Source organism: Pseudomonas sp. FG35, from assembly GCF_057809295.1.
In genome coordinates, this window is the sequence record NZ_JBMDJR010000020.1 from 1 (window position 1) to 83379 (window position 83379).

An 83379-nucleotide genomic window follows, 5' to 3' on the forward strand; every position below is an offset into this window, starting at 1 on the left:
TCGACACCGTGCAGACCTCGGTCAGCTGGACGCTGGGCGCCAACCTGGAAAACCTGATTCTGGTCGGCAGCGCCAACCTGGCCGGTGTCGGCAACGCCCTCGGCAACACCCTGATCGGCAACGCCGGAGACAACGTGCTCGACGGCCTGGGCGGTGCGGACATCATGAATGGCGGTGCCGGCAACGACACTTACCTGGTAGACAATGTCGGTGACGTCGTGATCGAGACCGGTACTTCCGCCTCTGAAATCGACACTGTCATGTCGTGGATCAGCTACAGCCTGAGTGCCAACGTAGAAAACCTGCTGTTGCTGGGCGGGGGCAATTTCAGCGGCACCGGCAATGCCCTCAAGAACAATCTGGTAGGGAATGCCGGCAATAACATCCTTGATGGCGGAGCTGGGGCCGACCTGCTGACCGGCGGAGCCGGTGCCGACACCTTCGTGTTCTCGGCAGTCAATGAGATGGGAACCGGTGCCAACCGTGACGTCATCACGGACTTCAGCAGCCTGCAGGGCGACAAGATCGACCTGAGCAAATTCGACGCCAACCTGTTGAGTGCCGGTTTCAACGGCTTCAGCTTCATCGGCGCGAATGACTTCACCGGCGCAGGCCAGTTGCGCTTTGTCGATCACGTGCTGTCAGGCAACGTCAGCGGCAACGCCGGTGCGGACTTTGAAATCCAGCTGGTGGGTGTGAACAGTTTCAGCGCCAATGATCTGGTGGCCTGATCTGCAAACATGATCTGAAACAGGTCAGCCCGTAAAACAAAACGCCCCGACTGGTTCGGGGCGTTTTGTTTGGTAGGTGCCTGTACCGATCAATTCAAGACCCCCAGATCCTTGGCACGTGCCACTGCCTGCGTACGTCGCTCGACTCCGAGTTTGCTGTTGATGTGGCTGGCATGGGTCTTCACGGTATGCAGGGAAATAAACAGCTGATCGCTGATTTCCTGGTTCGAGCAGCCTTGTGCAATCAACCGCAATACGGCCAATTCACGGGAACTGAGCTGCTCGGTCGCAACGGATTCCGCTTGCGAGCGGACGCTCGCCTGCGGAAAGTGCTCCAGCAACTGCTGGCAAAACGCGGTCGCTGCGTTCAGTTGCAATTGCCCGCGCAACCACTCCGAATGCTCTTTGAGCAAGATTTCGAAAGGTTGCAGCACACCGCCTGCAGCCGCCTCCAGCGCCTGCCCCAAAGCCTTGCGAGCCTCGGACTCGCGCCCGCCTGCCAGTAAAAGCACAACCTTTTGCGTCAACGCCATCACGCTGAGCAGTTGTCGTCCGGTTTGCTGACCGTTTTCCAGCAAGACATTCAATCGCCCTTCGGCGAGCATGGGTTGTCCCTGAATGACATCCAGCAGCGCCTGCTGCAATTCGACGTGCAACGGCAATTGAGGGTGGAACTCCGGCGGGGCGGCCGCGCGCTCGCCGGTATAGGTCTGACCCAACCGCGCCAGCCAGGCCTCGGCCAGATCAATGCGCCCCTGGGACAGCCACAGTTCGCATTTGACCAGCGTGATCATCGCCAGATAGTAGATCGGTGGAACGTCCCAGATGTGCATCAGGCGTTCGGCTTCTGCCAGCTCGGCGAAGGCCTTGGCAAAATCTCCGCTGCTGCCCTCGAGCCGGGCGATCACGCAGTGGCCGATCAATACGCTGATATCACGACAGGCCCGTGCCTCGCTCAAGCCAGCCTGCAATCGCGCCCGTGCCACTTGTGGCTGCAGACGCATGGCCAGCAGGAAACCTTCATACAGCGTCAGCCGGGCACGGACTGCGTACAAGCGTTGTGCCGACAGCCCCCGCAGACGTTCCAGTCCCTGACGCACTTCATCGAGCGCACGCAGAATCTCGCCGCGAGCCTGCAGGACGCGGGCGCGATCGTAATGTGCCAACGCCTCGAACAACGGATTGCCGACCCGCTGCGCCAGTTCCAGGGATTCGCGGTTCAAGCCTCGGGCACGCCACAGATCGCCATCGGCGATCGCCAGGTTGGATAAAGTGGAAAGGCACATCAGACGCTGGCCGTAACGCTTGGCCGGCAAGCTTTCCAGCGCTTCACTGCAATACTCGATGGTCTGCTGGCGGTGCCCTCGCCCACGGGCGATGATCCCCTTCAGCGCCAGCCATTGGGCAAGCATCGACTTCTGCGCTGTCGCTGAGGGTGCCGGCAGAAACCGGCTCAGATGACTGGCAAGTTCTTCGGCAGCATCGAGCTGACACGCCAACCCCAACGCCCAGCTGTACAGCACGATCAGACGCGGGGTGCTGATCAACAGGCTGTCGGGCAAGTCCATCTTCCAGCGAAGCAGCATTCCAACATTCTGCTCGGCGAGCAGTTGTTCTTCGGACAGGTTCTGGACCAGGTTCGCCGCCACGTCCAGATGCCCTGCGCGCAAGGCCTGCTCCACGGCTTCATCCAGCAGCCCCTGCGCATTGAACCAGCGACAGGCGCGCAAGTGCAGCGTGGCAGCCGGGACTATCGCCCCGGTGATCGGACGACTGCGCAACAGATCGGAAAACAGATGGTGATAGCGATACCAGTGCCCGTGCTCGTCCAGGGGCACCAGAAACACCTGATGCGCCAGCAGGAAACGCAGGATTTCAGCACTGTCATGGGCTTCGCGCACAGCGTCGCACAGCTCGCTGCAAAAACGCTCCTGCGGCGCGGTGTCGTAGAGAAACGCCTGCACTTCGGCTGGCAGGCAATCGATGACTTCCTCCAGCAGGTAATCGCGGATCAGCCCTTCCCCGCCATTCAGCGCCTGAGGCAACACCGAGTCCCCTCCGGCTTCGGACTCGGCCAGCAGCCAGAATCGCAGGCCGGCGACCCAGCCTTCACTGCGCTGTATCAGGTTTTCCAGCGCCTCGCCACGAAGGGAGCTACGGTGCCGGTCGAGTAATGCCGAGGCTTCGTCGTGGGTCAGGCGAAGGTCCTGTTCGTGCAGTTCCAGCAATTGCCGCGACAGGCGCAGGCGAGCCAGGTGCCAGTCCGGCCGTTGCCGGCTGGTGACCATGACCAGCAGACCGTCGGGCAAATGGTTGAGGAAAAATTGCAGGCAACGGTCGAGTACCGGCCCTTGTGCGAGGTGATAGTCGTCCAGCACCAGCAACAGGGGTGAGCACGGTTCGAGATGCTGAGCCAGCTCATCGAGCAGGCCGTCGAGCCATTCCTCGAAGGCGAACGGCTGATGACGCTGGCGCATTTTCAGCAGCCCCAGTGCCCGACTGCCCAGTTGCGGAAAGTAATCCTGCAAACCTTCGAGCAGACGCTCGAGAAAACGCCCCGGGTCGTTGTCCCGCGGGCTCAACCCCAGCCACAGGCTGTGCCAGTTCGCCGGCAGGCTTTGACAGAACTCCACGGCCAGCGAGCTTTTGCCGAACCCGGCCGGGGCGCTGACCAGCAACAGACGTCCACCGAGCCCGGCTTGCAGGCGCTCGCACAGTCGTGGCCGCATGACGTAGCCGTCAGGCAGTGGCGGGCGAAAAAAACGCCCGTCCAGTGCCGCGACGGCAACGCTTGCGGGACCCGGAAGTGGGGACAGATCAGTCATGGCCGGCTCTTGTTCGTATGGCTGTTGGCGGCGTAGCAGATGCCCGCAGACTAGCCTTAAACGGAGCGGTTATGAAGGTCGTTGCTACAAATGGCTACAAAAAGGCTACGAAAAAAGCGACAGACAAAAAACGCCCCGAACCTGTCGGGGCGTTTTCACGAGGATGCGGCCTCGATTTACAGGAGCTTAGCGAACACCATCCTGACGCAGGGCGGCCGGGGTGAAGTCGCTGGTGGTGGCAGTGAAGCCGAAGTCATACGCCGACTTCTCTTCGTTCTTCATGCCCAGCGCCAGATAGCGACCGGATTGCAGATCGTAGAGGGTTTCCAGGGTGTACCAAGGCACCTGCACGTTGTAGTAGTTCTGGGAGTGGGCTTCCGCCACGCGCCACAGTTGGTTGCGACCATCGTAGTGATCGATCACCGCCGCTTGCCAGGTGTCCTCGTCGATGAAGAAGTCACGCTTGGCGTAGATGTGGCGCTGACCTTCCTTCAGCGTCGCGGTCACATGCCAGACGCGACGCAGTTCATAACGCGCCAGATCCTGGTTGATGTGCCCGGCCTTGATGATGTCGGTGTACTTGAGTTTCGGATCGTCGAGCTTGTAGCTGTCGGAGGCGATGTACATCTCTTGCTTGCCGACCAGTTTCCAGTCGTAACGGTCCGGCGCACCGTTGAACATGTCCAGGTTGTCGGAGGTACGCAGCCCGTCCGCCGCAGTACCCGGGCCGTCATAGGACACTTGTGGTGCGCGGCGCACACGACGCTGACCGGCGTTGTAGACCCACGCCGAACGCGGTTCCTTCACCTGGTCGAGGGTTTCGTGCACCAGCAGCACGCCACCGGCCAGACGTGCCGGTGCGGTCACTTTCTGCTTGAAGTAGAACAGGATGTTGCCCGGGTTCGCCGGATCGTAATCCTTCATCTTGTCGCGGAACACGAACTGGTCCTGGAAATACACCAGGCTGAACGAGCCGTTCGGTTGCGGCGTGGCCTGGGTCACCAGACGGGTCACGCTGCCGCCGCGATAGCGGGTGATGTGGTTCCAGATGACTTCCACGCCGGTTTTCGGAATCGGGAACGGCACGGCGGTATCGAAGTTTTCCAGACCGTTGCCACCCGACACCAGGGTCGTGGTGGTGGCGTTCTTCTTGATGGCGGCGAATACCTCATCCGGCACGGTGGCGCCGCGATGGGACGGGTAGACCGGCATCTTGAAGGTGTCAGGGTAGCGCTGGAACATCGCGTACTGACCCGGCGCGAGCTTGGCCTTGTACTGATCGACGTTCTGCTTGGTGATGGTGAACAGCGGTTTTTCGCTGGCATACGGGTCTGACAGGAAGCCTTTGCTGTCGACGGTGCCGGCATTCTTCGGCATCGGTTTCCAGGCCGGGATCGAGCCGTCGGCGTTGCCGGCCATTTCGGCGCCCATCGGGGTCAGGCTCTTGCCCAGTTTGTCCGCTTCGGCGGCAGGCACCGCCGCCATGACGCCGGTCGCCAGCAGCGACAGGCCCAGAACACCGGCGTGGAACAGACTCTTTGTTATTTTCATAAATTCGTTCGTCCTGAAATGCAGTGCTTAGAAGTTCACGCCGAAGCTGAGCGCCACGAAGTCGCGGTCATCCACGGTGGTGTACTTGCCGTCGAAGAAGTTGGTGTAGGCCAGACTCGCGGTGTAGGTGTTCTGGTACTCGGCATCGACGCCCAGACTCACCGCCTTGCGACCTTCCTCGAAGTTGCCGCCAGGGCCTGGCGAGTAACCGCTGACGTCGTGGGACCAGGCCACGTTCGGCTTGAGGTTCACGCCGGCGAACACGTCGTTGTATTCCCAGATGGCGCGACCGCGATAACCCCACGAAGTCGAGGTGGTGAAGCCTTCGTCGGTGCAGTTGCGGCTGCGGTTGTTCTGCGGCGAGCCGGGACCCGCACCATTGATGGTGCTGGCGTTGAGGATGTTGGCGCAGGTGTTGGCACCGCCCGTGGCCGGCAACTCGCCCGGACCGTAGACCGGGTCACGGCCGTAACGGACGTCGGAGGTGCTTTCCAGGCCGCCGACGTGAGTCACACCCACTTCGCCCACCAGGGTCAGACGGCTGGCGCCCATGACCTGATCGAAGAAGTGCGTCAGGGTGGTCTGGAACTGGGTGATCTCCTTGCGACGGTAACCGTGCAGGTCCTGGCCAGGCACACCGGTCAGCAGCGACGCATTGGACAATGCACCACCCAGCGGACGTACACCGGCAAACAGGATGTCGGTGGAATTCAGTTGCACCGGCGCGTTCGGACGGTAGCTGATTTCGCCACTCCAAGCCGTACCGGTAGGCAGGGTGGTGGAGAAGCTCAGGCCATACAGGCGAATGTCTTCAGGGTATTCAACGAAGTACTGCGAATTGCCGGCCACCAGCAGTGGTGCAAGCGCAGCGAACGGCCCCGGCAATCCCCTGGCGGTGTTGTAGACCGACTGTGGCGCCCCCGTAGCGCTGAAGATCGGCGCACGGCTGTGGTAGTTCATGAAGTACGCGCCGAACTCGGTATCGAGCGGGTCGAACATGTATTTGAAGGACGCGCCCCACTGGCCGCTGTCCCGTGCATCGCGATCGCCTCCGCGACGCACCAGTACGCCTTCCTGGTTGACGTCCACACCGTTGGCCGCCAATGGCCCCAAAGCAATGGCAGGAATCGTCGAACGCTTGTTCAGCACGCGCAGGTTGCTGTCGCAACCGTCGGCAATGATGTCCGGCTGGGAGAAGAAGGTGCCGCAGTTGTCGACGACGGTCTGGTCCCACTCAAGCTGATAGAACGCTTCGGCGGACAGGTTGTCGGTCAGGCTCTGGGACACGTAGAACATGTTGACCGGGATCAGGCCTTCCTTGATCTCGGCGCCCGGACGACGGAACGCAGACACGTCGATCGGGTTGATCGAGTTGATGCCGCCGCCGATGAAGGTACTTTCACCCCAGCTCACCACCTGCTTGCCCAGACGCACGGAGCCAGGCTGATCGGCAATCGCGTAGTTGTGGTAGACGAAGGCATCGAGGATCTGACCGCCGGCGGACTTGGCGCCTTCCTTGCGGTTGCTGTCGCTGATGTCCTTGAACTCGCGGCTCTCGTCCTTCAGTTCGAAGTCGTACCAGTACTTGCCTCGGACGAATACGCCGGTGTCGCCGTATTTCAGTTCGAGGTCATGGATGCCCTTGAAGATCTTCGAGAACGTTTCGCCGCTCTTGAAGTTGGCATGGCCGTCGTCGGAAGTCTGGGACAGACCGTGACCGCCGTTGTTGACGCCGATGAGGTTCTTGTTCGGGCTCTGGGTGGACCAGCTGGCACCGATCGACAGGGAGGAGTCGAACTGGCCTTCGATTTCACCGACGTTGAAACTGACGCCGAATGCGGGCCCGGCGAGCGAAGAAGCAAGACTGACGGCCAGAGGCAGCTTTGCCCGGCGCCAGAACTGGTTTACTGAGGTCATCGACGCTACTCCATGTGCATTATTGTTATGGCAGTGAGTACTTTTAAAAACGCCTGAAGGACCGGGTGCCAGAGGCTTCCCGAAATCGCTTCAATGTTGCATCGCCCCGTTTGTGCGTGTGCCCCGTTCTTAAAAATCCTTGAGCGGACTATAGCCAGCAGGTGGTACTGCTTGATCCCTCTAAAGTGTGATTTGCAGCTGCCGGCCACTCTGGAACAGTCCTTTCGCCAGTCCGACACATGTCGGCACGGCAAGGATGGCTGAAAATTCGAATTTCACAAGCCAAGCGCTTGCTTGGTGGGCCTGGCGCGCCGTTTTCGGCGCGCCAGGGGACGCTCAGAGCGTCGAGAGGAAGGTGCTGTTGTTGGCCTGCCATTCGGTGATGTCGAGGCGGATGCGCTTCTTGTCGAGCTTGCCGACACTGGTCTTGGGAATTTCAGTAACAAGGGCGATCTGACTTGGTATCGCCCACTTGCTCAAGTGCCCCAGTTCAACGAACGGCTTGAGGTGTTCCTTGAGCTCGCGCGCCCCGATGGCGTGACCTTCACGGACCACCAGCAAGGCAAACGGGCGCTCGCCCCACTGCGGATCGGCGATGCCCACCACTGCTACTTCACGTACCGCGACGTGGCGGCTGATCAGGTCTTCGAGGTCCAGCGAGGAGATCCATTCGCCGCCGGTCTTGATCACGTCCTTGATCCGGTCGCGGATATCGATCACACCCATGGCGTCGAGCGTCGCTACGTCGCCGGTGTGCAGCCAGCCGCCGGCCCACAGCTCGGCGCCCTTCTGCGGTTCGTTGAAGTAGCCCTCGGTCAGCCACGGTGCGCGCAGTACCAGTTCGCCCTGGGTCTCGCCGTCTGCCGGGAGGAAATTGCCCTCGGTGTCGACGATCGCCGCTTCGACCAATGGCCCCGGCACACCGGCCTTGATCCGGTAGGTGGTGCGCTCGTCTTCGGTGCCGGCCATCAATTCATCGTTCAGATGCGCACATGAAACCAGAGGCCCGGTTTCCGACATGCCATAGGCAGCCGTCAGCTGAATGCCCTTGCTCTTGGCCGTTTCATACAGCGTGCGATTGAGCGCGCTGCCGCCGATGACGATTTTCCAGCCGCCGAAGTCGGTGCCTTGCGCGCCCTTGGCGTTGAGCACCATCTGCAGGATAGTCGGCACGCAATGGGAGAACGTGACCTTTTCCTTGCGCCACAACTCGACCAGGAATTCCGGGTCGTAACGCCCCGGATAAACCTGTTTCAGCCCGAGCATGGTCGCCACGTAAGGCAGGCCCCACGCATGCACATGGAACATCGGGGTGATTGGCATGTACACGTCGTTGGTGCCCAGCAGCCGCACGCTGTCGATGGCGCCCATGATGGTCGACACGCCCATGGTGTGCAGCACCAGTTGCCGATGGGTGAAATACACGCCTTTCGGATTGCCGGTGGTACCCGTGGTGTAGAACGTGGTGGCGACCGAGTTTTCGTCGAAATCCTTGAAGTCGTACTGCGGACTCGCGGCCGCCAGCAGTTGCTCGTACTCGCCCACCAGATTCGGCAGATCCGCGGTTTTTTCCGGCAGATCGGTCAGCAGCAGGGTTTTCTCCACCGTGGTCAGGTGTGGCGCAATAGCCTGGTACAGCCCGACGAACTCGCTGTTGACCAGCACGAAGCGGTCCTCGGCGTGGTTCATGGTGTAGAGGATCTGTTCCGGCGACAGGCGCACGTTGATGGTGTGAATCACCGCGCCGATCATCGGGATCGCAAACATGCACTCCAGGTAGCGATGGCTGTCCCAGTCCATCACCGCCACGGTGTCACCGGCCTTTACGCCAGCAGCCGTCAGTACGTTGGCCAGCCGCGCGACCCGCTCGATCAGGGTCGGGTAGCTGTAGCGCAGCTGGTCACGGTAGATGATCTCGCGGGTTTTCTCGTAACGGGCACCGGACATCAGCAGCCGTTTAATCAGCAGTGGATACTGGTACGCCCCTTCGGCGGGCGGAATAACGCGAGTCTGCAACATAAGAATCCCTTTTCTGACTGCACGGTGTTGGCTTTGGAGTTTCGTACTCTAGAACCCTTATACGTCAGCCAAATCAGCCAAAGGAATGATTTGCAGAGCCGTACAAATGCTAGCTTTGCGCCAGCATTTGCCGAAACAGATGACAGCGCAGAAGGATCAGTGCATCTCGGTGAACGCGAGTTTCACGCCAATCGCGATCAGTACAGCGCCCATGGTGCGGTCGAACCAGTGGCCCATACGGGCGAAACCGGCGCGCACGCGCTGCTGGCTGAACAACATGGCCACCAGGCAGAACCAGGTCGCGGTCGCGACAGCCAGATAGATCCCGTAACCAGCCTGGACTGTCAGCGGGGTGTGCGGGTTGATCACCACGGTGAACAGCGACAGGAAGAACAGCGTGGCTTTCGGGTTCAGGCCGTTGGTCACGAAACCCGAGGTGAACGCGCCACGAGCGGTGCGTTCGCCGACCTCTTTGTGCAGATCATCGGTGACGGTTTTCGCCGGTTGCGCGCGCAGGGCCTTGAAGCCGATGTACAGCAGATAAGCGGCGGCGGCCCATTTAAGGGCGTTGAACAACACGATCGATTGGGAAACGATCAGTCCGATCCCTAGCAGCGAATAACCCACGTGCAGGAAAATCGCCGTGCCCACGCCCAACGCGGTCCAGGTCCCGGCGCGTCGACCATGGGTCACGCTTTCGCGCACCACCACGGCGAAATCAGGACCGGGGCTGGCGACGGCCAGCAGGTGGATCAGGGCAACGGTCAAGAATTCGGTCCAGTACATGGGGGCTCCTTTCGGCCAAGCGTAACGAGTTGTTTCATCTGGTAGGCTCGGCAGATTACGCCTTCCCTTCAAAGCACAACAGGTACAGTTGATGACGAACGCCCACCGCGCCGTATTCCTCGATCACCCGTCGCTGGATCTTGGCGATCTCGATCTGAGCCCTTTGCGTGACTGCTTCAGCGATCTGCAACTGTTCGCCCAGACGTTGCCTGCGCAGGTTGCCGAACGCCTGCAAGGTGCGACCGTGGCGATCAGCAACAAGGTCCTGATCGACGCCGCCGCCATGGCCGCCAACCCACAGCTGAAGCTGATCCTGATCACCGCCACCGGCACCAACAACGTCGATCTGGCCGCCGCCCGCGCCCACGGCATCACCGTGTGCAACTGTCAGGGTTACGGCACGCCGTCGGTGGCGCAGCACACGATCATGCTGTTGCTCAACCTCGCCACGCGTCTGGCCGATTATCAAAAAGCCGTCAGCCAAGGCCGCTGGCAGCAAGCGAAACAGTTCTGCCTGCTGGATTACCCGATCGTCGAGCTGGAAGGCAAAACCCTTGGCTTGCTCGGTCATGGCGAACTCGGCGGCGCGGTCGCGCGACTGGCCGAAGCCTTCGGCATGCGCGTGTTGCTGGGGCAGATTCCGGGGCGCCCGGCCCGTCCGGATCGCCTGCCACTGGAAGAATTGCTGCCGCAAATCGACGCCCTCACCCTGCACTGCCCGCTCAACGAACACACCCGGCACTTCATCGGCGCCCGCGAACTCGCCTCGATGAAACCCGGCGCGTTCGTGGTCAACACCGCCCGTGGCGGACTGATTGACGAACAGGCTCTGGCCGACGCCCTGCGCAGCGGTCATCTGGGCGGCGCGGCCACCGATGTGCTGAGCGTCGAGCCGCCGACCAACGGCAATCCGCTGCTGGCCGCCGACATCCCGCGCCTGATCGTCACCCCGCACAACGCCTGGGGCAGCCGCGAGGCGCGGCAGCGAATCGTCGGCCAACTGGTCGAAAACACCCAGGCGTTCTTCAGCGGTAAGGCGCTGCGGGTCGTCAGTTGATAAACTGCGGCACTTTTTTTCACAGGAGCAGTTATGGATCCGCGCAGTGAAGTACTGCTTCGTCAGGCCGAGTTATTCCAGGGTTCGGTGTTGCTGGCCGGTTTGCCTGCCGATGATCTGCTGGGGCGCCTGCCCGATGCGTTTGGCTGGTGCTGGCACGCCGGCGATCAGGCTGCACTCGATGCGCGCTTCGAAGGGCGCAGCCATTTTGGCGTGAACGTGCCGGAGCGCTCGTTCGACACCGCCGTGGTGTTCCTGCCCAAGGCCAAGGATCTGACCGATTACATCCTCAATGCCGTGGCTTCGCGTCTGGCCGGACGTGAGGTGTATCTGGTCGGGGAAAAGCGCAGCGGCATCGAGGGCGCGTCCAAACAGCTCAACCCGTTCGGCAAACCACGCAAGCTCGACAGCGCACGACACTGTCAGCTGTGGCAAGTGACGGTGGCCAACGCACCTGAAGCCAAACCGCTGGAAAGCCTGGCGCAAACCTACGAACTGCCGCTGGCCGAAGGCCCGTTGAAAGTCATCAGCCTGCCGGGCGTGTTCAGCCATGGCCGACTGGATCGCGGCAGCGCCCTGCTGCTGGAACACCTGGACAAACTGCCGAGCGGTCATTTGCTGGACTTCGGTTGCGGCGCCGGCGTACTTGGCGCGGCGGTCAAGCGTCGTTACCCGCACAATCAGGTCACGTTGCTCGACGTTGATGCCTTCGCTGCCGCCAGCAGCCGTTTGACTCTGGCAGCCAACGGTCTGGAAGCCGAGGTGCTGACCGGTGACGGCATCGACGCCGCGCCGATGGGTTTGAACGCGATTCTGAGCAATCCACCGTTCCATGTCGGCGTCCACACCGATTATTTCGCCACCGAGAATTTGCTGCGAAAAGCGGCCAAACATCTGAAAAACGGCGGCGAACTTCGTCTGGTTGCCAACAGCTTCCTGAAATACCAGCCGCTGATCGAGGAGCATCTCGGAGTCTGTGCGATCAAGGCCGAAGGCAATGGTTTCCGGATTTACCGGGCCAAGCGCGGCTGAAAATTAGCACTTGCCGAATGGATTACGCCTAGGCAGAATCCGCTCCGTCCTAGGGGAGTAGTCTCCCACGAGCGCCAAGCTCGTCCGGCATACGTCAACATACTTGATCCTCAGATCATGGCGTATGCGACCCAAGCGTCCGCACCAGACGGATCGCAGGGTTTGACAAGACCTATGACACGCACACCTTACCCGGGGCGGGAAGGCTGTACGTGTCATAGCCGTGTCGACCCGCCCCTTAGGAAATCCTGATGCTGGACTCGTTACTCGTTCCCACCGCAATCGTTGCCTTGGCCGAAATCGGCGACAAGACGCAACTGCTCGCGCTGATTCTCGCCGCTCGCTTCCGCAAACCCTGGCCGATCATCGCCGGTATCGTGGCTGCGACCCTGGCCAACCACGCGGCAGCCGGTGCGGTCGGCGCCTGGTTCGGCAGTTTCTTCTCCGATTCGGTCCTGCACTGGATTCTCGCCGCGAGCTTCGCCGCCACCGCCCTGTGGACGCTGGTGCCGGACAAGATGGATGACGATGAAGCCAGCACCGCCCGCAAGTTCGGGCCATTCCTGACCACGCTGATTGCGTTCTTCCTCGCGGAAATCGGTGACAAGACTCAGATCGCTACCGTAATGCTGGCGGCGCAATACCCGGAGCTGTGGCTGGTGATCATCGGTACGACGGCGGGCATGCTGATCGCCAACGTGCCGGTGGTACTGGCGGGTAATTTTGCAGCGGAGAAACTGCCACTGACCCTGATCCGTCGACTGGCCGCCTCGGCGTTCCTGATCCTGGCGATCGTCGCGGTGTACAAGGCGATGCAGAGCAGCGGCTGGGTTTGATTCCGCTGACCGCTCCCGCACTGAGTGCGGGAGCGGTCCTGGCCTCAGGACTTGGGCGCTTTCTCGTAAAGCGGCATGACCTTCGGAATCGCCGCCTGCAAGGCAGCGGTGCGACTGCTGGAGGACGGGTGAGTGCTCATGAACTCCGGCGGCGCGCCTTCAGAGGCCTTGCTCATCTTGTTCCACAGGGTAATGGCAGCATTCGGGTTGTACCCAGCACGCGCGGCCAGTTCCAGACCGATCAGGTCGGCCTCGTTCTCGTTAGCGCGGCTGTTGGGCAGCGTCATGCCGTAGTTGGCCACGGTGTCGGCCAGCGCCAGGCTGTCCTGCCCCAGGCCGAGCAACGCACCGGCGCCCTGCTTGGCCATTTCGATGCCATAAGCCTTGGACATGGCTTCACGACCATGCTCGCGCAGGGCGTGGGCGATTTCATGACCCATGACCGCGGCGATTTCATCGTCGGTGAGTTTCAGGCTGTCGATCAGACCGGTGTAGAAAATGATCTTGCCGCCAGGACCACAATTGGCGTTGAGCTCGTCGCTCTTGATCAGGTTCACTTCCCACTGCCATTGCGCCGCATCCGGACGGAAGTTCGGCGCCTGAGCGATCAAGCGGTTGGCAATCGCCTGAACACGTTTGGCATCGTTGCTGGTCTTGTCCAGCACGCCTTTGCTGGACGCTTCGCCCACGGTCTTCTGATAGGACTGGGCATACATCTGGTCGACCTCTTGCGAGGACAGCATGCTGAACATGTACTGCTTGCGCTCGACGCCCACGGCACCGCCGCTGGTGGTGTTGACCGACTGACAACCGGCCAGCAACAGCGCTGCGCTCAGTGCACTTACAACCAATGTCTTGTTCATTCAAAAGCTCCCTGAAAACCTGCCGCGTATCCTAGGCGGGTAATGGTATCGACGCCAGATACAACGGACGTGTTGCACCTGATTTCAGAAGACCTCCTTCTGACCTGTAGGAAAACATTCATATCCACCGACAAACCCGCTGCAACTGCGTCGCTCACTGATCCATTTGCGACATTGCGCTGCAATTACTCTCTCTATACCTCATGGCTCAATAGTGGCTGCCGATACAACAGCGCAGACGTCCTCTCGCGTGCGGAGCTCCCATGAAGTTCAAGTCGATCCAGTTTTCCGTGGCAGCCCTGGCCGGCGCCATCGTGCTCAGCGTAGTCGCTGCGCTGGTGCTGTATGCGCTGTTCTCCGGTGCCCGCACCCAGGAAATGGTCCAGCAACGGACTCAGGCCCAGTTCGAGCAAGTCATCGAACAGCGCCTGACGTCGCTGGCGCAGACTCAGGTCAGCCAGATCCAGCGCGAACTGGAAGCGCCGCTGCTGATTGCCGGCGGACTGGTGCGCGTCAACGCCCTGCTCGGCACACCGGGCGCCGACGGCCAGCCACGCCTGAACGTCAGCCGCGAGCAACTGATCAGCCTGATCAAGGAAAACGTCGAGAAGAATCCGAAGATTCTCGGCACCTACATCGGCTGGGAAAAGAACGCACTGGACCACAATGACGCGGCCTACGTCGGCACTCAGGTTGTCGGGATCGATCCCGCCAACGGGCGCTTCCTGCCGTGGTGGTTCCGCAACGACGACGGCACCCTGGGCCTGGACAAACTGGTGGACGTCGACGACCAGAAAGTCCTGTCCACCGGCGTGCGCGCCAGCGAGTACTACCTGTGCTCGAAAGAAACCAAAAAGTCCTGCGTGATCGATCCCGCCCCGTACAAGGTCGGCGACAAGATCGTCATGCTCGCCTCCTTTATTGAACCGATCATGCTCAACGGCGCCTTCCAGGGCATCGTCGGCGCCGACCTGTCGGTGAACTTCATCCAGGAAATGCTCCTGGGCGCTAACCAAAAGCTGTACAGCGGCGCCGGGCAAATGGCCCTGATCGGCAGCAACGGCCGGATCGTCGCCTATACCAAGGACCCGGGCAAATTCGGCGAGAAGGTCAGCGACATTCTCGACGCCCAACAGATTGCCAACATGGCCAATCTCAAGCGCGGCGAAGTGACTTACACCGTCAATAAAGAGCAAGGCCGGATCGAGTTGTATCTGCCGTTCGGCATCGGCCAGACCGACGCGCGCTGGACACTGATGCTGCAACTGCCGCTAGACGCGGTGATGGCTGATCTGCAAAAGCTGCAAGGCGACCTCGATGCCCAGCGCAAATCCGACACCTTCGGCATGGCCATGGTCGGCCTGATCATCGCCGGCCTCGGCCTGCTGGTGATCTGGCTGGTGGGCCACGGCATCGCCCGTCCGCTGAAGCAAATGGTGACCATGCTCGATGACATCGCTCAGGGCGAAGGTGACCTGACCCGTCGTTTGACCAGTGATCGCAAAGACGAACTCGGCTCCATCGCCAAAGGCTTCAATACCTTCCTCGCCAAATTGCAGGGGATGATCACGCAGGTGGTGGCGTCGGTACAGAGCGTCAGCGATTCCTCGGAACACACCGCGGACATCGCGATCCGTACCAATATCGGCATACAGAAACAGATGGCCGAGATCGATCAGGTGGCCACCGCCGTGCAGGAAATGACCGCCACCGCCCAGGACGTCGCGCGCAACGCGACCCAGGCGGCACAAGCCGCCAGCCATGCCGATCAGGCCGCCAGTCAGGGCATGCAGATCGTGCGTGACACCTCCAACTCGATTGGCGTGCTGGCCGTGGAAATCGGCAAGGCCGTGGACGTGGTGCAGACCCTGGCCAAGGACAGCGAAAACATCAACGCGATCCTGATCGCCATTCGCGGGATCGCCGAGCAGACCAACCTGCTGGCCCTCAACGCGGCGATTGAAGCGGCCCGCGCGGGTGAACAAGGACGCGGTTTTGCGGTGGTGGCCGATGAAGTGCGCAACCTGGCGCAGAAAACCCAGCAGGCCACCGAAGAAATCCAGAGCATGATCCAGCAACTGCAACAGGGTACTCGCGATGTAGTGCGGGTCATGGAAGACAGCCAGAACCGCACCGACGAAAGCGTGCAACACGCGGCCAAGGCAGCCGAAGCGCTGGAAACCATCACCCAGGCAGTGTCGGTGATCAACGACATGAACACCCAGATCGCCAGTGCTGCCGAAGAACAGAGCGCGGTGGCCGACGACATCAACCGCAACGTGATCAATATCGGTCAGGTGGCCAATGAAGTGGCGGGTGGTGCGGATGAGTCGAGTTCGGCGAGTGCGGATCTGACCAAACTGGCGGAGCAGCAGCGGCGGTTGATCAATCAGTTCAAGGTGTAAAGACGCCGGAAGGTCCTTCGGACCTTATCGCGAGCAGCGACACATCAGGCCGGAGTCAGACACTCCGGCCCGTTGAGTTTCGGATCATTGACCAGATTCGCCAGCACCCGCTCGCGCAAGGCGGCGGGCTCGCTGGCAAGCAGGCCTTGCAGAACATGCAGTGGCGTCTCGGGATCAAGCCACGCCGCCTGCCCCGCCTCATCAAGAATCAACGGCCGGCGCTGACTGGCCGCCGACTGGGTGATCACAGCCGTGCTAAGCCACACCTGTTCCTGCACCGGATACGCCTCCCAGATCGCCGCAAAAAACAGCGAAGCCCCTTCTCCCGGTGTCAGCCAGTACGGCCGTTTGCGCACGTTGCCGCGCCATTCGTAGAAACCGTTGGCCGGCAGCAGGCAGCGCCGCAGCCGCAGGGCCTCGCGGAACATCGGCTGTTCGGCGACGGTTTCGGCCCGAGCGTGGGCCGGCGTGCGCGACAGGTCGGTCAGCCACGGCGGTGTCAGCCCCCAACGGGCACGGGCGAGCGTGCGCTGGCCGTCGGGCTCGGCGCGCAGCATCAGCACCGAATCGTTGGGGGAAATGTTCCACTGCGCCTGCTGATCGGCGGGAAAACCTGGCAGGTTCGCAAAATCGCGGTTCCAGCGAAACAGGGCATAACGTCCACACATGGGGCAGCACGACTCACAAATAAAACGAACGCCAGCCTAACAGACCAGCGTCCCGGGATAGCTGTCCGGTTCATCGCCGGGCAGCGGCAGCGCGGCATTGTACGCACTGATCAGCTCGCGGGCGTATTCGGCCTGGTCGTTATCCACCGACAGACCCAACAGGCCAAAAATCGGCAACTCCCCCGTGCCGCCCAGCAGATCGCGCCCGACCAGATGCGCCTCGATGCCTTCGCTGGCGAGCATGCCCTTGAGCATCTCGCCTTCCATCAGGTTTTCCGGCTCGTAGATTCGCTGCATGGCCGCGCCTCACTCGTTTTCGCTGAAGACTTCCAGAAACCAGTCCTCTCCATGGACCTGCAATACAAAGGTGATCGGCCGACAACACACCTGACAGTCTTCGATATAGGTCTGGTCGCCAGCGGAGAGATCCACGGTCGTCTCGACCTCTTCACCACAATACGGACATTCATATACTGCGCTTTCCAGCATCGCGGTCTCCCGGGTGACTTGTGCGTATAATCGCCGGTCTATTTGCAGGGCTATTTTTGTCTGGCTACTTTTTCAGACCGTGCCCCGTTGGTTTTCGATCAAAACCTTTACTTACCCTAGCCGTTTCCAACAAGAGAGCATGATGGGCGAATTCGATGCCATCCGACCTTACGACGACAGCGAAGTACCTGCGGTACTGGCGCGACTGCTCGGCGACAAGGCGTTTCTAGATATCCTCACCCACTTCCGCTTCCCGCGTTTTGCCGGTGCCTTCGGCTGGATGCTCAAACCACTTATAGCCCATCGGCTGCGTCGTGAGTTCGCCGACGTGACCTCCGTGGCCACTTTGCAGGACAAGGTCGAGTTCTACGTCGACCACACCATCGAGCGCGCCACCGATGGCGTGACCTACACCGGTGTCGAGCAATTCAAGTCCGGCAGCGCGTATCTGTTCATCGCCAACCACCGCGACATCGTGATGGACCCGGCCTTCGTCAACTACGCCGTGTACCACGCCGGCCTGCCGACCCCACGCATCGCAATTGGCGACAACCTGCTGCAAAAGCCGTTCGTCAGCGATCTGATGCGTCTGAACAAGAGCTTCATCGTGCACCGTTCGATCACCGGGCGCCGCGAGAAAATGGCGGCGTATCAACTGCTGTCGGCGTACATCAACCACTCGATCCGCAACGATTGCGCCTCGATCTGGATCGCCCAGGCCGAAGGCCGCGCGAAGGACGGCGACGACCGTACCGAGTCGGCGATCCTCAAGATGTTCCACATGAGCCGCAAGGACGAGCCGTTCGGCGAAGTCATTCAGTCGCTGAACCTGACCCCGGTGTCGATCAGCTACGAATACGACCCGTGCGACCAGGCCAAGGCCCGCGAGCTGTACATCCGCGCTACCACCGGCACCTACAGCAAGGCACCGGGCGAGGATGACGTGAGCATTGCCAAGGGCATCACCGGCTACAAGGGCCGGGTGCACGTGAACTTCGCCGCGCCGATCACCGAGCTGTTCGAGGACACCAAGCAATTGGCGGTCGAAATGGACAAGCAGATTCTCGGCGGCTACCGGTTGTTCCCGGTGCATTACCTGGCATACGCGCAGTGGGCTGATGCCGATCCGCAGTTGAACGTACCGAAGGCTGCCGAAGTGTTCGGTGCCGAGGAACTGGCCAAGGCCCAGGAAGAATGGCAAAGCCGTCTGGACGCTTGCCCGCAAGAGCATCGTCCGTATCTGGTGCTGCAATATGCGACGCCAGTGCGCAATCAGTACCGGGTCAAGGCTGGCCTGCCGCTGTAAGCGGTTTCGGCAAGAGACAAAAACGGCGCCTTCGGGCGCCGTTCTTCGTTCAGAAGCGGGTACTGATCCAGGACACCAGCAATGCCAGGCCCAGGCAGGCAAAACCGAAGCGATAGAAGAAGCGGTTCATGCGCAGGGTCGCCCAATCGAGCACCGGTTCCTGATCCGGCTGACTCTGACGCTGGGCCGCGATACTGGCCATGGCCCGTTGTTCACGGCGGCGGGTCGCGTGCAGCAGCCAACTGCCGGGGAAGGCCAACAGCAGGGCCAGCAGGTTGATCAGTTTGGCGGGATGGGCGGTAAACAGCGTCATCAAATGCAGCGACATCACAGACCTCAATCTAAACCGGTATGGCGAACGCCAGACCGACGACCGCGACGCGGATTCTACCGAAATACTCCCTGACGGCCCTAGCCTTTGCGACAAATAACCCATCAATCGACCGATGGCTGTCCTGTGTCACGGCATCGTCATTTGTTTCAGTCACCCTGCGCGCCTCGAAACCGACATGGAACGCGACATGCTTCACGCTGAAAACCAGGATCGCCTGTACCTCATCTCCCCGTCCGACGAACAGCAGACCCTCGTCGGCAGCCTGGCCTTCAATGTTCAGGACCGCCACTGGCTGGTGTATTGCGCCCTCGGCGGCCATCAGCATGCGGACTTGCCCGAGACTGATTTGCTGACCGGCGTCAGCGTTCTCGACTTCTATTCACAAGCCGCCTGAACGAAAAAGCCCGGAGCCATCACTGGCCCCGGGCTTTTTCACATCAACCGAACACTTACTCGGCGAGGACCTGACCCACGGTCGGGTCCTTGAACAGACGGGTCAGCGCATCGCTCAGCACGTCGCTGACCAGTTTGGTGTTGGTTTCCTGGTTCGGCGCCATGCCGAAACGCTGGTCCAGCGAGGCACCGTAACGGCCGCTGTAGCGACGGTTGCCGCTCTGCACGTCGGAGCGGAAGGTCGCGCCGATGGTGGCCTCGGTCACGTACATGCCTTCTTTCGGCGACTGGTATTTCAGTTCAGTCAGGGTCACGGTCAGTTGTGGAGCATTCATCGCGCCGTTGGACGGGGTGAAGCCCAGCAGACGTACGGCCGCTTCGGCCTGAGCCTGCAACTTCGGCAGGATCTGCTCGCGCTGCACGGTGATGGCGCTGGTTTCCGGGTACAGGCCGCCACGGGTGCCGAGGGTTGGCGACGGACGACCGTCGACCACACGGACCACGACAGGCTGGCCATGGCCGACCGGTGCCAGCTGAGTGGTCAGCTTCGGTTCCGGGCTCAGTTGTTGCGGGCTGTGGGCGCAGCCAACCAGGGTCAAACTGGTCACAGTGATCAAACCGAACAACAGGCGTTGCAACATGCTCTTCTCTCCAGAATCAGGCACAGACAGGCCGGCAGTATAGCGGTGGGCCACTGTGGGTCACCAGCACTGAAATCTCAGACAAAACCCGCTGCCAGCGGTTCCTGTCACACATTCGTCACCCCCCATACACGTGCGCGTCACGGCCCTTTGCCAATCTTGCTCACAGATCCCTAAAAGGAGCACAGCCATGCGCTATCTGATCTCGTTGTTCGCCCCACGCCCACTGCACCGCAGCTTCGCCCTGCTCGACCACAACGGCCATTGCCAGGCCTTCAAGCAATGCAGCCTGCAACCGATGGGTGACGGCTGGGTGGAAATCGAGGAAATCCGTCTCAACTGGCTGCACCAGCCACTGCCCGCCAGCGCCCGGGTCGAACAGCAGCGCCCACGCGCACGGGCTCAGGCGATGTTGAGCATCTGACCGGATGCCTAATAAAAGTCATTAAACTCGACCAACTCCGCGCATTTCTTCGATACAATCTCCCCCCGATTATAAGGACGTCTCCTGATCGGGCCCCGCAACAGCGTCAATGCGCTTGCATTGGCATCCAAATCGCCCACAGAGAGCCGCCCACACAGATCGAGTGAAGCTGGCGTGCTTGCTGTTTCCCTGGCAAATCCCGCTTTTCGCGAATCTGCAGAGCTGTCATGACGCTCGGCCACTGAGTTGTTTGCCCCTCCGGGCACGGTGCCAGCCCCGGACAGCCCTTTTTGAGGTTCACGTCTTCAAAAGAGCGTGAAAAAAACGGGTTTTCACAACTTCACAAGAGTGTGGCGAGCAAATGAATAGTTTTGCGTCTGAACATGCACCATTAGCGTCTGAAACAGCCCAACGACACAGGAACGGGAACGCCTCGACTACCGGAGCCTGAAGCCTGTCCGCTACGGATTTGGTTGCACAAACGGATGTCTCGACCATAAGTCGAATTGCCAGCCCCGTGCCGAAATGAGTTCATGGGACTCTTTAAGCCAGGCCGCACGCATCCGTCGAAGTTGCGAAAAATTGCGAAGATTCGGACATGGCACACCTGACCAAGGATACCCGGGGCTCAACTGACCTGCCCTGGACGCCTGGCAGCCATGCCGACAATTTGGTGCTGCAGATTTTGGAGACGCGTTAAATGGCGCATAACGAAGCAGTCGACGTAGTTCTGGTTGGGGCCGGCATCATGAGTGCCACCCTCGCAGTACTGCTCAAAGAGCTCGACCCGGCGATCAAGCTGGAAGTCGTCGAGTTGATGGATTCCGGTGCCGCGGAGAGTTCCAACCCCTGGAACAACGCCGGTACCGGCCACGCCGGCCTGTGCGAGCTGAACTACACGCCGCAGGCAGCCGACGGCACCGTCGACATCAAGAAGGCCGTGCACATCAACACCCAGTTCGAGGTGTCGAAGCAGTTCTGGTCGTACCTGACCAAGAAAGGCACGTTCGGCTCGTGCAAATCCTTTATCAGCCCGGTGCCGCACCTGAGTTACGTCGAGGGTGAGAAAGGCGTGTCGTTCCTCAAGGAACGTTTCAATACGCTGCGCAAGCACCACGCCTTCGCCGACATGGAATACACCGAAGACAAGGCGAAGATGACCGAGTGGATGCCGCTGATGATGCCGGGTCGTCCGAAAGACCAGGTGCTCGCCGCCACCCGCGTGATCAACGGCACCGACGTCAACTTCGGCGCCCTGACCAATCAGTTGCTCAAGCACCTGACCAGCGCACCCGATGCCCAGGTCAAGTACTGCAAGCGCGTGACCGGCCTCAAGCGTAACGCCAACGGCTGGACCGTCAGCATCAAGGACGTCAACAGCGGCAGCAGCCGTGAAGTCGACGCCAAATTCGTGTTCCTCGGCGCCGGTGGCGCAGCCCTGCCGCTGCTGCAAGCCTCGGGCATCGAAGAGAGCAAAGGCTTCGGCGGCTTCCCGATCAGCGGCCAGTGGCTGCGTTGCGACAACCCGGAAGTGGTCAAGCATCACCAGGCCAAGGTTTACAGCCAGGCCGCCGTGGGTTCGCCTCCGATGTCCGTACCGCACCTGGACACCCGCGTGGTCGACGGCAAGAAATCCCTGCTGTTCGGGCCATACGCCGGTTTCACCACCAAGTTCCTCAAGCACGGTTCCTTCATGGACCTGCCGCTGTCGGTTCGCGCCGGCAACATCGGGCCGATGCTGGCCGTGGCGAAAAACAACATGGACCTGACCAAGTACCTGGTCAGCGAAGTGATGCAGTCGATGGAACAGCGCCTGGAATCCCTGCGTCGTTTCTACCCCGAGGCGAAAGCCGAAGACTGGCGCCTGGAAGTGGCCGGCCAACGGGTGCAGATCATCAAGAAAGACCCGAAAAAAGGCGGCATCCTGCAGTTCGGTACCGAACTGGTCGCTGCAAAGGACGGCTCTCTCGCCGCCCTGCTCGGCGCTTCGCCAGGCGCTTCGGTCACCGTTTCGATCATGCTGGAACTGATCGAGAAATGCTTCCCGGCCAAGGCCAAGGGTGAGTGGGCTGCCAAACTGGCGGAAATCTTCCCGGCCCGCGAAAAGGTCCTGGAAACCGACGCTGCGCTGTATCGCAAGATCAACACGCAGAACAACGTCGCGCTGGAGCTGGTTGAAGCCAGCAACGAGACCGAAAGCTACGCCTGATTCGGCTCCATGAAAAACGCCCCGCACTTGGTGAGTGCGGGGCGTTTTTTTATGCCTCGGGAAAACCGCGGGCTATCAGCCGCGGGCTTTCTCGATCAGCTCGATGTATTCCGCCGCGTTGCGTTGATCGCGGATCTGGTCGACGAAGGTCTGGCCGTGCTCGTCCTTGCCGTCCAGGTCATAACCGGCGGCAACGAAGAACGTCAGGAAACGCTCGAAATCGTCGATACGCAGGCCACGGTAAGCCTTGACCAGTTTGTGCAGCGACGGCGAGGTGGCGTCGACCGGCTCAAAATCGAGGAACAGCTTGATCTGCTCATCGCCGATCTCGTCACCAATCACTTGCTTCTTATCTTTACGCATTGCCGACTCCAGCTCGCAGACATTTCACGGGGCGGGCAGTTTACCCCTGCGCAGGCACAAGGCTCAACGCGAGCGCGTGCTGCCGGTGTGCAAATCGGCCCAGATGTGGCCGTTGGCGTAGGTCAGAAACTGGCAATACACGGTGTCGTTGCGCAACAGATCGATCACCACCCGGTACTGCGCCAGCGGATAAAAGAGCGTAAGGGTCTTGCTCTTGTCGTCATACACCGGCTTTTTCAGGCTTTTGCTTTCGCCATCGAAGTTGACCAGCACCTGATTGATCGTCGCTCCCTTGTTCAGGGATTTGCCTTTGAGGCGGATCATCAAGGACGAGGTGACCGGAATCGGCTGCTGATTGGACTGGCGCTGGGCCCCAACCACCACAGAATAGTCGGTGACCTGCAACAATTGCTGCTGCTCGGGGTCGGCATCGCGCAGGGTCAGGTCGTCCGGCGGCAGGAATTGGCTGTGCATCGGGGCGGCGGCCAGGGGCAGGCTAAGGGTCAGCAACAGGGCGGCGCAGCTGCGGATCAAGAGGCTCATGACAGGCTCCGGGGGCGGGGCCGAGCACTTTAGCAGCCTTTAAAGCAAAAGATCGCAGCCCGGGGCTGCGATCTTTCAGGGGTTCTTACATGCCTTTGACGGCGAAGATCCCGTTGGCGTTGCGCCAGTAGCCTTTGTAGTCCATGCCGTAACCGAAGATGTAACGGTCGATGCACGGCAGACCGACGAAATCGGCTTTCAGGTCAGGACGGGCCTTGCGATCGTGATCCTTGTCGATCAGCACGGCGGTGTGCACTTTACGTGCACCGGCGTGACGGCAAAAGTCGATGATCGCGCCCAGGGTGTGACCTTCGTCGAGGATGTCGTCGATGATCAGCACGTCACGGTCGATGAACGAGACTTCCGGCTTGGCTTTCCAGAACAGGTCGCCGCCGCTGGTTTCGTTGCGGTAACGGGTGGCGTGCAGGTAGGACGCTTCCAACGGGAACTGCAGATGCGTCAGCAGTTTGCCGGAGAAGATCAGGCCGCCGTTCATCACGCAGAACACCACCGGGTTGCTGTCGGCCAGTTGTTCGTTGATTTGTGCACCGACGCGGGCAATGGCAGCCTCGACTTCAGCTTCGGTGTACAGGCAGTCAGCCTCTCGCATGATTTGACGGATATGCTCGAGATCAGCGGACATGGCGCTCTCCAAGGGGGGTCTGTTTCGGAAAAGCGGGCAAAGGTACGCATCCCGCACGGCCGAATCAAGCATTTGTGGACTAACGTACTGTATGTCCTATAGGACATCACCCTCGGATAGATTAATCTAGGCCGGTTTTTTTGCCCGCCGCCGGAGCCTTTCCCCATGTCCATCCAAGAGATCCGCCATCCGCTGATCCGTCACAAACTTGGCCTTATGCGCCGTGCAGACATCAGCACCAAGAATTTCCGTGAGCTCGCTCAGGAAGTCGGTGCCCTGTTGACCTATGAAGCTACCAAAGACCTGCCGCTGGAAACCTACGATATCGAAGGTTGGTGCGGCACCGTGTCGGTCGAGAAAATCGCCGGCAAGAAGATCACCGTCGTGCCGATCCTGCGTGCCGGCATCGGCATGCTCGAAGGCGTGCTGAGCCTGATCCCGGGTGCGAAAGTCAGCGCCGTCGGCGTTGCCCGTAACGAAGAAACCCTGCAGGCCCACACCTATCTGGAAAAACTGGTTCCGGAAATCGACGAACGCCTGGCGATGATCATCGACCCGATGCTCGCCACCGGCAGCTCCATGGTCGCGACCATCGACCTGCTGAAGAAGGCCGGTTGCAAGGACATCCGTGCGATGGTGCTGGTTGCCGCGCCGGAAGGCATTGCCGCTGTCGAGCAAGCCCACCCGGACGTGATCATCTACACCGCGTCCATCGATCAGAAACTCAACGAGCACGGTTACATCATTCCTGGGCTTGGCGACGCCGGTGACAAGATCTTCGGCACCAAGCAGAAGGACGCGTAAGCATGCAGCAAGAGTTCAACGATCCGCTCTGGCGTACGGTGCTGTCCGGCGCACAGATGCTGTTCGTGGCTTTCGGCGCCCTGGTGCTGATGCCACTGATCACGGGCCTGGACCCGAACGTGGCACTGTTTACCGCAGGTTTAGGCACGATTCTGTTCCAGATCGTCACCGGGCGTCAGGTGCCGGTGTTCCTGGCATCGAGCTTCGCCTTCATCACCCCGATCATTCTCGCCAAGGGCCAGTTCGGCCTCGCCGCGACCATGGGCGGCGTGATGGCGGCCGGTTTCGTCTACACCTTCCTCGGCCTGGCCGTGAAGATCAAAGGCACCGGGTTCATTGACCGTCTGCTGCCGCCAGTCGTAATTGGCCCGGTGATCATCTCCATCGGCCTGGCCATGGCGCCGATTGCCGCGAACATGGCGATGGGCAAGGCTGGCGACGGCTCGGAGCTGATCCATTACCAGACCGCAATGATGATCTCGATGCCGGCGCTGCTGACCACGTTGATCGTGGCGGTGTTCGGCAAAGGCATTTTCCGTCTGGTGCCGATCATTTCCGGTGTGCTCGTGGGTTTCGCCATGTCCTTCTATTTCGGTGTCGTCGACACCGCGAAGATTGCGGCGGCCCCATGGTTTGCACTTCCTCATTTCACCGCGCCGGAGTTCAACTGGCAGGCGATCCTGTTCATCGTCCCGGTGGCGCTGGCCCCGGCCATCGAACACATCGGCGGCGTGATTGCGGTCGGCAGCGTGACCGGTCGCGATTACCTGAAGAAGCCTGGCCTGCATCGCACCCTGCTCGGTGACGGTATCGCCACCACGGCAGCCGGCCTGTTCGGCGGTCCGCCCAACACGACCTACGCGGAAGTGACCGGCGCGGTGATGCTGACCAAGAACTACAACCCGAAAATCATGACCTGGGCGGCGATCTTCGCCATCAGCCTGGCGTTCATCGGCAAGTTCGGCGCCCTGCTGCAAAGCATTCCGGTGCCGGTGATGGGCGGGATTCTGTGCCTGCTGTTCGGTTCGATCGCGGCGGTGGGGATGAACACCCTGATCCGTCACAAGATCGACCTGGGCGAAGCGCGCAATCTGGTGATCGTTTCGGTGACCCTGGTGTTCGGTATCGGCGGTGTGCTGGTCGGCACCGGGACCGGCCCGGACGACTTCGGCCTCAAAGGCATCGCGCTGTGCGCGGTGGTGGCGATTGCGCTGAACCTGCTGCTGCCGGGCAACGACAGCTGGAAACACAAGAAGGCGGATGAGCCGCTGATCTAAACTTTTAGATCTTCATCGCCTGACAGTCAGTCTTCGCGAGCAAGCCCGCTCCCACATTGAAATGCAATCAAATGTGGGAGCGGGCTTGCTCGCGAAGCTTTTGACTCCTGCTAGAGAGCCAATGGCGCCCGTTCACACAACGTTGCCAACGCCTTCGCCCATTGCGGGTCGTCATTCAGACACGGCACCAGCACCAACTCTTCTCCCCCCGCCTCGCGGAACTGCTCCTTGCCGCGATCGCCGATCTCTTCCAGGGTCTCGATGCAATCGGCGACAAACGCCGGGCACATCACCAGAATCTTCTTCACGCCACTTTTGGCCAGCTCATCCAGCCGCGCTTCGGTGTAGGGTTCGATCCATTTCGCCCGGCCCAGCCGCGACTGAAACGACACCGACCATTTGCCGTCCGGCAGGCCCATGCGTTCTGCGAACAGCGCCGCTGTGCGCAGGCACTGGGCGCGATAACAGGTGGCCAATACAGCAGCCGAAGCATTCTTGCAGCAATCTTCATTCTTGAAGCAATGGTTACCGGTCGGGTCAAGCTTGGTCAGGTGCCGCTCCGGCAAACCATGGAAGCTCAGCAACAGGTGATCGTAATCCTGCTGCAAGTGCGGTCTGGCGCTCGCCACCAGCGCGTCGAGGTATTCCGGCTGATCGTAGAACGGCTGCAACACCGACAGCTGCACATCGAGTTTTTTCTCGCGCACCACACGCTTGGCTTCTTCGATCACGGTGGTCGTGGTGCTGTCGGCAAACTGTGGATAAAGCGGCGCGAGGGTGATGCGTTTGTGTCCCGCCGCGACCAGTTTCAGCAGATTTGTCTCGATGGACGGCTCGCCGTAACGCATGGCCAGCTCAACCGGGCCGTGGGTCCATTGCGCCTTCATCTGCTGCTGCAGGCGACGACTGAGGACCACCAGCGGCGAGCCTTCATCCCACCAGATCGAGGCGTAGGCGTGGGCCGACTGCTCGGGGCGCTTGATCAGGATCAGCGACACCAGCAGACGCCGCACCGGCCACGGCAGGTCGATCACGTAAGGATCCATCAGGAATTGATTGAGATAGCGGCGCACGTCGGCCACCGAAGTGGAGGCCGGCGAACCCAGGTTGACCAGAAGCAAGGCGTGATCGGTCATGCAACGTCCTATTTCAGAGGCGGCTGGAAAGATGGTCCAGGGCCGCGCGTAAATCCGTGAACCGGAAAGTGAATCCCGCTTCCAGCAAGCGCTTGGGCATGGCCCGTTGGCCACCCAGCAACAGCAATGACATCTCGCCGAGCCCGACCTTCAAGGCGAGGGCCGGCATCGGCATGAACGCCGGGCGGTGCAGCACACTGCCCAGCGTCTTGGCGAACTCGCGATTGCGCACCGGTTTCGGCGCGCACGCATTATAAGGACCGCTCGCCTGATTGCAGTGCAGAAGAAAATCAATCAGGGCGATTTGATCGTCGATATGAATCCACGGCATCCACTGCCGACCGTTGCCCAAAGGCCCGCCCAGCCCGAGCTTGAACGGCAGCAGCAGGCGCGACAAAAAGCCGCCCTCGGCCGACAGCACCAGCCCGGTGCGCACCAGCACCACGCGAATACCCATTGCTTCGGCGCGTTGCGCAGTTTCTTCCCAGGCGATACACAACTGGCTGGCGAAATCGTCGATCACCGGCGGCGAGTCCTCGGTCAACTCGCGCTCGCCGCCGTCACCGTACCAACCCACGGCCGAACCCGAGATCAGCAGTGACGGTTTCTGCCCGCGTTTTTCCAGCCACGCCAGCAACGATTCGGTCAGCGAGATCCGGCTGCTCCACAACAGCGCCTTGCGTCGATGGGTCCACGGCCGGTCGGCAATTGGCGCGCCGGCGAGGTTGACGATCACGTCGACCGGCTCGTCGCCAAGGTCCTCCAGACGCGCAATGCCACGCACCTGGGCACCACAGATGTTCGCGACTTTTTCCGGACGACGACTCCAGACCGTCAGGCGATGCCCCTGCCCGGACCAGTGCCGGCAAAGCTGGCGTCCGATCAATCCAGTACCGCCGGTCAGCAATATGCGCATGACTTCTTCCTCGCGTGGCGTTTTACCCTGATCACTAGTCTATTTTTATAAACAGGGATCTTTTCTATCGGGCAGGCTCTATTGTTTAACCATAGGCCAAGCTGTCAGAACCAGAACGCTGGAAGTTATACCAAAAAACAGAATTGTACAGGTTTCATCCACGGCGTAGTCTGTACAGAAAGGTAAACGAGGCCCCTATGACTGTACCTATCGCAATCATTGGCACCGGCATCGCCGGACTCTCCGCCGCCCAGGCTCTTACGGATGCCGGGCATACCGTCCAGTTGTTCGATAAAAGCCGCGGCAGCGGCGGGCGCATGTCGAGCAAGCGCAGCGATGCCGGCTCGCTGGACATGGGCGCGCAATACTTCACTGCCCGTGACCGACGCTTCGTGACCGAAGTCCAGCGCTGGCAAAGCAAAGGCTGGGTCGCCGAATGGGCACCGCAGCTCTACACCTTTCATGGCGGGCAGTTGAACCTGTCGCCGGACGAACAGACCCGCTGGGTCGGCACGCCGCGCATGAGCGCCATCACCCGGGGTCTGCTCGACGGACTGGAAGTGCACTTTGCTTGTCGGATCACCGAGGTCTATCGCGGTGAAGAACACTGGCACCTGCAGGACGCCGAAGGTTTCACCCACGGGCCGTTCAGCCATGTCGTCATCGCCACACCGGCGCCGCAGGCCACAGCCCTGCTGGCCGCTGCGCCGAAACTCGCCGGTGCCGCCGCCGGAGTGAAAATGGACCCGACCTGGGCCGTCGCCCTCGCCTTCGACACACCGCTGGATACGCCGATCGAAGGCTGCTTCGTCCAGGACAGCGCCCTCGACTGGCTGGCCCGCAACCGCAGCAAACCGGGACGCGAGACCACCTGCGACACCTGGGTCCTGCACGCCACCAGTGCCTGGAGCCGGCAGCACATTGACCTGCCCAAGGAAGCGGTGATCGAACAATTGCACGGCGCCTTTGCCGAATTGCTGCACAGCGCCATGCCGGCCCCGACCTTCAGCCTCGCCCACCGCTGGCTCTATGCCCGGCCGGCCAGCAGTCATGAATGGGGCACCCTGGCCGACGCCGACCTGGGTCTGTACGCCTGTGGTGACTGGTGCCTGTCGGGTCGGGTCGAAGGGGCATGGCTCAGTGGTCAGGAGGCGGCAAGACGCTTGCACGAACACTTGCAGTGAACCGTATCAATCCGCGCAAATTGCTGCTGTCGAAATGGACAGCAGCCCACCCGCAAAACCGTGAAAAGCATTTTCTGGTGACCGAACTGTTCCGTGACGAGGACGGTACGGTGCTGGAAATCGAATTGCAGGCTGTGCTCACCCGGCGTACCGAGCAATGCGACTGGCGCGCTTTGCAGGATGACTCACACTGGAAAATGGGCTGGCGCTAAAAACCTCAAAAAACTTATACAAAAAGTTTGACTTGTACACCCATGAATCTATGCTGAGAGAATGTTGTACAGATCTATTCGTCTGTACAGGATCAGATTCGAGGTTGTTGCATGTCCGACTCATCGACGTCCCTGCCAAAAATCGCCATCAGCGCCTGCCTGATGGGGGCCGAAGTTCGCTACAACGGCGGCCACAAGGAATCGCGTTTGTGCAGCCGCACCCTGGCCGAGCATTTTGAGTTCGTTCCCGTCTGTCCTGAGGTAGCGATTGGTCTCGGGATACCCCGCGAGCCGATTCGTCTGGTGGGCGACCCGCAAAAGCCTGATGCGGTCGGCACCGTCAATCCATCGATCAATGTTACCCAGCCACTGGCCGCTTACGGCGAGAAAATGGCCGGGGAACTCAGTGACATCTGCGGCTACATCTTCATGCAGCAATCGCCGTCCTGCGGACTGGAGCGGGTCAAGGTCTACCACGCCAACGGCGCACCGGTGAATGGTGGCGGGCGCGGTATTTACGCCGACGCGTTCTGTGCACGGCATCCGGACCTGCCGGTGGAAGAAGCCGGGCGTCTTAACGATCCGGTGCTGCGGGAAAATTTCATCACCCGCGTACTCGCCTACCGCGAATGGCAGCAAGTGCTCAAGCAAGGCTTGAGCCGCCGCGCGCTCACCGACTTCCATTCGCGCTACAAATACCTGCTGATGGCTCACAATCCGGTGCAATACAAGGCGCTGGGCAATCTGCTGGGCAACATGGGCCGGACCGACCCGATCGAAGTGGGCCCACGCTATTTCAGTGAACTGATGGCGGCACTCAAGAAATGCGCCACCCGCCGCACCCACAGCAATGTCCTGCAGCACATCAGTGGCTACCTGAAGCAGGCCATCAGCCCAGAAGACAAACAGGAAGTGCAGCACATCATCGGCCAATACCGACACGGCATCGTGCCGCTGGTGGTACCGCTGACGCTGCTCAAGCATCACTTTCGCCTCCACCCGGATCCCTACATTGCGCAGCAGGTGTACCTGCAGCCGCATCCGGAAAACCTCAGCCTGCGAAACGCCATTTGATGAACGACTCACCCGACACCAGCGCCCGGGAAGACCTCGGCGCCGACTTCAAGAAAGCCCTCGACGAAGGCTGGCTGCCGATCCGCGAAGTCGCGCGTCAGACCGGCGTCAATGCCGTCACCCTGCGCGCTTGGGAACGGCGCTACGGGCTGATCGTGCCGCAACGCACGCCCAAGGGCCATCGCCTGTACAACGCCGATCATGTGCTGCGTATCCAGAATATTCTCACCTGGCTCAACCGTGGCGTAGCGGTCAGCCAGGTCAAACCGCTGCTCGACACGGCGCAGGCCTTGAACGAACCGGTGGAAGACGAATGGCATCCCCTGCGTCAGGCCGCCCTGTTGGCGGTCACTCAACTGAACGAGCGCAGCCTTGACGACAGCGTCAACCAGGCGATGGCGCTGTATCCGCCACGCACCCTGTGCGAGCAATTGTTGCTGCCGCTGCTGAGCGATCTCGAACAACGTTGGCAGGGCCAGTTCGGCGCGCAGATGGAGCGCGTGTTCTTTTATGCCTGGTTGCGCAGTAAATTCGGCGCACGCATCTACCATAACAACCGTCAGTTGCGCACTGCGCCGCTGCTGCTGGTCAATCAATCGGATCTGGCGCTGGAGCCGCATCTGTGGCTCTGCGCCTGGCTCATCAGCAGCGCCGATTGCCCGGTACAAGTACTCGACTGGCCGCTGCCGGCCGGCGAACTGGCATTGGCAACCGATACCCTGCAAGCCCGTGGCGTACTGCTGTATTCCAGCAAAGCCCTGAACCTTGCCCAACTGCCGAAACTGTTGAATGGCATCAGTTGCCCGAAACTGATTGCCGGACCCACGGTGTGCATTCACCACGCCGAGTTGTCCGCCAGAACTTCCGAAATCGCAGATCTGCTGCTGGCCGAAGATCCTCTTTCGGCGCATCGGGCACTCGTTCAGCGTGGGTTGATTTAATGATTCAGACAGAAACCGACATGCAATTGATCTGGCTGCGCAGCGACTTGCGCCAACATGACAACACTGCCCTCGCAGCCGCCGCCGAGCGTGGCCCGAGCGTGGCCGTGTACCTGTTGAGCCCGCAGCAATGGCAGGAACATGACGACGCGCCGTGCAAGATCGATTTCTGGCTGCGCAATCTGCACGAGCTGAGCAAAAGCCTCGGCGACCTGAACATCCCGCTCCTGATCCGCACCGCGCCTCACTGGGATCAGGCACCGGTGGTGCTGCTCGAGCTGTGTCGGCAACTGAAGATCGAGGCAGTGCACGTCAACGAGGAATACGGCATCAACGAAAGCCGTCGCGACGCAGCCGTTGCCAAGGCGCTGCAAGCCGAAGGCATAACGTTCCATAGCTACCTCGACCAATTGCTGTTCAAGCCCGGCAGCGTGCTGACCCGCACCGGCACTTACTTTCAGGTGTTCAGTCAGTTCCGCAAAGTCTGCTACGAGCACCTGCACCGTTCGATGCCTTCGCTGAAACAGGCGCCGGGCAAACAGTCAGCGCTGAACATCGCCAGCGACCCCGTTCCAGAAGCCATCGAAGGATTCCCGACTCCCGGCGCATCCCTGCGCGCCCTGTGGCCCGCCGGTGAAACCGAGGCCCGGCGACGCCTCGACACGTTCGCCGATGCACAGATCGACTATTACAAGAGCGAACGTGACTTCCCGGCCAAACCCGGCACCAGCCAGCTCTCGGCTTATCTGGCCGCCGGCGTGATCTCGCCGCGCCAATGCCTGCACGCGGCCCTGCAAAGCAATCAGGGCGAATTCGAAAGCGGCAAGGTCGGCGCTGTCACGTGGATCAATGAATTGCTGTGGCGTGAGTTTTACAAACACATCCTCGTCGGCTATCCGCGGGTTTCACGGCATCGCGCATTCCGTCCGGAAACCGAAGACCTGGCCTGGCGCAATGCCCCCGAGGACCTGGCCGCCTGGCAAGAGGCCCGCACCGGCTTGCCGATCATCGACGCGGCCATGCGCCAACTGCTGGAAACCGGCTGGATGCACAACCGCCTGCGAATGGTGGTGGCGATGTTTCTGACCAAGAACCTGTTGATCGACTGGCGCGAAGGCGAGCGTTTCTTCATGCGCCACCTGATCGACGGCGACCTGGCCGCGAACAACGGCGGCTGGCAGTGGAGCGCCTCGACCGGCACCGACTCGGCGCCGTACTTTCGCATCTTCAACCCGGTCAGCCAGTCGGAAAAATTCGACAGCGAAGGCTTGTTCATCAAGCACTGGCTGCCGGAGCTGGCCGGACTGAACAAAAAAGACGTACACAACCCGGCCAGTGCCGGCGGGCTGTTCGGCGTCGCGGACTATCCGCCGCCGATCGTCAATCTGAGCACATCGCGGGAGCGGGCGCTGGCAGCCTTCAAGAACCTGCCGTCGCGGTCGTCTCAAGGAGAGAGCGATGAGTGAATTTCTGCGCGGTTTTGCCCAGCGGTTCGCACAGTTGAATAAAGACAACTTGCGCAAACTGGACGAACTGTACAGCGAGGACGTTCATTTCACCGATCCGCTGCACGAAGTGCAGGGACTGGCGCAACTGCGCAGCTACTTCAGCGAGTTGTACGCCAACGTCAACGAACTGCGCTTTGATTTCCATGGTTTCGACCAGATCGGCGACGGCGAAGGTTATTTGCGCTGGGTCATGAGCTACCGCCACCCGCGCCTGGCCAGCGGGCAACTGATTCGAGTCTCCGGCTGCTCGCACCTGCTCTGGCGCGACAAGGTCTACCGTCATCGGGATTACTTCGATGCCGGAGCACTGCTTTATGAACATTTACCCATATTGGGTCGGGTGATCGCTTGGCTGAAAAGGAGATTGGGATGAGTCGTACAGCTCCACGGCGTTATTGGCTGACCGGTGCCAGCAGTGGCATCGGCGCGGCACTTGCGGAAGAAATTCTGAAGAGCGGCGCACATCTGGCGGTCAGTTCCCGACAGGTCGCGCCGCTCAAAGTGTTGGCACAGCGCTATCCGGGCCAGGTGCTGGTAGTGCCGGGAGACCTGACCAACAGCCAGACTGTCCGGGAAATCGGCGAGAAGATCGCCATGGACTGGGGCGCGCTGGACACAGTGATCCTCAACGCCGGCACCTGTGAGTACGTCGATGCCCGGCAGTTCGACGCCTCGATCATCGAGCACGTGGTGCGCACCAACCTGCTCGCCAGCAGCTATTGCATCGAAGCCGCGCTGCCCTTGCTGCGCAAAGGGACGGCACCGCATCTGGTGGGCATGGCCAGCTCGGTGACCTATGTGCCGCTGCCCCGCGCCGAAGCCTATGGCGCATCGAAGGCCGGGCTGCGCTATCTGTTCGAGTCCCTGCGTATCGATCTGGCGGACGAAGGCATTGAAGTGACCGTGATCAGCCCCGGTTTTGTAGAGACACCGCTGACCGCCAAAAATGATTTCCCGATGCCTCTCAGTTGGCCTGTGGATAAAGCCGCACGGCACATCTTCGCCAAGCTGAAAGATCGACCGCTGGAAATCGCCTTTCCGGCACTGTTCATGGCGGTTCTGTGGCCACTGTCGAAAATGCCTGCGCGGGTACAACTGGCAATTGGCAAACGCATGGTGCGCAGCAACCCTCCGCTCAAGGACGCAACATGAAGATCGCCATTGTCGGCAGCGGCATCGCCGGTTTGACCTGTGCCTATCTGCTCGCTCGTCGGCATGACATTACGGTGTTCGAAGCCGACGCCCGGATCGGCGGCCACACGCACACCGTGCCTGTGACCGTGGACGGGCGCGAGTATGCGGTGGACACCGGCTTCATCGTGTTCAACGACTGGACGTATCCCAACTTCATCCGTTTGCTTGGCCAACTGGGTGTGACGTTCAAACCCACCGAGATGAGCTTTTCGGTCAACGATCCGGACACCGGTCTGGAATACAACGGCAACAACCTGAACAGCCTGTTTGCCCAGCGCAGCAATCTGCTGTCGCCCGGATTCTGGGGCATGTTGCGCGACATCCTGCGGTTCAATAAAGAAGCCCGGCGCGACCTTGCCGAACAGCGGATCACCGCGGACACCACACTCGACGATTACCTCAAGGCCGGCGCTTACGGCGAGCGCTTCATCCTGCATTACATCGTGCCGATGGGCGCAGCGATCTGGTCGATGCCGATGGCCGAGATGCTCAATTTCCCGTTGCAGTTCTTTGTGCGTTTTTTTGAGAACCACGGGTTGCTGTCGGTCAGCAACCGTCCGCAATGGCAGGTCATCGAGGGTGGTTCCAGCGCTTACATCGCGCCGTTGACCGCATCATTCAAGGAGCGTATCCGCCTGAATTGTCCGGTGGGCCGGATCGATCGCGACGCGCACGGCGTGGTTATCCACAGCCCGGCCGGCATCGAACGTTTCGACAAAGTGGTGCTGGCCTGCCACAGCGACCAGGCCCTGCGCCTGCTGGGAAGTCCTGACGATAAAGAGCGGGAAATCCTCGGCGCCCTGCCCTACGCCGACAACGAAGTGCTGCTGCACACCGACACCCGTCTGCTGCCCACGCGCAAGCGGGCCTGGGCCAGCTGGAACTATCGCCTCGGCGGAGCCGGTCATACCCGGGCGGCCGTGACCTACGACATGAACATTCTGCAAGGCATCCAGAGCGACACCACGTTCTGCGTCAGCCTCAACCAGAGCGCTGGCATCACGCCGTCCAAAGTGCTGGCGCGCTTCACCTATGCCCACCCGCAATTCAGCCTCGCGGCCGTGGCGGCACAACAGCGCTGGGCTGAAATCGACGGCGCGCAACACACGCATTATTGCGGCGCTTATTGGGCCAACGGTTTCCATGAGGACGGCGTGGTCAGCGCCCTGCGCGTGGCCGCAGCCTTCGGAGAAAGTCTGTGAACAGCGCGCTCTACAGTGGCTGGATTGCCCATCGGCGATTCGCACCGCGCCGTCATGAGTTTCGTTACCGGATCGGCATGCTGTATCTGGATCTGGCTGAACAGGAGACCGTGCTGGGCCTGTCCCGACTGGCGGGCACCAGCCGCTTTGCGCCGTTTTCATTTCGCGAAACCGACTATCTGAAAACCTTCACCGGCCGGGGTATACGCCTGAGCGAAGCGGTGCGCCAGTTGGTCGGGGAAGCCCTGGGCCATGCGCCGCAAGGTTCGATCTGCCTGCTGACCCAGCCGCGCAGCTGGGGCCTGTCGTTCAACCCGGTGAGTTTTTTCTATTGCCACGAGGCCGACGGCCAACTGGCGGCGATTCTCTGCGAAGTCCGCAACACGCCGTGGCGCGAGCGTTATCACTACGTGCTGCCGGCTCGAGCGCCGACTCAGCTGCAGGACTTTCACCAGCACTTTGCCGTGACCAAGGCCTTTCACGTGTCGCCGTTCCTGCCGCCGGACCTGGAATACCGCATGAGCTTCAGCCCGGCCGCGCAGACCCTGGGCGTACACATGGCCGACTGGCAGGGTGAGCAAAAACTGTTCGACGCCACCCTCGACCTGCGACGCGACCCCCTTGATCGAAGCCACTTGCACCGACACCTGTGGCGCTTTCCCTGGATGACAGCCAAGACCGCGCTGGCGATCTATTGGCAGGCGCTGCGCCTGTTGCTCAAGCGCACCCCGGTGTATGACCACCAGGGCGCCGACGACCGTTTTCGAACCGCCACTGTACCGACCGAGGAACGCCACCATGAAATCCACTAGCGTCTCGGCCAAAGCCAGCCTGTTCAGCCCTCACGGCCTGAGCGGTTCGCTGCTGCGCCGGGGAGTACTGCGCCAGCTGGAGCAGCTCAAGCAGGGTCAACTGATCGTCATCGAGGACGGCGAGCGCCACGTCTTCGGCACGCCGGGCAGCGCCCTGGTGGGCGAGATTCAAGTTCTGGATCCGGCCGTCTGGGGCCTGGTCGCCGGCAATGGTTCGATCGGTGCGGGCGAAGCCTTCATCCATGGCTACTGGCGCTCGCCGGACCTGACGGCCGTGGTGCGGGTCTTCGTCAGCAACCTTGAAGTGCTCGACGCAATGGAAGGTGGCCTGGCCCGGCTCGGTCGCCCGCTGGTGCGCGGGCTGCACTGGCTCAACCGCAATACGCGCAAGGGCTCGCAGAAAAACATCGCCGCTCATTACGATCTGGGCAATGACCTGTTCGAGCAGTTTCTTGACCCGACCATGATGTATTCGGCCGCGCAGTTCCTCAGCCCTGACGACAGCCTGGAGCAGGCGCAACTGAACAAGCTGGAGCGGATCTGCCAGAAACTCGCGCTCAAGCCCGGCGACCATCTGCTGGAAATCGGCACCGGTTGGGGCAGCATGGCGCTCTACGCGGCGCAGCATTATGGCTGCAAAGTCACCACCACCACGCTGTCGAAGGAGCAGTTCGCCTTCACTGCCGCGCGCATCGAACGCCTCGGTTTGCAGGATCAGGTGACGCTGTTGCTCAAGGATTACCGCGACCTCACCGGCCAGTACGACAAACTGGTATCGATCGAGATGATCGAAGCGGTCGGCCACCGCTTCCTGCCGACCTACTTCAAGCAATGCGCGCAGCTGCTCAAGAGCAACGGCCTGATGCTGCTGCAAGCGATCACCATCCGCGAACAGCGCTACGAACAGGCACGCCGCGGGGTGGATTTCATCCAGCGCTACATTTTCCCCGGCGGTGCCCTGCCCTGCGTGCAGAAAATGCTCGAAATCGTCGGCCGCGACACCGACATGAACCTGCTGCACATGGAAGATTTCGGCCTGCATTACGCCCGCACCCTGCGCCTGTGGCACGAGAACTTTCGCCATGCTCACGGCCGTCTGACCGAACTGGGCTATGACGATTACTTCCTCAGGTTGTGGGAGTTCTACCTGTGTTACTGCGAGGGCGGATTCCTCGAGCGCACCATCGGCACCGCACAACTGGTGCTGGCCAAACCGGCGGCGATGACCGAGCCTTTGCTGGGCCGGTTCGATGCTTGAGCGGTTGGCCAACGCGGTGCTGTTCCAGATCGGCTGGCTGGCCTGCGTGCTCGGTGGCGACAGCCTTTGGCTGCTACTGGCGCTGGCGGTGCTGGTGATTCATCTGCGCTGGATCAGCAGCTGGGCGCAGGAAGGTCGCCTGTTGCTCTGCGTTGTGATTATCGGCACGACGGTGGACAGTACGCTGCGCGGTCTCGGGGTCTTCGAGTTCAAGGATCTGTCGCCGCTGATTCCGCTGTGGCTGATGTTGTTGTGGGCGTTGTTTGCCACGACATTACGTCATTGCCTGCAATGGAGCGCGAGGCCATGGTGGCTGGCCAGTCTGCTGGGGGCGGCAGGGGGCGCGTTGTCCTATGGCGCCGGCGGACGACTGGCTGGCGTGCAATTTCCCTTCGGAGAGCTCGCGACCCTGATCGGCATCGCGCTGCTGTGGGGATTGCTGTTTCCGCTGTTGCACCAATTGTCCCGGCGGCTGGCAAGGTAAACGCCTGTCAGGCCTTTCACACGGTCATCGGCCACTACCGTACACTGGCGCCATGAAAACCATTCCCCATCGGCAGATCGCCGAGCCCGTTGTCACCTGCTCGACCTGTGCAGCCTGCTGCTGTCAGCTCGAAGTGATGCTGATCACCGATACCGGCGTGCCCGAGCGTTTTATCGATACCGACGATTGGGGTGGAGAGGTGATGCTGCGTCTGGATGACGGCTGGTGCGCGGCGCTGGATCGCGACACGATGATGTGCACGATCTACGAGAAGCGTCCGCTGATCTGCCGCGAGTTCGAAATGGGCGCGCCGGAATGCATCGACGAACGCCAGGGGATTGCCACGGCGTATCGCTGAATACAAAAAAGGAGCGCCAGGCGCTCCTTTTTCATGGGGGTTACAACGGCATCGTGTAATGCAGCGAGTAGCTTTCGACCCCATCGTTGTCGCTGCTCAGGCCGGCGTTGGAATAGTGCGTCGCACGGATCCCGACTTCATGCCCGCCATTGAAGCGCAGGCCGAAACCAAGGCGGTCTTCGAACTGGAAGGAACCGCCGAGCTTGTTGTCTTCGTATTCGGTGTTGGAGAACAGCGCCACGCCGATCCCCGCCTCGACATACGGTTTGACCGACTGACCGGCGAACTCGTAAACAAACACCGGCGAGAACGACAGGCTGTTGTTGCTCGACGTCTTGTCGCCTTCCCAATAAGTGTAGGCGCCGCTCCAGTAACCGGTCAGACGACCGACGTCACTTTGCAGCCAACTCTTGTCCCAGTCGAAATTCATGCCCAGGCGATAAGTCATGGTCGAATCGCTGGTAGCACCCACTGCAAACTCGACGCCAGCAGCCTGTGCGGTAAAACTTTGCCCCATCAGTGCAGCCGCAATCGCGGCCAAGCAGAATAGTCGCTTCACTTTGAAACTTCCTTTTCCGGAACGATCGTTTGGTTTTCTAGGTCACTCTGCGCTATAGAAATCTGCGCTTGGTCAGAAGTTCAGCTGACTTTTTAGATATTTCACATTTTTTTTACAAGGTGAATTTTTCGACGTCGCCATCGACTTGGCCCAGCAGGACCAAGGTACTGCGCAAAGACTCGGGATCGGCGCTGGTCCAGAATCTGACCGGGCGGTTCGGCCCTTCGGCGAGCAGGTCACGCTCGGCCAGAAGTCGCTGCAGTTGTCGAGCCACGGCCGCGCCCGTATCGATCAGGCTGATGCTCTCGGGGATCATCGACTTGAGCATCGGCTTGAGAAACGGGTAGTGGGTGCAGCCGAGGATGATCGTGTCGCAACCGTTGGCCAGAAGCGGATCGACATAGTGCTTGAGCAAGGCACGCAACTGGGGACTGTGCAGGTCGCCGCTTTCAATCAGCTCCACCAGTCCAGGGCATGGCTGCGTGATGACCCGCACATCCGTTGCGAAGCGATCGAGCAGCGCCGCAAATTTCGCGCTCTGCAAGGTCCCGGTAGTGGCGAGTACGCCCACAACACCGCTGCGGGTGGCGGCGGCCGCCGGTTTGACCGCCGGCTCCATGCCGACGATCGGCCACTCGGGAAAATCCCGGCGCAGATCGGCGACGCCGGCCACGGTCGCGGTGTTGCACGCGATCACCAGCGCCTTGGCGCCCTGCTCGCGGAAAAAACCGGCCATCACGCTGCAACGCTGGCGGATGAATTCCGGGGTTTTCTCGCCATAAGGAATATGGCCGCAATCGCCGAGGTACAGCAGCGATTCATTCGGCAGCAGTTGTTGGATTTCCGCCAGCACCGACAGACCGCCGACGCCGGAATCGAAGACGGCAATCGGCGCTTCACGCATGCTGCGAACCACAGACGCTGCAACCGGGGTCGCGCTTGACCCGCAGCTCACGGAAACGCGAGCCCAGTGCATCGATCAACAGCAGACGACCCACCAGTGGCTCGCCAAAACCTGCCAGCAACTTCAAGGCTTCCAGCGCTTGCAAGCTGCCGACCAGACCGACCAGCGGCCCGACCACGCCGGCTTCGCTGCAAGTCAGTTCGGCTTCGCTGCCGTGACCGTACAGGCAGTGGTAGCACGGGCTTTCGGCGCGACGCGGGTCGAACACCGAAAGCTGTCCTTCAAGGCGGATCGCGGCGCCGCTGACCAAGGGCTTGCGCGCCGCCACGCACGCGGCGTTGACCGCTTCGCGGGTGGAGAAATTGTCCGAGCAGTCGAGTACCACATCTACCGCCGCCACGGCTGCGGCGAGGGAATCCTCGTCCAGCGCCTGACGATGGGGCACCAGTCGGATTTCAGGGTTGATCGCGCTCAGGCGCTTGAGCGCCGAGTCGACCTTGGTCATGCCGACGCTATCGGTGTCGTGGATGATCTGGCGTTGCAGGTTGGTCAGGTCGACCGTGTCGAAATCCGCCAGGTGCAATTCACCGACACCCGCCGCCGCCAGATACAAGGCCACCGGCGCACCGAGACCACCGAGACCGACGATCAATACCCGACTGTCCTTGAGCTTCAACTGGCCATCGATGTCGATGTGTTGCAGCAGGATCTGCCGACTGTAGCGCAACAATTCCTGATCATTCAGCACGGCAGGCGCCCCAGGCTGATCCGTTGATGGCCGCCCAGATCGGTGCGGCTGTGGACTTCGTCGAAACCTTGCGTCAGCAGCAGATCGCGCACGGCTTCGGCTTGATCATAGCCATGTTCGAGCATCAGCCAGCCGCCGGCTTCCAGATGGGCCGGCGCCTGGGCGATGATCAGGCGCAGATCGTCGAGCCCGTCGATGCCGGCCACCAAGGCGCTTTCCGGCTCGAAACGCACATCGCCTTCCATCAGATGCGGATCGGCGGCGCGAATGTACGGCGGATTGCTGATGATCAACTCGAAACGCTTGCCTTCGAGGGCGCTGAACCAGTGACTGCTCAGCACCGTCGCGTTGTTCAGGTGCAGGCGCTGGCGATTGCGTTCGGCCAGGGCCACGGCTTCCAGCACGCGATCCACGGCGGTGACTTTCCACGCCGGGCGCTCGCTGGCCAGAGCCAGGGCAATCGCCCCGCTGCCGGTGCCCAGATCGAGAACTTTTGCCGGAGTCGCCGGCAGCAATTCCAGTGCGGCCTCCACCAGCAGTTCGGTGTCCGGGCGCGGGATCAGCGTGTGCGGCGCGACTTCCAGATCGAGCTTCCAGAAACCCTGCTGACCCAGAATGTAGGCGACCGGCTCGCCGCCGCGGCGACGTTGCAGGTACTCGGCAAAAACCAGAGCGGCTTCGCTGGGCACGATGCGCTCGGGCCAGGTGTGGAGAAAACTGCGGGATTTGCCCAGCGCGGCAGCCAGAAGCAATTCGGCGTCCAGACGCGCGGTGGGCGAGTCCGGCAGTTCGGCGGCGCGCAACAGGCTGGCGATGATGGTCATTTACTCACCTATCGCTGCGAGCTGGTCGGCCTGGTATTCGGCCAGCAACGGCTCGATCACCGCTTCGACGCCACCGGCGAGGATTTCGTCGAGGGAATACAGGGTCAGGTTGACGCGATGGTCGGTGACCCGTCCCTGGGCAAAGTTATAGGTGCGGATACGCTCGGAGCGGTCACCGGAACCCACCAGCAATTTACGTTCGCTGGCGATGGCGTTGGCCGCCGCTGCGGTCTGCTGGTCGTTGAGCTTGGCCGACAGCCAGGCCATCGCCCGGGCACGGTTCTTGTGCTGGGAACGTTCTTCCTGGCACTCGACAACGGTGCCGGTCGGTATGTGGGTGATGCGGATCGCCGAATCGGTGGTGTTGACGTGCTGACCACCGGCCCCGGAGGAGCGGTAAGTGTCGACGCGCAAATCCGCCGGGTTGATCTCGATGGCTTCACGCTCGTCCGGCTCGGGCAATACCGCCACGGTGCAGGCCGAGGTATGGATACGGCCCTGGGATTCGGTGGCGGGTACACGCTGTACGCGGTGCGCGCCGGATTCGAATTTCAGCTTGCCGTAAACGTTGTCGCCTTCGATGCGGGCGATGACTTCTTTATAGCCACCGTGTTCGCCTTCGTTTTCCGAGAGGATCTCCACGCGCCAGCCACGGCGTTCGGCGTAACGCGAGTACATGCGGAAAAGGTCACCCGAGAAGATCGCCGCCTCGTCACCACCGGTGCCGGCGCGGATTTCGAGAAACACGTTGCGCCCGTCGTTGGGATCCTTGGGCAGCAGCATGCGTTGCAGGTCGGATTCCAGCGTGATCAGCAATTCCTTGGCTTCGCGGACTTCTTCCACAGCCATTTCACGCATGTCCGGGTCGCTGTCCTTGAGCAGCGCCTGTGCGCCTTCAAGATCGCTTTGTACGCCGAGCAGCTTTTTATAGCCTTGTACCACCGGCTCAAGTTCGGCGTATTCCTTGGAATAAGCGCGGAATTTGGTCTGGTCGGAAATGACTTCGCCGTCGCCGAGCAGCGCGGTCAGTTCCTCGAAACGGTCCTGGAGAATGTCCAGCTTATTGAGCAGTGACGCTTTCATTGCGGTTTTTTATCCGAAAAGCTATCCGGTGAGCCCTCGAGGGCAAAGAGTTCCTGAGCCATGGCCAGCGCATCGAGGCGGCCTTCGGCAGAAAGCTTTTTCAACTGCACGCTCGGGGCGTGCAGGAGTTTGTTGGTCAGGCCACGGGCCAGTTGCCCGAGCACGTCTTCGGCGTTGCCGCCATTGGCCAGCAGGCGCAGGGCCTTTTGCAGTTCTTCGTCGCGCAGGCGTTCGCTCTGTTGACGATAGGCCTTGAGCACATCGACTGCCGCCAGCTCGCGCAGGCGCACCATGAAATCGTCGGCGCCGACCGAAACCATCTCTTCGGCCGCCTGCGCTGCGCCCTGACGGCTCTTGAGGTTTTCAGCGACCACTTCGTGCAGATCGTCGACGCTATAGAGGTAAACGTCGTCGAGTTCGCCGACCTCTGGCTCGATGTCACGGGGAACGGCGATGTCGACCATGAAGATCGGCTTGTGCTTGCGCAGCTTCAGCGCGCTTTCCACCGCGCCTTTACCGAGAATCGGCAACTGACTGGCGGTAGAACTGATGACGATGTCGCTGCGCACCAGTTCGGCCGGGATGTCCGAGAGCAACACTGCGTGGGCACCGAACTGCTCGGCCAGCAGGCTGGCGCGCTCCAGCGTCCGGTTGGCGACCACGATGCGCTTGACCCCCAGTTCATGCAGGTGGCGGGCGACCAGGGTGATGGTCTCGCCGGCGCCGATCAGCAGGGCCTGGCTGCGTTGCAGGTCGCTGAAAATCTGTTTGGCCAGACTGACGGCGGCAAACGCCACGGACACCGGGTTTTCGCCGATGGCGGTGTCGGTACGTACTTGCTTGGCGGCGTTGAAGGTCGCCTGGAACAGTCGCCCCAGCAGCGGCCCGATGGTGCCGGCCTCGCGGGCCACGGCGTAGGCCGATTTCATCTGGCCGAGAATCTGCGGTTCGCCCAGCACCAGCGAGTCGAGCCCGGAGGCGACACGCATCATGTGACGAACTGCCGCATCATCTTCATGCACATAAGCACTCGCGCGCAGCTCATCGAGGCTTAAATGGTGATAGTCGGCCAGCCAGCGCAGCACGATATCGGCCGAAAGCTGATCCTGTTCTATATACAGCTCACTGCGATTGCAGGTGGAGAGGATCGCAGCTTCGCGGCTGTCGGTGAGTCGGCAGAGCTGCTGCAAGGCCTCCACCAGCTGCTCAGGGGTAAAGGCCACGCGCTCGCGGACGTCTACTGAAGCAGTCTTGTGGTTGATACCGAGTGCAAGGAAGGCCATTCAAGGTCGCTGATGGTGACGTGAAGCCGGCAATTGTCCTACTTCGTCAGATTCAGAACAACTACCGCTGACTATTGTCCCAATTGCCGGCCCCTATAATGGCCACAATCGAGTCTCGGTTATGTTTGGCCGAAGGCTTGTGTCATGATGATCCGACCGCAGGTTAGTCGTCCTCTTCCTATATGAATAGATCTTCCGCGTTGCTCCTCGCTTTTGTCTTCCTCAGCGGCTGCCAGGCCTTGGCCCCCGTTTCGCAGGACGGTGCCTCACCGGTCGAAGACACCACGCCGGCTCCTGAAAAGCCCAAGGTTTACAGTTCGTTCAGCCAGGAAACGGTGTTCAGCCTGCTGAGCGCCGAACTCGCCGGCCAGCGCAATCGTTTCGACATTGCCCTGGACAACTACGTGACCCAGGCCATCAACACCCAGGATCCGGGCGTTTCCGAGCGTGCCTTCCGCATCGCCGAGTACCTGGGCGCCGACCAGCCGGCCCTCGATACCGCACTGATCTGGGCGAAAAACGCCCCTGACGACCTCGAAGCGCAACGCGCCGCCGCCGTGCAACTGGCTCGTGCAGGGCGTTATGACGACTCGATGGTCTATATGGAGAAAGTCCTGCAGGGCAAGGGCGACACCCATTTCGACTTCCTCGCGCTATCGGCCGCCGACACCGATCAGGAAACCCGCAACGGCCTGATGAAAAGCTTCGACCGCCTGTTGCAGCGTCACCCGAACAACAATCAGCTGATTTTCGGCAAGGCCCTGCTGATGCAGCAGGACGGCGACACCCAAGGTGCGCTGACCCTGCTTGAAGACAATCCGCCGGAAGATGGCGAGATCGCCCCGATTCTGCTGCGTGCACGCCTGCTGCAAGGGCTGAACCGTGGCGACGAAGCCTTGCCGCTGTTACAGAAAAGCATCAAGAAATACCCGGACGACAAGCGCTTGCGCCTGACTTACGCGCGGATGCTGGTGGAACAGGACCGGATGGACGATGCCAAGGTCGAGTTCTCCACCCTGGTTCAGCAATACCCGGAAGACGACGAACTGCGTTACTCGCTGGCACTGGTCTGCCTGGAAGCCAAGGCCTGGGACGAGGCCAAGGGTTATCTGGAAGACCTGATCGCCCGGGAAAGCCATGTCGATTCGGCGCACCTGAACCTGGGCCGCATCGCCGAAGAACGCAACGACCCACAAGGCGCGCTTATCGAATACGCCCAGGTCGGCCCCGGCAACGACTATCTGCCGGCGCAACTGCGTCAGGCCGATATTCTGATGAACAACGGCAAGACCGCCGAAGCCCAGAGCAAACTCGCCGCCGAGCGTGACGAGCAGCCGGATTACGCGATCCAGCTGTACCTGATCGAAGCCGAAACCCTGTCCGCCAACAATCAGGGCGACAAGGCCTGGAAAGTCCTGCAACAAGCGCTGCAGCAATACCCGGACGATCTGAATCTGCTTTATACCCGTGCGATGCAGGCGGAAAAACGCAATGACCTGGCGCAAATGGAAAAAGACCTGCGCCTGATCATCAAGCGCGATCCGGATAACGCCATGGCCCTCAACGCCCTCGGCTACACCCTGTCCGACCGCACCACCCGCTACGCTGAAGCCAAGGCGCTGATCGAGCAGGCGCACCAGATCAACCCGGAAGACCCGGCGGTTCTCGACAGCCTCGGCTGGGTGAACTTCCGCATGGGCAATCTGGAAGACGCCGAGAAATACCTGCGTCAGGCCCTCGAGCGCTTCCCCGATCACGAAGTCGCCGCGCATCTGGGCGAAGTGCTGTGGGCCAAGGGCAAACAGCGCGAAGCGAAACAAATCTGGGGCAAGTTCCTCAAGGACCAGCCTGACAGCACCATCCTGCGCAGCACCATCAAGCGCCTGACCGGATCCGAGACTCTTTAACTCATGTTTTTGCGCCACGTCATCGTTTTCAGCTTCATCGCCCTGCTCGCCGGTTGCGCGGGCTTCGGCGCCCGTGAATCGGTCGAAGGCCACGGCAATCCGGCACAGTGGGCCGCGAACAAACAACACCTGACCGGCCTCGACGGCTGGCAGATCGACGGCAAGATCGGCATCCGCGCCCCGAAAGATTCGGGCAGCGGCACGCTGTTCTGGCTGCAACGTCAGGATTACTACGACATCCGCCTGTCCGGCCCGCTGGGTCGTGGCGCGGCGCGACTGACCGGCCGTCCGGGCGCGGTGTCGCTGGAAGTGGCGAATCAGGGCCGTTATGAAGCGCCGACTCCGGAAGCACTGGTCGAAGAGCAACTGGGCTGGAAACTGCCGGTCTCGCATCTGGCGTGGTGGGTTCGCGGCCTCCCGGCACCGGACAGCAAAAGCCGTCTGACCCTGGACGGCAACAGCCGCCTGGCCAATCTGGATCAGGATGGCTGGCAGGTTGAATACCTCAGCTATGCCGAACAGAACGGTTACTGGCTGCCCGAGCGGATCAAGCTGCACGGCAGCGATCTGGACGTGACGCTGGTGATCAAGACCTGGCAACCGCGCAAACTGGGGCAATAACGCATGACCGCTCCACGCCTCACTTTGCCTTCACCGGCCAAACTCAACCTGATGTTGCACATTCTCGGTCGCCGTGAAGACGGTTATCACGAATTGCAGACGCTTTTTCAGTTCCTCGACTACGGCGACGAAATCACCTTCGCCGTCCGTGACGACGGCGTGATTCGCCTGCACACCGAATTCGACGGAGTGCCCCACGACAGCAACCTGATCGTGCGCGCGGCGAAAAAACTGCAGGAACAATCCGCCTGCTCGCTCGGCATCGACATCTGGATCGACAAGATCCTGCCGATGGGCGGCGGCATCGGGGGCGGCAGCTCGAATGCGGCCACCACCCTGCTTGGCCTCAATCATTTGTGGCGACTGGGTTGGGATGAAGATCGCCTGGCTGCACTGGGCCTGACGCTGGGCGCCGACGTGCCGGTGTTCGTGCGTGGTCATGCGGCTTTTGCCGAAGGTGTCGGTGAGAAACTGACCCCGGTCGAGCCCGCCGAACCGTGGTACGTCGTGCTCGTTCCGCAAGTCTCTGTTAGTACGGCAGAAATTTTTTCAGATCCTTTGTTGACACGTAACACGCCGCCCATTAAAGTGCGCCCCGTTCCCGAGGGAAACAGTCGAAATGACTGCTTGCCGGTGGTCTCGAGGCGTTATCCAGAAGTACGTAACGCATTGAATTTGTTAGGTAATTTTACCGAAGCAAAACTTACCGGAACTGGAAGTTGTGTGTTTGGGGGCTTCCCAAGCAAAGCTGAAGCTGATAAAGTCTCGGCCCTTCTGACAGAGACCCTTACAGGGTTTGTAGCGAAAGGAAGCAACGTTTCGATGTTGCATCGCAAGCTGCAAAGTCTGCTCTAAAGGAACCAAGTGCCCGGCACTTGCAAGCAACAGATACAGGGGCGTCGCCAAGCGGTAAGGCAGCAGGTTTTGATCCTGCCATGCGTTGGTTCGAATCCAGCCGCCCCTGCCATTTTCCTATACTCATCCAGGTATACCCTCAGCCTTCAGGTACTGCGCGTGTCCAAGATGATGGTCTTTACGGGGAACGCTAACCCCGATCTGGCTCGGCGTGTCGTACGTCAGCTGCATATCCCTCTCGGTGACATCTCTGTCGGTAAATTTTCCGACGGCGAAATTACAGCCGAGATCAATGAAAACGTTCGTGGTAAAGACGTCTTCATTATTCAGCCGACTTGCGCTCCGACCAACGATAACCTGATGGAACTGGTAGTGATGGCTGATGCCTTCCGCCGCTCCTCGGCTACTCGTATCACTGCTGTTATTCCTTATTTTGGTTATGCCCGTCAGGATCGCCGTCCGCGTTCCGCACGTGTGGCTATCAGCGCGAAAGTCGTTGCTGACATGCTCACCGTAGTCGGCATCGACCGTGTTCTCACGGTTGATCTGCATGCTGACCAGATTCAGGGTTTCTTCGATATTCCGGTAGATAACATCTACGGCTCCCCGGTTCTGGTGGATGACATTGAAGATCAGCGCTTCGAGAACCTGATGATCGTGTCCCCGGACATTGGTGGCGTCGTGCGTGCACGTGCCGTTGCCAAATCCCTGGGTGTGGATCTCGGGATCATCGACAAACGCCGTGAGAAAGCCAATCACTCTGAAGTGATGCATATCATCGGCGATGTCGAAGGGCGTACCTGCATTCTGGTCGATGACATGGTCGATACCGCCGGCACTCTGTGCCACGCGGCCAAGGCCCTGAAAGAGCATGGCGCAGCCAAGGTCTTTGCCTACTGCACACACCCTGTGCTGTCGGGTCGGGCCATCGAGAATATCGAAAATTCCGTGCTGGACGAGCTGGTGGTCACTAACACCATCCCGCTGTCCGCTGCAGCACAAGCCTGTGCACGTATCCGTCAACTGGATATCGCACCGGTTGTTGCCGAAGCGGTTCGCCGCATCAGCAATGAAGAATCGATCAGCGCGATGTTCCGTTAAGGGCCCTGCCCTTCTCGAAATGTCTCGTTGACGAAAAGCGCCCCGCCCCGGCATTCCTGCCGGGGCGGGGCTTTTTTGCCCATACCGTGTTCGGCGCTGGTCGCAAACGCCACTCGGTCATGGCTATTTTGGAGATACAAAATGAACGATTTTACTTTGAATGCTGAACTGCGTTCCGACCTGGGGAAAGGTGCGAGCCGCCGCCTGCGTCGTCTCGCTGCCCTGGTTCCAGCTGTTGTTTACGGTGGCGACAAAGCCCCTGAATCCATCAGCATGCTGGCCAAAGAAGTTGCCAAACTGCTCGAAAACGAAGCGGCCTACAGCCACGTTATCGAACTGAACGTTGGTGGCACCAAGCAGAACGTGATCATCAAGGCTCTGCAACGTCACCCGGCCAAAGGCCACGTGATGCACGCTGACTTCGTACGCGTTGTAGCTGGCCAGAAACTGACCGCTATCGTTCCTGTGCACTTCATCAACGAAGCTGCTCCAGTGAAGAAAGGCGGCGAAATCTCGCACGTTGTTGCCGAGATCGAAGTTTCCTGCCTGCCAAAAGACCTACCTGAGTTCATCGAAGTCGACCTGGCTAACGCTGAAATCGGCACCATCGTTCACCTGTCGGACATCAAGGCTCCTAAAGGCGTTGAGTTCGTTGCTCTGGCACACGGCGATGACAAGGCTGTTGCCAACGTCCACGCTCCACGTGTTGCTCCAGAAGCTACCGAAGAAGGCGCAGCAGAGTAAATCACTCTGTCATGCCTGAGTGAGCAGGTAACATCGCGGACTGGAACGTAGCGAGAAAGCGGGCGGGAACGCGGAGTTTACATCCATGGTAAATGAGCATTTTTCGTCCACTTTCGCCGCCTTCCCTGATCGCGGCGATGTTATCCACCACTCAAAGGAAGGGCCCCTATCGTGACTGCCATCAAACTGATCGTTGGCCTGGGAAATCCAGGCGCTGAATACGAGCAGACCCGGCATAACGCAGGGGCCCTTTTTGTTGAGCGCATCGCCCACGCACAGAATGTGAATCTCGTGGCCGATCGCAAGTATTTCGGCCTGACCGGGCGTTTTTCGCATCAGGGTCAGGATGTTCGTCTGCTGATTCCCACCACCTACATGAACCGCAGCGGCCAGGCCGTGGCGGCACTCGCCGGTTTCTTCCGCATCAAGCCTGAAGAGATCCTGGTGGCACACGACGAACTCGATCTGCCTCCGGGCGTCGCCAAACTCAAAGTCGGCGGCGGCCATGGCGGTCACAACGGGTTGCGCGACATCATTGCGCAATTGGGCAATCAGAATACGTTCCACCGCCTGCGGCTTGGCATCGGCCACCCGGGCGTCGCCAGTATGGTTTCAAATTTCGTCCTGGGTCGTGCGCCACGCGCCGAACAGGAAAAACTCGATGCCAGCATCGACTTTGCCCTCGGCGTGCTGCCGGATATCCTCGCCGGTGAATGGAACCGCGCGATGAAAAACCTGCACAGCCAGAAGGCCTGACTCTAATCCGAGGGGAAACACCATGGGATTCAATTGCGGCATCGTCGGCCTGCCTAACGTCGGCAAGTCCACCCTGTTCAACGCCCTGACCAAGTCCGGGATCGCGGCCGAGAACTTCCCCTTCTGCACCATCGAGCCGAACAGCGGCATCGTGCCGATGCCGGATCCGCGTCTCGACGCTCTGGCGGCCATCGTCAATCCGAAGCGCATCCTGCCGACCACCATGGAATTCGTCGACATCGCGGGCCTGGTTGCCGGCGCGTCGAAAGGTGAAGGCCTGGGCAACAAGTTCCTGGCCAACATCCGCGAAACCGACGCGATCGCTCACGTCGTGCGCTGCTTCGAAGACGAGAACGTGATCCACGTCTCCAACAGCGTCGACCCGAAACGCGACATCGAAATCATCGACCTGGAACTGATCTTCGCCGACCTCGACAGCTGCGAGAAGCAACTGCAGAAAGTCGCGCGCAACGCCAAGGGCGGTGACAAGGACGCGGTGGCCCAGAAGGCCCTGCTTGAGCAGTTGATCCCGCACTTCAGCGAAGGCAAGCCTGCGCGCAGCCTGATGAAGAACATGAGCGCCGACGAAAAGGCCATCATCAAGGGCTTCCACCTGCTGACCACCAAACCGGTCATGTACATCGCCAACGTCGCTGAAGACGGTTTCGAGAACAACCCGCACCTGGACGTGGTCAAGGCCATCGCCGAAGAAGAAGGCGCGATGGTTGTCCCGGTCTGCAACAAGATCGAAGCGGAAATCGCCGAGCTGGACGACGGCGAAGAGAAAGACATGTTCCTCGAGGCCCTGGGCCTGGAAGAGCCTGGCCTGAACCGCGTGATCCGCGCCGGCTACGAAATGCTGCACCTGCAGACCTACTTCACTGCCGGTGTCGAAGAAGTCCGCGCCTGGACCGTCCGCGTCGGTGCCACCGCACCGCAAGCAGCCGGCGTGATCCACACCGACTTCGAGAAAGGCTTCATCCGCGCCGAAGTGATCGCCTACAACGACTTCATCCAGTACAAGGGTGAAGCAGGCACCAAGGAAGCCGGCAAATGGCGCCTGGAAGGCAAGGATTACATCGTCAAGGACGGCGACGTGATGCACTTCCGCTTCAACGTGTAAAAGCTGCACCCAAGAAAAAGCCGCGTTGATACGCGGCTTTTTTTTGCCCGAAATTCAGCCTGTCAGGCTTTTTTGGTTCTCGGCAGGAAGATCGCCAGCACCCCGAACAGCGGCAGGAACGAGCACAGGAAGTACACGTATTCGATGCCGTGGATGTCCGCCAGATGCCCGAGCAACGCCGCGCCAATCCCGCCAAAGCCGAACATCAGACCGAAGAACACCCCGGCAATCATTCCGACGTTGCCCGGCACCAGCTCCTGCGCGTACACCACGATCGCCGAGAACGCTGAAGCGAGGATGAAACCGATCACCACGCTCAGAACGCTGGTCCAGAACAGGTCGACATGCGGCATCAGCAGCGTGAACGGTGCCACGCCAAGGATCGAGAACCAGATCACCGCCTTGCGCCCGATCTTGTCGCCGATAGGTCCGCCAAAGAACGTGCCCGCCGCCACTGCGCCGAGGAACAGGAACAGGTGCAATTGGGAACTGGCAACCGACAGGTCGAACTTCTCGATCAGGTAGAAGGTGAAGTAGCTGGTCAGGCTGGCCATGTAGAAGTACTTGGAGAACACCAGCAGACCGAGCACCACCAGAGCGCTGATCACCCTGCCCTTCGACAGTCCGTGAGTGGCGGCCTGGCCGGCCTTGAGCTTGAACAGGTTCAGGTGATGGGCGTACCAGCGGCTGATGCGATAGAGCACGAACAGCGCAAACACCGCGAACAAGCCGAACCAGGCCACGTTGCCCTGCCCGAAAGGAATGATGATCGCCGCCGCGAGTAACGGGCCGAAGGCCGAACCGGCATTACCACCGACCTGGAACGTCGACTGCGCCAGACCGAAACGCCCACCAGAAGCCAGGCGGGCGATACGAGAAGCCTCGGGGTGAAAGGTTGATGAACCAATGCCGATCAGCGCCGCCGCCAGCAGAATCAACGGAAAACTGCCAACCATCGACATCATCACGATGCCAATCAGGGTGCACACAGAACCTGCCGGCAACAGCCACGGTTTCGGATGGCGATCGGTGTGATAACCGACCCACGGCTGCAGCAGCGAAGCGGTCAATTGGAAGGTCAGGGTAATCAGGCCGACCTGGGTAAAACTCAAACCATAGTTGGCCTTGAGCATCGGATAGATCGACGGCAACACTGACTGGATCAGGTCATTGATCAAATGCGCCAGCGCCACCGCGCCAATGATGCGCATCACCAAAGGGCTGCTCTGGGGAGGAGCGGACGCCGAGGCAGCGGCGGTCTGAACATTGCTGATAGCCATGGGAATTTCCGGACTGCAGATGGGTGCACGCGGGCAGGTGCGTCAATGTGCCATTTTTCGGTGCGTCAGCGCCATCCTCTTAGCCAGCTAACGAACTATTCAGTCGTCGCGCCGCAAGTGATAGCGCAACGCCATGGTCTGAATCTTGCCTTGCTTATCGGCTTGAACGCGGCGCCCTTACAAAGGGCATCGAGAATGGGAAGTTTCGCTACAGAGCCGGCCTACAGAGCGGGCAAGGGTGAACTTTCGAGGCCTTTTAGCAGGGCACCAATCCCGGTCGCAGCGACCGGGATGCACGCCGATGGTGCGTGGTGTCCAGAGGAGTCATGGGGCATGCAGGCTTTTTTATCACCGGGGATCAGGTTGCTGGGGCGGTTTGGCTTCGCGCGTAAATTCCAGTTGTTGTTTCTGCTGTTTATCCTGCCATTGGCCGGCAGCCTGTTAATGATCGGCCAGGACTATCGCGACAAACTCAACCTGATCGCCGGCGAACGTGCCGGTGTGCGGCAGTTGCTTGCCCTCGATGCACTCGACAACCTGCTCGCCGCTCAACGTGACCGCGCCGCCCGCTGGCGCGCCACGGAAACCAACCGCCAGCCGACGCCCGCCACCCTGGCCGCCGTGGCCGCATTCGATGGCGTGCAACCTGCCGTGGCCCAGGCCACGCTGGAGCTGGGCAATGCCTTGCAAGCCGAAGGCGCGGAAAGCGAAACCCTGACCCGCTATCAGGCTCTGCAAGCCGCGCTCAATGGTCTGGACTCGAAAAGCCTTTCCGGTGTCGGCTGGTGGCCGGACGGTTACGACCGCTTCACCAATGCGCTCAGCGCCCTGCAAGCGTTGCGCGAACAAATCGCGATGGACAATCGGCTGATCCTCGCGCCGTGGCTGGAAACGTATCTGCTGACACAGATTTCCACCCAGCACGCACCGGACCTGATCGAGCGGGTCGGCCGACTGGCAGCCGTCGGCCAGGCTTCTGTAGTTTCCGGCCAGTTCACCCTGCAAAGCCGTCTGCAACTGCGTGACCTGCGCAGCCGTATCGGCGACGCCCGCGAGCAGTTGGTGAAAACCGCGAGCCTGCTCGAAGCGCGTCTGCCGCCAGCCCTGCAAGGCTGGGCCGGGCAGTATCACGACAGCCTCAAACAGCTGGATGCCGGGTTGAAAGTGCTGGATGACGGCGTGTTCGGCGGCAGCATCAATCTCAAGCCGGAAGAGTTCGAACGCAGCCTTGACGCCCTGCTCGGCAACCTTGCCACGTTGCGCCAGCAATCGCTGGTGTCGCTGGATCAGCGGCTGGATGACTACCATGGATCGGCGATTCGTCAGTTCATCGTTGTCGCGGCGGTCTTCGGTTTTCTGTTGCTGGCGGCGCTGTACCTGTTCGTCTGCCTGCAAGCCTCGATCCGCCGCAGCGCCAGTGGCATCACGCTGCTGGCCGAGGCCCTGCGTGACGGCAATCTGAGCCTGCAAGTGCCGGTCGTGGGCCGTGATGAACTGGCGTCGATCAGCACTGCACTCAACGTGGCCGTGGTGCAGTTGCGCACCAGCCTGCTGGGTGTCGATCACGAGACTTCGCAACTGAGCAACGCCGTGCGCAGCCTTAATGATCACTCCAGCGGAGCTCTCAGCGAAGTCGAAGCGCAGCAATTGCAGATCAGCCAGATCGCCGCCGCAGCCACGCAATTGGCGGCGACCTCCCAGGGCGTGGCGCAGAGTTGCGAACAGGCTTCCGGCAGCGCCCAGCACACCCGGCGCATCGCTGCCGACAGCAGCCGTGACAGTCAGCGCACCACGGCGAGCATTCAACAGCTCAATCAGCGCCTGAACGAAACTGCCGCAGCGCTCGGCCGGGTCAGCGAGCAAGGGCAGCAGATTCAATTGGTGGTCGACACCATCCGTGGCGTCGCCGAGCAGACCAACTTGCTCGCACTCAACGCCGCTATCGAGGCCGCTCGCGCGGGTGAACAAGGTCGTGGTTTTGCCGTGGTGGCGGATGAGGTGCGCAGCCTGTCGCAACGTACGCAGTCGTCCACGGCGCAGATTGCCGGAACGGTCGACAGCCTGCGCAATACGGTCAATGAAGCCGTGAGCCTGATGGAGGCTGCGTGCGGCCAGGCGCAATCGGACGCGGAAGCCGTCACGGGACTTGGCGAACGCCTGGGGGAAATCGCCAGCGCCGTGCAGAGCGTCACTGACACCCTCGCCCAGATCGCCACGGCAGTCGAAGAACAGGCGAGCACCGCCGATGAGGTCAGCGGCAATATCCAGCAGGTGGATCAGGCGGCGGTTCGCCTGCTCGAGGGCGCGCGGGCAGTGAACCTTGCGGCGGACACCTTGAGCCAGGGCAGCCATGCCTTGAGTGCCAACACCGGAAGATTTCAGCTGCGTTGAAAGCCCTTCCCGCGCCTTTTTTCGGCGCGGGAGGATAAGCGGTTGAAAATAAGGAGAAATATTTTGAATTTACGCTTGACGCTTTTCCATTTCAGGGGAATAATGCGCGCCACTTGGCTACATAGCTCAGTTGGTTAGAGCATAGCATTCATAATGCTGGGGTCCGGGGTTCAAGTCCCTGTGTAGCCACCAAGTACTAAAAACGGCTTACCGAAAGGTAGGCCGTTTTTTTATGCCTCGAGAAAAGTGCCCTCCCCGCTGGATCGGTCTGATTCTGTAGGAACCCGGTGCGAAAGGCGTACGAAGAGGATTTTTCGTTCGTCCAGGCACCTGCATCTGCGCCAGTCGATTTGATCGCCATCCCGATTGACCGACACGCTCCCCTGTCTCGATTCCAGGACAGACAGGGAGTGGTCATGAACCTGAACAAATTCCTTTTCGACGATGAGTGGCGTCGAAAACGCCCGAGCGAAAACGCGACATGGACCGGATGGATTCCACCCCCGCCACCAGAACCCGTTTATATCCGGACAGACGAATGGCCCACCCCGACGCCCCGCGACGATCTGGTATTTGCCAAATCCTGCACACCGGATAACTGGTGCCGGACGGATGCCGGCACAACACCTGAGCCCGCCTCTCACTTTGGCAAAGTCATGGTGGCAGGCGCCCTGCGCATTCCCGCTGCCAGTCACGCCGTAGCGAAGGCCATCGGCGCCGATCTGGCGTTGGGGCGCATGGCCGGTGGTGGAATCCTGCAGCAGCGCCTTAATTGGGCAATCCGCGGTGCGGGAGGCCCGGCCAGCGTGTTTATCCTCGGGATGCTCCCGACCCGAATGGGCGACGGCACGCTTCACACTGATGAACAGCTACGCAGCATGAGCCGCGCCACCACTCGCGTGCGGTTCCAGTTCCGACGCGATGCCGAAGGCGTCATGCAGGTTTACGGCATCCACACCGGAGCCTCGGGCGACGACTCGGTGCGTACCGTAAAAGTCGAGTGGAACAACGACAAGAGCGCCATGGAGGCGAAGCTCAACGACATCACGATTTTGTGGACGCCGCAACGCGGGCCGCTGGGATCGATGCCGCCGCTGGTTCATCCGGAGCACGGCGAAGCACTGAGTACGATCCTCGTCCACCCGATCGCCGCGAACACCGACAGCCAGATTGAAATCCTGCCCGGCGAAGACATCACCGCCGAGGATTGTATTCTGGTGTTCCCGGCGGAGACCGGGCTGAAGTCGTTGTATGTGGTGTTTTCGAAACCGGCGAGATTGATGCCGGGGACGGTGACGGGGGTTGGGGAGGATGTTTCCGGTGTATGGCTTGACCATGCCCGGGGGGATCTGGTGCGCCAATCCCAACCAGCATTGCCGATTCGCTAAGAGGGCGTGAATATTCCAGCTTTGATTCATTCAGGCGCGCCTTCTGGGCCGAAGCATCAAAAGATACCAGGCTAGCCGGGCAACTCAGCGAAGATAGCTTGGAGCGTATGCGCAACGGAAAGGCGCCTCGCGCCCGATTAGCTGATGCGGCTGGTAAAAGAATCTCTCACGAAATTCATCATGTGGAACTGATATCTCAAGGCGGCGAGGTCTATAACGTTGACAACCTGAGGGTCCACACTCCTAAAAATCACGTCGAAATACACCAGGATTGAGGCAACTGCATGAGCGACCCCTTCATCAAAAGCAATTTCTCTGATTACACCGAACAAGACTTCGTTGAGTTCATTGACGAGATCAGAAAGGAAGACAAGGCACCTACAGATGACCGTGCAGATATTCTATTGTTGCACTTCAACAAGATCGTTGGGCATCCGAGCAAGATGGATCTTATCTACTACCCTGAGCCAGGTGCTGACACGTCGTCATCTGGCATAGCCCGTACAATCGCGACATGGCATGAAGCAAACGGACTGCCAGGATTCAAGAAGTGAAGATTCATGGTCAATCACTGAAATGACTTCACACCACTAAGTATTAAAAACGGCTTACCAAAAGATAGGCCGTTTTTTTGTGCCTCGAGAAAAGTGGCCCACTTCAGTGGGCCGGCATGATTCCGTAGGAACAGAGCGCGAAAGGCGTACGAAGAGGATTATTCGTTCGATCAGGCCTCTGCATCCCGGCAAGTCGATTTGATCGCCATCCCGATTGACCGACACGCTCCCCTGTCTCGATTCCAGGACAGACAGGGAGTGGTCATGAACCTGAACAAATTCCTTTTCGACGATGAGTGGCGTCGAAAACGCCCGAGCGAAAACGCGACATGGACCGGATGGATTCCACCCCCGCCACCAGAACCCGTTTATATCCGGACAGACGAATGGCCCACCCCGACGCCCCGCGACGATCTGGTATTTGCCAAGTCCTGCACACCGGACAACTGGTGCCGGACGGATGCCGGCACAACACCTGAGCCCGCCTCTCACTTTGGCAAAGTCATGGTGGCAGGCGCCCTGCGCATTCCCGCTGCCAGTCACGCCGTAGCGAAGGCCATCGGCGCCGATCTGGCGTTGGGGCGCATGGTCGGTGGTGGAATCCTGCAGCAGCGCCTTAATTGGGCAATCCGCGGTGCGGGAGGCCCGGCCAGCGTGTTTATCCTCGGGATGCTCCCGACCCGAATGGGCGACGGCACGCTTCACACTGATGAACAGCTACGCAGCATGAGCCGCGCCACCACTCGCGTGCGCTTCCAGTTCCGGCGTGATGCCGAAGGGGTCATGCAGGTTTACGGCATTCACACCGGCGCTTCGGGCGATGACTCGGTGCGTACCGTAAAAGTCGAGTGGAACAGCGACAAGAGCGCCATGGAGGCCAAACTCAACGGCATCACCATTCTGTGGACGCCGCAACGCGGGCCGCTGGGATTGATGCCACCGCTGGTTTATCCGGAGCACGGCGAACCACTGAGCACGATCCTCGTCCACCCGATCGCCGCGAACACCGACAGCCAGATTGAAATCCTGCCCGGCGAAGACATTACTGCCGAAGATTGTATTCTGGTGTTTCCGGCAGAGACCGGGCTGAAGTCGTTGTATGTGGTGTTTTCGAAACCGGCGAGATTGACGCCTGGGACGGTGACGGGGATTGGTGAGGATGTTTCCGGGATATGGCTGGCGGGAGCAGGAACGGGGATTGGTGTGCCGATTCCCACGCGAATAGCAAACAGGCTCAGAGGGCGGGAGTTTTCAAGTTTCGACAAATTCAGGGAGGCGTTTTGGGAGGAAGTGGCCAATGATCCTGATCTGGCGGAACAATTCATACAGGGGAACATCGAGCGAATGCGCAATGGTTTGTCGCCAAAGGCTCGCAGGCAAGACTGGGCGGGAGACAGAACATCTTATGAGTTGCATCACGTCGAGCATATTGCCAATAACGGCGCGGTATACGACATAGACAACTTGCGAGTGAACACTCCAAAAAATCACGTTGAAAACCACCGAAGTGGATAGCCATGAAAAAAACCATTTCTGACTACACAGAAGCTGAGTTCATTGAGTTTCTGAAATCCGTGCTGGCGGCCAATACAAGTCCCGATGAAATACTTGATCCGTTACTTTTTGAGTTTGAACGTCTCAGTGAGCACCCGGCAGGATCTGACTTGATTTATTGGCCGGAGGATTTGAGCAAAAGAGTGACAGCCGAAGGCATCACAGAAACGGTGAAAGAGTGGCGTGCTGCCAACGGCCTACCTGGTTTCAAGCAGTAAACATCTGGAATCCATACTCCAAACAGCTAAAACGGCTTACCGAAAGGCAAGCCGTTTGTTTATACCTCTTCCCCCAAGGCCGCGAGCCCCTTCGCCCAAATCTGCCGCGTCCGCAAACCGACAATCGCCCGCCAGTCCGGATCCGCCGGATAAAACTGCTCCAGCAGATTCAACTTGATCGCCCGCCCCGTCGCATCCAGCGGATCGCCATGCAGATGCAGCCAGTGATCGTCGCGCAGGTAACGATGCACGTCCGGCCCTGGATAAGTCCCGCACTCGATCACGAACGGCATCAGCTGCACATTCGGCAGCGCATTGAGCAGTGCCTGCGAGGTGTACCCGGTGGCGGTTGCTGCAACGCCGGTATCACTCAAGGTTTCGGCGCCGGTGTGTAGCGTGTAAAGCCACGGGCCGTAAATCGATTGCGCTTGGGCCAGTGCCGGATACGGCGCCTGGGTTATCGTCAGCAGCATCGGATGCCCGTACTCACCGGCGCCGGTGTGCAGGTCGAAACACATCACGGTTTCAGCGCCGGCCAGATGATTCTCGATGATGGAATGCAACGTGCGATTCGACCAACTCGGCGCGAGCCCGCCGAAGAACAATCCGTCGGGATGACTGTGCTGACCGCCCTCGACAATCGACATCACCGCCGGCCAGCCGTGCTCGGCAATTTGCGCATCCAGCAAGGCATCAGCCTGTTGCCGCTGAGGGCCGTTCAAATCGGTGCAGGCGTAGATTTCATGAAGCGCCGCGTAAGCGCGGTTGTCCGGAAGCGGTCGGTTGAAATCCAGGTGATTGCGGTTGAGGTCAATATTGTCTTCATTGACCCGCCGCAGCCACGCCGTGCCCCACGGGTTGATCAAGTGGATCATCACGACCGCGACATCCTTCGGCAGCGACTCCGGCGTGAAATGCTTCAGCCAGTCGATCTGGCACTCCGAACCGTAATAACCTTCAACACCGTGGGTGCCGCTGAGCGCCACCAGGCGCCGTTTGGCCGCTGGATCCCCCAGCACCGCGACATCGGTACTCAAAGACTCGCCAAACGGCCCATTGAGCGGATGCGCGTACGAAGAGAGCGTGGCACCCGCCACCTTCGCGGCAGCAAGAAAGCGCTCGCGCTGTTCGCGATAGCTGGGCTGGGTCGGAAACTCGTTGTGCATGGCGGCCTCTTGTTGATTGTTCTGGCTTCACGTTTGCCCATGACCCTACAGAAAATCCGCCAAGGCATGAAGGACGAAGATGCCTGCGGTTTGCGTCGTACGCGGCCGGCCGATACAGTCCGTCAGACTTTTATCCCACGGACGGAGAGCCCCGCGTGCTTCCAGCCCTTTCCCTGAACCGCTTTCGTCTGCCCGCCCTGACACTGATCGTCAGCGCCATTGCCCTTACGGCCTGCAACGCACCGCCCTCCTCGACCCTGCCAGTGGCACCGGAAGCCGCCTCCGGCTACCGCACCGGCCTGCAAGCCAGCCACGCCGAAAAACACATGGCCGCCGCAGCCAATCCGCTGGCCGCCGAAGCCGGTCGCGAAATGTTGCGTCAGGGTGGTTCCGCCATCGATGCCGCCATCGCGATGCAAGCCGTGTTGACTCTGGTCGAACCGCAGTCCTCGGGGATCGGTGGTGGCGCGATGATCGTGCTGTGGGATGGCAAACAGGTGCGCACCTACGACGGTCGCGAAACCGCACCAGCCGGCGCGACCGAGAAGCTGTTTCTACAGGCAGACGGCAAACCGATGCCGTTCCCGCAGGCGCAGATCGGCGGACGCTCCGTCGGCACGCCGGGCGTGATGCGAGCGCTGGAACTGGCGCACAAAAAGCACGGCCGCTTGCCGTGGGCCAAGCTGTTCGAACCGGCGATCAAACTCGCCGAACAGGGTTTTGCGATCTCCCCGCGCCTGCATTCACTGCTGAAATCCGATCCGGAGATACGCCGCTCGCCGGACATGGCCAGGTATTTTCTGAACAGCGATGGCAGCGTCAAAGCCGTCGGCACTCGCTTGCAGAACCCGGCGCTGGCCGCCGTTCTCAAACGCATCGCCAACGAAGGTGCGGACGCACTGTACAAAGGCCCGATCGCCGAAGAGATCGTGGACAAGGTTCAGGGCCACGCCAACCCCGGTAGCCTGTCGCTGACCGACCTTCAGCACTATCAGGCCAAGGAACGCGCGCCCCTGTGCACCGACTACAAGCGCTGGCAGGTGTGCGGAATGCCGCCACCCTCATCGGGCGGGATTGCGGTGGCGCAGATTCTCGGCACCTTGCAGGCGCTGGAAACCCGCGATCCGCGCCTGTCCCTGACGCCGCTCAAGCCTGTGAAGACCAATAAGCCCGCCGGCATCGAACCTGCACCGCAAGCCGTGCACCTGATCGCCGAAGCCGAGCGTCTGGCCTACGCCGACCGCGCGCAATACGTAGCCGATACGGACTTCGTGCCGGTACCGGTCAAAGGCCTGGTCGATCCGGGTTACCTGGCCAGTCGCGCCAGCCTGATCAGCGAACGCAGCATTGGCAGCGCCAAACCCGGTACACCGCCGGGCATACAGGTTGTCTATGCGCCGGATCGCTCGCCGCTGCGCATTTCCACCTCACAAGTGGTGGCCGTGGATGACTTCGGTGGCGCCGTGTCGATGACGACCACCATCGAAGCAGCGTTCGGCTCGCACCTGATGGTTCAGGGCTTCCTCCTCAACAACCAGATGACCGACTTCTCGTTCATCCCCGAAGAGAACGGCCAGAAAGTCGCCAACCGCGTGGAACCCGGCAAACGCCCGCGCTCATCAATGGCGCCGACCCTGATCTTCGACCGCAACAGCGGCGAGTTCGTCGCCACCGTCGGCTCTCCGGGCGGCTCGCAGATCATCGAGTACGTGGCCAAAACCACGGTCGGCCTGCTCGACTGGAACCTCGACCCGCAAAGCGCCATCAGCCTGCCCAACTTCGGCAGCCGCAACGGCCCCACTGAACTCGAACAGGGCCAGTTCAGCCCGACGCTGATCCAGGCACTCAAGGACAAGGGCCACACCGTCAGCGAAATCGACATGACCAGCGGCACCCAGGCCATCGTGCGGGTCAAGGATGCTGCGGGGAAGGCAACGCTGTCAGGTGGGGCAGATCCTCGGCGCGAAGGAGCAGCGTTGGGGGATTGAATCAACGCTGCCAACTGAAAAAGGCTTACCGAGAGGTAAGCCTTTTTTGTATTGCAACATCCGGCCATGACTTGTCATTCAGCGGCGCTCAAACCTCGAGCATCTTGCCATCCACCGGATCGCCAATGGTCAGGAAATGTCCACCGGCCACATGGTGCAGCGTGCGCAAGGCGTCATGCCCTTCAAAATGCCAGCGTCCATCGCTGAACACCCGCGAATCAGCCTGCGCCGCGATCACCTCGGCCAGGAACAGATCGTACTGTTCATGATTGCGCGGTTCCGGCAGCAACCGGCATTCGAGCCAGGCCACGCAACCGTCCAGCATCGGTGCCTCGACCTGCTCGCCAGCGAAGCTCTGCAAGCCGTACGCCTGGAACTTGTCCTGACCTTGATCGCGATTGATTTCCAGGCCCGAGGTCGAACCGACAGTCTGCACAATGTCGGCCTGATGCACACAAGGAACGTTCAGAACAAAGGTGCCCGACGCCTCGAGCAGTTGCCGGGTCCAGGTGGATTTGTCGAGGACCACCGCGACTTTCGGCGGTTCGAAATCCAGCGGCATGGCCCACGCAGCAGCCATGATGTTGCGCTGCCCGTCATGGGCGGCGCTGACCAGCACGGTCGGCCCGTGATTGAGCAGGCGGTAGGCTTTGTTCAGGGGAACCGGGCGACGGAAGGACTCGCTCATGGGATCTGCTCCGGGAAAAAGAGCCGATTGTAGCGGGATAAAAACAACGAAGGGATTGCCGTGGGCAATCCCTTCGCCTGGCAGGCATCAGTTGGATAGCTGGTTGGCGAACTGGCCGACTGCATCCACCACTTTCTGCGCACCGTCCTGGATCTCGACGATCACCGTACCGGCCTCCGCCGCCAGCGCCAGCCCTTGTTCGGCCTGTTGCTTGCCGTCGGTCATCAGGGCCACGGCGTTGCGCGCCATGTCCTGGTTCTGGCGAACCACGCCGACGATTTCCTCGGTCGCCTGGCTGGTGCGCGAAGCCAGTTGCCGCACTTCGTCAGCCACCACCGCAAACCCGCGCCCCTGTTCACCGGCGCGAGCGGCTTCGATGGCGGCGTTAAGTGCCAGCAGGTTGGTCTGTTCGGCAATGCCGCTGATGGTCTTGACGATGGTGCCGATCACCTGGGATTGCTCGTTCAGCGCCTCGATGCCTTCGCCGGCGGTCTGCATGTGCTTCGACAGATCGCGCATCACGTTGACCGCTTCGGTCACCACACGGGTGCCACGCTGGGCGGTGCTGTCGGTTTGCAGGGACGTGCTGTAGGCGATATTGGCGGCATCGGCGACGGCTTGCTCCTGATTGACCTGATCGGTAATCACCGTGGCGAACTTCACCACTTTGTAGAGTTTTTCGTTGGCGTCGAGCACCGGGTTGTAGGACGCCTCCAGCCAGACCGTCCGGCCATGGCTGTCGACTCGCTTAAAACGGCCGGCAACGAATTCGCCGTTATTCAGGCGACGCCAGAAGTTCTGGTACTCGGCGCTGTTGTACTCCTCCGGCTCGCAGAACTGGCGGTGATGTTTGCCCTTGATCTGCGCCAGGCTGTAACCCATGCCCTGCAGGAACCGGTCGTTGGCACTCAGTACGTTGCCGCTGAGGTCGAACTCGATCACGGCGGTCGAACGCACCAGTGCGCCGATCAGGTTTTCGTGTTCGCGCGAGGCCTCGATGGTGCGGGTCAGGTCGCTGGAGAAAATCGAGAAGTGCTTGATCCGGCCATCCGACGAGCGAATCGGCTGCACGATCGAACGCAGCCACGCCTCTTCGCCATTGCCGCGGGAAAGGCGAACGGCGCCGGCAAAATGCTCGCCACGGGTCAGAGCGGCCTTGAAGCGGTGATGAAATTCGTCGGATTTCACATGGGCCGGCACGATGTCTTCGATGGCGCGGCCAATCAGGTCGTGGCTCTTGTAGAGCATTTCGCTGAGGAAGTTCTGGTTGACCGACTGAATCCGTCCGTCGGGCTCAAGGGTGAGCACCAGCATCTCGCTTTCCAGGCTCTCCTTCACTTGCAGAAGGCTGGAGAGTTCTTCACGAAGAGCCGCCAGCTCTTGCTTCAGGCGTTTGTTGAACATGGGAAAGCACCGATGGACTGGATGGATAGCGGGTATGCAGCCTAGCCATCGGCCTTGGAAATCTTTTCTGAAGAGCGCGCGAGGCTTGTCCTACAAAAATAGTTAAGCCTCGACAACTCAGGCGGTGCCGGCCACCGGACACGGCTCCGCGCGCGGCATCCGCGAGCCGAAATACGCTGCACTGACGACGCCCACCGCGCCCATCACCGCGCAGAACATCACGCAGATCCACGGGCTCCATGGCATCAGACCGATCAGCAGCAACGGCGTGACACTGGCCCAGGCGGCGTAGGCAATGTTGTAGGTGAAGGAGATCCCGGAAACGCGGATCCGCGCCGGGAACAGGCTGACCATCACTGACGGCACCGCACCGACCACGCCACAGCACAGCCCGGCGATGGCGTAGGCCAGACCGATCCAGTCCCCGCCGCTGATCAGGCAGGTGTAAAGCAGGCCGATCCCCAGTGGCAGCAACAGACTGTAGAGCATGACCGTGCGCCAGGCGCCGATGCGATCGACCAGCCGTCCGGCGATCACGCAGCCGATGTTCAGGAAAACAATGCCCAGCGCGCTCAACGCAAAAGTATGGCCGGCGGTCATGCCGAAGGTTTTCTGCATCATGGTCGGGGTAATGACCACGAACACCACTACCGCCGAGGTCAGTACGCAGGTCAGCAGCATCGCCGGCAACATGGCCAGTCGATGATCGCGCAGCACGGTGCGCAGCGGGAGTTCGACCCGCGCCTCGCGCTGCGCTTCCATGGCCATGAAAACAGGAGTTTCGCTCAACCAGCGACGCAACCAGACGCCGATCACACCGAACACCCCACCGAGCAGGAACGGATAACGCCAGGCGTAATCGAGCACTTCGGCCGGGGTGAACACTTGCGCCAGGAAAGTCGCGGTCAATGCGCCGATCAGATAACCGAAGGTCAGCCCGGCCTGCAGAAAGCCCAGGGCATAACCGCGATGCCCGGCCGGCGCGTGCTCGGCCACGAACACCCAGGCGCTCGGCACTTCACCGCCCACTGCCGCGCCTTGCAGGATGCGCAACGCCAACAACAACAATGGTGCGAAATAGCCGATCTGCGCGTAGGTCGGCATGATCCCGATCAGCAGGCACGGCAGCGCCATCATCAGGATGCTCAGGCTGAAGACTTTCTTGCGCCCCAACCGGTCGGCGAAATGCGCCATCAGGATCCCGCCCAGCGGGCGCGCCAGATAGCCGGTGACGAAGATCCCGAAGCTTTGCAGCAGGCGCAGCCACTCGGGCATTTCCGGCGGGAAGAACAACTGGCTGAGGGTCAGGGCGAAGAACACGAAAATGATGAAATCGTAGATCTCCAGCGCCCCGCCCAGGGCCGCAAGGCCGAGGGTCTTGTAGTCGGAACGGCTGAACGGCGCCGGTCGGGCAGTGGAATGGGCAGTCATGGTAAAGAACTCTGGCAGGCAAAAAACCAAGGCGCCCATGGTCTACGCAAACGGGCCGCCGGACAACCCGTTAGACCATAGTCTGATTCAGCAAAACACGGTCACAAAAATCCGCCGGTTGATTTACTGTTGGCAGCTGTCCAGACGGGCCGGCCAGGCCCCGAAGACCACAATAAACATAAAAATCCGAGGTACTCCCGTGGCCGTTGATATCGAAGATAGCCGCTCTGCGCGCTTTGCCTTGCGCTGTTCAAGTTTCGCCGAACGCTGGTTTCCCGACTCCTGGGTGTTCGCCGCACTGGCGGTGATCATCGTCGCGCTGGCGACCCTGGCCATGGGCGCCAAACCCACCGACGCCGCCATGGCGTTCGGGGACGGATTCTGGAGCCTGATCCCGTTCACCATGCAGATGGCGTTCGTGGTGATCGGTGGTTATGTCGTGGCCAGTTCGCCGCCCGCCGTGAAACTGATCGATCGCCTGGCGCGGATCCCGAAGAACGGTCGCTCTGCCGTGGCGTGGGTCGCGCTGATCTCGATGGTCGCGTCCTTGCTCAACTGGGGCCTGTCGCTGGTGTTCGGCGGTCTGCTGGTTCGCGCCCTCGCCCGCCGCACCGATCTGAAAATGGACTATCGCGCCGCCGGTGCCGCCGCCTACCTTGGCCTCGGCGCCGTGTGGGCACTGGGACTGTCGTCGTCCGCCGCGCAGTTGCAGGCCAACCCGGCCAGCCTGCCGCCGTCGATCCTGTCGATCACCGGGGTGATTCCGTTCACCCAGACGATTTTCCTCTGGCAGTCGGGCGTGATGCTGCTGGCGCTGATCGTGATTTCGATCATCATCGCCTACGCCACCGCGCCCGGCCCGAACTCGGCGCGTGACGCCAAGGCCTGCGGCATCGACCCGGCCTTCAACCTGCCACCGCTGCAACCGCGCACCCGCCCTGGCGAATGGCTGGAACACAGCCCGCTGCTGATCATCCTGCTGGTGCTGCTGGCGGCCGGATGGCTGTTCCACGAGTTTTCGACCAAACCTGCGATCACCGCGATTTCCGGGCTCAACACCTACAACTTCCTGTTCATCATGCTCGGCGCGTTGCTGCACTGGCGCCCGCGCAGTTTCCTCGATGCGGTGTCGCGCGCCGTGCCGACCACCACCGGGGTACTGATCCAGTTCCCGCTGTACGGCTCGATTGCCGCGCTGATGACCACGGTCAAGGGCACCGACGCCCAGACCCTGGCCCATCACATCTCGACGTTCTTCGTAAGCATCGCTTCCCACGACACCTATGCGTTGCTGATGGGTGTGTACTCGGCGATTCTCGGTTTCTTCATTCCGTCCGGCGGCGGCAAATGGATCATCGAGGCGCCGTACGTAATGCAGGTGGCCAACGATCTCAACTATCACCTCGGCTGGGCGGTGCAGATCTACAACGCCGCAGAAGCCCTGCCGAATCTGATCAACCCGTTCTACATGCTGCCGCTGCTGGGCGTGCTGGGGCTCAAGGCGCGGGATCTGATCGGTTTTTCGTTCGTGCAATTACTGGTGCACACGCCGCTGGTATTGGTGCTGCTGTGGGCTCTGGGTACGACGCTGTCGTATCTGCCGCCCGTCATGCCCTAAACGATGTCTACAGGGCGCCGGCTCTGGCGCCCTGTCTTTCCCATCGACAAAATCGCCCCGAACGATCCCTCCTGCGGCTGCCTGTCGCAAATAATGGCTCAGAGCCATCATCTTTCTTTACCGCGCCACTGCCTCGGTAATATTCTTGCGCGCCCCATATCTGTTTCATTTTTTGTCTGAGCGCAAAGGGAGTTCGTTGCAATGATCGTCGGGATTGACCTGGGAACCACCAACAGCCTTGTTGCCGTATGGCGCGGCGATGCCACTGAGTTGGTGCCTAACGCCCTGGGGCAGTTCCTGACACCCAGCGTGGTGGGCCTGGACGATCAGGGCCGGATTCTGGTCGGGCAAGCTGCCCGCGAACGCCTGCACACTCATCCGCGTCTGACCGCGTCGCTGTTCAAGCGTCATATGGGCAGTGCGACGGAGGTCTACCTCGGGGATAAAAAATTCCGTCCTGAAGAGCTGTCGGCGCTGGTACTCAAGAGTCTGAAAGAAGACGTCGAGCGCACCTACGGCCAGACCGTCACGGAAGCCGTGATCAGCGTTCCGGCGTATTTCAGCGACGCCCAGCGCAAGGCCACGCGCATCGCCGGTGAGCTGGCGGGCCTGAAAGTCGAAAAGTTGATCAACGAACCCACCGCCGCCGCACTCGCCTACGGACTGCACCAACGGGACAAGGAAACTTCGTTCCTGGTGTTCGACCTGGGCGGCGGTACGTTCGACGTGTCGATTCTCGAACTCTTCGAAGGCGTCATGGAAGTGCGCGCCAGCGCCGGTGACAACTTCCTCGGCGGCGAGGATTTCGACAACGTGCTGCTCGAGCACTTTATCGATCAGCATCGCAACGTATCGGATTTCCCCGAGCGCTCGACCATCCTCCAGCCGCTGCGCCGCGAAGCCGAGCGTGTACGCCGCGCACTGGGCCAGGACGCCAGCGCCGAATTCAGATTGCAGGTCGGCGAAAAGCAATGGACCCAGACCATCACTCAGGCGCAAATGGCGACGCTGTACATGCCGTTGCTCGAACGCCTGCGCGCGCCGATCGAACGGGCCCTGCGCGACGCACGCATCCGCGTCAGCGACCTCGATGAAATCCTGCTGGTCGGCGGCACCACCCGCATGCCGCTGGTGCGCAAACTGGCTGCCGGGCTGTTCGGCCGCTTCCCGTCGATCAGCCTCGATCCGGATCAAGTGGTCGCTCAGGGCGCGGCGATTCAGGCGGCGCTCAAGGCCCGTTCGGCCGCGCTGGAAGAAGTGGTGCTCACCGATGTCTGCTCCTACACCCTGGGGATCGAGACCTCCACTCAGGTCGGTCGCCAGTATGAAAGCGGTCATTACCTGCCGATCATCGAGCGCAACAGCATCGTCCCGGTCAGCCGGGTGAAAACCGTGCAGACCCTTCACGACAATCAGGAACAGGTCGTCGTGAAAATCTTTCAGGGTGAAAGCCGTCTGGTCAAAGACAACGTGGCGCTCGGCCAACTGGACATCAAGGTGCCCAAGCGCAAGGCCGGCGAAGTCGAGCTGGATGTGCGCTTCACCTACGACAACAACGGCCTGCTCGAAGCCCAGGTCAGCATTCCTCTGACCGGTCAGCAGCATTCGCTGGTCATCGAGAACAACCCCGGCGTGCTGACGCCCGAGGAAATCCAGCAGCGTCTGCAAGCCCTGGCGCAACTGAAGATCCATCCGCGCGAGCAGCAAGTGAACACCCTGCTCAGTGCACGGCTGGAACGTCTGTATCAGGAAAGCCTGGGCGACCTGCGCGATCAGATCGGCTATTGGGCCAAGCAATTCCAGCAGGCGCTGGACTCCCAGGACGAGCGGCAGATCCGTGAAACCCGTACCGAACTGAGCAAGCAATTGAGCGCCCTCGACCGCAGCCCCTGGCAGTAAGGAAGCACGACATGGAATGCTGGTCCGTCCTGCAACTGCCCGAAGACGCCGGGCTGCGCGATATCAAGCGCAGCTATGCGCGTCTGCTGAAAGTCTTTCGGCCCGATGAAGATGCCGCAGGCTTCCAGCGCCTGCGCGAGGCTTATGAACGCGCACTGTCGATTGCCCAGTGGCGCCTTGAAAACGAAGAGACCGAAGAGCACGACGACGTCATGCTGGCCCCGGGGATCGCCGCGCTGGCGGTACAAGAGCAGTCCATGGCCCAGCCACTGCAGAAGACCGGGACCGATGCGCGGGATTACCCTGCGGCGCTGTTCGAACCGGTGGCCCCGGCCGCGCCCGAAGCACCGCTCGAGTCGCAGACCTTGCGGGTACAACCCCTGAATCCGGAGCCTCTTAACCTGGAGCCCGAGCAGCCGACTGCCGACCCGGCCGTTGAAGCCGCGTCGCAATTGCTGGACGGCCTCTCGGACACCAATCTGGACCAGCGCTGGGAGCAAGCGTGCCAGCAGGACTGTGCGCAAGCGTTCCAGACCCTGTTGCTGACGTTGTGCTTCGATCAGCCCGCCCTGCGCCTTTCGATTGCCCGTTGGGCGGTACAGCACCTGGGTTGGCTGGGCCCATGGCAGGAGATCGTCATCGGCGACCGGCAGCGCATCATTCTCGCCAACGAGTTGCTGGCGGATTACCGACAATCGCTGGAAACGCTGCTCGCATCGCAAAACGAGCGCGAATTTCTCGCGCTGCTCAAGACTTACACGGCCCAACCCTGGCTCCAGGTGTTCGACCGTCGGGAACACTGGCAGCAGATCATCCTGCAACTGCTGCAGGACACGGAGTGGAGCGTGCCGCTGTTCGACCGCGTCTCCCAATTGTTTGGTTGGGACGACACCAAGGGCATCCATCCGCAACCGGACTGGCTCTGGCAGGAGATGATCGAGCGCTGCAATCAGGAAAGCCTCTACGACAATCTGTGCGCCCGGGCCGAAGATCAGCGCAACGGGTCGCCCGATGCGCTGGCCGCACGGATGCTGATCAGCCCGATGAAGCCGCGGCAACAGAAAGACATGACCGACCGCTTCATTCCGGCGGACTGGCAGGCCTGCCAGCAGTTGTCGGAAACCCTCAAGTGGCGCTTCCCCGACCTGCTCGCCCGCCTGCCGTACGCCGACGTCTTCTACTGGCGACGCTTTCTGCCGCGCTACATCGCCGCCGAAACCTGGATGCAGTCATGGGCGGCGATCGCGCTGGCGCTGTGGCTGTTCTATCTGCCCGCCGAGCACAAAACTACGGCGATGAGCATCGTCATTCCCCTGGCCTTCGCCTGCGTTCCTGTCTGGTTTTTCCGGATCGGCTTGAGTTATTGGTTTCTGATCAGCGCCCATTTGATCGTTCAGGATCTGTGGTTGACCGAAAGGATCATTCCACGCCGATGGAACCCTGATACCCGCTGGCTTGTGCTGCGCCATGGCGTGCCGCAAGCCGTCATGATCCTGCTGTTCTCGGTCATGCTCGGCGGCCTGGGAGCCTTCACCTACATCGGCGTCATCGTGATCGGGCTTTGGCACAAGCGGCGCATCGGTACGCTCGACCCGGAATTCAGTGACAAACACCCTTGGCTGACCGCCCTGCACTGGGCGCACTTCAGCCCGTTACAACTGCTGTTTCTGGTGTTCATGACCGGGGTGATTCTTGCGAGTCAGCTTGGTTATTCGCTGAAACACCTGTTCCCCGGCTAGGCTAGACGCGGGCCGGATAGCCCTTCCACCAAGGTTTTACCCTCGCTGAAAAGGATCTGAGCATGTTGAAACTCGCAGGCCTCACCCTCGCGGCGCTCACGTTGAGCGCCGCCGCCCACGCCGATGTCGACCTGAAACTGGGCAGCACCGAACGCGTCACCCGCCTCTTCGCCTACCCCAACAATTGCAGCGTGATCTGCTTTCGCAACTGGACGCTGGAGCAGACCGTCGCCCATTACCTGAGCCAGAGCGTGCAGCGTGACGGCTACACCAACGCCAAGGTGCTGGTGAAAAACGACAACGATCAGCTCTATGCCGAAATCAGCGGCGTACCACAGGGCTACGACAAACCGCTGACCGCGCTGCTGGACGCCGGCGACCTGGCCTACACCGGCGCCAGCAAGCTCAACGCCGACGGCAAATGGGCGTACAGCTGGTATCTGTTCCTGCCACTGGGCATGGCCCTGGAAAACCGCAAGAGTGTCGAGCTGCTGCACTTCCCGCCGGATTACTCGCTGACCCAGGCCCAGGATTACCTGCGCTCGAACACTACCGACCGCTGGGCCGCGCTGCTGACCGACAATGGCATTCCCGCCGACCAGACGCCGGCCTACCAGACCATCATCGACATCGCCCCGATCGCCGCGCCCGCCAGCGCCGGCAAGGATCTGGAAGGCGTGTACGACTACTTCAAGGATTACCAGACCACCATGGTCAGGCAGGTCAGCCAGAACGCCAGCGGCACCGTGCTGCCGATGGTTGCCTTTGGTGCGCCGGTGCGTAACTGGATCAAGCAGCAATACGGTGCGACCGTGAATGTACTGGGCCTGGCGACCATCAGCCCGAGCGCGGGGGTGAACGTACCGGTGCTGGGTTCCAACCACCCGAGCTACATCTGGTACGCCGCCGACCCGAGCAACTACACCGGCGACGATGCCCAGGCCAAGGCCGATGCGGCCGGTCTGAAGGTGATGGGACAAGACTTGAGCGCTGCCTGCTGGCAGGCCGGAATGGGCAGCAAACCGGGCACCGATCCGAAGACACTGCTCAACAGTTGCACCCAGACCTGGCAAGTGACGCAGAAAGCCAAGACCTGCGAGCTGTTCTACACCACGATCCGCAACGAGACCGTGGCACAGGCGGACAAAACCTGTTCGACCGCACCGGTCAAATCCCAGCTGCAACAGCTGAAAAGTCCATTGCCGGACATGGCCGTGCCCGCCGCCCACCTCTGAACGAACGTGCGACGTTCCCGTGTCAGCCTCGGCTGACTCGGGAAAGCGTCTATTTCGCCTGTCAGATCTGACAGTAGACCGCTAGTGTGATTTACGGGATCTTGGATCCAATCAATCGTGTTGCAGGACTGACAGGACGTCAGCCGAGGGATGTCGCGACACCGAATCCAACAGGGATCGTTATGAACACTTACGCACTACCGGGTAAAGCGGCACGCGATACCGAGGGCATTTATCCTTTTGCCGGACTCCCTGTGCGCCTGGGATTTCCGTCAAAACAGGATTTCGAGATTGTTCACGATCCCGACGGCGTGGCCACCGCTGTCATAGCGTGCCGGGCATTCATGCGCATCACCCGAATGTGCCGGGTTTCAGGCCAGTTGCTGCCCTATCGCTGCCGGCAGACCCGGCAATTGCTGGCCGGCATCCATCTTTACGATCCGCGCTTTTGCGGCGCGTTCGAGCATTGTTGCGACCCGAACACCTTTCTCGACATGAGCGAATTATGGGTATGGGCCCTACGTGACATTGTGGAGGGTGAAAGGCTGACCATTGATTACACCGCCACCGAAGACAAACTGCTGCGGCAGTTCGCCTGCGGTTGCGGGTCCTCGCGCTGCCGCGGGTGGATCACCGGTTACGACGAATCACCCAATCTTGAAGGCCAGCGCTATTTGCTCAGCTGGCGGCGACAAGGTTTACGCTGAACGACCGGTCAAGGCGCGCCGACCGGACGCAAGCGGTACTGCGGCGGTAATTGCTCGAAACCGCTGATCGTGGTGTTCAGGCTCTTCCAGCGACCATCCTTGATGCCGTAGATGCAACCGTGGATCGACAGGCTCTGCCCGCGATGCCAGGCGTTCTGGATGATGCTGGTGTGGGCGACGTTGGCCACTTGCTGAATCACGTTGAGCTCGCACAGACGATCGACCTGTTCTTCTTCGGTCGGCAGCCTGGCCAGTTCTTCGCGTTTCTCGTAGTACAGGTCACGGATCGAACGCAGCCAGCCATCGATCAGGCCGAACTGACGATCCTGCATCGACGCCCGCACACCGCCGCAGCCGTAGTGTCCGGTCACCAGGATATGTTTGACCTTGAGCACGTCCACTGCGTACTGGATCACCGACAGGCAGTTGAGGTCGGTGTGCAGCACCACGTTGGCGACGTTGCGGTGAACGAACAGATCGCCCGGCAGCATGCCGACGATTTCATTGGCCGGCACCCGTGCGTCGGAGCAGCCGATCCACAGATATTCAGGCGTCTGCTGACGGGCCAGCTTGGCGAAGAAATCCGGGTCTTCCTTGGTGATCGCGTCAGCCCAACGCTCGTTGTTATCAATCAGGTCTTGTAAGTCATGCATGCTGTAAGGCCTCAAGAAAGATGCGCTGGTATGACAGTCGACCGCCCGTCGGGGTCACGCACGGATCGCTGGTGATTTGCTTTGAATTCTCGCGCGCCCGGTGAGTCCACCTCAGTAAGGCCCACAGTATGAGGAATTGCCATGACTGATTCACGACGTCCCTTCGATGCGGTGCAACCGGAGCCCATCGATGATAACGAAGACCGCATGGGGTCGGTGCACGAGCTGGATTTCGACGATGAAGAGCCCAGTGCGAAGATCGGCGATGAACTGCCTGAACGCGAGCGCGAACAGTTGATGCCACGCGAGCGCGTGCGCGAAGCCGGTTTGACTGGGGCATCGACCGCCGATCATGAGCCTACCGACGACGACCTTAGCCCGGAAACCCTGATCCGTGAGGACGGTGCCCGGGATGCTCGGGAACTCGGTGAAGGCAATCAGGCCGATTGGGATTTGAGCGTGGTCGACGGCAACGACATCGGCGGCGGCAACGGGCTGGATGAAGCGGAACTGGCGCGCCGCGATCCGCTGGATCGCAAGCGCTGAGGACACCTGCCGCGATCAGTCGACGAGCGTGCAGGCCATGACCACGGCATCTTCACGCCCGCCGACCGCCGGGTAGTAATCCCGGCGCCGGCCGATCTCGTTGAAGCCATAGCGCTCGTACAAGCGAAAGGCCGAGGTGTTGCTGTCGCGCACTTCCAGAAAGCATTCCCGGGCATCGGCGGCGTAGGCGCGGGACATCAGGTATTCGAGCAGGGTCAGCCCCAGCCCGCGCCCCTGGTTTTCCGGCTTGACCGTGATGTTGAGCAGGTGCGCCTCATCGAGAATGATCTGCACCACCCCGTGGCCCACCTGCTGCTCTCCTTCGAACATCAGCCAGATCTGGTACTTGCCCAGGCCGTCGAGAAAAATCCCGCGGGTCCACGGATGGCTGTACGCGGCGAATTCAATCTTCAGCACGGCGTCCAGATCCGCCTCGGTCATCGGGCGAAACGATACAGCGTCACTCATTCGATTCTTTCCAGCGCGCCATCAGCCGACGCATGGCTTGCCACACGGCGGCCTTGCGCTGTGGCTCATCCATCAACAATTCCAGCCCCGGCACGGCCCACGCCAGGCCAAGACCCTCGATTTGCAATTCAGTGTTGAACGCTTCGGCATCCGCTTCACCGGCAAAGCGCACCGCCGGCAGGCCGATCAGCCACAGGCAGGCGCACGGCGCCGCCTCCATCTGCACCGACAGGAATCCCTGGACGAAATCCCGGGCCGCTTCAGGGCCCTGATCCATCGTGCCGCGGTTCAGCCACGGCCAGCGCACCGGCTCACCGACAATCTGCGGCGCGTCCGGCAGACCGGCGGCGCGCAGCATGTCCTTGAGCAACAGATAGGCAGGATCGCGGGACTGGAAGGCTTCGCCTGTGGGTAACTCCACCAGCAGCAGGCAACGGCCGGCGCGCAGCAATTGCAGGGCAAAACGTGGTGGCGGCACCGGTGCCGGCTTGGCCACCACGGGTGTTTCGTCGACTTCTTCGACCGGTTTGGCGCCCGTGCGGGTGCTGGCCAGCGAAGGTCGCGGAACTTCGATTTTCGGCCGTTCGACCGGACGCGTGGCCGGCTGCTCCGGCGCTTCGGCCGGGATGGCCGGGATCACCGGCGCGGCAATCTCGGGCTCGGGCATGTCCAGCAGCTCGGGCCGCGACGGCGCGGCAAAGGGCAATTCGGTGCGCGGCAGCCAGTTGACCACCTGCATGGCGTTCAAATAGGCGCGGCGGCGGGACTCGATTAGCAAGGGTCGGCCACTTGTGGATAACTGAAGTGCGCTGATTCTACCGCCCTTCGCTCAAGATCGCGCGCTGTTGATCGATAGTCTTGACCGATAGCTTGACGCAAAGAAAAGCGACAGCCCGTCCCGAGAGTGAATCGCATCCTTCGTGATGCAGTACAATCGCGGCTTTTAATCGCCAACCAGCCGGCCATTCCGATGATCGAACCCAAGCGCGTCTTGCGCGCCCTCGCTGAACACTGGGCACTTCTGGAGCCACTGTGCGAGCACTTCGACCAGGGCACCCTGAGCCTCAACGAACTGCGCACGCAACTGGCCGCCCAGCAACTGGACAGCACGCCGCAGGACATCACCAGCCTGCTCGACGTGTGGATCCGTCTCGACATTCTGGTTCCCGTGGCGAAAAGCCCGAACCGTTTCGAGCTCAATGCGCAGATCCACGACTTCCTCGCCTACCTGCGCCGCGAGCACCGTCTGGGCCTGTGCCTGGAGATCGAAGCCTATCTGCGTCACCTCGAGCGTCTGGCCGGTTATATCCAGGATGCGTTCGACGTCCGTGACGGCAATGATCTGGCGCGCCAGCTGCGCCTGCTCGACATGCGCGTGCGCGACGTGCTGAAGAAACTCGACAACGACGAACAGGCGCTGGTGGCCGTGGCCGAGCGGGCCAAGACCAGCGACCGGCAGATTCCGCTGCGTCAGCGTTACGCCGAAGTACTGGCGACGTGGGACGAATACGTCGAGCCGATGATCGATCTGGTGAACGCCGACGGCGCTTTCGAGCAAGGCGTGCGCAAGGTCGAAACCGTATTGCTGAAAATGCTCAGCGAACAGCAGCGCCTCGGCCATCTGGTCGATGACGACATGCTGCTGCGCACCCACGCGCGCATCCTCGAAATGCAGACCAGTGCCCAGCTGACCCTGCGTCACGCCCGGGAATTGCTGCTGCCGCTGCGTGAAGAAGCCCGCCGGCACAACGCCGTGACCCGTGGTGCTGCGCTGGCCCTCGCCGCGATCCGCCGCAAAGGCATTGACGCGGTGCCACAAGCGGCGATGCCACTGTTCACCCGGCCGCAAAGCACCTTTCTCGGCAGCGCCAGTCAGGTCGAAGCCTACGTCTACGCCCTGGCCCGGTTCGAGCCGAAACCGGCGCGTTTCCCCAAGGCGCACAAATCGCAGAAGACCGGCGATGCCCCGCGTGCCCCGCGCACCGTGCGCGAGATGGTCGACCGCTGCGAAGAATCCCTGCCGATGCCGGACCTGATGACCTGGCTGCTGGAGCAGGAGCCGGACGGCGCGACCGACGAATTGCTTTACTGGTTCTCGCGCCTGTCGCGGGAAAAACGCTTCAAGCGCGAGCGTCTGGAACGCCGCGAATACCACACTCACGAGCACCAGGTCAGCCTGCGCTCCTTCGCCCTGCTCTCGGCCGGCGATACCGCCGCCGAGGATTCTGCGAGCATCCCCAATGCATCTTGATCTATCCGAACTGTCTCAGCTGGCGCCGATCTTTCGCGAGCTGTTCAAGGGCTACCACGTCAGCCGTCGCGACCCGGAGCTGTACGCGCAACTGTCGAACTTCCAGGACCAGTACCGCACGCTGTTCAAGGCGCTGGGCTTCGAACTGGTCTGCGACACCCGTGGTTTCTACTACTTCGTGCCGGACATGGCCGCAGCGGCGGTGAACAAGACCGCTCAGCGCCTGGCGCTGTTCACTTTCATCCTGGTCGAGCATCTGGCCGATCAGGGCCGCGACCCGATCGCCGTGCTCGACGGCGGCAGCCTCGGCCGTGAAGAACTGCCGTCGCTGCTGGAAAAGTACCGCGACCTGTTCATCCAGGCCGAAGTGCAGACCGTCGAAGAACTCGAAGAAAAAATCATGCGCCGCATGACCCAGCTCGGTTTCGCCAGCGAGGAAAACGGCGTGTACCGTTTCCTGCCGCCGATGCACCGATTCCTCGACGTCTGCCTGTCGGTCCAGCAGGACCGTGATCTGGCGGCCAGCGTGCACAGTGTTCTGCCGCTGCCGGCACCGGTGCTGATCGACGAAGAAGCCGAGGCCAAATTCCTCGCCACCGACGACCCGCTCGATCTCAGCGAATTTGAGGAAGAGAGCGAAGAAGACGCACTGGCCCGAGCCATTGCCGAAGAACAGGAGTCCGACGCATGAGCCAGGAACGCTACGGCATCCGCCGCTTTGCCCTTTTGAACACCGCCGGTTACAGCCTTGGCCTGTTCCCGCTGGAAGAACCGCTGTCGGTCTACGGCGCGAACAACCTCGGTAAATCCGCCTCGATCAACGCCTTGCAGTTCCCGATCCTGGCGCGCATGTCGGACATGAGCTTCGGCAAGTACAGCCTGGAGCAATCCCGGCGTTTCTACTTTGCCTCCGACACCAGCTACATCCTCGTCGAAGTGAACCTGCCTCATGGCCCGCACGTGATCGGCGTGGTCGGTCGCGGCCCGGGTGGCGGTTTCGGTCACCAGTTCTTTGCCTACGCCGGCAAGCTCGATCTGGCGCACTACCAGAAAAACGACACCTGCCTGCGGCAGAAAGAGCTGTTCAGCAACCTTGAGAAAGAAGGCCTGAAAGCCTACGAACTCAAGCCGGATGAGCTGCGTCGCTTGCTGGTTGGCGGTCACACGTCGATCCCGCTGGATCTGACCTTGATCCCACTGCGCTCCACCAGCGAGCAGAGCCTGAAGACTTTCCGTGCGCTGTTCATCAACCTGCTGCACATGCGCGAAATCACCGCAGCCAAGCTCAAGCAGCTGTTCCTCGATGCCTTCGAACACAGCCTGCGTTCCGGCAGCGTCGATTACATCGCGGCGTGCGAAGAAGCCTTCCGCGACGTGCGGCGCATGGAACAGGACTACAACTCGCTGGTCGCTGCCGGCCCGTTGGTCGAAGCCTTGGCCAACGGCGTGAAACAGCGCGATGTACTGCGCGGCAAACTGCATCGCCTGTCGCCACTGCTCGACTCTTTGCTCGGCACCTGGTCGGACTACGCCACGGCGCGCAAGGAAGAGCTGACCATCCAGGCCGAGCACTACCGTCGCGAGCAGGACGATCTGCAAAACGATCAGCGCGGTGGCACCCAGGAACTCATGCGTCTGGAGCGGGAAATCTCCGGTATCCAGCGCTGGCTCGGCGAGTTGTCCGTTCTGAAGAACCGCTTCGCCCTGGTCGATGACGTCAAAGTGCTGGAGCAGCAACTGCTGGCGGCCAAGGACGCTCACGACGAACTGGCCGGTGCGCTGGCGCAGTCCCGTCAATTCAGTGCCGAGGATCTCGAAGAACGTCTTCGCGATCTGGAAAAACGCCTGAAGTCGGTGAAGCAGCAACTCGATCACGCCGACAACAACAGCTACGCCCGCCTGCGCGAAGAGTTCTCGCAACAGGACGTCGAGCGCCTGATGCGCCTGTTCAACAGCGCGCTGTTCAGCCTGCCGCTGGGCGAACACGGCATCACCCTCGACGAGAACGGCGAGTGGGTGAAATCGGTGGAGCTGATCCTCGACGGCTTCAAGGGCGAGCGTTTCGAAGTGCCGGGCCTGTCGATCGACATCTCGCACATCGAGCCTCCGGCTCTGCAAGCGCTGGCCGACCGTGCCGCGTTGCGCGATCAGAAAGAGCGTCTGGAAAAAGAGCTCAAGCAACTCAAGACCCAGCAAGCGGTGGCCGCCGACCGCGCCGCGAGCAAGACCCAGACCGAAGCGCTGTATCAGCAGGTGCTGGATGCGCAGAAGGCGCTGGAAGACTTCCGTCGCACCCAGACCCTGAGCGCCGAAGAAGGCGACAAGCTCGAGCAACTGGCGCAGATGGAAGCCGCGCAGGACGAACTCAAGCGCTCCAGCGATGCGTTCACCGAGCGCGTCCAGCAACTGTCGGCCAAGCTGCAACTGGTCGGCCGGCAGATCGCCGACATGGAAGCCAAGCAGCGCACGCTCGACGATGCCCTGCGTCGCCGTCAGTTGCTGCCGGCGGACCTGCCGTTCGGTACGCCGTTCATGGATCCGGTCGACGATTCGATGGACAACCTGCTGCCGCTGCTCAACGACTATCAGGACAGCTGGCAAGGCCTGCTGCGTGCCGACGGGCAGATCGAAGCGTTGTACGCGCAGGTGCGCCTCAAAGGCGTGGCCAAGTTCGACAGCGAAGACGATATGGAGCGCCGTCTGTCGTTGCTGATCAACGCTTACGCGCACCGCACCGACGAAGCCCTGACCCTGGGCAAGGCCCGTCGCGCAGCCGTGACCGATATCGCGCGGACCCTGCGCAACATCCGCAGCGACTACGACAGCCTCGAGCACCAACTGGCGCTGTTCAACCGCGAGATCAACAAGCGTCAGGTGTCCAACCTGCAGAGCTTCCGTATCGTGCTCGCACCGAACAAGGAAGCGCTCAAGCACATCGACCAGATCATCCACAGCGCCGGTCAGTACGAAGAAGGCGAAACCCTGTCGGTGTTCGACCTGAACCAAAGTGCGGAACAGGACAACAAGAACGAAGAGGCCAAGGAATACCTGGCGCGGCTGGTGGCGGCGAACCACAACCAGCTCGGCCTCAAGGACCTGTTCGAACTGGCGTTCGAGATCACCAAGGTCAACGGCCAGCCGGTGATCCACACCGACATCGATGGCGCGGCGTCCAACGGCACGACGATGACCATCAAGGCGCTGACCAACATGTACTTGTTGCTGCACTTGATGGATCGCGACCTGGCCGGTCGCGTGCGCCTGCCGTACTACCTCGACGAGGCAGCAGACATCGACGAGAAAAACCAGGCCGCACTGCTGGAAACCAGCCTGCAACTGGGCTTCGTGCCGATTCTGGCGAGCGTGAAGCCGCAGGTGTGCGCCAGTGTCGCCATCGACCTGGAAGGCGGCAGCGGGCCGGCCGGCATCTACATCGACGAAGCGGACTGGAAGTACATCCGTCGTCACGATGTGGTGAAGGCCACGATCAACGTCGAAGCTGACGAGCCGGAGCTGGATGCGGTTTGATACGTAACTGACGGGCACAAAAAAGGGCCGCGATCCAATGGATCGTGGCCCTTTTTCATGGGCTCTGGATTATTTGCCGAGGGGAATTTTCGGTGCCCAGTTCAGCCACTCTTCTTCAAACTTGTCAAACAGCGGGAAGGTTTGTTCGGCACGGGCTGGGTTGCCCATCTTCTCGCCGTCCGGGGTGGCAAAAGCGATGCCGCCCTGAATCGCTGTTTCAAGCGACTCCGTGCGTACGGTTACGCCTTTGAACAGGCCGATGTCGAAACCGACGCCGCTGGTGTTCCAGAAGCGACTGCCGCTGCGCACCAGTGGAGCGTATTTCGGTTCGATCAGGATGTGCACCAGTACGCGATCCGCTGTCTGGCCCAGTTCGTAGCCGGTGACTTTGCCCACGGTGATTTCGCGGTAGGTGACCGGCACACCCGGCTTCAGCGAACCGCGACGGGCAGCGCTCAATACCAGACTCAAGCCAGCCTCTTGCTTGGTGACTTCCGGCGGATTGGCCAGGGCCACGAAGTTCTTCTGCGGGCCGAGGTTCTTGGCCGCCGGTTGCACTTCGATGTACTGGCCGGTGACCAGGGTCTCCAGGTTCGAGGTCTTGATCAGACCCAATTCCGGTTTGACCACCCAGAACTGGCTGCCGACCCGTGCGATCTTCTCCGGCACTTCGGTGATGCGCGCGGTGAGGATCACCGATTGCAGATCATCGGTCAGGTCGACGCTTTCGATCTTGCCAACGTCCAGGCCTTTGAAGCGAACCGGGGTGCCGCTGCGCAGTCCGTCCGCGCGATCGACCTTGATGGTGACGACGGCGCCTTTCTGATTCGCTTCATCATGGCTGGCGAACAGACGGAAGCGCGGAATGCGTTTTTGCAGCGGTGCCTTGGCTTGCGGGGTTTCGAAGGCGATGCCGCCGGCCATCAGGGTCTGCAGCGATTCACTCTTGACCTGAATCCCACCGGTCAAACCGCCGGTCAGCGTGACGCCGCTGACGTTCCAGAACCGGGTCGAGGCGTTGACCAGGTTTTCGTATTCCTTCTCGATGTGGACGCCGATCACCAGTTGCTTGCGGGTCTTGGAGAACTGATAACTCTGCACCGAACCGACCTTGACCTGCTTGTAGAGGATCGGGCTGCCGACATCGATCGAGCCAAGGGTATCGGTAAACAACACCAGGTGCAGGCCGGGTGCGCGCAGATCCAGCGGCGGCGCTTTGGGCCGGGCTTCGAATTCACGCTGTGGCGCACCACCCTTGTCACCCGGGCGTACGGCGATGTAGTTACCTTTTACCAACGCTTCCAGACCGGTGATGCCGGCCAGGGAGATCGATGGTTTGACCACCCAGAATTGCGTGCCGGTGACCAGATAGTCTTCAGCCAGCGGGTCGAGAGTCAGTTCGGCGGTGGCGCTGGACAGGTCAGGATCGATTTTCAGCGCTTTCAGGTTACCGACCTGAATGCCCTTGTACATCACTGGAGTGCGCCCGGCTTGGAGGCCCTCGAAATCGCTGAGTTTGACCTTTACACGGATACCGGCGGCGGCCGCATCGAAGTCTTCGTAGAGACGGAACGGCAGGCTTGGATCGGTGGGCGGGCTGTCCTTGCGGTTCTCCGGCGTAGCGAAGGCGATACCGCCGGCGACGATGCTGGCCAGGGATTCGCTGCGCACTTTCACCCCGGACAGGTTGGCGTCGATGCTGATGCCGCTGGCGTTCCAGAAACGGGTGTGTTTGCGCACCAGTTTGGCGTAGGTCGGTTCGATGAACACCTTGAGTTCGACGGTGCTCTGGTCTTCCGACAGCACGTAACTTTTGATCTGACCCACTTTGATCTGCTTGTAGAACACTGGGCTGCCGCGATTCAACGAACCGAGGCGATCGGCCTTGATCGTCAGGTGCAGGCCGGGCTTGGAGTCCGATAGCGGTGGCTCTTCGGCCAGGGCCTTGAACTTGCGGGTCGGCTCGCCTTCGCCGGGGCTGATGGCGACGTAGTTACCCGATACCAGGGTCTCCAGGCCGGTGATCCCGGCCAGGGTCACGCTTGGCTTGACCAGCCAGAAACGGGTGCTGGTCTTCAGGTACTGATCGACATCCTTGTTCATCTCGATGGTCGCGATGACACCTTTGGAGTTGCCTTCATCATCGAGCTTGAGGGCTTTCACCTTGCCGACCGGCATGCCTTTGTAGACCACCTCGGTCTTGTTGGCCTGAATGCCTTCACCGCTTTCAAACCGCACCTGAATCTCGATGCCGGTTTCGTTATAGGCACGCCAGCCGAGCCAGCCGCCGATAATCAGAGCGATCAGGGGCAGCACCCAGATGGCAGACCAGTTCGAAGCCGGTCGGGTTTTCGCTACAGGCAAATCAGTCATGGTCGGCGTCCGACTCCGTGTTATCCCAAATCAGTCGGGGATCGAAAGTGACAGCGGCGAGCATCGTCAGAATCACCACACTGGCGAAGGCGATGGCGCCAAGATTGGCTTCGACACTGGCAAGCCGGCCGAAGTTGACGACCGCCACCAGAATGGCGATCACAAAAATATCGAGCATCGACCAGCGGCCGATGAACTCGATGAAGCGGTACATCCAGATCCGCTGACGGGCGGACAAGGGCTGGCGGCGCTGCACGGAAAACAGCAGCAGCGCGATGCCCACCAGCTTGAACGTCGGCACCAGGATGCTGGCGATGAACACCACGGCGGCAATCGGAATCATGCCGTGCTGCACCAGCTGGATGACGCCGGACATGATCGTGCTCGGATCACCCTGCCCCAGTGAGCTGACGGTCATGATCGGCAGTACGTTGGCCGGGATGTAGATAATCGCGGCCGTGATCAACAGCGCCCAGGTTCGCGCAAGGCTGTTGGGCCGCCGGGCGTGAACCAGCGCACCGCATCGGGTGCAGGTCTGCACATCGCTGTCTGCATCCTGCCTGTTCAGTTCGTGGCATTCGGTACAGATCAGAATGCCCGCATCAATCGCCCGCATGGGCATCTTCTCCTGATAACGCCTGCCAGATCTGGTGCGGTGACATCACCACTTCGAGCCAGACCTGAACCAGTAACAAGCCGATGAAACATGCCAGACCGAGGCCCACGGTGATAGCCGCCATGTCCGCCAGTTTGACGATCGCGACCAGGACGCCCATGAGGTAGACCTCGAGCATGCCCCAGTCTTTGAGGTGGTGATAAATGCGGTAGAGCAGCAGGCCATAACTGCGTCCGATGTTGAAACGGATCGTCAGCAACACGATCAACTGACACAACAGTTTCAACAGTGGAATCGCCATGCTGCAAAGGAATACGACAACCGAAACACCGCGCATATCGGTGTTGAACAGGCCGATCACACCGCTCCAGACCGTGTCCTGCGACGATTGCCCGAGAACATTGAGCTGCATGATGGGTAAAAAGTTCGCCGGTACATAGAGCAACAGCGCGGCAATGACCAGGGCAAGACTGCGCTGCACCACGTTATGACGATGAGCGTAGAGTTCGTAACCGCAGCGTGGGCAGAGGGCTTTTTCGCCGTGAGCAAGCTTGGGCTTGCGCATCAGCAGATCGCACTCATGACAGGCCACCAAGTCATCCAGCGGTAAATCTGACAGCCCTGGGGCGTCAACCGAATCTGACATAAGGGCTCTGGCTCCGAAAAAGTTGGGATCTATTCTAGTGTTCTGATTCGAAAATAACTGTGCAAATTTGTTCGCTGACGCGAGCAAAAACTTTCCTGCGGGCAAAACAAAACCCCAACTGCTTTCGCAATTGGG

General features: G+C 60.8%; 79 protein-coding genes, 2 tRNA genes, 2 pseudogenes and 1 riboswitch. Of the genes and pseudogenes, 49 read left to right on the forward strand and 34 right to left on the reverse strand.

Annotated elements, in window-relative coordinates:
- Window positions 1–731, forward strand: a 731-nt coding sequence (locus tag ACODTD_RS26375) for a calcium-binding protein (protein WP_489105367.1), incomplete at its 5' end; no start/stop codon positions are given.
- Window positions 732–820: 89 nt separating this feature from the next.
- On the opposite strand, the gene ACODTD_RS26380 is transcribed toward ACODTD_RS26375, so the two are convergent.
- From ACODTD_RS26380 to ACODTD_RS26400, 5 genes are all read right to left on the reverse strand, one after another.
- Window positions 821–3556, reverse strand: coding sequence for a winged helix-turn-helix domain-containing protein (locus ACODTD_RS26380; protein WP_201816474.1), 2736 nt, complete (start codon window positions 3554–3556; stop codon window positions 821–823).
- 186 nt (window positions 3557–3742) lie between these two features.
- The gene (locus tag ACODTD_RS26385) at window positions 3743–5107 is read right to left on the reverse strand and encodes a DUF1329 domain-containing protein (protein ID WP_011335886.1); all 1365 of its coding nucleotides are present in this window, start codon (window positions 5105–5107) and stop codon (window positions 3743–3745) included.
- A gap of 27 nt (window positions 5108–5134) precedes the next feature.
- On the reverse strand, window positions 5135–7024 hold the full coding sequence (locus ACODTD_RS26390; protein ID WP_011335887.1) for a DUF1302 domain-containing protein: 1890 nt from the start codon (window positions 7022–7024) through the stop codon (window positions 5135–5137).
- Window positions 7025–7360: 336 nt separating this feature from the next.
- Window positions 7361–9043, reverse strand: a complete 1683-nt coding sequence (locus tag ACODTD_RS26395) for a fatty acid--CoA ligase (protein WP_201816476.1) — start codon at window positions 9041–9043, stop codon at window positions 7361–7363.
- 156 nt (window positions 9044–9199) lie between these two features.
- Entirely contained in the window at window positions 9200–9829 is a 630-nt protein-coding gene (locus tag ACODTD_RS26400) for a LysE family translocator (protein WP_011335889.1), read from the reverse strand.
- 91 nt (window positions 9830–9920) lie between these two features.
- Here ACODTD_RS26400 and ACODTD_RS26405 point away from each other — a divergent pair, with 91 nt between their 5' ends.
- From ACODTD_RS26405 to ACODTD_RS26415, 3 genes are all read left to right on the forward strand, one after another.
- Window positions 9921–10886: a 2-hydroxyacid dehydrogenase gene (locus ACODTD_RS26405; protein ID WP_011335890.1), complete on the forward strand. Its 966-nt coding sequence runs from the start codon at window positions 9921–9923 to the stop codon at window positions 10884–10886.
- A gap of 33 nt (window positions 10887–10919) precedes the next feature.
- Complete coding sequence (locus tag ACODTD_RS26410; protein ID WP_011335891.1) at window positions 10920–11918, forward strand: methyltransferase; 999 nt, start codon at window positions 10920–10922, stop codon at window positions 11916–11918.
- Window positions 11919–11957: 39 nt separating this feature from the next.
- Window positions 11958–12082, forward strand: a riboswitch (yybP-ykoY riboswitch).
- Window positions 12083–12169: 87 nt separating this feature from the next.
- Complete coding sequence (locus tag ACODTD_RS26415) at window positions 12170–12754, forward strand: TMEM165/GDT1 family protein (RefSeq protein ID WP_007956837.1); 585 nt, start codon at window positions 12170–12172, stop codon at window positions 12752–12754.
- Between the two features lie 44 nt (window positions 12755–12798).
- On the opposite strand, the gene ACODTD_RS26420 is transcribed toward ACODTD_RS26415, so the two are convergent.
- Window positions 12799–13617: a M48 family metallopeptidase gene (locus tag ACODTD_RS26420; protein ID WP_011335892.1), complete on the reverse strand. Its 819-nt coding sequence runs from the start codon at window positions 13615–13617 to the stop codon at window positions 12799–12801.
- A gap of 1352 nt (window positions 13618–14969) precedes the next feature.
- Here ACODTD_RS26420 and ACODTD_RS26425 point away from each other — a divergent pair.
- Together ACODTD_RS26425 and ACODTD_RS26430 are read left to right on the forward strand one after the other, a co-directional pair.
- Window positions 14970–15164 (forward strand): annotated as a pseudogene (locus tag ACODTD_RS26425) (HAMP domain-containing protein); the annotation flags it as partial.
- Between the two features lie 114 nt (window positions 15165–15278).
- A complete protein-coding gene (locus ACODTD_RS26430; RefSeq protein WP_373874149.1) occupies window positions 15279–16022 on the forward strand; it encodes a methyl-accepting chemotaxis protein in 744 nt (247 codons plus the stop codon).
- A gap of 44 nt (window positions 16023–16066) precedes the next feature.
- Here the strand turns inward: ACODTD_RS26430 and ACODTD_RS26435 are convergent, their stop codons facing one another.
- Genes ACODTD_RS26435 through ACODTD_RS26445 form a run of 3 tightly spaced genes read right to left on the reverse strand, consistent with a single transcriptional unit; the run spans window position 16067 to window position 17179 of the window.
- Window positions 16067–16690 carry an SOS response-associated peptidase gene (locus tag ACODTD_RS26435; RefSeq protein WP_011335894.1) on the reverse strand — a complete coding sequence of 208 codons (624 nt, stop codon included), beginning with the start codon at window positions 16688–16690 and terminating at the stop codon, window positions 16067–16069.
- A gap of 36 nt (window positions 16691–16726) precedes the next feature.
- Window positions 16727–16987 (reverse strand): putative signal transducing protein, encoded by a 261-nt coding sequence (locus tag ACODTD_RS26440; RefSeq protein ID WP_011335895.1) that lies wholly within the window; start codon window positions 16985–16987, stop codon window positions 16727–16729.
- A 9-nt stretch (window positions 16988–16996) separates the two neighbouring features.
- The gene (locus ACODTD_RS26445; protein WP_011335896.1) at window positions 16997–17179 is read right to left on the reverse strand and encodes a CPXCG motif-containing cysteine-rich protein; all 183 of its coding nucleotides are present in this window, start codon (window positions 17177–17179) and stop codon (window positions 16997–16999) included.
- A gap of 142 nt (window positions 17180–17321) precedes the next feature.
- Between ACODTD_RS26445 and ACODTD_RS26450 the strand changes: the two genes are divergently transcribed.
- Window positions 17322–18485 carry a 1-acyl-sn-glycerol-3-phosphate acyltransferase gene (locus ACODTD_RS26450; protein ID WP_170928982.1) on the forward strand — a complete coding sequence of 388 codons (1164 nt, stop codon included), beginning with the start codon at window positions 17322–17324 and terminating at the stop codon, window positions 18483–18485.
- A 49-nt stretch (window positions 18486–18534) separates the two neighbouring features.
- On the opposite strand, the gene ACODTD_RS26455 is transcribed toward ACODTD_RS26450, so the two are convergent.
- Complete coding sequence (locus ACODTD_RS26455; RefSeq protein WP_011335898.1) at window positions 18535–18813, reverse strand: hypothetical protein; 279 nt, start codon at window positions 18811–18813, stop codon at window positions 18535–18537.
- A gap of 193 nt (window positions 18814–19006) precedes the next feature.
- Here ACODTD_RS26455 and ACODTD_RS26460 point away from each other — a divergent pair, with 193 nt between their 5' ends.
- Window positions 19007–19213, forward strand: a complete 207-nt coding sequence (locus ACODTD_RS26460; RefSeq protein ID WP_039766399.1) for a hypothetical protein — start codon at window positions 19007–19009, stop codon at window positions 19211–19213.
- Between the two features lie 55 nt (window positions 19214–19268).
- Here ACODTD_RS26460 and ACODTD_RS26465 read toward each other — a convergent pair whose 3' ends face one another.
- Window positions 19269–19853, reverse strand: coding sequence for a YajG family lipoprotein (locus tag ACODTD_RS26465; RefSeq protein WP_011335900.1), 585 nt, complete (start codon window positions 19851–19853; stop codon window positions 19269–19271).
- 190 nt (window positions 19854–20043) lie between these two features.
- Between ACODTD_RS26465 and ACODTD_RS26470 the strand changes: the two genes are divergently transcribed.
- On the forward strand, window positions 20044–20277 hold the full coding sequence (locus ACODTD_RS26470) for a hypothetical protein (RefSeq protein WP_011335901.1): 234 nt from the start codon (window positions 20044–20046) through the stop codon (window positions 20275–20277).
- A gap of 700 nt (window positions 20278–20977) precedes the next feature.
- Entirely contained in the window at window positions 20978–22486 is a 1509-nt protein-coding gene (gene mqo / locus ACODTD_RS26475) for a malate dehydrogenase (quinone) (RefSeq protein ID WP_221615246.1), read from the forward strand.
- A 75-nt stretch (window positions 22487–22561) separates the two neighbouring features.
- Here mqo and ACODTD_RS26480 read toward each other — a convergent pair whose 3' ends face one another.
- From ACODTD_RS26480 to ACODTD_RS26490, 3 genes are all read right to left on the reverse strand, one after another.
- Window positions 22562–22849: a PA4642 family protein gene (locus ACODTD_RS26480; protein WP_064383989.1), complete on the reverse strand. Its 288-nt coding sequence runs from the start codon at window positions 22847–22849 to the stop codon at window positions 22562–22564.
- Between the two features lie 63 nt (window positions 22850–22912).
- Window positions 22913–23392 carry a hypothetical protein gene (locus ACODTD_RS26485; RefSeq protein ID WP_285358763.1) on the reverse strand — a complete coding sequence of 160 codons (480 nt, stop codon included), beginning with the start codon at window positions 23390–23392 and terminating at the stop codon, window positions 22913–22915.
- An 85-nt stretch (window positions 23393–23477) separates the two neighbouring features.
- On the reverse strand, window positions 23478–24035 hold the full coding sequence (locus tag ACODTD_RS26490; protein ID WP_007951681.1) for a hypoxanthine-guanine phosphoribosyltransferase: 558 nt from the start codon (window positions 24033–24035) through the stop codon (window positions 23478–23480).
- A gap of 165 nt (window positions 24036–24200) precedes the next feature.
- Between ACODTD_RS26490 and upp the strand changes: the two genes are divergently transcribed.
- Both upp and ACODTD_RS26500 read left to right on the forward strand, forming a co-directional pair.
- Complete coding sequence (gene upp, locus ACODTD_RS26495; protein ID WP_011335903.1) at window positions 24201–24839, forward strand: uracil phosphoribosyltransferase; 639 nt, start codon at window positions 24201–24203, stop codon at window positions 24837–24839.
- A gap of 2 nt (window positions 24840–24841) precedes the next feature.
- Window positions 24842–26116, forward strand: a complete 1275-nt coding sequence (locus ACODTD_RS26500) for a uracil-xanthine permease family protein (RefSeq protein ID WP_221615244.1) — start codon at window positions 24842–24844, stop codon at window positions 26114–26116.
- A gap of 110 nt (window positions 26117–26226) precedes the next feature.
- Here ACODTD_RS26500 and hemH read toward each other — a convergent pair whose 3' ends face one another.
- Together hemH and ACODTD_RS26510 are read right to left on the reverse strand one after the other, a co-directional pair.
- Window positions 26227–27252 carry a ferrochelatase gene (hemH, locus tag ACODTD_RS26505; RefSeq protein WP_011335905.1) on the reverse strand — a complete coding sequence of 342 codons (1026 nt, stop codon included), beginning with the start codon at window positions 27250–27252 and terminating at the stop codon, window positions 26227–26229.
- 13 nt (window positions 27253–27265) lie between these two features.
- Window positions 27266–28168, reverse strand: a complete 903-nt coding sequence (locus ACODTD_RS26510) for a TIGR01777 family oxidoreductase (protein WP_285358761.1) — start codon at window positions 28166–28168, stop codon at window positions 27266–27268.
- A gap of 197 nt (window positions 28169–28365) precedes the next feature.
- Here ACODTD_RS26510 and ACODTD_RS26515 point away from each other — a divergent pair, with 197 nt between their 5' ends.
- The 12 genes from ACODTD_RS26515 to ACODTD_RS26570 all read left to right on the forward strand — a co-directional run bounded on the left by ACODTD_RS26515 (window position 28366) and on the right by ACODTD_RS26570 (window position 38395).
- Window positions 28366–29352, forward strand: coding sequence for an NAD(P)/FAD-dependent oxidoreductase (locus tag ACODTD_RS26515; protein WP_179693763.1), 987 nt, complete (start codon window positions 28366–28368; stop codon window positions 29350–29352).
- Window positions 29349–29564, forward strand: coding sequence for a TIGR02450 family Trp-rich protein (locus ACODTD_RS26520; protein ID WP_064383996.1), 216 nt, complete (start codon window positions 29349–29351; stop codon window positions 29562–29564). Before ACODTD_RS26515 ends, ACODTD_RS26520 begins: the two co-directional genes overlap by 4 nt.
- A 111-nt stretch (window positions 29565–29675) precedes the next feature.
- Complete coding sequence (locus tag ACODTD_RS26525) at window positions 29676–30638, forward strand: YbgA family protein (RefSeq protein WP_285358758.1); 963 nt, start codon at window positions 29676–29678, stop codon at window positions 30636–30638.
- On the forward strand, window positions 30638–31579 hold the full coding sequence (locus tag ACODTD_RS26530; protein ID WP_011335910.1) for a MerR family transcriptional regulator: 942 nt from the start codon (window positions 30638–30640) through the stop codon (window positions 31577–31579). The genes ACODTD_RS26525 and ACODTD_RS26530 overlap by 1 nt, the downstream gene beginning before the upstream one ends.
- Before the next feature lie 20 nt (window positions 31580–31599).
- The gene (phrB, locus tag ACODTD_RS26535) at window positions 31600–33045 is read left to right on the forward strand and encodes a deoxyribodipyrimidine photo-lyase (RefSeq protein ID WP_285358757.1); all 1446 of its coding nucleotides are present in this window, start codon (window positions 31600–31602) and stop codon (window positions 33043–33045) included.
- A complete protein-coding gene (locus tag ACODTD_RS26540; protein WP_285358756.1) occupies window positions 33038–33460 on the forward strand; it encodes a nuclear transport factor 2 family protein in 423 nt (140 codons plus the stop codon). The genes phrB and ACODTD_RS26540 overlap by 8 nt, the downstream gene beginning before the upstream one ends.
- On the forward strand, window positions 33457–34239 hold the full coding sequence (locus ACODTD_RS26545; protein WP_064384001.1) for an SDR family NAD(P)-dependent oxidoreductase: 783 nt from the start codon (window positions 33457–33459) through the stop codon (window positions 34237–34239). Before ACODTD_RS26540 ends, ACODTD_RS26545 begins: the two co-directional genes overlap by 4 nt.
- Window positions 34236–35483: an NAD(P)/FAD-dependent oxidoreductase gene (locus tag ACODTD_RS26550; RefSeq protein WP_064384002.1), complete on the forward strand. Its 1248-nt coding sequence runs from the start codon at window positions 34236–34238 to the stop codon at window positions 35481–35483. Before ACODTD_RS26545 ends, ACODTD_RS26550 begins: the two co-directional genes overlap by 4 nt.
- Entirely contained in the window at window positions 35480–36295 is an 816-nt protein-coding gene (locus ACODTD_RS26555; RefSeq protein WP_489105368.1) for a DUF1365 domain-containing protein, read from the forward strand. The genes ACODTD_RS26550 and ACODTD_RS26555 overlap by 4 nt, the downstream gene beginning before the upstream one ends.
- Complete coding sequence (locus ACODTD_RS26560) at window positions 36282–37553, forward strand: SAM-dependent methyltransferase (RefSeq protein WP_011335916.1); 1272 nt, start codon at window positions 36282–36284, stop codon at window positions 37551–37553. Before ACODTD_RS26555 ends, ACODTD_RS26560 begins: the two co-directional genes overlap by 14 nt.
- On the forward strand, window positions 37546–38037 hold the full coding sequence (locus ACODTD_RS26565; protein WP_011335917.1) for a DUF2878 domain-containing protein: 492 nt from the start codon (window positions 37546–37548) through the stop codon (window positions 38035–38037). The genes ACODTD_RS26560 and ACODTD_RS26565 overlap by 8 nt, the downstream gene beginning before the upstream one ends.
- Window positions 38038–38089: 52 nt before the next feature.
- Complete coding sequence (locus tag ACODTD_RS26570) at window positions 38090–38395, forward strand: YkgJ family cysteine cluster protein (RefSeq protein WP_011335918.1); 306 nt, start codon at window positions 38090–38092, stop codon at window positions 38393–38395.
- Between the two features lie 40 nt (window positions 38396–38435).
- Here ACODTD_RS26570 and ACODTD_RS26575 read toward each other — a convergent pair whose 3' ends face one another.
- The 6 genes from ACODTD_RS26575 to hemA form a co-directional block, all read right to left on the reverse strand.
- On the reverse strand, window positions 38436–38954 hold the full coding sequence (locus ACODTD_RS26575; RefSeq protein WP_011335919.1) for an acyloxyacyl hydrolase: 519 nt from the start codon (window positions 38952–38954) through the stop codon (window positions 38436–38438).
- 112 nt (window positions 38955–39066) lie between these two features.
- Window positions 39067–39858 (reverse strand): glutamate racemase, encoded by a 792-nt coding sequence (murI, locus tag ACODTD_RS26580; protein ID WP_011335920.1) that lies wholly within the window; start codon window positions 39856–39858, stop codon window positions 39067–39069.
- Complete coding sequence (locus ACODTD_RS26585) at window positions 39851–40606, reverse strand: molybdopterin-synthase adenylyltransferase MoeB (RefSeq protein WP_011335921.1); 756 nt, start codon at window positions 40604–40606, stop codon at window positions 39851–39853. The genes murI and ACODTD_RS26585 overlap by 8 nt, the downstream gene beginning before the upstream one ends.
- On the reverse strand, window positions 40600–41430 hold the full coding sequence (gene prmC / locus ACODTD_RS26590; protein ID WP_011335922.1) for a peptide chain release factor N(5)-glutamine methyltransferase: 831 nt from the start codon (window positions 41428–41430) through the stop codon (window positions 40600–40602). Before prmC ends, ACODTD_RS26585 begins: the two co-directional genes overlap by 7 nt.
- Entirely contained in the window at window positions 41431–42513 is a 1083-nt protein-coding gene (gene prfA, locus ACODTD_RS26595) for a peptide chain release factor 1 (RefSeq protein ID WP_221616186.1), read from the reverse strand.
- A complete protein-coding gene (gene hemA / locus ACODTD_RS26600; protein ID WP_007951716.1) occupies window positions 42510–43796 on the reverse strand; it encodes a glutamyl-tRNA reductase in 1287 nt (428 codons plus the stop codon). The genes prfA and hemA overlap by 4 nt, the downstream gene beginning before the upstream one ends.
- 182 nt (window positions 43797–43978) lie before the next feature.
- On the opposite strand from hemA, the gene ACODTD_RS26605 reads away from it, so the two are divergent.
- From ACODTD_RS26605 to ychF, 8 genes are all read left to right on the forward strand, one after another.
- A complete protein-coding gene (locus tag ACODTD_RS26605) occupies window positions 43979–45703 on the forward strand; it encodes a tetratricopeptide repeat protein (RefSeq protein ID WP_007951720.1) in 1725 nt (574 codons plus the stop codon).
- Between the two features lie 3 nt (window positions 45704–45706).
- Complete coding sequence (gene lolB, locus ACODTD_RS26610) at window positions 45707–46324, forward strand: lipoprotein insertase outer membrane protein LolB (RefSeq protein ID WP_011335924.1); 618 nt, start codon at window positions 45707–45709, stop codon at window positions 46322–46324.
- Window positions 46325–46327: 3 nt separating this feature from the next.
- The gene (gene ispE, locus ACODTD_RS26615) at window positions 46328–47179 is read left to right on the forward strand and encodes a 4-(cytidine 5'-diphospho)-2-C-methyl-D-erythritol kinase (RefSeq protein WP_011335925.1); all 852 of its coding nucleotides are present in this window, start codon (window positions 46328–46330) and stop codon (window positions 47177–47179) included.
- 37 nt (window positions 47180–47216) lie between these two features.
- Window positions 47217–47291: transfer RNA gene (locus ACODTD_RS26620), tRNA-Gln, on the forward strand.
- A 47-nt stretch (window positions 47292–47338) separates the two neighbouring features.
- Window positions 47339–48280 (forward strand): ribose-phosphate pyrophosphokinase, encoded by a 942-nt coding sequence (locus ACODTD_RS26625; RefSeq protein WP_003171603.1) that lies wholly within the window; start codon window positions 47339–47341, stop codon window positions 48278–48280.
- 141 nt (window positions 48281–48421) lie between these two features.
- Window positions 48422–49024 carry a 50S ribosomal protein L25/general stress protein Ctc gene (locus ACODTD_RS26630; RefSeq protein ID WP_011335926.1) on the forward strand — a complete coding sequence of 201 codons (603 nt, stop codon included), beginning with the start codon at window positions 48422–48424 and terminating at the stop codon, window positions 49022–49024.
- Window positions 49025–49195: 171 nt separating this feature from the next.
- A complete protein-coding gene (gene pth, locus ACODTD_RS26635; RefSeq protein ID WP_007951726.1) occupies window positions 49196–49780 on the forward strand; it encodes an aminoacyl-tRNA hydrolase in 585 nt (194 codons plus the stop codon).
- A 22-nt stretch (window positions 49781–49802) separates the two neighbouring features.
- A complete protein-coding gene (gene ychF, locus ACODTD_RS26640) occupies window positions 49803–50903 on the forward strand; it encodes a redox-regulated ATPase YchF (RefSeq protein WP_007951727.1) in 1101 nt (366 codons plus the stop codon).
- Between the two features lie 62 nt (window positions 50904–50965).
- Here the strand turns inward: ychF and ACODTD_RS26645 are convergent, their stop codons facing one another.
- Entirely contained in the window at window positions 50966–52183 is a 1218-nt protein-coding gene (locus ACODTD_RS26645; RefSeq protein ID WP_221616184.1) for an MFS transporter, read from the reverse strand.
- A 333-nt stretch (window positions 52184–52516) separates the two neighbouring features.
- Between ACODTD_RS26645 and ACODTD_RS26650 the strand changes: the two genes are divergently transcribed.
- The 7 genes from ACODTD_RS26650 to ACODTD_RS26680 all read left to right on the forward strand — a co-directional run bounded on the left by ACODTD_RS26650 (window position 52517) and on the right by ACODTD_RS26680 (window position 58288).
- Entirely contained in the window at window positions 52517–54574 is a 2058-nt protein-coding gene (locus ACODTD_RS26650) for a methyl-accepting chemotaxis protein (RefSeq protein WP_011335928.1), read from the forward strand.
- Window positions 54575–54689: 115 nt separating this feature from the next.
- Window positions 54690–54766: transfer RNA gene (locus ACODTD_RS26655), tRNA-Met, on the forward strand.
- 224 nt (window positions 54767–54990) lie between these two features.
- Window positions 54991–55962, forward strand: coding sequence for an S-type pyocin domain-containing protein (locus ACODTD_RS26660; protein ID WP_285358717.1), 972 nt, complete (start codon window positions 54991–54993; stop codon window positions 55960–55962).
- Window positions 55947–56237, forward strand: coding sequence for an HNH endonuclease (locus ACODTD_RS26665; RefSeq protein ID WP_489105374.1), 291 nt, complete (start codon window positions 55947–55949; stop codon window positions 56235–56237). Before ACODTD_RS26660 ends, ACODTD_RS26665 begins: the two co-directional genes overlap by 16 nt.
- Before the next feature lie 9 nt (window positions 56238–56246).
- Entirely contained in the window at window positions 56247–56516 is a 270-nt protein-coding gene (locus ACODTD_RS26670; RefSeq protein ID WP_011335930.1) for a bacteriocin immunity protein, read from the forward strand.
- A gap of 264 nt (window positions 56517–56780) precedes the next feature.
- Window positions 56781–58031, forward strand: coding sequence for an S-type pyocin domain-containing protein (locus ACODTD_RS26675; RefSeq protein ID WP_285358714.1), 1251 nt, complete (start codon window positions 56781–56783; stop codon window positions 58029–58031).
- 2 nt (window positions 58032–58033) lie between these two features.
- A complete protein-coding gene (locus tag ACODTD_RS26680; RefSeq protein ID WP_011335932.1) occupies window positions 58034–58288 on the forward strand; it encodes a bacteriocin immunity protein in 255 nt (84 codons plus the stop codon).
- Window positions 58289–58347: 59 nt separating this feature from the next.
- On the opposite strand, the gene ACODTD_RS26685 is transcribed toward ACODTD_RS26680, so the two are convergent.
- A complete protein-coding gene (locus tag ACODTD_RS26685; protein ID WP_489105369.1) occupies window positions 58348–59454 on the reverse strand; it encodes a DUF2817 domain-containing protein in 1107 nt (368 codons plus the stop codon).
- Between the two features lie 155 nt (window positions 59455–59609).
- On the opposite strand from ACODTD_RS26685, the gene ggt reads away from it, so the two are divergent.
- Complete coding sequence (gene ggt / locus ACODTD_RS26690; RefSeq protein ID WP_489105370.1) at window positions 59610–61442, forward strand: gamma-glutamyltransferase; 1833 nt, start codon at window positions 59610–59612, stop codon at window positions 61440–61442.
- A gap of 88 nt (window positions 61443–61530) precedes the next feature.
- Here the strand turns inward: ggt and ACODTD_RS26695 are convergent, their stop codons facing one another.
- The 4 genes and pseudogenes from ACODTD_RS26695 to ACODTD_RS26710 all read right to left on the reverse strand — a co-directional run bounded on the left by ACODTD_RS26695 (window position 61531) and on the right by ACODTD_RS26710 (window position 64965).
- Complete coding sequence (locus ACODTD_RS26695) at window positions 61531–62130, reverse strand: flavin reductase family protein (protein WP_221616159.1); 600 nt, start codon at window positions 62128–62130, stop codon at window positions 61531–61533.
- An 87-nt stretch (window positions 62131–62217) separates the two neighbouring features.
- Window positions 62218–62649 carry a methyl-accepting chemotaxis protein gene (locus ACODTD_RS26700; RefSeq protein ID WP_236676451.1) on the reverse strand — a complete coding sequence of 144 codons (432 nt, stop codon included), beginning with the start codon at window positions 62647–62649 and terminating at the stop codon, window positions 62218–62220.
- Between the two features lie 156 nt (window positions 62650–62805).
- Window positions 62806–63534, reverse strand: a pseudogene (locus tag ACODTD_RS26705) (PAS domain-containing protein); the annotation flags it as partial.
- A 117-nt stretch (window positions 63535–63651) separates the two neighbouring features.
- Window positions 63652–64965: an MFS transporter gene (locus ACODTD_RS26710; RefSeq protein ID WP_041475428.1), complete on the reverse strand. Its 1314-nt coding sequence runs from the start codon at window positions 64963–64965 to the stop codon at window positions 63652–63654.
- Window positions 64966–65164: 199 nt separating this feature from the next.
- Here ACODTD_RS26710 and ACODTD_RS26715 point away from each other — a divergent pair, with 199 nt between their 5' ends.
- From ACODTD_RS26715 to ACODTD_RS26735, 5 genes are all read left to right on the forward strand, one after another.
- The gene (locus tag ACODTD_RS26715; RefSeq protein WP_007951749.1) at window positions 65165–66583 is read left to right on the forward strand and encodes a short-chain fatty acid transporter; all 1419 of its coding nucleotides are present in this window, start codon (window positions 65165–65167) and stop codon (window positions 66581–66583) included.
- A 201-nt stretch (window positions 66584–66784) separates the two neighbouring features.
- Window positions 66785–68482, forward strand: coding sequence for a molecular chaperone HscC (locus tag ACODTD_RS26720; protein ID WP_011335938.1), 1698 nt, complete (start codon window positions 66785–66787; stop codon window positions 68480–68482).
- A gap of 11 nt (window positions 68483–68493) precedes the next feature.
- Entirely contained in the window at window positions 68494–70221 is a 1728-nt protein-coding gene (locus ACODTD_RS26725) for a J domain-containing protein (RefSeq protein ID WP_489105371.1), read from the forward strand.
- A gap of 62 nt (window positions 70222–70283) precedes the next feature.
- Window positions 70284–71456: a hypothetical protein gene (locus ACODTD_RS26730; RefSeq protein WP_489105372.1), complete on the forward strand. Its 1173-nt coding sequence runs from the start codon at window positions 70284–70286 to the stop codon at window positions 71454–71456.
- Window positions 71457–71638: 182 nt separating this feature from the next.
- Window positions 71639–72163 (forward strand): SET domain-containing protein-lysine N-methyltransferase, encoded by a 525-nt coding sequence (locus ACODTD_RS26735; protein WP_041475429.1) that lies wholly within the window; start codon window positions 71639–71641, stop codon window positions 72161–72163.
- Between the two features lie 8 nt (window positions 72164–72171).
- Here the strand turns inward: ACODTD_RS26735 and can are convergent, their stop codons facing one another.
- Window positions 72172–72816, reverse strand: coding sequence for a carbonate dehydratase (gene can / locus ACODTD_RS26740; RefSeq protein ID WP_011335942.1), 645 nt, complete (start codon window positions 72814–72816; stop codon window positions 72172–72174).
- 141 nt (window positions 72817–72957) lie between these two features.
- Between can and ACODTD_RS26745 the strand changes: the two genes are divergently transcribed.
- Window positions 72958–73362: a hypothetical protein gene (locus ACODTD_RS26745; RefSeq protein WP_011335943.1), complete on the forward strand. Its 405-nt coding sequence runs from the start codon at window positions 72958–72960 to the stop codon at window positions 73360–73362.
- A 15-nt stretch (window positions 73363–73377) separates the two neighbouring features.
- Here the strand turns inward: ACODTD_RS26745 and rimI are convergent, their stop codons facing one another.
- Both rimI and ACODTD_RS26755 read right to left on the reverse strand, forming a co-directional pair.
- Entirely contained in the window at window positions 73378–73830 is a 453-nt protein-coding gene (rimI, locus tag ACODTD_RS26750) for a ribosomal protein S18-alanine N-acetyltransferase (protein WP_007951758.1), read from the reverse strand.
- Window positions 73823–74569, reverse strand: coding sequence for an energy transducer TonB (locus ACODTD_RS26755; RefSeq protein WP_201816546.1), 747 nt, complete (start codon window positions 74567–74569; stop codon window positions 73823–73825). Before ACODTD_RS26755 ends, rimI begins: the two co-directional genes overlap by 8 nt.
- 231 nt (window positions 74570–74800) lie before the next feature.
- Between ACODTD_RS26755 and mksB the strand changes: the two genes are divergently transcribed.
- The 3 genes from mksB to mksF are packed head-to-tail and all read left to right on the forward strand — an operon-like array spanning window position 74801 to window position 79609.
- On the forward strand, window positions 74801–76081 hold the full coding sequence (gene mksB / locus ACODTD_RS26760; RefSeq protein ID WP_162803847.1) for an Mks condensin complex protein MksB: 1281 nt from the start codon (window positions 74801–74803) through the stop codon (window positions 76079–76081).
- Window positions 76071–76772 (forward strand): Mks condensin complex protein MksE, encoded by a 702-nt coding sequence (gene mksE, locus ACODTD_RS26765; protein WP_011335946.1) that lies wholly within the window; start codon window positions 76071–76073, stop codon window positions 76770–76772. Before mksB ends, mksE begins: the two co-directional genes overlap by 11 nt.
- Entirely contained in the window at window positions 76769–79609 is a 2841-nt protein-coding gene (gene mksF / locus ACODTD_RS26770) for an Mks condensin complex protein MksF (RefSeq protein WP_221616155.1), read from the forward strand. The genes mksE and mksF overlap by 4 nt, the downstream gene beginning before the upstream one ends.
- 69 nt (window positions 79610–79678) lie before the next feature.
- Here the strand turns inward: mksF and ACODTD_RS26775 are convergent, their stop codons facing one another.
- From ACODTD_RS26775 to ACODTD_RS26785, 3 genes are read right to left on the reverse strand one after another with little or no spacing between them, the layout of a single operon-like run.
- Complete coding sequence (locus ACODTD_RS26775; protein ID WP_489105373.1) at window positions 79679–81982, reverse strand: PqiB family protein; 2304 nt, start codon at window positions 81980–81982, stop codon at window positions 79679–79681.
- A complete protein-coding gene (locus ACODTD_RS26780) occupies window positions 81975–82598 on the reverse strand; it encodes a paraquat-inducible protein A (RefSeq protein ID WP_011335949.1) in 624 nt (207 codons plus the stop codon). The genes ACODTD_RS26775 and ACODTD_RS26780 overlap by 8 nt, the downstream gene beginning before the upstream one ends.
- Entirely contained in the window at window positions 82585–83244 is a 660-nt protein-coding gene (locus tag ACODTD_RS26785; RefSeq protein ID WP_007951772.1) for a paraquat-inducible protein A, read from the reverse strand. The genes ACODTD_RS26780 and ACODTD_RS26785 overlap by 14 nt, the downstream gene beginning before the upstream one ends.
- Between the last annotated feature and the right edge of the window lie 135 nt (window positions 83245–83379).

Excerpts from the sequence above, each read along its gene's own strand:
- ACODTD_RS26380 (WP_201816474.1), bottom strand. The coding sequence starts at position 3,556 with ATGACTGATCTGTCCCCACTTCCGGGTCCCGCAAGCGTTGCCGTCGCG.
- ACODTD_RS26385 (WP_011335886.1), bottom strand. The coding sequence starts at position 5,107 with ATGAAAATAACAAAGAGTCTGTTCCACGCCGGTGTTCTGGGCCTGTCG.
- ACODTD_RS26390 (WP_011335887.1), bottom strand. The coding sequence starts at position 7,024 with ATGACCTCAGTAAACCAGTTCTGGCGCCGGGCAAAGCTGCCTCTGGCC.
- ACODTD_RS26395 (WP_201816476.1), bottom strand. The coding sequence starts at position 9,043 with ATGTTGCAGACTCGCGTTATTCCGCCCGCCGAAGGGGCGTACCAGTAT.
- ACODTD_RS26400 (WP_011335889.1), bottom strand. The coding sequence starts at position 9,829 with ATGTACTGGACCGAATTCTTGACCGTTGCCCTGATCCACCTGCTGGCC.
- ACODTD_RS26405 (WP_011335890.1), top strand. The coding sequence starts at position 9,921 with ATGACGAACGCCCACCGCGCCGTATTCCTCGATCACCCGTCGCTGGAT.
- ACODTD_RS26410 (WP_011335891.1), top strand. The coding sequence starts at position 10,920 with ATGGATCCGCGCAGTGAAGTACTGCTTCGTCAGGCCGAGTTATTCCAG.
- ACODTD_RS26415 (WP_007956837.1), top strand. The coding sequence starts at position 12,170 with ATGCTGGACTCGTTACTCGTTCCCACCGCAATCGTTGCCTTGGCCGAA.
- ACODTD_RS26420 (WP_011335892.1), bottom strand. The coding sequence starts at position 13,617 with ATGAACAAGACATTGGTTGTAAGTGCACTGAGCGCAGCGCTGTTGCTG.
- ACODTD_RS26430 (WP_373874149.1), top strand. The coding sequence starts at position 15,279 with ATGGCCGAGATCGATCAGGTGGCCACCGCCGTGCAGGAAATGACCGCC.
- ACODTD_RS26435 (WP_011335894.1), bottom strand. The coding sequence starts at position 16,690 with ATGTGTGGACGTTATGCCCTGTTTCGCTGGAACCGCGATTTTGCGAAC.
- ACODTD_RS26440 (WP_011335895.1), bottom strand. The coding sequence starts at position 16,987 with ATGCAGCGAATCTACGAGCCGGAAAACCTGATGGAAGGCGAGATGCTC.
- ACODTD_RS26445 (WP_011335896.1), bottom strand. The coding sequence starts at position 17,179 with ATGCTGGAAAGCGCAGTATATGAATGTCCGTATTGTGGTGAAGAGGTC.
- ACODTD_RS26450 (WP_170928982.1), top strand. The coding sequence starts at position 17,322 with ATGGGCGAATTCGATGCCATCCGACCTTACGACGACAGCGAAGTACCT.
- ACODTD_RS26455 (WP_011335898.1), bottom strand. The coding sequence starts at position 18,813 with ATGTCGCTGCATTTGATGACGCTGTTTACCGCCCATCCCGCCAAACTG.
- ACODTD_RS26460 (WP_039766399.1), top strand. The coding sequence starts at position 19,007 with ATGCTTCACGCTGAAAACCAGGATCGCCTGTACCTCATCTCCCCGTCC.
- ACODTD_RS26465 (WP_011335900.1), bottom strand. The coding sequence starts at position 19,853 with ATGTTGCAACGCCTGTTGTTCGGTTTGATCACTGTGACCAGTTTGACC.
- ACODTD_RS26470 (WP_011335901.1), top strand. The coding sequence starts at position 20,044 with ATGCGCTATCTGATCTCGTTGTTCGCCCCACGCCCACTGCACCGCAGC.
- mqo (WP_221615246.1), top strand. The coding sequence starts at position 20,978 with ATGGCGCATAACGAAGCAGTCGACGTAGTTCTGGTTGGGGCCGGCATC.
- ACODTD_RS26480 (WP_064383989.1), bottom strand. The coding sequence starts at position 22,849 with ATGCGTAAAGATAAGAAGCAAGTGATTGGTGACGAGATCGGCGATGAG.
- ACODTD_RS26485 (WP_285358763.1), bottom strand. The coding sequence starts at position 23,392 with ATGAGCCTCTTGATCCGCAGCTGCGCCGCCCTGTTGCTGACCCTTAGC.
- ACODTD_RS26490 (WP_007951681.1), bottom strand. The coding sequence starts at position 24,035 with ATGTCCGCTGATCTCGAGCATATCCGTCAAATCATGCGAGAGGCTGAC.
- upp (WP_011335903.1), top strand. The coding sequence starts at position 24,201 with ATGTCCATCCAAGAGATCCGCCATCCGCTGATCCGTCACAAACTTGGC.
- ACODTD_RS26500 (WP_221615244.1), top strand. The coding sequence starts at position 24,842 with ATGCAGCAAGAGTTCAACGATCCGCTCTGGCGTACGGTGCTGTCCGGC.
- hemH (WP_011335905.1), bottom strand. The coding sequence starts at position 27,252 with ATGACCGATCACGCCTTGCTTCTGGTCAACCTGGGTTCGCCGGCCTCC.
- ACODTD_RS26510 (WP_285358761.1), bottom strand. The coding sequence starts at position 28,168 with ATGCGCATATTGCTGACCGGCGGTACTGGATTGATCGGACGCCAGCTT.
- ACODTD_RS26515 (WP_179693763.1), top strand. The coding sequence starts at position 28,366 with ATGACTGTACCTATCGCAATCATTGGCACCGGCATCGCCGGACTCTCC.
- ACODTD_RS26525 (WP_285358758.1), top strand. The coding sequence starts at position 29,676 with ATGTCCGACTCATCGACGTCCCTGCCAAAAATCGCCATCAGCGCCTGC.
- ACODTD_RS26530 (WP_011335910.1), top strand. The coding sequence starts at position 30,638 with ATGAACGACTCACCCGACACCAGCGCCCGGGAAGACCTCGGCGCCGAC.
- phrB (WP_285358757.1), top strand. The coding sequence starts at position 31,600 with ATGCAATTGATCTGGCTGCGCAGCGACTTGCGCCAACATGACAACACT.
- ACODTD_RS26540 (WP_285358756.1), top strand. The coding sequence starts at position 33,038 with ATGAGTGAATTTCTGCGCGGTTTTGCCCAGCGGTTCGCACAGTTGAAT.
- ACODTD_RS26545 (WP_064384001.1), top strand. The coding sequence starts at position 33,457 with ATGAGTCGTACAGCTCCACGGCGTTATTGGCTGACCGGTGCCAGCAGT.
- ACODTD_RS26550 (WP_064384002.1), top strand. The coding sequence starts at position 34,236 with ATGAAGATCGCCATTGTCGGCAGCGGCATCGCCGGTTTGACCTGTGCC.
- ACODTD_RS26560 (WP_011335916.1), top strand. The coding sequence starts at position 36,282 with ATGAAATCCACTAGCGTCTCGGCCAAAGCCAGCCTGTTCAGCCCTCAC.
- ACODTD_RS26565 (WP_011335917.1), top strand. The coding sequence starts at position 37,546 with ATGCTTGAGCGGTTGGCCAACGCGGTGCTGTTCCAGATCGGCTGGCTG.
- ACODTD_RS26570 (WP_011335918.1), top strand. The coding sequence starts at position 38,090 with ATGAAAACCATTCCCCATCGGCAGATCGCCGAGCCCGTTGTCACCTGC.
- murI (WP_011335920.1), bottom strand. The coding sequence starts at position 39,858 with ATGCGTGAAGCGCCGATTGCCGTCTTCGATTCCGGCGTCGGCGGTCTG.
- prmC (WP_011335922.1), bottom strand. The coding sequence starts at position 41,430 with ATGACCATCATCGCCAGCCTGTTGCGCGCCGCCGAACTGCCGGACTCG.
- prfA (WP_221616186.1), bottom strand. The coding sequence starts at position 42,513 with ATGAAAGCGTCACTGCTCAATAAGCTGGACATTCTCCAGGACCGTTTC.
- hemA (WP_007951716.1), bottom strand. The coding sequence starts at position 43,796 with ATGGCCTTCCTTGCACTCGGTATCAACCACAAGACTGCTTCAGTAGAC.
- ACODTD_RS26605 (WP_007951720.1), top strand. The coding sequence starts at position 43,979 with ATGAATAGATCTTCCGCGTTGCTCCTCGCTTTTGTCTTCCTCAGCGGC.
- lolB (WP_011335924.1), top strand. The coding sequence starts at position 45,707 with ATGTTTTTGCGCCACGTCATCGTTTTCAGCTTCATCGCCCTGCTCGCC.
- ispE (WP_011335925.1), top strand. The coding sequence starts at position 46,328 with ATGACCGCTCCACGCCTCACTTTGCCTTCACCGGCCAAACTCAACCTG.
- ACODTD_RS26630 (WP_011335926.1), top strand. The coding sequence starts at position 48,422 with ATGAACGATTTTACTTTGAATGCTGAACTGCGTTCCGACCTGGGGAAA.
- ychF (WP_007951727.1), top strand. The coding sequence starts at position 49,803 with ATGGGATTCAATTGCGGCATCGTCGGCCTGCCTAACGTCGGCAAGTCC.
- ACODTD_RS26645 (WP_221616184.1), bottom strand. The coding sequence starts at position 52,183 with ATGGCTATCAGCAATGTTCAGACCGCCGCTGCCTCGGCGTCCGCTCCT.
- ACODTD_RS26650 (WP_011335928.1), top strand. The coding sequence starts at position 52,517 with ATGCAGGCTTTTTTATCACCGGGGATCAGGTTGCTGGGGCGGTTTGGC.
- ACODTD_RS26660 (WP_285358717.1), top strand. The coding sequence starts at position 54,991 with ATGAACCTGAACAAATTCCTTTTCGACGATGAGTGGCGTCGAAAACGC.
- ACODTD_RS26670 (WP_011335930.1), top strand. The coding sequence starts at position 56,247 with ATGAGCGACCCCTTCATCAAAAGCAATTTCTCTGATTACACCGAACAA.
- ACODTD_RS26675 (WP_285358714.1), top strand. The coding sequence starts at position 56,781 with ATGAACCTGAACAAATTCCTTTTCGACGATGAGTGGCGTCGAAAACGC.
- ACODTD_RS26680 (WP_011335932.1), top strand. The coding sequence starts at position 58,034 with ATGAAAAAAACCATTTCTGACTACACAGAAGCTGAGTTCATTGAGTTT.
- ACODTD_RS26685 (WP_489105369.1), bottom strand. The coding sequence starts at position 59,454 with ATGCACAACGAGTTTCCGACCCAGCCCAGCTATCGCGAACAGCGCGAG.
- ACODTD_RS26695 (WP_221616159.1), bottom strand. The coding sequence starts at position 62,130 with ATGAGCGAGTCCTTCCGTCGCCCGGTTCCCCTGAACAAAGCCTACCGC.
- ACODTD_RS26700 (WP_236676451.1), bottom strand. The coding sequence starts at position 62,649 with ATGCGCGATCTGTCGAAGCACATGCAGACCGCCGGCGAAGGCATCGAG.
- ACODTD_RS26710 (WP_041475428.1), bottom strand. The coding sequence starts at position 64,965 with ATGACTGCCCATTCCACTGCCCGACCGGCGCCGTTCAGCCGTTCCGAC.
- ACODTD_RS26720 (WP_011335938.1), top strand. The coding sequence starts at position 66,785 with ATGATCGTCGGGATTGACCTGGGAACCACCAACAGCCTTGTTGCCGTA.
- ACODTD_RS26725 (WP_489105371.1), top strand. The coding sequence starts at position 68,494 with ATGGAATGCTGGTCCGTCCTGCAACTGCCCGAAGACGCCGGGCTGCGC.
- ACODTD_RS26730 (WP_489105372.1), top strand. The coding sequence starts at position 70,284 with ATGTTGAAACTCGCAGGCCTCACCCTCGCGGCGCTCACGTTGAGCGCC.
- ACODTD_RS26735 (WP_041475429.1), top strand. The coding sequence starts at position 71,639 with ATGAACACTTACGCACTACCGGGTAAAGCGGCACGCGATACCGAGGGC.
- can (WP_011335942.1), bottom strand. The coding sequence starts at position 72,816 with ATGCATGACTTACAAGACCTGATTGATAACAACGAGCGTTGGGCTGAC.
- ACODTD_RS26745 (WP_011335943.1), top strand. The coding sequence starts at position 72,958 with ATGACTGATTCACGACGTCCCTTCGATGCGGTGCAACCGGAGCCCATC.
- rimI (WP_007951758.1), bottom strand. The coding sequence starts at position 73,830 with ATGAGTGACGCTGTATCGTTTCGCCCGATGACCGAGGCGGATCTGGAC.
- ACODTD_RS26755 (WP_201816546.1), bottom strand. The coding sequence starts at position 74,569 with ATGCAGGTGGTCAACTGGCTGCCGCGCACCGAATTGCCCTTTGCCGCG.
- mksB (WP_162803847.1), top strand. The coding sequence starts at position 74,801 with ATGATCGAACCCAAGCGCGTCTTGCGCGCCCTCGCTGAACACTGGGCA.
- mksE (WP_011335946.1), top strand. The coding sequence starts at position 76,071 with ATGCATCTTGATCTATCCGAACTGTCTCAGCTGGCGCCGATCTTTCGC.
- mksF (WP_221616155.1), top strand. The coding sequence starts at position 76,769 with ATGAGCCAGGAACGCTACGGCATCCGCCGCTTTGCCCTTTTGAACACC.
- ACODTD_RS26775 (WP_489105373.1), bottom strand. The coding sequence starts at position 81,982 with ATGACTGATTTGCCTGTAGCGAAAACCCGACCGGCTTCGAACTGGTCT.
- ACODTD_RS26780 (WP_011335949.1), bottom strand. The coding sequence starts at position 82,598 with ATGCGGGCGATTGATGCGGGCATTCTGATCTGTACCGAATGCCACGAA.
- ACODTD_RS26785 (WP_007951772.1), bottom strand. The coding sequence starts at position 83,244 with ATGTCAGATTCGGTTGACGCCCCAGGGCTGTCAGATTTACCGCTGGAT.